Here is a 115343-nt window from a genome sequence, read left to right as displayed (position 1 = left end):
AGATTCTCCAGAATATTTTATTATTTCAGAATTTATCCGAGAAAAAGTTCTGCAACTTACAGAACAAGAAATACCTCATTCAATAGCAGTTGTAGTTGATAAAATAGAAAAAGAAGAAAATTCTAAAAAACTTATAATAGCTTCGATAATAGTGGAGAGAAAATCTCAAAAGGGTATGATTATTGGTAAACAAGGAAAAATGATAAAAGAAATAGGAAAAAGAGCTCGTAGAGATATAGAAGAACTATTAGGAGAAAAAATATATTTAGAATTATGGGTGAAAGTTATCGATGGTTGGAGAACGAAGCCAAATCTTATAAAAGATTTAGGATATAGGGATGATATCTTTGATTAAAAAAGGAATAGTAAAAGGAATTGTGCTTAAAAAAATTCCTTATAAAGATTATCATGAAATAGTACACATCCTAACTGAAAATGGAGAAATAGAGAGTTTTTTTTATGAAAATGTTAATAAAAATAAAAAATTACAAAAACTCTCTATCCCTTGCACAGTAACTGTACAGTACTTTCGCACCAGTGGTATGAACAAAATAATTACTTTAGACATAGATGACTATTTTAATAATATTTTATACGATGTTATAACTAGTAGTTATATAGGAAACTTGTTAGAATTAATATCTTATATGAATAGAATACCACAAAAATATTACAATTTATTATTAGAATTAATAAAACTAGTAAATGAAAATAAAGTAGATGTAAAATTAGTTAATATTTATTTTATTATAAAAATATTGAAATTAGAGGGATTTAATTTTAAATATAAAAAAGATGTAACTGAATATTTATGTTATAGCTTTAAAATGAATATGTTTTTAGATTTTATTGATTCTCCTAGCTCATATTTGTTAAATAATAAATTAGTAAAATTAATATATATATTTAGTAGCTATAATACTGATATTTTGGAAAAAGTTTTTTTAGAGAATGATGAAGTGGTAAAATTATTTAATTTTGTTCATTTATTAATAAAGGAATATTTAGGGTTAGAAACAAAATCTTATAAAAAAATATTAGAATTAGAAGAAATGTTTAATTCTTTTAAGGAGGATAATAGGAAATATGAATAGACCTATTGGTGTTTTTGATAGTGGAGTTGGAGGATTAACCGTTGCTAAAGAAATATTAGAAAAACTTCCAAATGAAACTATTTATTTTTTTGGTGATGTCAAAAATTGTCCTTATGGAGAAAAAAATAAAGAAGAAATAATAAAATATACCAAAGAAGCAGTTGAATTTTTAATAAAAAAAGATGTAAAAATGATAGTATTAGCTTGCAATACTGCTACTGCTGCGGCATTACAATTTTTAAAAGGAAAATACAAAATTCCTATAATAGGGGTAATAAAATCTGGAGCAATTACAGCACTAGAAACTACAAAAAATAACAAAATTTTAGTATTAGGTACTAATTTCACTATAAATTCTAAAGCATATTCAAAAGTTATTTCTAATATTAAAAGTGATATAACTGTTTATGAGAAATCTTGTCCATCTTTTGTGCCATTTATAGAAAGTGAAAATTATAGTGATGAATCTAAAGCATTCCAAATTATTAATAATGAGCTTTTTACTACAAAAACTTATGACATGGATACACTGATATTAGGCTGTACTCATTATCCTATTATTCAAAATTATATTGAAAGTTACTATGATAATAAAATAAAAGTAATATCTTCTGCAGTAGAAACTACAAAAAAAGTCTATAAAATACTAAAAGATAATAAAATGTTAAATAATAAAAAAAGTATAAGTCATAAATTTTTTATTTCAAAAGAGAGTCAAGAATTTAAAAGTACAGCACAAAAATGGCTTAATGAAAAAATTGATTTAGAAATAGTAAAATAGGAGAGTATTTATGAAAGAATTAGTTTTAGCATCGAACAATGAACATAAAAAAAATGAAATACAAAATATTTTAGTAAATTATAAAATATTAACTTTAGATGATATTGGGTTTTCTGATGAAATAATAGAAGATGAAGAAACCTTTGAAGGGAATTCATTAAAGAAAGCGCGAATAGTAGCAAGATTTAGTGGAAAAGATACGATAGCAGATGATAGTGGTCTATGCGTGGATTTATTAAATGGGGAACCGGGGGTTTATTCTGCTAGATATTCGAAAGAAGGTACAGATGATGCAAATATTGACAAACTATTGTCTAAATTAAGAGGTAGAAGTTCTGAGGCAACTTTTGTATCTGTAATATCTTTAGTTACAAAAAATGGAGAAGAATATAGTTTTAGAGGAGAATGTAAAGGAGAAATAATTGATCAAAGACTAGGTACTAACGGTTTCGGTTATGATCCAATATTCTATGTTCCAAAATTCAAAAAAACATTCGCAGAGCTTTCATCAGAAGATAAAAATAATATTAGTCATAGAAAAGTTGCATTAGATTTATTAGTAGAATTTTTAATGACAGGTGGTATTTAAAATGAAGAGTAGAATTAATAGAGATACGTGTATAGCTTGTGGAAATTGCTATGCGATATGTCCAGAAGTTTATGATTGTGATGAAGACGGTATAGCTTATTGTATTCTGGACAATAATGCTATGACAAAAGATATTGATTCATCTTTGTATAAATCAGTGATAGACGCATTTGAATGTTGTCCTACTGGTTCAGTTGTTGTAGAATCAAACTAGAAGGAGGTATACTTTTTTGGCTACAAAAAAAAAGAAAAAGAATACTACCAAGAAAAAACAAACAAAATCTAAATCATTAAATATAAATAAACTTCCTAAAGAATTAAGGGATTTGATTGTATCAATTTTTGTTTTTATTATATCAATAATTTCTTTGTTAAGGATGGGTTTAGTAGGAGAGTTTTTAGATAATACTTTAAAATTATTTTCAGGTAGTTTTAGTTACATAATTTATATTATGTTGATTAGTTTTCCTATATTTATTATTTTTAAGAAAAAAATATTAATAACTCCTTTGTTTATTGGCTTATTAGTTACTTTTGATATTTTGCTAGAAATTATTTTTGTAAAACATAGTAACTATGAGTTTTTATCTTACAAAAATATTAACAATGATAATTTTAACTTTTGGGGTGGGGGGCTAATAGCTAAATATCCTACTAAAATTATAATTCAATTACTATCTTATTATGGAGCGTTAATAATTTTTATATCATTAATATTAGTTATTTTATTAGTTTTATTTAATAAATATTACCCAAATCAATTTAATGATATAAAAAATTATTTTAATAAACAACTTAAATCCATTAAACCACAAAAAATAGTTAAAGAAGTAAAACAAGATAATGGTAAAAAAGTTTCCAAAAATAAAGAAGAAGTATATTCTGATGATATATTAATTGATATTGATAATAATACTTTTAATGCGGATACACAAGAAGTTAATACTGATATTAATAATAATCAAGATATAGATTATAATTATGAAGACAATAAAAATTATGATAATTATGTGCTTCCTCCTTTAACATTATTAAGGGATCCGATAGAAAATAAAAAAATATCTAATAAAGAAATAATGGAAAAATGTAGAATAGTTGAAGGAACTTTTAAGGATTTTGGAATAGATGTAAAAATTAAAAAAGCTAAGGTAGGTCCGTCTATTATACAATTCCAAATTTCACCAACACCGGGGACAAAGGTTAGCAAAATAGTTAATTTGAGCAATGATATTGCTCTGAATTTAGCAGCAAAAGATATAAGGATAGAAGCCCCAATTCCTGGAACTTCTTTTATAGGAATAGAAATACCTAACAATTCAACTCAATTAGTAACAATTAAAGAAGTATTTGTTAATAGTGATGATAATTCACCGTTATCTGTTGTTTTGGGTAAAGATGTATCAGGAGATTCTATTTTTGCAAGGCTTGATAAAATGCCTCACCTTTTGGTAGCAGGATCAACGGGAAGTGGAAAATCTGTATGTATAAATACAATTATAACTAGTATTTTACTGAAAAATAATCCTGACAAGGTTAAATTAATTATGATAGATCCAAAAATGGTTGAATTATCAATTTATGATGGGATACCTCACTTATTAACTCCAGTTGTAACGGATCCAATTAAAGCGGCTGACGTTTTGCATAAAGTTGTTTTAGAAATGGAGAAAAGATATAAAGAATTTTCTATTGCTAGAGTTAAAAATATTGAAAGTTATAATAAACTAGCAGAGCGTGATGAAGAATATAAAGAATTTCCATATATAGTAGTCATTATAGATGAATTGGCAGATTTAATGATGGTTGCATCGAAAGAGGTTGAAGAATCTATAGCTCGTATATCTCAAATGGCAAGAGCAGCAGGCATTCATTTAATTATTGCTACACAAAGACCTTCTGTTGATGTTATTACAGGAGTTATTAAGACAAATATTCCTTCAAGAATTGCTTTTGCAGTAAGTTCTAGTGTCGATTCAAGAACTATACTTGACCAAACAGGAGCAGAGAAGTTATTAGGTAGAGGAGATATGTTGTTCCAATCAATAGATGCAAGTAAGCCTATACGTGTTCAGGGTGCTTTCTTGTCTGATCAAGAAGTAGAAAATATAGTTGATTTTATTAAAAATCAAGCAGAAACACAGTATGATCCTAATATGCAACCATCTGAGAATATTTCGAGGGATAACTCTAACTCTAGTGATGAAGTTGATCCCCTATATAAAGAAGTTTTGTTATTTATAGCCAAAACTCAAAAAGCTTCCGCTTCATTGTTACAACGTAGATTTAAAATAGGTTACAATAGAGCTGCTAGAATTATAGAAATGTTAGAAGAAGATGGTTATATAGGTCCAGCAGAAGGAAGTAAGCCTAGAAAAGTATTTTTAGAACCTGAATATGCAGAAAATGATGAATAAATTAACACTAAATATTGTTACACTATTTAATATATGTTATAATTTCTTTAGTGTTTATTAAGCAGTACCAAAACTTATATTTATGTGAGGATTAAATTATGAATATGAATTTACCAAATAGAATAACATTATTTAGAGTTATTCTAATACCCGTTTTTGTATTTTTATTACTTTTTAATATTGATACAACAATAACTATTGTTTATGGAAATCCTATAAAATATAATGTTTTTCTAGCAGCATTATTGTTTATCTTTGCCTCTATAACTGATTTTATCGATGGCTATATAGCGAGAAAATACAATCTTATAACTAATATGGGTAAATTTCTTGATCCTCTTGCTGATAAGTTGCTAGTAGGAAGTGCATTTATTGTAATGATAGAGTTAGGTCTTATACCTAGTTGGATGGTTGTATGCGTTATAGCTCGTGAATTTGCAGTAACAGGACTAAGATTACTTGCAGTAGAGCAGGGAGAAGTTATAGCAGCAGGTTTACTAGGAAAATTAAAAACTATTACACAATTAGTTGCTATAATTTTAATTCTTTTAGGTAATCCAATTTTTAACTATTGGCAAATTCCATTTGATCAAATAATTTTATGGATATCTACAATTTTAACTATAGCTTCAGGATTAGAATATTTTAAAAATTCATTACATGTTTTTAAATAATAACATATTATAATTAAAAAGTATTAAATTGATTTGAATCAATTTAATACTTTTTTTGTTTTTTGTAAACAAACGATATCTATTACATATATTTTCAATCATTTTCTGAAAATCTCTTGATTATGTAGATAAATAGAGTTATAATGTTTTATGTTGTTATAACTGAGTTATACAACGAAAAAAATAATATTTTAAGGAGAATTTTACTAATGGAAAATATGAGTAAAATTATATTATCAAATAGCTTTTTAGGAGCAATATTTTCTACTATTTCTATTATTTTAATAGGTTATTATATTCGTAAGAAAAATATAGTAGGAGCAGAGAGTGGAAAAGTTCTTAGTAATATTATGCTATCTGTTACATTACCAGCTTTAGCTTTTCAAGCGTTTATGGTAAATATTACAAAAGAAACTTTTACTACAGGACTTAATGTTTTTATATTTGGATTTATATCGTATGTTATTCTTATAATTTTAGGAGAACTTATTTTCTTCAAACAAAAAGGAGATAAAAAAACTACTTTATCAGTATTAACGACGTTTGGGTCTACTACATTTTTTGGAATTCCAATAATTAATGGATTTTTGGGAGCTACTGGAACATTATATGCTAATATTTTTAATATAGCTTATCGTGTATTCTTATATTCTTATGGACTTGTCAGAATGAGTGGTACAAAATTTGAGAAGAAAAATTTAAAAGCTATTTTTGGAAATCCTATAATTATTGCAACATTTGCAGGGTTACTTATTTGGATATTCCAAGGTAGTTTACCTCAAGTATCTATTTCTGAAAATGGAAAAGAAGTAAGCTATGCATTTTTACGAATTGATAAGACAGTTCCTTGGGTATTTACTGCAATTAAATATTTGAGTGGATTATCTTCTCCGCTTGCTTGGTTAGCAATAGGGATAACCCTTGGAAATATCAAATTAGGAGATGCCGTTAAAGATAAATTAGTTTGGTTCTATACATTTTCAAAATTAATGATAGTACCTGCAATATTTATATTAATAATAATGGCTATAAGACCTATCCTTCCTATGAGCTATGAAGCAGTAATGGCAATTATTATAATGTTAGCAACGCCACCAGCAACAGTTGCAGTAGCATATGCCATTAAGTATGAAAGAGAGCAACTTTTAGCGAGTAATGCGTCATTATTAGCTACAGTATTAGCGGTAGCAGCTATAATTTTTTGGATTATAGTAGGAACTGCATTAAAAGGATTTTTTTAATAATTAATTTATAAGGAGAAACAAAATGAAAGTACTATGTTATGGTGTTCGTGATGTAGAGAGACCAATCTTTGAAGAAGTTAATAAAAAGTTTAACTATGATATGACACTTGTTCCAAATTATATGAAAACTAAAGAAGATGTTATGTTAGCCAAAGGTTATGATTGTGTAATATTGCGTGGAAATTGTTGGGCTAATAAAGAAAATTTAGATTTATTTAAAGAATTTGGAGTTAAATATGTCCTTACTAGAACAGTAGGTGTAGATCACATAGATGTAGCTTATGCCAAAGAAAATGGATTTAAAACTGCCTTTGTTCCAGGATATTCTCCTAATGCTATTGCTGAATTAGCAGTTACTTTAGGTATGACTTTATTAAGAAATGTAGCTTACACTGCAAATAAAACTAGTAAAAAAGATTTTACTGTAGATGCTCAAATGTTCTCAAAAGAAATAAGAAATTGTACAGTAGGTGTAGTAGGTATAGGAAGAATAGGGTTAACTAGCGCAACTTTATTCAAAGGATTAGGGGCTAATGTTTTAGCTTATGATGCCTTCAAGAAAGAAGGAGTAGATCATATTTGTACACAAGTAGAATTAGATGAGTTAATTGCTAAAAGTGATATAATTACTCTACATTGTCCTTTTATTAAAGAAAACGGAAAAGTAGTAACTAAAGACTTCGTAAGCAAAATGAAAGACGGTGCAATTTTAATAAATACTGCACGAGGTGAATTACAAGATTTAGATGCTATAATTGAAGGTTTAGAAAGTGGTAAAATTGCTGCAGCCGGACTTGATGTTATAGAGGGAGAGTCAGCATTCTTCTTTAAAAATTTAGAAAATCAAAAAATTGAAGATGAACGTGTGGAAAAATTAGTAGCTATGTATCCTAAAGTGTTAATAACACCACATATGGGTAGTTATACGGATGAAGCAGTTTTAAATATGGTTGAAACTAGTTTCGAAAATTTACAAGAATATATTGAAACTGGAAACTGTAAAAATGAAATTGTAGGATAGTAATAATTAAGAAAAGAGTAGATAAAATAATTATCTACTCTTTTTCATATTGAATTTTACAATTGCAATCTCTGTTCGCCTTTGTATACTTCATCTATCAAAGCGCCACCTAGGCAAATCTCGTCTTTGTAGAAAACTACTGCTTGACCGGGGGTAACAGCACGTACTGGTTCAGAGAAAGTCACTTTTACTTTATTATCTTTCAATATGTTGACTTTAACTTTAACGTCTTTTTGACGATATCTAAATTTTGCGGTACATTCAAATGAGTCGCTGTAATTATCCGATATAAATGATAATGAACTAGCTAATAAACTATCAGAATATAAAGCAGGATTGTGAAATCCTTGGCAAACGTATAAAATATTTTTATCTAAATCTTTGCCACAAACAAACCAAGCTTCACCATCTGTATCTTTTGTTCCCCCTATACCCAGTCCATGACGTTGCCCAATAGTGTAATACATTAGACCGTGATGTTCACCACGAATATTTCCATCTAAATCAACCATTTTACCTTTTTGAGCAGGTAAATATTTACTCAAAAATTCTCTAAAATTTTTCTCACCAATAAAGCAAATACCTGTTGAATCTTTTTTCTTAGCAGTTATAAGGTTAGCCTCTTCTGCAATTTTCCTAACTTGTGATTTTTCATAATCACCGATAGGAAATAATATATTATTAATTTGATTTTGTGATAATTGACTTAAAAAATAAGTTTGGTCTTTATTGTTGTCAATTCCACGAAGTAACAATGTTTCATCATTGTTAACTTTAGTTCTAGCATAATGTCCAGTAGCTACGAAATCAGCCCCTAAATCATAGGCATAATCCAAGAATACTTTGAATTTTATTTCTTTATTACACATAATATCTGGGTTAGGTGTGCGACCTTTTTTGTATTCTTCTAAGAAGTAGGTAAATACTTTATCCCAATATTCTTTTTCAAAATTAATAGAGTAGTATGGAATATCTAATTGTTCGCATACTGTTATCACATCTTTATAATCTTCATCTGACGTGCAATTTCCGTTTTCGTCTTTTTCTTCCCAATTTTTCATAAAGACCCCAATAACATCGTACCCTTGTTTTTTTAGTAAGTATGCAGCAACGGATGAGTCGACCCCGCCACTCATACCTACAACAACTTTTTTTCTTGTCATTAGTTACCTCGCATTAAAATTCTATTTTCTAATTCTTTTATTTTTGTTACAGTTAGATCTATCATTTCTTTAGTGGTATAATATCCTACACTTATACGTACAGAATTTACCGCACGTTCTTGATTATACATATTAGTTATAATTTTACTTCCTTTTATGCTACCTGAACTACACGCTGAGCCACCAGATATAAAAATATTATTGATGTCTAAGTATGTTATAAGCCTTTGTGATTCTATATTTGGAAAGTAAATATTTAATATATTAGGTAAAGTTTCATTGATAGCGCCATTGATTTCAAAGTGTATTTGATTATTTTGTAAAGAAGTTATAAAATAATCTTTTAATTCTTTTAGTTTTTCTTTTGAATCCAAAGTTCTAGCTAAACATTTCTCTAAAACTACAGCACCTAGTACATCACTAGTTCCTGATCTAATACCATTTTCTTGTCCACCACCAATAATTAAAGGTGTTATTTGATTATTTTTTGAATATAGGAAACCAAAATTATTAGTTGCTCCTATTTTATGAGCAGAAACTGATGCAAAATCTAATTTTAATTTTTTAACATCAATGTCAATTTTTCCAAAAGCTTGAACTATGTCGCTATGGAGTAATATATTATGTTCTTTAACAATATTAGATATTTTATCTAAAGGTTGAATAACACCAGTTTCATTATTAGCTAACATAATAGATACTAAAATAGTTTTATCTGTTATAGCTTTCTTCAAGTCATCTAGTGATATAATACCATCTTTATTTACTTCTAGTGTAATTATTTTAAAGCCTAAGTTTGCTAATTTATGTGCACATTCTGATACTGAAGGATGTTCAATATTAGAAATTATAATTTCTCCAGATTTATAGTTGTTGGCAATATGATTCAACACCATATTGTTTGCTTCTGTACCACCCGATGTAAAAATTATTTCGTTATCATTAGCATTAATAGATTTTGCTATAAATTTTCTTGCGTTACTTAGTAATGTATTATTTTGTTTACCTAAAGTATGATTGCTATTAGGATTAGCATAAATATTCTCTAACTCACTAATAGTATCTTTTATTATATCAAAATGTTTTAACGATGTTGCTGCGTAATCTAAATAAATATTTGACAAAAAATCACCTCTATAAGTTAATATCATCTAATTTTAACATAAATTTTATTATGTGAGAAGTAATATATTTTTAGAATATTTTATTTAACGATTGTTACTATTATGGTATGTTTTGACTTAATAATAATTAATATATTATAATTAAATTAATATAAAGGCAAGGTGAGTATATGAAATATGAAAAAGAAGATATTATTGTTTTTATTAAGCAAAATATAAAAACTATATGTTTTGCATTAATAAGTAGTTTAGTTGTAGGTTTCTTAATTTTCAGTTTTTTTAAGAAAAATAACGAACCTAAAGTAGATATGAATAGTTATGAAGTATTAAATGAAAGCAAGTCTGAAGAAGATAGTGAACAAAAAGAAGAAGTTAAAAAAATATTTATTGATATAAAGGGAGCTGTAAAAAATCCCGGTGTTTATGAGTTAGAAAAAGATAAAAGAATAAAAGATGCTTTGGATGTTGCTGGAGGATTATTAGAAGATGCAGATACATCAAATATAAATTTGAGTCAAAAAGTTCATGATCAAATGTTGATAGTAGTACCTAAAGTAGGAGAAAAAATATCAGCACCTATTAATAATTCAACTGATAGTAAAATAATAAATATAAATACTGCCACCAAAGAACAGCTAATGACTATTAATGGAATAGGAGAAACTAAAGCAAAAGCAATCATTGATTATAGGGAAAATAAAGGACAATTTGATAAAAAAGAAGATATTATGAAAATAAAAGGTATCGGAAAAGGTACATTTGAAAAAATAAAGGATGAAATTGAAGTTTAAGGAGAAAAGATTATATTATGAATAAGAGATTAAGTTGGGACGAATATTTTATGGCACAAAGTCATTTGTTATCACTTAGATCAACGTGTAATAGACTTAGTGTAGGTGCTACAATCGTTAGGGATAAGAGAATTATATCTGGAGGGTATAATGGCTCTATTAAAGGAGATGAGCATTGTATAGATTCTGAATGTAAGATTGTAGATGGACACTGCGTTAGGACTATTCATGCAGAAATTAACGCAATATTGCAATGTTCTAAATTTGGTGTATCTACCGAAGGAGCAACTATTTATGTAACACATTTTCCTTGCTTAAATTGTACTAAATCTATTATCCAAGCAGGTATTAAAGAAATATGTTATGCTAATGACTATCGCAACAATGAATATGCAGAAGAATTACTAAAAAAATCTGGAGTAAAAGTGCGAAAAATTAATTATAATAGTGATTTAATTGTAGCATGTATGTTGGAACAATGAAGATTTTTCTTTTAGCATTGTTGTCATTAATAGCAGTATTAGTAAAGTATAACATAATATTAGCACTTTTCTTGACTATATTATTTATGGTTCTATTAATATTAAATAGGCAATATATTAATGCTAAAAGTATTACACTATTTGTTGTAGTATTTTTGGCATTTTTTATTAGAAATACGTATATTCAAAATAATAATTATTCAATATTGGCAAATACTAAAGATCAATATGAAATAGAAATTGTTGATAATATAGCGATTAATGGAGATTTTTTAAAAACAGTCGGCTATATCAACAATGAAAAAGTGATAATTAATTACAAAATTAATAGCGATATAGAAAAGAAATATTTTCAAAATGCCTTTTTAGGTGGAACTTTATATGTAGATGCTACAATAGCTGATATAAAAGATAAAAAAAATTACTATTCTTTTGATAGTAAAGAATATAATAAGTATCAAGGTATTTTTAAATTGTGCACTATTGATGAAATAAAAACTATTCAAGATAAAAAATATAATAGCATATATAGAAAAATACAGAGTCTACGTTTGATATTTATTAATTACATAGAAAAGAATATAAAGTTTAACAAAAGTGGTTACTTTGAAGCATTAATATATGGTGATAAAGGTAATATGGCTGAAGAATATCTTGAATCATATAGATTATTAGGAATAAGTCATTTACTTGCAATATCAGGATTACATATAGCGACATTAGTTTCTTTATTTTATAAAGTTTTTCGTTATTTTAAAATAAGTGATACTAAAATAAATTTTTTAATATTTATTATATTACCTATTTATACAATTTTTACAGGATTACAGCCTTCTACATTGAGAGCAAGTTTAATGATTATTTTATATATAATCTTCAGAAGGAAAATTTCTTCTTTATCTGCCTTACTTTTAACTTTTTTGACTTTATTATTAATCAATCCTTTTTATATTTTTAATATTGGGTTTCAATATTCTTTTTTAGTAACGTTTTGTTTAATAATGTCTAGCTCATATATTAATAATAGCAATAATAGTATTATAAAATTATTAAAAATAAGTTTTATATCATTTATTGCAGGAATTCCAATTAGTTTAACAAATTTTTATACAATTTCTTTTATAACTATAATTAGTAATATAGTTTTTGTACCGTACTTTACTTTAATTATTTTTCCTTTAATATTAATTTCTTATTTAATTTTTATTATAGATATAAATTTGTTTAATTATATTTCTGTGCCTATGTTAAATATAGTATTTAACATTAATGATTTTTTTGAAAAATTGTTTCTCAATTTCGCTAATCTTATTTATATAGGAAAACAAGAAAATTTTATAATTTATCTATTAACCTCTTTAATATTTTTTTTACTTATTTTCTTAAATAAAGAAAATTATAAACTAGCAGGTTTTACATTAATTTCAATGTTGATAGTAATATTTAGCACAAAATTTTATTCTAAAGATAAGTTTGAGGAATTATCAATAAGTAATAAGCAAGTTTATTTTTTGAGAAAAGATAATATTTCGTATTTAATCAATACATCAAATAATTTTCAAGATTACTACAAAGATTTTAGAAAAAAGGATAGAACTTATGATATAATGAAGGAATATGATTCTATATTCAAATATGAAGGTATTTATTCTATTGATTATTTAATTATTACTAAAAAAAGTAGTAAAGAAATAGGATATGCACATAATTTAATAGGAGCTAATAAAATTAAAAATGTAATTGTTTTGAAATCTCTTAAAGATGAAAATATAATAAAGGATATTTTAAATTTAGCAAAATTTAAAAATATAAATGTAATTTTTTGGGACGAAGGAAGTTATAAAATTAACAATATTGTTATCAACGTTAATAATAGTAAAGCAATATTAAATTATAATAATAAAAAATATGAAATTAGTTAAGGAAAAAATGAAAAATATATATTTATTGTACGGAGAAAATAGAGAAGCTATCTTGGAATATCAAGATAAGTTAGCTAAAAAATATTTAGAATCTGAATTGGATAATTTTACTTATATAAAATACAATATGTTAGAAACTACCATAGAAGATATTGTTTATGAATGCCAGAGTACAGGATTGTTTTCTAATAAGAAAGTTGTTGTAGCAGATAATAGTACCTTTTTTGAAAGTAAACCTAAAAAAACTCGAGTAGAGCATAATATATCTCATTTAGTTGAATATTTTGATAATATAAATGAAAATGTAATCTTAATCTTCAAATGTGGAGAAAGCATAGATAGTAGAAAAAAATTAACAAAAAAAATTAAAGAAATAGGAGAAATAAAGTCTTTTTCCAATTTTAAAGAAAAAGATCTATCACTTTATATCACAAACTATTTAAAAAAAAGAGACATATACATTTCAAGTGAAAATATTAAATTTCTCTTGGATTTTAGTAGATTAGATTTTATAGGAATAAAAAGAGAATTAGAAAAATTAGAGTTATATGTAACTAATAAAAAAGTAATTGATAAAGAAGATATAGAATTGTTAGTTACAAGAAGTATAGAATACGATGTATTTGCATTAACGAATAGCTTGTTTTCAAAAAATTATTTAGAGTTAAGCAGTACCTATGATAATTTAAAATTAAAAGGAGAAGAACCTATTTTTCTTTTATCATTAATAGCAGGACAGCTTAGAGTTTATTATAAAGTAAAAGTTTTATTACAAGAAAACTATAATCAAAAAGATATTGCTATAAAATTAGGAATACATCCGTATAGGGTTCAATTAGCAGCACAAGATGTTTATAACTATTCTATAAGAAACCTTATGGAATGTTTAATGTTGTGTAAAGAATGTGATGAAAAATTAAAATCAAGTTATATGGATAAGTATATTCAACTAGATTTATTTATTAATAAACTAATGGAGAAATTACAGTGGTAATAAAATAATAGCAAAAAACTATTGAAATGTTTAAATTAATATGATAGAATTAGATAGTTGTATTTTTAAACAACGCTTAATTATTCGTAATTAAGAATATTAATTAATATTTCTTAGTAAAAGTAGTAAATATAGGAGGTGAAATTAATGCCAAATATTCAATCATCAGTAAAAAGTGTACGTAAAGATGCTAAAATTAATGCTGCTAACTCAGCTAAAAAATCAGAAATGCGTACAGCTATAAAAAAAGCTAAATTGGCAAAAGCTGAGGGTGCTGATAATTCTGCAGAATTAGTAAACCTAGCTTTCAAAAAAATTGATAAAGCAGCTAAAACGAACTTAATACATAAAAATGCAGCTGCAAGATACAAATCAAGCTTAAGCAAGTAATGACTAACGATACCAAACGGTGTCGTTTTTATTTTTTTATATTAATAGAATTGAAAGAAAGATATAATAATGTTATAATATGTTGTAATAATGTTTTCAGTCGGAGGTAATGATGAATAAGAAAACAAAATTTCTATTATTTACTTTAGCGAGTGTAATAGTAGTAAAACAATTAATGAAAAAAAATGAAAGATATTCAGCAGAAGAATTAGAAAAAATAAATAACTATAAAGAGTATTTAGAAAATAAAGATTTCGTAGTAGTTGACAAAAAAAGTTTTAATAAATTAAATGATAATAAAATTTTTAAATTATCATCAATTCCAAAATATTATGGAGTAGCTAAAACAGTAGCTAAATTTATTTTATAATATGCTTATTCCTGAGAAAAATTATTCTTTTGTTGAGGAATATCCTAAAAATAAATTAACTTTAAAGAAATTTATAAAAGAAATATATTATAGAATGATGTATGATGATATTTCATTATTATCAGCTAATCTTAGTTATTATTTTATATTATCAATATTACCTTTACTTGTAGTTGCTTTAGCACTTACACCGTATTTTAATATTAATCAAGATTACTTATTAATGAAAATTAATACTTTAGCACCAGGTGTTTTAGGTGATTATATATTCAGTATGATTAGTGAAGTATTGAACAATAAAAGTAATACACTTTTAACATTTGGTATCATCTTTACACTGTGGTCAGCATCTAATGGAATTTATGGTTTAATGTATGCCTTTAATATTGCTTTTAGAGTAAAAGAAGAACGAATGTGGTTTGTAGTAAAATTAATTAGTATTATTTTTACTGTTATAATTATGATAGCAATGTTTATTATGCTAATTTTATTAGTTTTTGGACGACAAATAACTTGGCTACTATTTCATAAATTTAATTTTGATGAACAGTTTTATAATATTTGGAATTATGTAACATATTTATTACCGTTATTTTTTACTTTTTTTATATTTGTATTTTTATACGTATTGGCAACAAATGTTAAGTTGAAAATCTCTCATGCTATGCCGGGAGCTTTTTTTGCAACTATTTCTTGGATTGTACTTAGTAAGATGTTTGGTTACTATATAGATCATTTTTCAAATTATATAAAAACATATGGCTCTATAGGTGCAATAATGTTGTTTGTTATGTGGCTTTATTTTACGGGCTATGTACTGATTATAGGTGCTGAAATTAATGCTATATTATACAACTATAAAGTAGAAAATAGAAAATTTTATGAAACACATGTAAGTTTAAATAAAGGAGATGATAGTATGGTTAAGGAGATATATTTAGCTGGTGGATGTTTTTGGGGAGTAGAAGGATATTTCCAACAATTAGATGGAGTAATTGAAACTAGGGTAGGTTACAGCAATGGAAATACTAAAAATACTTCATACAAAAAAATAAAAGATACTGATCATGCGGAAGTTATTTATTTAAAGTATAATCCAAATATAATAACTTTAGATGAAATCTTCCAACACTATTTTAGAATTATAGATCCTGTTAGTATAAATAAACAAGGTGCAGATATTGGTAGACAATATAGAACTGGTATTTATTACATTGATGATGAGACAAAAAATGAAGCATTGTCTTTTATAAATAATTTACAAAAAAATTATGATAAAAAAATTGCAGTTGAAGTACAAAAGGTAAATAATTATGTTGATGCAGAAGATTATCATCAAAAATATTTGGACAAAAATCCTACAGGATATTGCCACGTAGATTTATCATTAGCAAAAAAAGAATTATAGAATTAAAAGGAGTTTTATTATGAGTAAAGTTTTAATTTTTGGACATAAAAATCCAGATACAGACACAATATGTTCGGCTATTGTGTATAATAACTTAAAAAGGTTACAAGGTATGGACACAGAAGCAGTTCGTCTTGGAGAAATTAATGATGAAACGAAATATGCTTTAGAATATTTTGGAGCAGACATACCTCGTCTAATAGATAATGTAGAAGAAGGGCAAGAAGTAATTTTAGTTGATCATAATGAAAGACAACAATCTGCTGATGGAATAGAAAAAGCTATTGTAAAAGAAGTAGTAGATCATCATAGAATAGCTAATTTTGAAACTGCTGCCCCTCTATACTACAGAGCAGAACCGTTAGGATGTACGGCAACAATTTTGAAAAAAATATACAACGAACAAGAAGTAACTATAAATAAACAAATGGCAGGTCTTATGTTATCGGCTATAATATCTGATTCTTTATTATTTAAATCACCTACTTGTACTGTTACTGATAAACATATAGCAGAAGAATTAGCTAAAATAGCTGATGTAAATGTTGAAGAGTATGGTTTAAATATGCTAAAAGCAGGAGCTTCTACAATTAAAAAAACTGCCAATGAATTAATTAGTGTAGATGCAAAAGAATTTATTTTGAACAACAAGAAATTAATAATAGCACAAATTAATACAGTTGATGCTAATGAAGTAATTTCTCGTCAAGAGGAAATAGAAGCTACAATAAATTCAGAAATAGATAATAAGGAATTAGATGCTTTTGTATTCGTTATTACTAATATCTTGACATCTGATTCTGAAGTTTTAGTTTTAGGTAAAGAAAAAGAAAAAGTATCTAACGCATTCAACAAAACATTAGTTAATAATGTTTTGACTCTAGAAGGAGTTGTATCAAGAAAAAAACAAGTTGTACCTCAAATTACAGAGGAATTTAATAAATAAGGATTGATCTTTTATGAATAATATATCTAACAATTTTAGAATAGTATCTATATTAAAAAATATAGTAGTTAATTTTTTAATTATTTTGGCTTTTTCTGGTTTTTTTGGAAATAGTTTGCAATTAAAAAATCCTTTATATGCTTTATATGGATCTATTTTAATAACGTTATTTTATAAATTTATAAGGCCAGTATTTCTTTTTATAAGTATTGTTCCTATCATTTTAACGTTTGGTTTTTTTATAGTAATTATAAATGCATTAATAATATTGTTAGTTTCTAACGTATTATCACCAGACTTTCATATAAGTTCATTTCTTTCGGCATTAGGATTAGCAATATTTATTTCTATTTTTAATGCTATAATAAATGGAAATGATAGGCAAATTATTTTCAAAAAATATAAATAAGTGATATAGTGGAGTGGAAGATTTATTCCACTCTAATTTTATAAATAAAGTTTGCAGATAGGAGAAATTATGTCGAAAGTAAATACACGATATTTAGTAGAAAAATTAAAACTAGAAGTAATAGTAGGAGAAGAAGAACTTGATAGAAATATAGAATCGTCTGATATTTCAAGACCTGGATTAGAGCTTGCGGGATATTTTTCGTACTATACGCCTACTAGAATACAAGTATTAGGAACTAGTGAGTTAGCTTTTTTTAGTCTATTAAATGATAAAGAAAAACAAACTAGAACTAGAATGTTAGCTACTAGAAAAACTCCTTGTATAATTATTTCGAGAAATCTAGAAGTACCAAAAGAATTAATAGATGCTGCAAAGAGATATGGTACTCCAGTTTTACGTAGTCCAGATGTAACAACTATTTTAATGAGTAAAATTACTTACTTACTACAAAATAAATTAGCTCCTGAAACATCCGTTCACGGTGTTTTTATAGAAGTTTACGGAATAGGAGTATTAATTACAGGAGAAAGTGGAATAGGTAAAAGTGAAATTGCGCTAGAGTTAATAAAAGGAGGTCATCGCTTAGTTGCAGATGATAGAGTTGATATAAAAGAACTTGATAATGGATTTTTAATAGGTAGATGCGGCTCACCACTTATTAAAAATTTGTTAGAAATTAGAGGACTTGGTATCATAAATGTTATGACTCTTTTTGGGGCAGGTGCAATCAGAGAAGATAAAAAAATTGATCTTAATATTCATCTTGAAACGTGGAATGATGACAAAGCTTATGATAGAATAGGTTTGACTACTGAATATAAAATTATTCACAACACTAAAATTGAGAAAAAAACTATTCCTGTAAGACCTGGTAGAAATATTTCTGCAGTAATAGAGTCTGCCGCACTTAATTATAGATTAAATAAAATGGGAATTAATACGGCAAAAGAGTTTGAAGAAAGATTACTTAATCAAATAACTTCTTCTAATGAAAAGGAGTAATAAATGAGTGATATATATATAAATCCAATTGCATTTTATTTGTTTTCTAGGCCAATATATTGGTATGGAATTATTGTATCTTCTGCTATATTTGTAGCTTATTACTTAGCAGAAAGAGAAGCTAGAAAAAGAGGGCTAGCTAAAGACAAAATGTTAGATTTACTATTAATTGCTGTACCAGTTGCATTTATATTTGCAAGAATATATTATGTATTTTTTAGATGGGACTATTATTCAACAAATACTGATAAAATACTTGCTATATGGGACGGAGGTATTGCAATTTATGGAGGATTGATAGGGGGCTTGATTGTTCTTTATATTTTTTCCAGAAGAAATAATATTCCATTATTGAAATTATTAGATATTATTGCTCCTAGCTTATTAATAGGACAAGCTATAGGTAGATGGGGGAATTTCTTTAATCACGAAGCATATGGTGGTATAGTTAGCAAAGAGACATTACAAAGTCTAGCTATTCCAGATTTTATAATACAAAATATGTTTATAGATGGATCTTATAGGCAACCAACTTTCTTATATGAAAGTTTATGGTGCTTAATAGCATTTTTTATTTTAATCATTATTAGAAAATATTTATATAATGGCGAAGTTATTGCTACATATATGATATTGTATGGTTTCGAGAGATATTTTGTAGAAGGATTGCGAGAAGATTCTCTTTATATAGGTGTTTTTAGAGTATCACAGTTAGTTTCTTTAGTATTAGTATTAATTGGAATTATTTTTATAATTTATAATAGGTTAATTAATAAACAAGATAAAAAACTATATATAAATAGTTAGATCGGAGGAAATGATGAAAGATTTATATGATTTAATAATTATAGGAGCAGGTCCAGCAGGAATGACCGCTTCTATTTATGCGAGTAGAGCTAGCATGTCTGTTTTAATGTTAGAAAAAAAATATCCAGGAGGACAAATGCTGTCAACAGCAGAAATAGAGAATTATACTGGTTATGAAGAAATATCTGGACCAGATTTATCAGAAAAAATGTTTGAACATTCTAAAAAATTTGGAACAGAATTTGCTTTTGGAGAAATTAGTAATATAAATTTAGATGGTAATATAAAGGTACTTACGGCAGGAGATAAGGAGTATAAAGCCAAAACTGTAATTATAGCAACAGGAACAGAAGCTAAATTATTAGGAATTCCTGGTGAACAAGAATTTGCAAGTAGAGGAGTTAGCTATTGTGCAGTATGTGATGGTGCTTTCTTTAGAAATAAAGAAGTAGTTGTTATAGGGGGAGGAGATTCTGCTATAGAAGAAGCTATCTATTTATCGAATATAGTAAATAAAGTTACTATTGTACATCGTCGTGATGAACTAAGAGCACAAAAAATATTACAAGAAAGAGCATTTCAAAAAGAAAATATAGAGTTTGTATGGGATAGTATTCCAGTAGAAATTAAGGGTGAACGTAAAGTAAATTCTATTGTAGTCAAAAATGTTAAGACAGAAGAAGTTAAAGAATTATCGGTAGATGGGGTATTTATTTACATAGGAATGAATCCGCAAACAGAATCATTTAAAAATTTAGAGATATTAGATGAACTAGGATACATACCTACAGATGAACATCTTGCAACAAAAATACCAGGGTTGTTTGTTGCTGGAGATGTTCGTCAAAAAGAAATTAGACAAATAGTTACTGCTGCTAATGATGGTGCAGTAGCAGCACAGAGTGCATATAAATATTGTGAGCTAGAAATATAATATTTTAGTAATTGAAGGAGTATTTATTATGTCACGACCAAGAACAAAAGATGATTTAATACTAGCAGCTAAAGAAAATTATGAAAGACTATGTACACTAATTTCTAAAATGTCATATGAAGAATTAAATACACCTTTTAATTTTTCATATGATGAAAAGAAAAAAGAAGCGCATTGGAAAAGAGATAAAAATTTGAGAGATATTTTAATTCATCTTTATGAATGGCATCAACTTATTTTAAATTGGGTAGATTCTAATCAAAATGGAGAAGAAAAGTCATTTATTCCTAAGCCATACAATTGGAGAAATTATGGAGATATGAATATTGAGTTTTGGAAGAAATATCAAGATACATCTTTGGAAGAAGCAAAAGAAATGTTACAACAATCTCATATTAAAGTTTTAACTTTAGCTGAGACATTTACTAATGATGAACTATTTACAAAAAATATCTATAAATGGGTTGGCGGAAGTGTTCTTGGTTCATATTTTGTAAGTGGAACATCAAGCCATTACGACTGGGCAATAAAAAAGATTAAAGCTCATCAGAAAAATTGCAAATCAAAATAATCTGAAATACAAAATACTAATTATTTAGTATTTTGTATTTTTTATTATTAGTATCATTGAATTTTATCGTAAGATATTATAAAATTACGATATAACAAATTTAAGGAGTAATATATGAAATTTATAAAAAAATTACCAGTACCAATATCTGGGCTTGCGTTAGGAACAGTAGCCTTAGGAAACTTATTACAAGTATATAGTAAAAATATACAATTGATATGCAGTTATTTATCGCTTATGATTGTCATTTTATTATTATTAAAATTTATAATTTATCCTAATATTATTAAAGAAATTATAAATACACCTATTTTGATAACGGTAATAGCAACATTGCCTATGGCTATTATTTTATTAAGTTCTTTTTTTGAAAAATATATAGGAGTTTATAGTTTAATTCCTTGGATTACAGCTATACTATTACAAATTATTATAATATGTATTGTATTGATAAAATATGTAATTAAAAATAAAAACATTAATAATATTTATCCAACGTGGTTTATAGCTTTTGTAGGCCCTGCAGTAATAACAGTAACTGCTAAAACATACAATTTAGAATGGTTGGGAGAAAAAGTATTTTATTTTACACTAATTAATTATCTTATTCTTATACCTATAGTTTTATACAGAGTTTATATTTATAAAAATTTAAAATCTGGTGAGTATCCAACTATAACAGTATTTGCAGCACCTGGAGGACTTCTTTTAACTAGTTATATGATAGGCGTATTGGATAAAAATTATTATTTAACAAATTTTCTTGTAATTATAACTATAATATTTTATTTTTTTATTTTAATTAATTTACCAAAATTATTAAATAGAGATTTTTATCCTAGTTTTTCTGCCTTTACTTTCCCACTAGTTATATGTGCTACAGCTTTTCAAAAAATATCTGTTTACTATCAAATTTATTCAATTTCGTTTATTTGCAGAATTAGTGGAATTATAGCTATATTTGTAGTGATATTTGTGTATTATAAATATATTGTATATTTTATAAAGAATAATGAAATTTAATATGTAATAAAAATGTATGCAAAGATATGCATACATTTTTTCAAGTTTACTATTACTTTATAATAGTGTATAATATTATAATATTGAGTTTATAAATTTTAGGAGGTTTATACAATGGAGAACACTAAAACATTAGGAACAATCGAGATTAAGCCACAAGCATTGGCTGTTATAGTTAGTATAGCTACAAAAGAAGTTGAAGGTGTTTCAAAATTAATTGGAAATTTTACGACAGAAGCTTTAGAAAAAATAGGTAGAAAAGAATATTCAAAAGGTGTAAAACTATATTTTGATGAAAGTGAACTTATGATAGATATATCTTGTAGTATAAAAGCAGGATACCCAATATCTTCAGTTGCTAAAAAGATTCAAGAAAATGTGCGCAATACACTTTTTAATATGACAGAATTAAATACAAAAAATATTAATATAAACATCTTAGGATTAGAGTATTAAAATAGGAGATTATAATGAAAACAAGGCATGAATTAAGAGAAATTACTTTTAAATTGTTATTTCAAATTGACAATAATGATCTTGATTTTAACACTGTTCTTGAATTAGAGGAAGATGATATAAAAAATAATCCTTATGTTGTAAATACGGTGAAAAGTGTTATAGAAAATAAAGATGAAATAGATAATATTATTTCTGAAAATCTTAAAGGATGGACTATTTCTCGTCTATCAAAGATGAATAGGCAAATTTTAAGAATAGCTATTTATGAAATTAAGTATAGCGATATACCTTACAAAGTATCTATTAATGAGGCAGTAGAATTGTCAAAAAAATATAGTGAAAAAGATGATAGCTATAGATTTATTAATGGTGTTCTGAAAAGTGTTGTAGAGAAAGCAGCAAAATAATATGGATACTAGTAACGAAAAAATAAAATATTTAACTATTACTGCATTAAATAGATATTTAGAACGAAAATATCAAAATGATCCATATTTAAAAGAAGTATATGTTAAAGGTGAAATATCTAATTTAAAATTCCATTCTTCAGGTACTATGTACTTTTCTTTAAAAGATGAAAATACCGTTATTAAAGCATTAAAATTTAACTCAAAAGAAAATAGAGCTGTAAAAGAAGGAGATAATGTTTTAATTAAAGCTAGTTTGGATTTTTATTTTCCTAATGGTGAACATAGATTAAAAGTAGCAGATTTAAAAATTGACAATATTGGAAATCTGTATAAAAGCTATATAGAACTTCGTGATAGATTAAATTATGAAGGAATATTTAATCAAGAATATAAGAAAAAAATAGCTAGCATAAATAATAATATAGCTATAATAACTTCTCCTACAGGTGCTGCTATTCAAGATATAAAAAGAACAATAATAAGACGTTATCCGTTAGCTAAAATTACACTCTATCCTTCATTAGTTCAAGGTGAATCTTCTGTAAATGATTTGATAAAGAATCTAAAATTAGCAGACAATGCGAACCATGATGTTATTATATTAGCAAGAGGTGGGGGATCAATAGAAGATTTATGGAGTTTTAATAATGAAGCTGTTGTTAGGGAAATATTTAATTGCAAAACACCAATAGTTACTGGAGTAGGGCACGAAACAGATACAACTTTAGTAGATTATGTTGCAGATGTTAGGGCTTCTACCCCAACTGCAGCAGCAGAAATAGTTACAGATACAACTTTAGAAAGTATAAAAGATAATATCTTTTTATTAAAAGATAGATTAAACAGAAATATAATAAAAAATATTAATTACAATAAAAATATTCTCAATAATTTATCAAACAATTACTATATTAAAAATTTTGCTAATATATATAAAGAATATTTAAAAGATTTAAATTTTAAAAAAAATAAATTGGAAGTAATTATTAATAATAAAATAAAAGAAGAGAAATTAAGGTTAATTAATATTGAAAAATCTTATAAAAATCTTAATATATTAAATTTTTATAAAAATAGATTTTATCATCAAGTAGAAATTTTTAATAGAAATTCCCCACTTAGTATTTTGCAAAAAGGATATACTATATTGTCAGATAAAAATGATAATAGAGTTTCCTCTATAACACATTTGCATCGTGGAGATAATATTAAAATTTTAATGAAGGATGGTACTATAACCGCAGAAGTTATTAATATTGAATCTGAAAGGAATTAATATGACTAAAGAAGAAATAAATTTTGAAAATCAAATGCAACAGCTAGAAGAAATAATTAATAAATTGGAAAATAATGAGTTAAATCTAAATGATGCATTAGAAGAATATAAAAATGGTGTAGAAATAATTAAAAATTGTAATTTTATAATAGAAGATGCAGAAAAAAAAGTGGCTGAATATTCAAAGGAATTTGATAATGAATAATATACAAAAATTCTTAGCACAACAAAAAATTAATATAAATGAATTTGCAAAAAATTACATTTCTAATCTTGATATACCAGTAGCGTTAAAAGAATCTATAGAGTATTCATTAGTAAATGATGGAAAAAAATTAAGACCTAGTATGTTTTTGGCGTTATTAGAACACTACGGTATTAATCATAAAGATTATATGGATATTGCCATTGCGATAGAATTAATTCATATATATTCCTTAATTCATGATGATTTACCTGCTATGGACAATGATGATTATCGATGGGGAAAGTTAACTAATCATAAAGTATTTGGGGTAGATGTCGCTATTTTAACAGGTGATGCTATGCAAACATTACCTTATGAGATATTATCAAATAATAAATTATTATCTGATAAAACAAAAATAGAATTAATAAAAATATTAGCCAATAGTTCTGGTAGTGCTGGTATGATAGCAGGACAAATATACGATATAAAACAAGCAGTGTATGATGTTGATGCAGAATATTTAAAAAAAATGCATAGTTTAAAAACTGGTAAATTATTGACAGTTCCTCTACTATTTGCAGCCCGTATAGCAAAAAAAGATAATAAAGAACTATTGTTACTTGAACAATATGGTTACGAATTAGGTATTGCATATCAAATTAAAGATGATATATTAGATTACTACGGAGAGTTTGAAAATATAGGAAAATTACCTAGTGATGAAAATAAAAAAACTTATTTGAGCTTTTATGGAATCAATGAGTGCCGAAAACTCTTGAGTGAACATACACAACTAGCTAAAAATATAAGTAAAGAATTAAATAATACTTGGCTATATAACTTTGCTGACTTACTACTTAATAGAAAAAAATAATCCTTTACAATTAAGGATTATTTTTTATTCGTCAAGTTTTTCAATAGATTTTTTAATAATCTTTTTTGACTCATTTATATATAACATAGAAGTATCACTATTAGAGTGTCCCATTTGAGTCATAATAATCGGTATATTACCATTTGTTTTTTGTGCTAATTTTGTACCATAACTATGTCTTAGTTTGTGAGGGGACATAGGAATATTATAACTTTCTGTATATTTCATAACTAATTTTTGTATAGCTCGAATAGATATTCCTTTTTTGTTTTTTGTTACAAATAAATAATCTTCTCTTCCTAGTTCAAAAGGTAAAGAATCTAAATACTCTGTTATTTTATCAATAGCAGAATTTGTTATTAATACTGAGTCAGTTTTATTTCCTTTTCTTATGACATTTATTTCACCATTCTTGTAATCAACATCTTTTATCTTTAAATTTGCTAGTTCGTTAACTCTAATACCGCTACGTAAAAATAAAGTTAATATAGCTAAATCACGTTTTTTATCACGTAAGAAGAATGTTCTAGCATGGGTTGATAATGTTTTTTCATAATCATATTCTATATAGTTTAAAAATTCTTCATCTTGAGAATCTAAAAATATTTTTTCTGAAATTTTTTTAGAACGTGATGATAATGTTTCTTTGACACGATTAATAGGTATCTTTAACATAACATTTCTCTCGAAATGAGGTTTACCATTTTCTTGTTCACTAGTAACAGTTAAAAATTTATATAAAGAGCGCATAGCTGCCTTATAATTATTAATGGTAGTTTGACTACGATATTTTCCATTTATTTCTTCACGAGAAAGATGTTTAAAGAAAGATTCCATTTCTTTTTTTGATAGATTTTCTAGTGTAGTAATGGATACTTTTTTGATATCTTTAGCATCAGAAATTGTTTCTACAATCAACCAATTTAAAAATACATTGTAAGTTTCTAAATATCTATGCAAAGTTAATGGAGATAAGATGTCATAATAAGTGTCAAAAAAATCTTCTATATATTCAGGAAAATTTTTAATATTATCGTTAATTTTTCGTTTATAATAATCTTTTTGATTCATAATTACCTCTTAAATAATATTCATTTATTTTTGCATATAATATGTATTATGCGAACAATTATATTATAATATAAAGTCAAAATTATTGCAATAAAAATAATATTTAGTATAAAAGTTTTATCTTCTACACTAAATATTATATATCCCTTTTATTATTGTTTTTTATTTAAGTTTATTATTACATATTCAGATTTTTCTTCTGTTCTTATAGGATATCCCCAAACTCCAAATCCTGAACTAACTATTATATCAAAATTATTTTCTTTTAAATGACCATAGTCAAAACTAATAGCCTTAGTTATATAACCAAATGGCCATATTTGTCCTGCGTGAGTGTGTCCTGATAGTTGTAAATCGTAACCAGCATTTTTATTTTCTTCATATACAGCTGGTTGGTGATCAGCTACTATTAAATACTTATTTTTATCTAAATCTTTGATAAGATCACTAGCATTCTTTCTAACACCCAAATTTCTATATGAATAATCTATTCTTCCCGTAATAATTATATCATCTGTAATAGATATAGATTCTTCATTTAAAAAAGTAATATTTGAATTTTTAATAGCATTTAATAATATTTCTGTACGATTGTCTGTTGGATTTGAATATCTACTTTCATCGTGATTCCCATGTATGTAATATACACCATATTTAGTATTTATACTTCCAAATGTATTAAATACTTTTTCATAGTCCTCTACTTCAGTTAGTTCATCTACAATATCTCCAGCTAAAATTAGAAAATCTAAATTTTCATTATTTAGCTCCTTTTTATACGTATCCAGTTCTTCAATTAAAAATGTGTTACCAAAATGAACATCGCTAATAAGACCTATTTTATAGTTATCGTTAGTTAGTTTTTCACTAGTTATATTGTATTCTTTTTTAGTTATAGTATGTGCATTCATATATCCATAACTAGTTACTATTGTAGATAAAAGAAATGGTATTAAAATTATTGTTGTATATATTTTTTTTGGTAATCTAAATTTAATAACTTTAGTTAACATAAATAAAAATATATCTACTATAATGAAAATTAATAAAACATAGAATAAAAAAATAAACCAGCTACTCAATGGATAGAATATTAAAGGAACAAATGCTAAGACATTAAAAATAAATGTTAATAGTTTTATTTTTTTATTAGGAAGTATTAGTTTAATAATTCGAAACAAAATAAAATAGTTATAAATAAAAATTGTCAGTAACAATACAATTATAATTATTAAAAAAGTGTATGGCATATACTTTCCTCCTTTCTTTTTAATAATTACATATAAAAGTAAAAAACTATTCAAGATAACTTGAATAGTTTAAAGTTTTATGTTATCAATTATACACGTTGCACTTTTCCAGATTTTAAAGCACGAGCAGAAACCCAAACTTTTTTAGGTTGCCCATCTACTAAAATAGTAACTTTTTGTAAGTTAGCTTTAAATTTTCTTTTTGTAGCGTTCATTGCATGTGAACGAGTATTTCCTGAACGAGCTTTACGTCCAGTAACGTAACAAACTTTTGCCATGAATTAATCCTCCTTTTGGAAATAGTTTATTCATAACATTTACTACATACACAATAATCATTATAGCATAGTGTAATTATATATGCAAGTAATATTTACTTTTTAGTATTTATAAATTGATATTATATACTTTTCCATTCATTACGTAATATGCCATATTTGACACTATCATAATAAACACCTTGCCAATATCTTACTTTCCTAATACATGCTTCTTGTTTTAGTCCTAGTTTTTCACTTGCTTTCATCATACGGTAATTACCTGACCATGTTGTTAGTCCAATATGTTCAATTTCAGAAAATTCACTAAAAGTATCAGTTATCCATTGTTTTAAAGCAATTGTTCCTATACCTTTATTCCAATATTGTTCATCATAAATAACAATACCTATTTCAAGCCATCTTGTTTTTTTATCTTCCCAAAATCTAAATACCATTCCTACCAATACATCGTCGATAAAAATTCCTTGATTATATTCTGTATTTTTATAAAAAGTTAATGTTTCTTTAAATTGTTCATATTTATATGCTTTATAATCATCATAATACGGTCCATTCCATTTTGACCATTCTGGATTTTCTTTGGAAAACCCTATTTCCCATAAATGAAAAATATCTTTTTCTTGAATTACCGGTTTTAGTGCTATAGTCATTATGTCCTTCTTTCCTATTAATTACATATCAAAAAGTGTTACATTATTGTTATATTAAGCTCTTGATACGTAGTATCCTTCAGAAGTATTAATTACTAAAACATCGCCTTCTTTAACAAATAAAGGTACTTGCAATGTATATCCTGTTTCTACCGTGGCAGACTTAGTAGCACCTGTAGCAGTATCTCCTTTAACACCTGGTTCAGTTTCTGTAACAGTTAATTCTACAGTTGTAGGTAAATCTACTCCAAGAATTTCACTACCAAACATCAAAATAGAAACTTCCATATTTTCTTTTAAGAAATTTAATTCATATTTAATATTAGCTTCAGGGATTTCTATTTGTTCAAATGTATCGTTATTCATAAATACATAGCTTTCACCAGTTGAATAAAGATATGACATTTTTTCATTAGTTATTAGAGCTTTTGCTACTTTTTCACCAGCTCTAAATGTTTTATCGTTTACAGCACCTGTACGCATATTTCTTAATTTAGAACGAACAAACGCTGCACCTTTACCAGGTTTTACATGTTGAAACTCTAATACTTTCCAAATGTTACCATCTACTTCAATAGTAACACCTGTTTTAAAATCATTTACTGAAATCATTATTTATTACTTCTCCTTAAAATTTTTCTACTTAACATTATAAATAAATTCAAACTAAAAATCAATATCCAACACAATAAATTACATTAATTATGTTATATTTTCTTTTAAAAATGTTTTTATATACGGCAAGGATTCTAAGTTATCCTTATTTGTAAAAATATGATTAGCTCCTTTTATTATTTTTAATTCTGCATTTTCAAAAGTATTTACAGCCTTTTCTGAATAGGATAACGGGACTATATTATCTTTATTACCGTGTATAATTAATGTAGGATTTTTATATTGTTCAATAGTTTCGTATATATCATAATCAATTGTTTTTTCAAAACATACTTTTCCAACACTATTACCTTTATGATTATAAATTTCAGGTATTTCGTCAACACTAATAAATAAATTTTTAGCATCATCAAATAAAACAAATGCAGGATATAAAAGAATCAATCCTTTTATTTTGTCATTGTTTTCTGCTGCAACTAAAGTAGATACAACTCCTCCTTGACTAGCTCCAAGTAAAAATAAATTATTTTTATCTACAAAATTTTGACTTAACATATTATTTAAAACGGCATTAAGATCATCTTGTTCTGTAAAAACAGACATTTGTAAAATATCTCCATCACTTTTACTTCGTGGGCTACCACCAGAAAAATCAAAACTATAAACAATATAACCTAATTTAGCTAATTCATTCGCATAAAAATCGCCATATGAGTGAGTATTGTTAAATCCATGAGAATAAATTATTGTAGGTAATTTTAATTCTTTATAATTTTTAGGTGCAGTTATTACTCCATATATTCTCTTATCAGCGTTGTTTGTCCATAAATCTTCTCTTACTATATTTTGAACATCTGCATTTTTTGATATTATTTTTTCTTCAACATAAGTATTATTATATACATTAGATTGATTATTATTGAAGTACAAATACACTATTAAAAATATAGTTATAGCTACCGATAATAAAATTATTTTTTTCATTATTTATTTTTAACAACCTCTACATAATAAATATTATTACCTTTTGTAATAAATTTGTCCTCATATTCAGTATGAACGTTATCTTCTTCATATTTACTATTTGTTAAATCTAATGATATTTTATCAATAACAAAACCGTGATTACTCATGCTTTCTAAACTATATTCAAATAATCCTTGATTATCTGTCTTTTGAGCTATTCGTTTACTACCATTCAAAATTTGTTCATATTGATCTAAAAATGTTTTAAAAGTTAGTCGACGTTTTATATGTCTAGTTTTAGGCCAAGGATCCGAAAAATTTAAGTATATTTTACTAATTTCTCCATTGGCGAAATATTCAGTTAAATTACTAGCATCAGCCAATATAAGTCTTAAATTTTCTATATTTTCAATTTCTATCTTATCAAGTAAAAAACTTAGTACAGTAGGTTGTGTTTCTAGACCTATAAAATTTATATTAGGATACTTCTTAGCAAGATTAAATATAAACTTTCCTTTTCCTGTACCTATTTCTAGATGAATAGGATTGGTATTTTTAAATACATCATTCCATATCCCTTTTTTGTGTGTAGGTTCTACAAACACATTGCTGTTATTTTCTAATCTTTCTTTTGCATTAGCTCTATTTCTAACTCGCATATTACCCTTTCTAATTTAATTCTTTAATTGATGAAAATAAGTTTTTATTTGCTTCTATAATTTCTTTTGATCCGATAATACATTTATAACTATTATTTTCTCTATTATCAAATAAATTTGCTAACATTCTTAAATCATCTACTGTCGTATTTTTAATTTCCGATACTAATTTATCAAAAAGATTAGTATCACTATCTGTTAGTTTATTAGATAGTGAAATAGCAGCTTTTTCAGCTGGAGACAGTAATTGATCAAATGCATTTAAAGTTCCTATAATATATTTATTTAATGTTTTATCATCAAAATTTATATTTTTTATATATGTGCCTACATTAAAATAATTTTCTAATGTATTTTTAAGATTTGGATCTCGGTAAGACCAAAAACCTACTTCTCCATATTTATTAATAGTTACTCCAGCAGTATAAGCTCCACCCTTAACTCTAATTCTATTCCATAAATAATCGTAATTTAAAATGTGTCTAAGCACCAATAAAGATCCACTGTATTCATTAATATTATAACCTACCCCTACATATTGAACTAACGTATCAAAATAAAATGCTTCAGCATAATTTTTTTCTTTAGGACTTAATACTATAGGAGTATTATCTGATAAAGAAGAATTATTACCAAGGTTGTTTACATATTTTTTTATATGTTCTCTAGATTCTTTATATATTGAATCATTTCCAACTATATTTATTAATAATGCATTTTTATTAAAGATGCTAGATTTAGTTATATTCAAAATATTTTGTAATTCTTCAAAACTATTTTCAAAATTTTCTAATATATTCTCTATAAACTTATAAAAATCATATCCCGAAATATACTCTGAAATTTTGTTATGTAAAGAATTATAACTAGCTATACGTTTATTGATAAAAGAATGACTATAATTTTTAAAACGGCTTTCTAACATTAATTTAAGTTCTAAACATATATTATATATTGCTTGTTTATTACTAAAATCACTATTTAGAGTATTTTCTAACAAAATATCAGATAATTTATCAGTCTTATCAATAAGATTTTTGGCAGATATAACAAACTTAATATTAATATTGTTAGTTTTATCATTTTTAAAAATATTAATACTAGAGCTAATATTACCTAAATTAAAATCAATCTCTTTTGCAACTTCTAATTCTGTTTTATTTGTAGTATTTATATTGAATAATAAATAACTTAGTAAAGAAGCATATTGAATCTGTTTCTTATCAAACGAAGTTATATCAAATAAGAATTTTGAATATAATATATCATTAGTTTCTATATTATAATGTGCATAGTTTATATCATCTATTTTTTCAAAAACAGTATCTGTATATGGTTTTTTTAAATTTATTTTCTTAGCATCAACACTTTTTATCTTTTCTAAATCTTCTTTTTTATCTGTACTATTTTGCCAAGAAATAAGTTTTTTAGTATCTTCAATAATTTTATCTATTTCTTCGTTAGATAGAGAATCTTGATAATCAGTCAAATCATCTTCTATCTTTTTTACATTTTCTGCTCTCAACAATACTATAGATTTTTGATTATTATTTAATAAATATTGTTCTGCTATTTCTTCATATTTATTTTCTTCTAAATTATTTTGTAATATATCGATAAAGTAATCATAATCAAACATATCCAAAGGATTCTCATTATCTAACCAGTTTCTTAGCGCTCTAATAGCATAATTAACGCCTTTAGGAGAACTAACTTTATTAACTTCTTCTTTAGCGATAAAACGGTTTTTATTTATTATCGCTTGAATTTGTTCTTTATCAAATTTTTCTTTTAGAATTTTTTCTAATTGTTCTTTGTAAAGTTTACTTATGCTGTTAACATAGCTATCTTCTACATTTTTAAATATTACTGAGTAACTAACTTGTAATTTATCACGTTGCATATATCCATACACATCTTCACAAATATTATTATCTATAAAATATTTTCTAAATGGCGAGTTACTATTTCCCATTAATATTTCATCTATTAAATCAATACTATTTATAGTACTATAATCGTTACTTTTTCCAATTATATAGTTTATTGCAACATAATGTTTGTTCTTCGGATCTTCGTTGTAATAGGTAGCTTCTTTAGTAACTTCCTCTTTTAATATTTGTTCTTTCAATTTATAATCACTGTAGTCTTTAAAATCATATTTATTTAAATATGTATCTATTTGAGATAATGATTCTGTAATATCTAAATTTCCGTAAAGAGTAATATAGCTATTACTAGGATGATAATTGTATTTATATGTATCTACAAATTCTTTTTGTGTAATTGAATGAATAGAGTTGGGCTTCCCACCATAAGAATATTGATACGGAGTATTTTCATATAATGATTCCGAAATATGCATATCTATGATTTCATCAACAGATGAATATACACCTTTCATTTCATTATAAACTACTCCTCTATATTCCATAGTTTCTTTTTTATCTTCTAAATGATAGTGCCATCCCTCTTGTTTTAAAATATTATCATTAGTCACCAATTTCGGATTAAATACAGCATCTAAATATATATCCATTAGTAATTTTAAATCTTCTTCATTTTTAGATGACACAGGGTACATTGTTTTATCAGGAAATGTCATAGCATTTATAAAAGTATTAAAAGAACCTTTTATTAATTCTACAAAAGGCTCTTTTACAGGATATTTTTCTGATCCACAAAGTACAGAGTGTTCTAAAATATGGAAAATACCATTATCATTATAAGGTATCGTCTTAAAAGATATACTAAAAGATTTGTTAATATCATCATTTTGAAAATATATTAGTTGTGCTTTAGTTTTTTCATGAATGTATCTATAAGCTGTACTATTAATATTTTTTAAAAATTTCTTTTCTAATAATTTAAAACCCATATTTTATAATTTTGTCGTTACATTTTTAATAAAGTTAAAACATCATAACCTTTTAATTTATCAAGACCATTTAGTCCATCAAGTTCAATAATAAATGCAATTCCGACAACTATTCCTCCTAATTTTTCTACTAATTTAATTGTTGCTTCGATCGTTCCACCGGTAGCTAATAAATCGTCTGTAATTAAAACTCTTTGCCCTGGTTTTATTGCATCACTATGCATAGTCAAAGTATTGCTACCATACTCTAAGTCATACTCATAGCTTATAACTTCTCTAGGTAATTTATTAGGTTTTCTAACAGGAACAAAACCTATTTCTAAAGAGTATGCAACCGGACATCCAATAATAAATCCACGAGCTTCTGGCCCTACTACAACATCTACTTGTTTTTCCTTAGCATATTCTACAATTTTATCTGTGGCATATTTATATGCTTTACCATCAGCCATAAGTGTTGTTATATCTTTAAAACTAATTCCTTCTTTCGGCCAATTTTCAACTATAGATATGTAATTTTTTAAATCCATTCCAATCTCCTAATTTTAAATAAAGTTTATTAATAAACATATTATTTATAAATAAAAAATATGCATTTTTATTATACACTATAAACAAAATAAATACCATAATTAATATGGTATTTATTAGTTATGTTTAGTTATTATTTTTTGTCAAAACTTCATTGATAGTTTGAATACTTTCATTTAATAATAAATTTTCTATATACAAGCCCTCCATAAGAGATTTATATGTAGTAGATTTATTTAAATCAATAGTTTTAAAGTTTTTATTAATATTTACAATATTTTTGTTTATAGTTACTAAACTTAATTCTGATAAAATATTTATCATTAATTTTAAACTATCTATATTGGTATTAAGTAGCTCTAAAATTTGCTTTATTTTTGTATTGGTATTTAATTCTAATGATTCTGTTTTCAACATTAAATTAAAGAGTTTAATTAATCTTTCTTTATTTATTTTGTATTTTTGGCTGATAGTATTATTTTTACAGAAAATATTAATTTTTTGTGGTTGTAAATTTATAATATTTTGAAGTTGTTTTTTAGTAATAGGTACATCTAAAATATTTATTACATTGTACTTTTGTGTTAGTAAGTTTATTTCATTAAATTTATAATAATTATTTTTATGATCGACAAAACTTTTTGATAATTTTAGTTCTTCGCTATTTAGTGTAGAAATATTACTTTTTCTCATATCATGAAATAAATATTGTTTTTTATCTATATCTATCAAATGTGCTTGTAATTTAGTTCTTCCATTGAAATAATTTTTATCAATATTACATAGAACATCAACAGTATCCCCTACTTCTAATTCATTATAAATTTCATTATCACGAAAACTAATACATTCTAGCCTATCAATATCAGATCCTGTAACTAATTTTAAATATTGTTTTTCACTACCAAACCCTATTTTTTCGATTATTGTTGTATTTTGTATAAGTATAGCAGGTTTTTCAAAGTTAATCCCAAATGGTTTTAATGTATCTATATCATTCAAAAGCTGATAACTAATCTCATCATTGTTAACTAATAAATCAATTTTTTTATCACTTTTTAGTGATGTTTCGTTAGCTAAGTATTCCTCATACAACGCATTTAATTTTTGTTCTATTTCTTCTAAATTTTCTAATGTTGTAGAAAATCCAGCGGCCATACTATGTCCTCCAAATGCTGTAAAAAGGTTACTTATTTTATTCATAGCTTCATAAATGTTAAAATTTAAAATACTACGAGCGGATCCTTTTAATTTATTATCTTCGATATTCATTATTAATGTAGGTTTCTTATATTTTTCTACAATGTTAGAAGCTACTATTCCAAGCACACCTTCGTGAAAATCTCCTGCTAATACTAATAAAGATTTGTCTTCTTTTTCAGCTATTAATTTTTCTATATTATTTAAAATATTATCTGTAATTGCTTTTCTTTCACTATTGTAATCATCTATTTTTTGTGCTAATTTCTGTGCTTCGGTTATATTTTCTGTTGATAAAAATAATAAACCTTCTTTGGCACTTGATATTCTACCTATAGCATTTAATCTAGGAGCAATAGTAAATCCGATAGTTTGTTCATCAATTTTACCTTGATGTCCCGCTATATCTAACAGTAACTTTAAGCCAACCCTTGTATCTTCATTTATAATTTTTAGACCTTGTTTAACAAAAATACGATTTTCTGAAGTTATCGGGACTAAATCAGCAACAGTTCCTATTGCAACTAAATCTAAAAAGAAATCTGGATAAATATCTAGCAAAGCATGAGCTAGTTTGAAGGTAACTCCAACACCAGCAAGTTTACCGAAAGGATAATCTCCTTTAGGATGCTCAGGGTGTATTATGGCGTAAGCATTGGGCATAACATCTTGAATTTTGTGATGATCAGTAATAATAACATCACAACCCCTATTAATTGCATATTCTACTTCATCAATAGCAGCAATTCCGTTATCAACTGTAATTATTAGAGTTATTCCAGAGTCTATAATATTAGCAAATGCATCTTTATTTGGTCCATACCCTTCTGTAAAACGATTGGGAATATATGATGAAACATCAGCTCCTAACGATGATAAAGTTTCTAATAATAAAACAGTTGATGTTATACCATCTGCATCATAATCACCATAAACTAATATTTTTTCTTCATTGTCTATGGCAATATTAATACGTTCAACAGCCTTATTCATATCATACATTAAATATGGATCAAATCCTTCTTCAAAGTCACCTACTAAAATTTCTTTAATTTGTTTATGCTCTACTAAGTTTCTATTTGCTAATATTTTTGAAGTATTATCTGAAAGATTATAACCTTTTTTTATAGTTTCTACTTCTGTTTCTTTATATTTAGGAAGTATCCAATTATATTTCAATCCCATTGTTTTGTTCCTCATTATCAATGATTTCTCTATCCTTATTATTCTCTAATTGTTCCTTTGTGAACAATAGCTTTTCAGTTCTTTCTAGTTTATTTTTTAATTCTTGATATTTATTTTTCCAGTATAGTGTAGCAATAAATCCTCCAAAAAGCATTAATATAAAAAATAGTAATGTCAAAGGAACTTTTATTGTAAAGAATATAAATGTAATAGGTACAGGATTATAATTCATAATTAAAAAAGTTAGAACTGCTACAACACTAACAACGATAGCGAATAATTTATAAGGTATTTTATCTTTATTTATATTATTCATTATTATCTCCTCTTATTATGTTGATAAATTGATTTTCAAATAAAATAGGAATATTTAATTCTTGTGCTTTTTTTAACTTTGAGCCAGCTTTTTCACCACAAATTAGGTAATTCGTATTACTTGTAACAGAACTAGTTACTTTTGCATTGACTGATTCTAAATATTTTTTTGCTTCATTTCGTGTTAGTTCATTTAGTTTTCCTGTTAATACCACAGTTTTATTGCTAAACATATTTTCTGACACTTCATTTTCTTCATAAATTGGATTTATTCCTATGTTTATAAGATTATTAATTAAATTAATATTATCATCTAACTCTAAATAATCTACTATAGATTGTGCAGAAATGTTTCCTATATCGTCAAGTTCTACTAATTCTTCATATCTTGCATCTAAAAAATTTGGTAATGATTTATACTTTTTAGCTAATATAGTACTTGCTTTTTTACCAATATTTAGAATTCCTAATGAATAAATTACTTTATCTAATTCTGCATTCTTGGAATTTTCTATAGAATTTAATAAGTTATTTACAGATTTTTCGCCCATACGTTCCAACTTAAGTAATCCTTCTTCATCCAAACTATATAAATCAATAACATTTTTTATTATGTTATTATTATACATTTGAATAATTAATTTATCGCCAAGACCATCTATATTCATAGCATCTCTACTAGCAAAGTAAATAATTTTTCTTATGTTTTGTTCTGGGCAGTCCAAATTTTGACAACGAACAAAAGGATTATCTTCTTCGGATATTAAAACACTATTACAAGAAGGACAATTTGTAGGAAAATTATATTTTTCGCTATTAGAATTACGAAGTTCTGAAATTACTTTTATTACTTTAGGTATAATTTCTCCTGCTTTTTTTACTACTACTGTATCTCCTATATGAATGTCCAACTCATCAATAATATATTTATTATGAAGAGAAGCTTTAGATACTGTAGAACCTGATATTTTTACTGGTTCCAAATTAGCCACTGGAGTTATTATTCCTGTTCTTCCCACACTTAGCTCTATATTAATAATTTTTGTTGCTATTTCTTCTTCAGCAAATTTATAAGAAGTTGCCCATTTAGGACTTTTTTGTGTAAACCCAAGGTGTTCTTGAAAATTTCTATCATTAACTTTTATAACAATACCATCTATTTCATAAGATAAATGTTCTTTATTTTTTTCCCAATAATTTATATAATTAGTGACCTCTTCAATATTTTTACATATTTTAAAATTATTATTTATAGGTAGCCCTAGTTGTTTTATTCTATTTAGAGAATTAAATTGATTATCTTCTGTATTATTAACTATTGTATAAATAAATGCAGATAATTTCCTAGTAGCTGTAATTTTAGAATTTAGTTGTCTTATAGAACCTGCAGCTGCATTTCTGGGATTTGCAAATAATTGTTCATTATCTTTTTTGCGTTGTTCATTAACTAAATAAAATGACTTTTTAGGCATATATACTTCTCCACGAACTTCTATATTTACCTGTTCATTTAATTGTTTAGGAATAGAAATTATCGTTTTAATATTCTCTGTAATATCTTCTCCTATAACACCATCACCTCTAGTAGCTCCCGAAACTAGCTCACCATTTTCATATGTTAAAGTTACTGCCAAACCATCAATTTTTAATTCGCATATATATTCAATATCATTAGTTGTGTTTAATAATTTTTTGATTCTATTATCAAAATCTAATAAATCTTCTACAGAAAAAGTATTTGATAAACTTAGCATAGGAGTTGTATGCTCAATTTTTTCAAATTCACTTAGTATTTTGTCCCCTACTCTTTTTGTAGGAGAATTTTTTAAAATATATTCAGGATAATCCTGTTCTAATTTTTCTAGTTGTTTATAAAGAAAATCATATTGAGTATCACTAATTTCAGGATTATCTTCTACATAATATTGATAAGAATATTTATTTAACAGATTTACCAAGTTGTTTATTTCTTCTTGAATTTTTATTTTATTCATAAAATATTACTCCTTAACTAAATTTGCATATTCTAATAATAAAATTTTTGTTCCGTAGTTATCAAAATCAACAGTAACAGCATTATTATCTATTTTTGTAACTATACCTGTTCCAAACTTTTTATGACTGACACTATCATTTAGCCTATAATCTACACTATTAAGTGTACTTTTTTTTGCTTTTATTTTCGGGCTAAGTTTACTAATAAAATTAGATACATTATTATCACCATAAGAATTATTTAAATCTGTTAGTTTTATGCTATTTTCTAAATAAATTAATTGTTCTGGTATTTCTTTTATAAAGCGTGATTTATCATTAAATTTAATATTACCAAATTGCATACGTCTATTAGTGTGTGATAAAAACAATCTATCTTTTGCACGCGTTACAGCTACATAAGCTAATCTTCTTTCTTCTTCTAATTTGTTAGTTTCATCTTCTAAATTATCAATATCTCTTATTGATGGAAATATATTTTCTTCTAATCCAATAATAAATACTGCAGAATATTCCAACCCTTTTGCAGCATGAACCGTTGATAAAGTCACAGCATTTTCAGAGTTTTCGTCATCAGAATCAGATGTTAAAGACATTTCAGAAATATAATCAACTATATTATTGTTTATTTCTGCATATTGCTTAGCAGATGTAACTAATTCCGAAATATTTTCAATTCTACTATCTGCATAATCATCTTTTGAATTTTTTAACATTTTTTCATATCCAGAATCAATATACAATCCTACAATAATTTCATCAATTGTCAAAGACTCATCATTAGAATATTTTTCAAATAATGAATACAATTTATTAATATTGTCTGTTATTTTTTTTGATACCCCTACATTATTAATTTGTGATAATACTTCGTAAAGTGATAAATTATTTGCGTTAGCATAATTTTCGATTTTTTCCATAGCAGCGGGGCCTATACCTCTTCTAGGAACATTAATAATACGTCGTAAACTCAATTCATCATTTTTATTTACTAAAACATTAAGATAAGATAATATATCTTTAATTTCTTGTCTTTGTAAGAATTTTAAAGAACCGATTAATTTATATGGAATAGATGTAGTTAAAAGCATATTTTCTAATGAACGTGATAAATAATTAGCGCGATAAAGAACAGCAATATCTTTATAATCAATACCTTCGGCTACTAATTTTTTTATATTTTTAGCGACAAATTCTGATTCATCTATATCATTATATGCGGCATATAAGTGAAGCTTTTGTCCTGATTTTTTATCAGACCATAAATTCTTTTCTTTTCTATCATTATTATTTTTTATTATTTGATTTGCTGCGTTTAAAATTACACTATTTGATCGATAGTTTTGATCTAGAAATATTAATTTAGTATTTTTAAAATCTTTTTCAAAATTTTTAATATTATCGCTACTAGCGCCACGCCAACTATAAATACTTTGATCATCATCCCCTACTACGCATATATTATTATGTATTTTAGAAAGCATTGCAATTAATTTATATTGTATAACATTAGTATCTTGATATTCATCTACATGGATATATCTAAATTGATTTTGATATTTCGATAAAATTTCTGGATATTGTTCAAACAGTTCAATTACTTTAATTAATAAATCATCAAAATCTAAGACACTATTTTTCTTCAAGTAACTTTCATAATTAAAATATACTTCAGATACTATTTTCATAAAACCAAAACGAGCTTGTAACTCCATATCTTTAGGTTTTATATAATTATTTTTTGCATTGGATATTAATTTCAAAATTGCAAGAGGTTCATACTGTTCTTCCGAATAATTGAGATTTTTTAAAATATTTTTTATTATTGATTTTTGCTCGCTAGAGTCCAAAATTGTAAAATTCCTACTATATCCTAATAATCCTATATGTTCTCTTAATATTCTTACACACATTGAGTGAAAAGTATGTATCCAAATATATTTAGTAGTACTACCTACTAATGTATATATTCTCTCTTTCATTTCCTTTGCTGCTTTATTTGTAAAAGTTATAGCTAGTATATTATTTTCATATATATTTTTTTCTCCAATTAAGTAAGCTATTCTATTAGTTAAAACTCTCGTTTTTCCACTTCCTGCACCTGCAATAATCATTACAGGACCTTCTGTAGTCAAAATAGCCTCTTTTTGATTATCATTCATATTTTCTATAAATATTGACATCTTATTCTCCTATATTTATTATTAATATTATTTTATCATAATAATTAATATTCAAATAATAATTGAATACTACATATTAAAGGTGATAAAGATTTAACTCCTTATCACCCCTTAAAATAAAAATTATATAAACATATAAATTCCTGCGATAATACCACTAGCAATTATGGAAATAACCATTAACCAAACTACTATCTTAAATATCGTTTTATTCATTACTTTCTTCTAATCCTTCATTTTCTGTATTTATTTTATTTTTGTCTTGTAAAAATACTGCACGAACTTTACCATAAACTTCATCAAAAAGTTCTTTATTTTCTTTTAAAACTTTTTTTGCAGCTTCACGACCTTGACCTAATTTTTCACCTTCATATGAATACCATGCTCCAGATTTTTTGATTATATCATATTCTGCAGCAATATCTAGAACTTCTCCAAAAATAGATATACCTTCCCCATACATAATATCAACTTCAGCCGTTTTAAATGGAGGGGCAACCTTATTCTTAACTATTTTAATTTTTGTTTTATTTCCTAATATTTCTGAACCATTTTTAATAGCATCCCCTCTTCTCACATCTACACGTATAGTAGAGTAGAATTTTAATGCTCGTCCTCCAGTAGTTACTTCGGGACTTCCATATATAACTCCTACTTTTTCACGAAGTTGATTGATGAAGATAGCTATAGTATTTGATCTATTTATGATACCTGTCAGTTTTCTCAGAGCTTGTGACATAAGTCTAGCTTGTAGACCTATATATGCATCTCCTATTTCACCTTCAATTTCTGTCTTAGGTACTAATGCCGCAACAGAGTCTATTACAACTATATCAATAGCACCAGATTGAACAAGCTTTTCTGTAATATCTAGTGCTTGCTCTCCTGTATCTGGTTGTGATAAAAAGAATTTCCCAGCAGAGAAATCTACTCCCAAAGCTTTTGCATATTCAGGATCTAATGCATTTTCAGCATCTATAAATGCTGCAATACCTCCTTGTTTTTGAACCTCAGCTATCGCATGAAGAGCTACTGTAGTTTTTCCAGATGACTCTGGTCCATAAATTTCTACTATTCTCCCTCTAGGATATCCTCCAACCCCTAAAGCCTTATCAATAGCTAATGATCCAGAAGAGATAGTTTCTACTCTAATAGCAGTATCTCCTTCTAAATCCATAATGGCACCTTTCCCATAGTTTTTTTCTATTTCTTTTATGGCATTTTTTAATGCTGTCGATCTGTCTTCTATCTCGTCTTTTGTTTTAGTCTTTTTTTCTTTAGCCATTTTATTATTCTCCTATTATTGTTGTCAATGTTCCTATACCTTCAATAGTGATTTTTATCTCATCACCTTCTTTTAAGTATTGTGGTGGTTTCATTGCAGATCCTATTCCTGCAGGTGTTCCTGTTGATATAATATCAGCTGGTTCAAGAGGAATAACTTTGCTTATTTCTACTAATAAGTCATCTATTCTAAATAACATTTCTGATGTCATTGCATTTTGTCTAATTTCTCCATTTACCTTAGTAACGATATTCATTGATTCTGGGGAATAAAATTCATCTTTTGTAACCAAATATGGTCCCATAACAGCAGATTTTTCTAGTGATTTACCTAAGAAAAATTGTCCCCTATTATACTGAATATCGTTTGCTGTAATATCGTTCATAATTGTATATCCGAAAACATAATCTAATGCTAGTGGTTTAATAATATTTTTTCCAGGTTTTGCAATTACTACAGCTAATTCACCTTCGTAATCTAACTGACTAGTTAGTTCTTTATGTGAAGGTATTACTTCGTTGTTAGCTGAAATTGACGTTGCGACCTTTGTAAATATTACAACATCTTCGGGAGTTTTTACACTCTCTTTTTCAATTTCTTCTATAAGTGAAGGATAATTATGCCCTACACAAAATATATTTTTTGGTGTTCTTGTTATAGGAGCACGCCAAATTATTGAATTTAATGAAATTTTATACTGTTCTTTATTAGGTAATTTATCAACTTCACTCAAAATTTTTCTAACTTTTTCTATAAAGTTTACCCCATAAATTTCTATAGCTTCTCTTAATGTGGCAGGAATAACTTCTTCGTTGGAAAAATCTTTAAATATTTTGATTAAATCCCATGCTTTTTCCTCTTTTTTTACCTTGACTCCATACAATTCTAAACCTTCATAATTAAAAGATAAAAATTTCATTTTGTCCTCCAAATATCTTTTTATTTTTGTATATTATATCATAATTATGATATTTCTGCTATATGTAATAATAAAAAATTCATATTTCCGTAAAAATAAAATTAATAAAGTATTATCTTTTTAAGGAATATACTATTTACGAAAAAATATAAGCTACAATATATTACAGTTTGTTTTGGATAAATTAAAATAAGAAAATAAAAGATTTTAAGAGTTTTTGACTTATTCTGTTGAAACCGTTATAATATAGTTATCATTAGTTATATGAAATGAAAGGAATGTAATTATGAAACAATTAAAAAACTCCCGGTAAATATATATTGCTAATAGGTTATTAGCATTCGCCTAAATTAAATTTGCAAAATAATTTAATTATTTATGCAAAGTTCGTTTATATTATAACGAACAATTTATATATACTTAGGAGAATGATTATGAATATTAAGAAAAAAATTACAGTTATCACTGCCACTATTTTAACTACCTCAATAATATTACCTCAAAGCATCTTTTTTAAAAAATCTATAGCAAATAATGTGCAAACTAACAAGCAAGAAGAAATAATACTTAGTATTGTAAAAATTTCTGAAAATAAAGCACGTGTTATAGTAACACCTCTACAAAATGTTAATAACGTTAATATTAGAATAACCATTGATAATCATGAAGTTATTTATAAAAATATTGATAAATTAAATAAAGATGAAATAAAAACTTTTGATATTGACTTAACTACTACGTTTATCAACAAAAAGTTACCAAATACCACGTCTATAAAAAAAATAATAACTAATCAGAAAAATATAGAAAATAAAAATATTAAAGCTACTATAACATACGAAATAGATAATAACGAGATTAAATTATCTAGTAAGAATATAAATGGAAATGAAACCAAAGAAAATTACTATGATTCGTATGTAAAAAATCGAACTAATAATTCATCTAACAATCAAAGTCAAAATAGTAATGTTAAAGATAGCACAAATTCAGTTACAGAGCCCCCTGAAAACAATGAAGATAATGATGTTGTTCAAGACGAATATAAAGACTTCTATTATAATTTATTTAACAAGTATAGTAAATACGACAAATTATATTTAAATTTAACAGATGAGGCAAATAAACTATTTAATGAAAAAAATATACCTAAAAATAATAAAACTTTTACAAAAGAAGATATGGCAATGTTAAAAAGTATAACTATTACAGATAGGGATATAACAAATGGTATCTTAGAGCCATTAAAATATGCAGTAAATATCGAAGAAATAAAAATAGAACTTAATAATAAAAATCTAAAACGAAATGTAGATAATTTCTCATTTTTAAAAAATAATACTAATTTAAAAACTTTTTATTATATAAATAAAGATCCTGAATTTAAAGAAAAAGAACCTTTAACAAATATTGATTTTTCTAATAATAAAAATTTAAAAGATGTGCGAATAGTAAAAACAAATTTGAATGATTTAACTATTTTTAAAAATTTAGATTTAGAGATACTATCTTTACAAGACAATGACATAACGGATATTTCTTCACTAAAAGAAATGACTAATCTCAAACGACTAGATCTTGACAATAATAAAATTAGCACATTAAATAATAGTCTTGATAATCTTAATAATTTAATTACATTATATTTAAGAGATAATCCAATAAATGATATTTCTTCGTTAAAAAATTTAAAAAATTTAGAAGCATTACATATTAGAAATACAGATATTGTAGATATATCTACATTAGAAAGTTTACCTAAATTACATAGACTATATATAGATAGAATGAAATATATTGATTTTAATTATTTTTCAGTAATAAAAAATTTAAAAAATATAAATACATTATTTGTTGATAACATAACTTTAGATGAATTTGAATGGTTAAAAAATTTTTCAACAAGAGAAGCAGTAGATGCAACATACGGAGAAGATAAAGTAAGGATATTTAACTTTGAAAATTTAGAAATCCCAATAAAAGTAAATAAAGAAAATATAAAGAATGGAAAAATATTAATAAATAATCCTCTTAAAGATTTTGATAATATGCCATTAGAACAAAGTGGAGATGAAAATGGAGAAAATAAAAATCCAAACTTATCATTTATTGATGATAAAATAGAAATTTCTAATGTAAATAAACATAGCACTTTAAATGAAAAGTATGAAATATATTTTACAGATAATAGTGGAAATTTATATGGAGATTTTGGAGGATAACCTGCTGAAATTACTGGAAAAGTAACTTTAAATATAAGTGTTGATTCTAATTAAGTTAGTATATAAAAATTAAACATCAATAATATACAAGGAGGCATATTATGAAAAATAAATTTATTCTACGGAGTACTGTTTTTAGCTAATAGGTTATTAGCGCTCATAATTTTCAACTTAAAATATAAACTAATTATAGTGAGGTAAAATTATGATTAAAAATTTCAAATTATTTTTAATATTTATAATAACAATTTTATTAATGGTATTTTCTAATTTAAAATCAGAAAATACTGCTAACGCAGCTACTTTTTCGCCTATGATACTGGATAATAACGGAGAAATAGTTACAGATAACTTAACATTTAATGTTACCGATAGTACAGATAATTCTGTAATTTCATCTACTAGTACAAATGATGGCTATATTGATTTTTACAAGGTTAAAGAAGACACTTTATATAACGTTAGTCTAGTAAACAGTAGTAAATATAGTTTTGAGCAAGTTTCTTTTATTATCAAAGATGGAACGCCTTATATAGCTAATACAAATAAACTTTTTCTTTCATTAAAAGTCGTAAAAAATGAAAATAATATACAGAATAATAAATTTTCTAATTTATATTTAAGTGTTTTAAGTAATGGGACTGAAGTTAAAGATGACTTAGAATTTATATTTACAGATGGTAAGACTAATATAAATTCTAAAAATATTGATGGACAAATATTTGCCAAATTAGCTGAAAATGTAAGTTATACAATAAAACTATTAGATAACAATAAGTATTCAATGGAAGAATTTTCATTTACTATAAAAACTGGATCTGATGGTCTTTCTTGGCCGTACATAGATAGTAACCAAAAGCTTCTACTAAATGTAGATTTAAAAGAAAAAGTATCATTAGAAGATAACACTGATAATTTAAATAAATCTACAATTAGGGAACTAAAAATAATTGATCAAAATGGAAATATTGTTAATGACGAACTAACTTTTAAGTTTTACAACAAAACTAAAAATCTACTATTAGGTGAATTTAAAACAATTAATGGTAAACTTCCTAAAATTAAACTTACTACTGATGATGAATATGAAATAACGTTAAAAGAAAACGAAAGATATTCTATGAAAAAGAAAAATATATATGCATTTATGGATGGCTTGCCAGTAGATATAGATGATGAATATGAAAGATTAATAGAAGAATTAGTAGTAGAAGATTGTGGATGTGAAATAGAAAATTCAAAAAAAGTAACTATTAATCAAATGAAAATTGCAGATACAAATGGAAATACTATTAAATATGAACTTACTTTTATATTTTTTAACATATCAAAACAACGACCATTAGGAGAATTTGTATCTAAAGATGGAATGTTACCTAAAATAGAACTAATTGCAGATGATATTTATGAAGTTTATTTAAAAGAAAACCATAAATATGGAATGAAGAGAAAAAATATTTTCGCATTTATGAATCATTATCCTATCGATGAAGGTGATGAATATCAAAGATGGTTCGATACATTTGAAGTAATAAAAAAAGATGAAAATTATATAGAACCAAAAGAAGAGAAAGTTCCTGTAGAAATAACTACATCATTCAATAACAAAATTATTAAAGAAAAAATAACTTTTGAATTAATTAGTGAAGATGAAACTATCCTTGTTGACAGTGTTGATGGAATAGTTAAAACAAATTTACGCCCAAATGTTGATTATATGGTAGGAATTGTAAATAATAATAAATACGACATTGAAACCTTCCCACTAGTAGTAAAAAATAAAGTAGTAGGAAAATTCCCTTATGACCATAGAACTTGCGATTTGGTTAGTACATTCAATTTAGTGGAGAAAGGATCTATTTTAGAAAATAATCCTCGACATACAATAGAAAATGAAAATAAAACTTCTAGAGTTACTGGTATGAATTTCTTAGATCTTAAACTAATCGTAGAAAAAATAAGTTCTGAAAATATTGAAACATTAAAAGGAAAAGATGTTGATCTTTATGATATTAGATTTATTAATATATATAGAAATGAAGTAGTAAAAATCCCAACTGGAAATTATACAGTTACTATTCCAAAAGTTAGAGGAAAAGAAGTAAAAGCAATATATTATGTAGGAAATAACGGCAAATTAGAAGAACACGAAATAATTAACGGAACAAATAATAGTGTAGTTACATTCAGAACAACTCATTTTTCTATGTACGCGATTGAGTATAGGACACAAGATACTAACAATAAAGAAAGTAACACTAATGATAACAAAGAGAATAATCAAAATATAAATAATAATAATTTAAATATCGAGCAAAATAATATTTCTAAGAACAATTTAAAAAATAATTATTTAGATAATAACTTAAATAAGAATAAAAACAGTAGTTTAAATAAAGATAATTATGTTAATATCATAGACAATAAAGTTATGAAGAAAAACAACAATACTTTAAATAATAAAGAAGATGACAACAAAAAATTACCTAATACTGGCGTTACTTCTTCAAATACTTATTTATTAGGAATAATATCATTAATTTGTATAATAAATATAAGAAGAAGTATTAAATAGTAAAAAATAATGCCTATCATTTTTTACTGGTAAGTTACTAAATATAAACTTACAGAGGTATTAAAAGTCTTGCTATACTCATTTTTCGTTATTAATATACAAAAAAATGACAACCTTAAATAAGGTTGTCATTTTAATTCTATTTTAACATTAACGACTACTGTATTTTATTTATATTGCTAATATCTAGCTTTATTTTATTTTTTTATCAATAATAAAATATTTTACTACTCCAATAATAATGCTTGCTGGAACAGCCCAAAACAAATATTGAGCACTTAACAATATTATACTTTCTTTTCTACCATCTATATTACCAAATAAAATGCATAGTCCGTATATAATAACCAAACTTACTATAGAATATATAATGCTCTGTTTAAGTTTTTTATTCATTAATTAATCTCCTTAAAAATTTATTATATTATATAATAAAAATTTTTACTATCAAATTTATATAATAAATATATAGATAATTAACCTATTGAACCTTCCATTTCGAATGAAATCAATCTATTTAGTTCTACTGCATATTCCATTGGTAATTCTTTTGTAAATGGTTCGATGAACCCCATAACTATCATCTCAGTAGCTTGAGTTTCATCAAGACCTCTACTCATCAAATAGAATAATTGTTCTTCAGATACTTTAGAAACTTTCGCTTCATGTTCTAAAGATACATTTGAATTATTTATAATGTTATAAGGTATTGTATCAGATGTAGAATATTCATCTAAAATTAAAGTGTCACACTCTATATTAGATCTAGAACCTTCTGAATTCTTTCCAAAGTTTATCCAACCACGATAATTTACTTTACCACCTTTTCTTGACATTGATTTAGATACTACAGATGATGATGTTCTTGGAGCTAAATGAATCATTTTACAACCAGCATCTAATACTTGTCCTTCACTAGCTAAAGCTATTGATAATGTATTTCCACTTGCTCCTTCACCTACTAAAATACAAGCTGGATATTTCATAGTTAATTTTGAGCCTAAGTTTCCATCAACCCATTCCATAGTTCCATTTTCTTCAACTATGGCTCTTTTAGTTACTAAGTTATAAACATTAGTAGACCAATTTTGAATAGTTGTATATCTAAATCTTGAATTTTTACCAACAAAAATTTCTACTACTGCTGCATGCAATGAACTAGCCGAATATGTAGGTGCAGTACAACCTTCTACATAATGTAATGATGAGTTTTCATCAATTATAATTAACGTTCTCTCAAACTGCCCCATTTTTTCTGTATTAATACGGAAATACGCTTGTAAAGGAGCTTCTACTGATACTCCTTTAGGACAATATATAAAAGATCCTCCTGACCAAACAGCAGAGTTTAAAGCTGAAAATTTATTATCATTTGATTCTACGCATTTAGAAAAATATTTTTTAAATAATTCTTCATGATTTTTTAGCGCAGTATCTGTATCTTCAAAAATTATACCTAACTCTTCAAATTGTTTATGCATATTGTGATAAACTACTTCTGATTCATATTGTGCAGAAACACCAGCTAAATATTTTTGTTCAGCTTCAGGAATACCTAATTTTTCAAATGTATTTTTTATTTCTTGTGGTACTTCATCCCAATTTCTCTCTGTTTTTTCAGAAGGTTTAACATAATAGGTAATATCCTCAAAGTCTATTTCAGAAAGGTCTCCTCCCCATGTTGGCATAGGAAGACGATAAAATTCTTTTAATGCATTTAGTCTATAATCTAACATCCATTTAGGTTCGTTTTTCTTTTTTGATATAGTTTCAACTATTTCTCTAGTTAAACCTTTTTCTGTTTTAAATATAGATACATCTACATCAGAAAATCCGTATTGATATTCACTAAACATTTCTTCATTTTTATTCAACAATCTCACTCCTTTGTTTCAATATTTTTTCTGTAATTTTCCAACCTAACGTTGCACATTTTACTCTTGCAGGTAATTGTGAAATATTTTCAAGAGAGATGCTATCTTCTAATAAATTAGCATCATAATCTACTCCCATAATCATATTTAAAAAATTATTAATTTTTCTATTAGCATCTTCTACTGTTAAATTTTTTAATTCATCTGTCATCATTGATGCCGAAGATATAGATATTGAACATCCATTACCTACAAATTTTATATCTTTAATAATATCATTCTCAATATCCATACTTATAGTTAATTTATCGCCACAAGATGGATTCAACATTTCAAGTTTGTAATTTGTATCTATTACTCCATAATTATGAGGATATTTACTATGATCCAAAATAACTTGCTTATACATATCTTTTAAGTTAGAAAAGCTCATTATCAAAAAACTCCTTAGTTTCTTTTAGTGTTTTAATAAATAAATCAATCTCATCTTTAGTATTATAAAAATAAAGACTTACTCTAGCTACAGAAAATACTTCTAATCTATTAAGTAATGGTTGTGTACATTGATGCCCAGCCCTAATACAAATACCTTTAGTATCTAAAAAACTTGCTAAATCATGAGGATGAACTCCTTCTAAAGTAAATGTTACTAGTGACACTCTATTTGCTACATCTAGTGGACCATAAATAGTTATTCCTTCAATATCTTTTAATTTATCTACAAGGTATTTAGTTAATTCTTTGGTATATTTTTCTATATTATCTAATCCTATATTATTTAAATATTCTATAGCAGCTTTAAGTCCGGCAGCTTGTGCTAAAAGAGGAGTTCCAGCTTCAAACTTGTTAGGTAAATCAGCCCAAGAAGAATCAACATCATTAACTATACTAATCATTCCGCCACCATATTTTACAGGATTTAGACGTTCTAATAAATTTTTTTTACTATATAAAACACCTATTCCAGTAGGACCACACATCTTATGAGCGCTAAATGCTAAAAAATCACAATCAATTTTTTTTACATCAATTTTTAGATGCGGAACAGCTTGTGCTGCATCTAGTATATAATATATATTTTTATTTTTTTTTCTAATAATTTTACTTATTTTTTCTACATCATTTATTACACCTAAAACATTTGATGCATAAGTTAATGTTATAATTCTAGTTTTATCTGTTATTGCTTTTTCTAAATCACATAAACTAACAAAGCCTTCATTATCCACTTCTAAAATTTTTAATTTTAAGTTTTTACGTTTGGATAATTGTTGCCACGGAATAAAATTAGCGTGATGTTCTGATGAACTCAAGATAATTTCATCTCCTTCTTTTAATTCATCATTCAACATATTTGCAACTAGGTTTAATAATTCTGTAGTTCCACTACCATAAATAATTTCCTCTATAAAATCTGCATTTATAAAATCTTTAACAACTTTTTTTGATTCTGTATAAATAGTTTCTGCTTCATTACCTAAAGTATATACAGAACGATGAATATTTGCATTATAATTCTTATAAAAATCTGTTATTGCATTTATTACATAATCGGGTTTTTGTGTCGTTGCTGCATTATCTAAATAAACTAAATTATTTTCATTAATTTTACGATTTAAAATAGGAAATTGTTGACGAATTTTTTCGATATTCAATATTACTCACTCACTTTATTTATTTTTTCATCTATAAGAGATATAGTTTTTATTTTTACTTTATCCACTTTTAATTTCTCGATTACTGGAGATAAAAATCCGTGTACTAAAAGTCTGCTTGCTTCTTTTCTGCTAAGTCCCCTACTATTTAGATAATAAATCTGTTCTTCATCAATTTTACCTAAAGAAGCTCCGTGTCCAGCAGCAACATCATTTTCATCTATAAGAAGCATAGGATTAGCGTCTGCCTTGGCTTTATTTGATAATGTTAGTAACCTAGAACTTTGATAAGCATTAGATTTACTTGCCCCTTTTACGATAAAACCAACTCCATTAAATACTATATGTGATTCATCTAACAACACACCATGTTGCAAAATATCTCCATTAGTATTTAATCCTTGATTAACTAATTCACTATTAAAATATATTTTTTGTTTTCCAGTTCCTAAAGTAACAAGTTTTAAATTACTTTCAGAGCCATCTCCTATTATATTAGTTGTATTATCACAAAATACATCAGCTTCATCCATAGTAGCAATATTCCAATTTAATATAGCAGCTCTCTCTGTTAGACCATTTCTAATAATAGTTCCACGTTGCGTAGAATTAAAGTTAGTTACTGAACTATAATTTATATTAGAATTTTCTTTGGCTAAAACTTCTGTAATCATATTAAATGCCTTATTAGATACAGATGAAACATAATTTTCTACAAAGTTTAATTGAGAATTTTTTCCAGAATTTATTGCTACATGATTATAGAAGGAATGTTTATCACTATCTATTATTACGTTATATTGTACAGGTATATCAACAATAGCATTATCTACTAATTCAATATATATACCAGAGTTTAACAGAACATAATGTTGAGATGTCAACTTATCTTTTACTGGAGAAGCTATTTGTCCAAAAACTTCCACTAATTTATTATCACCTTTCATAGCAGCAAATATATCCGTAATAATAATTTTATCTTTGTATTGCTCAGGTATATTAACATATTTTAAACTATTATTTTTTTGAACTATAACTATACTACTATCATCAAAATTTATAACATTAGCATAGTCTTCTTTATTAAAGTCTGTTTTATCTATTTTTAATAAATTATCTATATCAAAATCTAACAAGTTCCATTCTTCAAGATTCATGGAATGTAGTTTTGGATATGATAAATTATAATTTTCATACATTGCTTTTCTACGTAATGAGCTGTATGATTCCATTTCAGAAAGTTCATTAGACATTTTATTAAGAGTTTTTATACTAATTTTTAATTTATTGCTGTCCATCTTACACCTCTTCTTTTAGCCAATCGTAACCTTCTTTTTCTAATCTAAGAGCTAATTCCGGACCACCAGATTTTACAATTTTTCCGTCCATTAATACGTGAACATAATCAGGCGTTATATAGTCTAATAGTCTTTGGTAATGCGTAATTATTAAACAACCAAATTTGTCTCCACGCATTTCGTTTACACCTTTTGATACAACTTTCAACGCATCAATATCCAATCCAGAATCTATTTCGTCCAATATAGCAAATTTAGGTTCAATCATCATCATTTGTAAAATTTCATTACGTTTTTTCTCACCACCAGAAAAACCGTCATTTACATAGCGTTGCGACATTTTTAAATCCATATCTAAAAATTCCATAGTTTTATCCAACTTCTTTATAAATTGCATAATAGGAATATTATCTTCTCTACGAGAATTAATAGCTGATTTAATAAATTCAGATGTAGGAACTCCCGGAATTTCCGATGGATATTGCATTGCTAGAAATAAACCAGCTTTAGCTCTCTCATCAACTTCCATATCTAATACTTCATCACCGTCTAACAAAATACTCCCACCATCTACTTCATATTTAGGATGTCCCATTATTGCTGAAGCTAAAGTAGATTTTCCTGCTCCGTTAGGTCCCATTACAGCGTGAATTTCTCCTGAATTTATAGTTAGGTCTAAACCTTTTAATATCTTTTTATCGTTAATTGATACTTCTAAATTTTTAATATCTAGTACAGACATAGTAATCTCCTTTAAAATTTAATACCATACTACATTATAACAAACTGCATTTAGATTTGCTAATGTTATGTTTAAAAAATATATTAATTTAACATAATAATTAGAGAATTTTTATAATTATCGATTCATTAATACATTGAATATTATTGACGATAATCAACAAAATTTTATTATATAAAAAAGACGGCTTTTTAGCCGTCTAGTTAGATAATTAATTTAATTATTTTGTTAATTCGTAAGTATCACGTGCAATCATCAACTCTTCATTAGTAGGGATGATAAACGCTTTTACTTTTGATTCTGGTGTAGTTATTTCTGTTAATTTTCCTCTAACATTATTTTTCTCTTTATCTACTTCTAATCCTAAGAATGTTAAACCTTCTAGAACTTCTTCACGAACCCATGTAGCATTCTCTCCAACACCAGCTGTAAATACTATAACATCAACTCCGTTCATAGCAGCTACATAAGAACCAATATATTCTCTAATTCTGTTTACGTAAACATCAATTGCTTCAGCAGCATTCTTGTCAGTAAATCGAACGTCCTCTACATCACGTAAGTCTGAAGAAATAGCTGATAATCCTTTAAGTCCTGATTCATGGTTAAATACATGAATTATTTCTTTTAAATCTAATCCCGTTTTTAATGATATATATGGAATAGTTGCTGGATCAATATCACCAGTTCTTGTTCCCATAACTAATCCAGATAAAGGAGTGAATCCCATAGATGTATCTATTGATTCTCCATTCTTAATAGCACAAATAGAAGCACCATTTCCTATATGACAAGAAATTGTTTTTAAATCTTTTATATCTTTACCAGTAACTTCTGCAGCCATTTGAGCTATATATCTATGACTAGTACCATGCGCTCCATACTTTCTTACTCCATATTTTTCATAATATTCTCTAGGAACTGCATACATATAAGTAGACTTAGGCATTGTTTGATGGAATGCTGTATCAAATGTTAAAACATTCTCAACATTTGGTAATATTTTTTGGAACGCTTTAGCACCCATTATATTAGCTGGGTTATGCAGTGGTGCAAGATCTTGGATACTATCTAATTTTTCTAATACTTCATCAGTAACTAAAACAGATTTGTCAAAGAACTCTCCACCGTGCACCACACGATGTCCAACTCCTTCAATCTCTTCTACACTTTCAACAATATTCATTTCTGTAAGTTTATTTAAAAGTCTTTCTATAGCAAAATTGTGATTAGGGATATCTAATTCTTCTTTCACTTTTTCACCATTAAATTCTATAGTAAAGATACCATTATCTATTCCTATTCTCTCTACTAAACCTTTAGCTATTACAGTTTCTTCTGGCATTTCAAAAAGTTGGAATTTCAAAGATGAACTACCTGAATTAATTGCTAATATTTTTGTCATAAAATTAATATCTCCTTAAAATAATAGTATACTCATATTATCTCATTATTTGTAAATAATTACAATACTTTAAATAAAAAAATGATAGCTTTTTCAATATTATTATATAAAGTTTTATAGTTTATTTTTTATTTCTAAAATAGTATCACTAGGAATCCCTAGTAATTTTAATTTTTCTACACTAGCATTTTTTAGTTCTTCTATGCTATTAAAAGTTTCTAAAAGTATTTTTTTTCTTTTAGGACCAATACCTTTTATGTTATCTAATGGCGAAGAAAACATATTTTTAGTTTTTAAACTACGATGATATGTAATAGCAAATCTGTGCACTTCATCTTGTATTCTTTTTAGAAATAAATATTGCTCAGAACGTTTATCTAGATTAATAATTTCATAATCATCTGTAATTATATATTCAGTTATATGGTTATTATTTTTAGCCAATCCTATTATTTTTATTTCCAAACCTAGCATATTGTGAACAACATCTATTGCAGCAGTTACATGATTTTTCCCACCATCAACTATAATTAAGTTCGTCTTAGCATCTTTATTTTTATAAGTTCTATACAAAACTTCTTTCATAGTTTCTATATCATTGATACCTTCTGTATATTTTACTTTAAATTTTCTGTAGCCATAAGTATTTTTCTTTCCATTTAAAAAATTGACTTTTACAGAAACAGCATCTTGTCCCATAATATTTGAATTATCAAATGCATCAATATTACTTATGGAATCTACTCCTAATTTTTTTGCTAAATCATTTAGCATTAGTATTTGTTTTTGTTCCTTTTCTTCTTCAATTTGAAGATCATTTTCTAAATAATATTTTGCATTATTTTTTAATGTATCTATAATTTTTTTATTATATCCCTTTTGGGGACTTATAAATTTTATACCTATTAAATCAGTTAACAAATTAATATCTAAACCTTCAATAAACACTTCTTTTGGTGCCATATTTAATGCGTAGTATTGTATAATATAAGAATATAAAATTTCCGTATAATCAGTATACAAATTATAATATTCTATTTTTCTCTCTATAATATTTCCCATTCTTGATAAAAATATTTGTATACATAGATAATTTTCATCATAATAGTATCCTATATAATCTCTATCTATATTTTTATTCATAGAAATATTTTGATTTTCAACTGATATTTTAATTGCTTGGATATATTCGTGAATAGTTGCAGCATTTTCAAATTCTAAATTTTTTATATAATCTTGTAATTTGTTTTCTAACTGCATTAAAATATTTTTTGTATTACCATTCAAAAAACTTTTAATATTTTTTATTTGTTCCTTGTACTCTTCTTGTGTAATTTTTTTTGCACAAGGACCAATACATTCACCTATTTGATAATATGTACAAGCTCGTTTTTCTATGGGATTGCATTTTCTTAAAGGATATATTTTGTCGATTATTTTTTTTAATTGTGTAGCTGATTTTATATCTACATAAGGTCCAAAATATGTGTTAACACTATTTTTTTTATATTTTCTTGTTAAAATTATTCTAGGATGTTCTTCTTTTGTTATCATCAAATAAGGATATGATTTATCATCTTTTAGACGAATATTGTAATGTGGCTTATACTTTTTTATTAAATTGTTTTCTAAAAGCAATGCTTCTTTTTCCGAATTAACAAGGATATATTCTAAATCGTATATGTTATTAACCAATAATTGCGTCTTTTTATTGTGTGTTCCTGTAAAGTAGCTTTTAATTCTATTTTTTAAATTTTTAGCTTTTCCTACATAAATTACTTCACCTAATTCATTTTTATAAATATAACATCCTGGATTATTAGGCAATAATTTTAGCTTTTTAGATATTATTTCGTTCATGATATCCCTTTCGATTATAATCTACAGAAAGCTTGTGATTAAAAATTAACCAACAAGCTTTCTTAACTATATTTATTTTATCTATTTTCTTCGGCAGATCCTGATACAGTTACTGATAGATTAGTATTTTCTGGATTTATACTTTCTCCTGATTTTATTGATTGAGATAATACTGTTCCAACACTTCTTGTACTACTAGAATTATAAGAAATACTTAACCTAACATTATTAGTATCTGCCCATGATTGCAAAGATCTTAGTGTACCTCCTACAAAATTCGGCATTGTAATTTTTACCAACGGCTCTTTGCCTTTAGATACTACAACAGAAATAGTATCCCCTTTTTTGATTTCTGTATTTTCTGCAGTTCGTTGTTCTGCAATTTGATTTTCTTCAAAATTAGAGTAGTATTCATATTTTTCTACTTTAATATTGATTCCTAAATTATCAGCTATTTTGTACGCTTCTGATAAAGTTTTTCCTTTCAAATTAGGTGCTGTTATCTTTTTAGCTCCTGTCGATATAGTAATAGTAATTGATGTTTCTTTCGGTACTACTGTTCTTCCAGCATCAATACTTTGTGCCATAACCTTACCTTCATCATAAGTATTAGAATCACTTCTTTCAAAAGTTATATTTTTAAACCCAACTTTCTCAAGAGCATTTTTAACTTGTGCTTCACTCATACCGATATAATTTGGTACTTCTATAGTTGATTTTCCAGAAGAAACATTTAAGTTAACTTTGCTACCTTTTGTAGCTTTTTTCCCTGCAGATGGATCACTACTAATTACTTTGTCACTTTCTACATTATCACTAGGAACTTCAATGATTTCACCAACAGTAAGTTCTGCTTTTGTAATTGCTGTTCTAGCCTCTTGGACAGTTAAATTTTTCACATCAGGAACGGATACTTTGTTACTTCCAATGAAATAATTGTATGCAAATACGGAAGTTCCGGTAATAAATATTAATAATAAAATTACTGCTAGTATCTTTCCAAAAGTAGAAGGTTTTTTTTCATTTTTTTTATTATCGTCAGAACTCTCTTGTGTTACGACATTGTTTCTAGGTTTTGGACTAGATATTGATTGCTTAGACACCGGTTGTACTCTAGTTTGTTCAAAATTATCATTATTTACATTAGAAAAGCCTGTATAAACTGTTTCATTTAGTCTACTAGTATCTAATGCTGTTTCTAAATCTTCTCTAAGCTCGTTAGCACTTAAATATCTTTCATTAGGATTTTTCATAGTAGCTTTTTTAATAACGTTTTTTATACTTCTAGGTATTCCTTCACGATAATTATCAATGTCTGGTAATTCTTCTTGTAGATGTTTTAAAGCTATCGCTACTGCAGATTCACCCTTAAATGGTATTTTACCAGTTATAAGTTCAAACATAAGGATTCCTAAAGAATAAATATCACTTTGCGCAGTAGCAACATTTCCTCGTGCTTGCTCTGGAGACAAGTAATAAACTGTTCCTAACATCTGATTAGTTTGAGTTAACGTAGTATCTCCATAAGCTCTAGATATACCGAAATCAGTAATTTTACAAGTTAAATCTTTTGTCATTAGGATATTTTGTGGTTTTATATCTCTATGAATTATTCCATTTTTATGAGCATGAGATAATCCTTCTGAAATTTGTTTCATTATATGAATAACTGTTTCTAAAGGAATATTTTTATTTTGTAACATATATTCTTTTAGAGTCATTCCTTCTACATACTCTAATATTAAATAATAAAAATTATCTTCGTTTTCTACACCATATATAGATACTATGTTAGGATGAGAAAGACTAGTTACAGCATTCGCTTCTCTATTAAATCTTTTTATAGCATCTTCATCATGAGAATCTATTTTAAAAGTTTTAATAGCTACTTGACGTTCTAATATCGTGTCTTCTGCTAGCCAAACAGTAGCCATTCCTCCTGTACCTAAATGATCTATAATTTTGTATCTATCACATATAATTCTACCTATCATCTTGTACCCCTCTTAATATCTTAAATAATGATATAGATATATTATCAACGCCGCCCTGTTCATTCGCTTTTTCTATTAGCATATTTACAGCGTTTGATAAATCTTCATTAAATATAATTTTAGAAATTTCTTCATCTGTAAGCATTGTTGTTAGTCCGTCTGAACAATTTAGTATAAACTCAAAGTCATCAATATCTTCTTCGTTTATATGTATTTCTATATCTTCATTAACTCCTATTGCTTGGGTTAGTGTATGCCTCTTAGGATGAGAGATTGCTTCTTCTACAGTAATTACACCAGCATCTAAAAGTACACCTACAAAAGAATCATCTTTAGCTAACAACTTCATTTCTTTATCAGTCGTTAGTCCGTAACTTAAGCTATCTCCAACGTTAATTACTAGCACCTTACTTTCATAAATTATAGTTGCTAATAACGTAGTAGCCATTTTTTGTTTTTGTTTTTTTGATTTATTAATAATTTCTTTGTTTAATTGAACTATATTGTCCAAAATCCAATATTTCATATCTTCGTAACTTTTAAAAGATGATTTTTTCCATTTTTTAGTTAATTCTTTTACAATATAGTTACTAGAGAAAGAAGAGTTTTGATGACTACTAACTCCATCACAAACTATGCTAATTAAATTACCAGCATCGTTTTTTGCAATATTAATAGCATCTTCATTTTTTTTCTTTTTTAAGCCTTTATTATAACTATACGAATATACTACTGGCATCTGGAATACCTCCTTTTACCTCTTCTTTTCTTTCTTTAGCTCGTAATTGTCCACAAGCAGCATCAATATCGTCTCCTTGTGTTCTTCTAATAGTCACATTAACTTTATTTTTTTTCAATATTTTTTCAAAATTAAAAATATCTTTTTTGCTTGTACGAACGTAGTTACGCTCTGGGACGTAATTAATAGGAATTAAATTAACGTGACAATTCAAATCTTTTATTATTTCAGAAAGTTTTTCTGCGTGTTCAGTTTGATCATTTACCATTCCCATTAGTCCATATTCAAATGTAATTCTACGACGAGTTATTTTTTGATAGTATTTTAATGCATCCATTAATTTATCAATATTGTAAGCTCTATTTACAGGCATAATTTTGCTACGTAACTCATTAGTTGGAGCATGCAATGATACCGCAAAATTAATTTGTATATTCTCATTAGCAAAATCATAGATTTTTGGTACAATACCTGATGTAGATACCGTTATATGACGAGCTCCAATATTAAATGATTCATCAGAATTTACTATTCTTATAAAATCCATCATCTCATCATAATTTTCAAAAGGTTCCCCAATTCCCATTATAACTATGCTAGAAACTCTTTCTCCTACTTTATCAAGTTCTTTCTGAACTTTCAAAACTTGGGCTACTATTTCTCCTGCTTCCAAATTCCTTTTTAATCCACCTAATGTAGAAGCACAAAACGTGCACCCTATCCTACATCCTACTTGTGTAGTAACACAAAGAGAATTTCCATATTTATTACGCATAAGAACACTTTCTATCGTATATTTATCTTGCAATTCAAAAAGGAATTTCATAGTGCCATCTTGTGATTCTTGTTTAATTAATGTTTCGAGTGTTGTAATTTTAAATTCTAAATCTAATTTATTTTGAAGTGCTTTAGGTATATTCTTCATTTCGTCAAAACTCGTTACTCTCTTTTTATACAACCAATCAAAAATTTGTTTAGCACGAAACTTTTTTTCTCCGATAGATAACAAGTAATTTTCTAATTGATCTAAACGTAAAGAATATATTGACATTTTGTCAAAATCTTTAAGCCATCTACTTTTTTTATAATTTTTTAATTCAGTTATTAACATTATTCCTCCAATTTTCTTAATTTAGCAATAAAAAAGCCATCACAATTATATTCATTAGGGAGTATTCTTAATATTCCCGTTTGCTCCTCGTTAACAACACTATTAATATTTATTTTTTCTAATTTAAAATTAGAATGTTCATCTAAAAATTTCTCAATATTATTTTCATTTTCACGTTTATCAATTGTACAAGTAGAATATATTAATAACCCATTCGGTTTTAAATAATTGATACTAGTTTTTAAAATATTGTATTGTAATTTAGAAATATTTTTTACATAATCATCAGTTATTTTATATTTTATTTCAGGTTTATTTTTTATTACCCCTATACCCGAACAAGGAACATCACAAACTACAACATCAAATGAATTAATAAAATTTTTATTCAATTTAGTTGCGTCTTGATTAATTAAATTAATATTTGTTACATCTAAGCGTTTAATATTTTGATTAATTAAATCTAATTTATGTATATATTTATCACAAGAAGTTAAATTAGAGTTTAAATATTTACTTGCAATGTGGATACTTTTTCCACCTGGAGCTGCACAAACATCAAGAATATTTAACTTTTTATTATAATCTTCATTTATTACACAAGCTACTAATGAACTAGCTTCATCTTGAATAGTGTACATACCTTGTCCAAAATATTTATCATTTAAATTTAAAGAGTTTATTAATAAACAATCTTCACATACATTACTTTCTAAAACATTTATATTATTATCTTTAAAATATTTCAACAATTTATCTTTATCAATTTTAATAGGATTGTAACGAATACTATTTTCTGATTTTTTATTAAACGATAAAATTATATCTTGTGTAGTTTTTAAACCGTATTGATTTTCTAGTATACCAAATAACTTTTCTGGACAACTATTCTCAATACAAAATTGTTGTTTTTCATTTTTATAATGTAGGTCATCTTTATTAAATGATCTAACAATTGTTCTTAATACACCATTAACAAACTTACTAGTATGATATCCCATAGACTTCTTAGCTATATTTACTGCCTCGTTTACAGTTGCAAAATTAGGAGTTTTATCCATATTTAAAATTTGGTAAATAGACATTATTAACAATACTTTTACATTTTGTTTAACACGTCCTTTAGAATAATGCTTTAATATATATTCTAAATAAATTTTATTTTTTAAAGTTCCATATACTAGTTCTGTTACAAATTTTTTATCTTGTAAATCTACTTGCTTAGAATTAAATACTTTGTTAATGGCAATATTGCTGTATGCATCATGTATTACAATATCTTTTAATATATTAAATGCATATTCTCTAGCATTAATTTTATTACTCATTAATATCACCTAGCTTAATTCCAACATAATCTTTTTTGTTAGATAAGAAGTTTTTAGTAGATATTCTATTCTTTCCTGATAATTGTAATTCTAAAATTTTCAAAACAGAATTATTTCCACATTGAACATATATGCTATCTTTATCTTGACATACTATTTCACCTATTTCCTTATCTAATACATTAATATTAGCTACTTCTGTTTTCCATATTTTTAAAACTTTATTATCTAAGTAAGTAAATGCACCTGGTTTTGGATCTAATGCTCTTACTTTATTAAATATTTGTTTCGCACTTTCATTCCAAGAAATTTTCTCATCTGCACGTGTTATATTTTTAGCAAAAGTAGCTTTACTATCATCTTGTTTTTCTGGTCTAATTTCTTCACTAAATACCTTAGGTAAAGTATACTTTAATAAATCACGTCCTGCTAGTGATAATTTATCATGTAATGATTTATAATTATCATTATCTTCAATAGGTACTTCTATTTTTGCTAACATATCACCAGCATCAAGTCGTTTTTCCATATACATAATAGTTATACCTGTTATTTTATGTCCTTCCCATAAAGAATATTGAATAGGCGCTCCACCTCGTAATTTTGGCAATAATGAACCGTGAACATTTATAGATTTAAATTTTGGCAAAAATAAAATTTTCTCTGGTACTAATTGACCATAGGCTGCAGTAATAAGAATATCAGCATTTAATTGTTTTAATTCATTATAAACTTCTTCATCTGTTGAGATTTTTTCTGGTTGTAATATTCTAATATTATGTTGCAAAGCTAGTTGTTTTACTGGTGACGGTGTTAATATTTTTTTTCTTCCAACTTTCTTATCAGGTTGAGTTATCACCAATTCTACATTATAATTTTCAATTAACATTTCTAATATAGGAACAGCAAAATCGGGTGTTCCCATAAAAACAATTTTTCTCTTTTCCATTTTAGACTCTCCTAACTTCAATACAATCTATTTAATTATACTACATATAAGCATTAATAATCAATGTTTCATACTTTTTCATAAATAGTTTATAAAAAATTAATTTTAAATATAGTATTTAAATTTAAAACAATGATAAATAAAAAAGGTCTAATTCTAATAATCAAACCTTTTTCAAATAATTATTATACTTTTTTAAATATAATCTTGTGCTGAATCGTCTATTGATATAGATATATGTTCTTTTTTATAAAAATCTTTAAAATAATCATTAATATATTTCAAAGCTATATGTAACTTTTTATATTCATCTTTATGAAATTTTACAGCTATATTATATTTATATTCATTATTAATTTTGTAAAGAATACTTTTATTAGGTCCTAATATCTTAGAACTATTATAATATTTAATTAAAAAATTATAAATTGACTTGGATGCCAATATTACTTTATTTTCATCAAGACCTTTTATTGTAATAAATGATATATTAGAATACGGTGGGTACTGTATTAATTCTCTCCTATTAATCTCATAATTATAAAATTCAAGATAGTCATTATTTATAGCATAATCAATTATATTACTATCTATATTAGTTTGAATAATTACTGTTCCTTCTTTATCGCTACGACCTGCTCTCCCTGCCGTTTGAACTAAAAGTTGAAATAATTTTTCATTTGATTTAAAACTTGGAAAAGATATTAAATTATCTACAGCCAAAATACCAACTAAAGTTACATTAGGAAAATCTAACCCTTTAGAAATCATTTGTGTTCCTAAAAGAATATTACTTTTCTTTTTTTGAAAATCAGTAAGTAATTTTTCGTGAGCACCTTTATTTCTAGTTGTATCAGAATCCATTCTAGTTATGATAGCATTAGGTATTTGTTCTTGTAAATATTCTTCTACACGTTGAATACCATAACTTCCCGATACAAGTTGTGGACTATTACAACATTTTTCTATAGCATTTATATTCTGTGAATAGCCACAAAAATGACACTGTAAGTAATTACCTTTTTTATGATAATTCATACTAATATCACAATTTTTACATTTGTAAATATAACCGCAATTAAAACAATTTATAAAGTTAGTATACCCTCTTTTATTAATAAGTAACATTACTTGCTCATCTTTACTAATTTTTTCTTTTATATTTTCAAGTAAGTCATTGCTTATTATGTCTTCTTTTTTTTCTAAATGCGTTAGTTTTACAGTTGGATATTTATTATTAAATCTTTTATCTAGTGTAAGAAGATTGTTAAGTTTAAAATTTTTAAACTTGTAATATAACGAAACGGAAGGTGTAGCACTAGCATACACTAATGTTGCTTTATTGTAAAAAGCCCTTTTATTTGCTATATCATGTGTATCATATTTAGGAGTTTCAGTCTGTTTATAAGTAGATTCATGCTCCTCGTCTATTACTATTAATCCTAAATTTTCAAAAGGTGCAAATATAGCAGAACGTGTACCTAAACAAATACTAACCTTTCCATCTTTTATCTTTTTCCATTCTGCATATTTTTCTGATTTATTTAATCTAGAATGAAGTATGGCTAAATTATTTCCGAAAACTTGTTTAAATTTCTGCTCTATTTGGGGGGTTAAAATAATTTCAGGTACCAATATTATGGCTTGTTTGTTGTTATCTAGCGCAGACTTAACTAAATTAATATATATTTCTGTTTTTCCTGATCCAGTTACTCCATGTAACAAAAATTCGTGAAAATTGTTATCTAATAAGCTATTATTTATTTTATCAAAAATTTCAAATTGATATTCATTTAACATATTTGAATTTATGTAACCTTTGATAACTTCATCACTTTGAGATTCTTTGTGAGTTATAGCAATAACATCTTGTTTTAACAGATTATTTATAACTGATATTCCTATATTTAAAGTATTCTTAATGTCACTAGCTTTTACTTCTTTGTTTTCCATAAGAAAGTCCACTAATTTTTTCTGCTTTGGTGTAAGTTTTTCTAGTTTTAATGGACTATTTAATGTATAATATTTTTCTGTTTTTTCTTTTAATTGATTTTTAGCTAAGCTAACTAATTTTATATCATTTTTAGATAATAATTGTTCTATATTCTCTATCCCTATTTTTTTTTCTAAATCTTTTTTTGAAATTAAACCATTTTTAGAAAAATATTTTTTATAATCTATATTATTGTTTAACAATTTATAATACTCTACATATTTATTCTTTAATATTGTAGGTAACATTGCTTCGATTACTTGTATTTGTGTACAATATAATTCATCAGCTAATACTTTGGATAATAGAATTAATTCTTTTGTTAATATAGCATAACTATCTTTAATTCTTATTATTTCTTTACATTTATTCGATTCAAGGTCTATACTATCTGATACATTAACAACGTATCCTTGAACTACCCTACTTCCAAACGGAACATCTACCCTATAACCTAAAATATCACTATAAGAAGCAGGTATTTTATAATAAAATGTTTTGTCAACGTTACTATTTTTTATATCAACTATTACTTCTGCGTACAATATATCATCCCCTTATATTAGTTTATCAACTAATATTTTTGCAATGTTTTGTTTACTAGTTTTTTCTATTTTTTCAACATTTTCATCTTTATCTATTATATATACTTCGTTGTTATCTGAACCAAATCCTATATCCTTTTTAGACACATCGTTAGCTACAATTAAATCCAAATTTTTATTTTTAATTTTTCCTTTTGCATATTCAATTATATTATTAGTTTCTGCAGCAAATCCTATTAAAATCTGATTATTTTTTTTATGTTGTCCTAGATAATATAAAATGTCTTCTGTTCGTCTAAATTCTATTTCAATATTTCCTGGCTGTTTCTTCACTTTTCTATCATAAGTGATTAAAGGGGTATAATCTGAAACCGCAGCTGATTTAACAATAATATCACACATAGAAAACAGTTTTTTTACTTCTTCAAACATATCATTAGCTGTAGTTACATTAATAACATTTATATTTCTATATGTTGACTTATAATTTACAGAAGTTACTAAATAAACAGTAGCTCCTTTTTTTGCAAATTCTTCTGCAATAGCTATTCCCATTTTTCCACTAGATGGATTAGAAATATATCTAACTGGATCTATATATTCCTTAGTTGACCCTGCTGTAACTAGGACATTTTTCCCCGCTAATGCTTGTGGTTCTAAAATAATATCTAAGATAACTTCTTTTTCTGGAAATTTTCCTTTCCCTATATCTCCGCAAGCCAAAATTCCTTGAGAAGGTTCAATAAAGTTAAAACCTAACTGGCGTAACTTGAAAATATTACTTTGAGTTATAGGATTTTCATACATAAATGTATTCATAGCTGGCGCTATATATATATTAGAAAATTCTCTAGCTGCCAATATTAAAGTACTAGCTAAATCATCAGCAATACCATTAGCAATTTTAGCAATAATATTTGCAGTAGCAGGAGCTATAATTACTTTATCAGCCCATTTCATTAAATCAATATGTTGTATTTCTTCTTCATTTAATTCATCAAAAGTATCAGTATAAACTTTATTTTTGGTAATAGTTTGAAAAGTTAATTCAGTAACAAATTTCGTAGCATTTTTCGTCATTACTACCTTTACATTATGTCCTTCTTTAATTATACTGCTAGCTAAGTCAACTGATTTGTATGCTGCTATTCCACCTGTAACTATTTGTAAAATATTCATTATTTATATAACTCCTAACTAATTGTTATACTTTCCAAAAACTGCTTGTTCTAACCTTGCAATTCTTTGCAAAATATCTACATTGCTTGATTGTGGTTGCGAATCTTGTTGTTTTGTTGTAGTTTTTAAAGCACTAATTTTTATCTTTAAATTTTGATTTTCTATCTCTAAATCTTTTAGTTTCATCAAAAGTTTTTCTACTTTCATATAGTCTTCTATTATCAAATCTAAATAGTGATTAACTTCTTCAACATCATATCCTTTTATTTTGCTATTTTTAAATTCTTTTTCGTATATCTCTCGCGCTGTTAAATTTAATTCCATTGTAAACCTCTCTTTTAATTTAATTCTACAAAATAAGCTAGACAACTTAGAAAAAATAGGGGCGCTGTTTCTGCACGAAGTATTCTTTTCCCTAGTCCTATTGATTTATAATTATTTTCATTAAAGTAAGTCACTTCTTTGCTAGATAGACCGCCTTCACTTCCAAAAATGGCTATAATTTTTTTATTTTCTAAATCTTCATTTAATAATTTTTTTAAGTTATTATTTTCTATATTTTTAGATTCTTCTTCATAAGCTATAACTTTATAATCATAATGATCATAACTAGAAATTAGTTTAGTTATATTTTGTTCATAATTTATAATAGGAATACTAGCTCTTTTGGATTGTTCCGCAGCTTCTTTAGCAATTTTATTCCAACGGCTAAGTTTATTATCAACTTTACTATCCTTAACCTTAGCTATGTTGCGTTCAGAGTTGAATAAAATTATTTCCGAAACTCCAAGCTCTGTAGCCTTTTGAATCAAATACTCAATCTTATCATTTTTTAATGGTGGTATAGCTATTGTTATTTGTGCCAATAATTCAGTAGATAATTCTACCTTTTCTTCCGGAAAAATTACTACTCTTTCAACATCATTTTCTTCAATATTACAAATATACCTCTCTTTGTTAGCAAATGCGATAAATATTTTATCACCAACTTTTTTTCTCATCACTTTTGCTATATGGAAACTATCATATTTAGATAAAACAAAAGTTTTATACTCAAAATTTTCATTAATAAAATATTGCTGCATAAATTACCTCTATTAAAAATTGTAATAGTAAAAATAATTAATATTACTTATGTAATATTTTACTTTATAATATAATACAAATCAAATAATTAATTGATTTTTTTCATTATAAAACTTATAATGTTTATATATAAATTTATATTTATAGAAAGGATGTATTATGACTTTTTTTTCTAAATTAGGAGAACAAATGATTCTTCCAAAAGATGTACTAATTCAATCAAAAGAAACTCAATCTGTGCCTAATGCAATTAATGCAACTATAGGTATGGCAATGAAAAATGGAGAAGTTATGAAAATTGATAGCTTAGACAAGATTATAAAAAATCTTAATATAGCAAGCTATCTTCCCTATTCTCCTACTCCAGGAGAAATTACTGTTCGTGATTTATGGTATAAAAAAATAATATCAGAAAACTCTAATCTGGTTCCACAATATTTATCAATGCCAATGGTTACTTCTGGAGTAACTCAAGCATTAGATCTAGCTGCTAACTTATTCACACAACAAGGAGATGCCCTACTATTACCTGATTTATTTTGGCAAAATTATGAGCAAATATATACAGTTAAGCTAAATAATAAACTTTATAAATATAATCAATTTGATAAAAACAACAATTATAATCTAAAATCATTTAAAGATACACTTGAATATATTAAAGAAAATAAAATTACAATTATATTAAACTTCCCAAATAATCCAACAGGATACACTCCTTCTATTTTAGAATTTAAAGAACTAACAAATATAATTGATAATTTTGCAAAAAGTAATTCAAATAAAAGTATAATTATTGTTTGTGATGATGCTTATTTTGGTCTATTTTTTGAAGATAATCATAAAAATTCTACATTAAATAACATTGCAAAATTAGTAAATAATGAAAATTGTTTAATAATTAAAGCCGATGGTGTTACTAAAGAATTGTACGCTTGGGGTGTTAGAATTGGATTCATAACTTATTATACTAAGAATGATGTGTTAAGAGATTTACTATTAGAAAAATCACAAGGCTATTTAAGAAGTACAACTTCATCAAGTTCTACAATAGCACAACAAGCCGTAAAACAATTATTAATAAACGAAAAAGCTTTAAAGGAAAAAGAAATAAATGATGGCATCATAGAACATCGCTATAAAATTCTAAAAGAAGAGATAAAAAAAGAACAATTGGATAGTTATGTAACTATTTTTCCTTTCAATTCTGGTTATTTTTTCACAATGAAATTACCAACAGAAATAAATGCGGAAGAATTTCGCTTAAAATTACTTTATGAACATAAATTTGGTGTCTATGCAATAGATGATAAACATATTAGAATTGCATTTTCTTGTTTAGAACATGAACAAATATCATTGTTGATAAAAAATGTAAAACTTTGTTTAATAAATCTAAGCAACAAAAAGAACTAGAAAATATTTTCTAGTTCTTTTTTTAGTTTATAATTTATATATCCTATCACACATATTAGCCAATTCTAAATCGTGTGTGACGATTATTATCGTTTTCCCTAATTTCTTTAATTCAAATAATAAATCTATTACTTTAAGTTTATTTTTCTCATCTAAACTTCCTGTAGGTTCATCGGCTAATATTATTTTTGAAGGTTTCAAAAGTGCTCGTGCTAATGCTACTCTCTGTTGTTCCCCACCGGATAATTGATATATTTTATTTTTTTCATATCCTAATAACCCTACTTTTTCTAATGATATATTTATTAATTTATCTTTTTCGTCTTTAGGAATACTGACATATTTTAAAGCAATATCCAAATTATACTTTACAGTTTTTTCATCAATTAACGCAAAATTTTGAAATAAAAAAGTTATGTCCTTTCGTAAAATATTTATTCCCGCTTTACTATTTAATTTAGGATTTTCTTTTCCATTTATTGTAATATCTCCACTATCATAGCTCTCTATTAAACCTATAATATTCAAAAGTGTTGTTTTACCTTTTCCACTTTCTCCTACTATTGCAAGCATCTCTTCATTTTTTATACTGAGGTTTATATTACTCAAAACTTTTTTATTATCAAATGATTTATTAATATTTTTTAATTGTACTATCATTGTCATAATTATTCTCCCTTTATTACAATATTCAATATAGCTTTTTCATCTTTTAAAATAATAATATATTCAGAAATTAAGTAGATAAAAAATAATACAAATAAAAGTATAAAAGTATAAATATTTATTTGTTTTAATAAAGTTACTATACAAAAACTTATACTTATAAAAAAGATTCCCAAATCAACTAGTAATCTAGTACCATGCCTAGCTATTACATCATAACCATTAAGTTTTTTTATTGCTAAATCTTTTTTTCTATTTTCGAAACTGATTAACGCTTCTTGAAAACTAACAAACAGCATACTAATTATTATTAAAATTGCAAAAAAACAAGCTAAATATAATGAAGTTAATAAATTAGTTCTCTCATTAATAAACCATTGTTCTACTGATACTATTTTTATTTTATTGTCTTTTAGCTCACTATTGTCTAAATAATTAGTCACCATTTCTTTAGAAATATTTTTAAATTTTATTGGTGTTTTTAATCCACTAATTTGTGCATTACTTTTATCTATCATACTTATATTTTTAGAAGTTTTAACGTTTAAAATAGGGTTTTTAATTACTCCACCATCCATTAAATTAGGAACTGTTATGTTTTTATCATAAACTATAGTTTTAATATTTTCTATTATCTTTGGTTCATCTATCATCTGTAAATGTTCATTCATTGATTTATAATAATTTTCTTTTACTTTTTCTATTTCTTTTATTAAATGCTCTTTATCTTTAGGAATTAATAAATATTGCGTACTATCTAAAAATAACTCTTCAAACTGTATATTGTTATTTTTTAAATAGTTTTCGTTAACATCTATTGCAGATACACCTATAGATTTACCATCAGAAGAAATTAAATCATCTACTTTAAAATATTCTGCACCATTCTCTTCCAAAAAATTATAAAATTTTACAAAATCTTTTGATAATTTGTTATTATTCCCTCTAATACTTTGTATGTCGTTACCAATATATGTGCTATCAACAAAATTATAATTATTATAATTTTTCCAATTATCTATATATTTATTTTGGATAAATAGGTCTGTAACTATTGACATTGTTAATACTAGTGAATAACTTGCTAAAATAATAAATAATGTTTGAAACACTTTGCTTACTATTGTTATCACCCTTAAATTTTTCTTACCTTTTATTAATGATGACAGACTTTGTTTTACTAAATATATATAAGTTATGCCAGAAAAGATAACATTAATTGATATAACCAACAACATAATAAAAATAATTAATATATAATAATTTGGACTAATTTCTTTTATAGATATACTAGCAATTATAGTTATTAAAATAGAAGTTAATATAATACTTAACACCGAACTTTTCATCAATTGAAAAAATATGTTAAACGTATTATATCCATTTAATTTTAAGACACTAATTTCTTTAGATTGTTTAGTCATAACAAAAACATTAGTAATTGAATATATTAAAATAAATATTCCAAACAAAATAGCTAATACATAGAATTGAGTTGAATAACCCGTTTGTTCAAAACGTTTTTTTGTCGTTAATTCACTTAAATCCATATCAAGCTCTTTTGATAGTTTATTCAAAAATGCTTCTCTATTACTATAATTTTCAGATATAACTAAATATTCTCCATTACCTCCATAACTATGTATTACAGAAGATAATATTTCAAAATTTACTATATCATCATTAAAATAATCTTTCACATTTGTTTTAGTAGAATATTGTTCTTTAGAAAAATCAAAGCTATTAATTTTACTATTATTTTTTAATTTTAATTGTGGAAGTTCTGTATTTTGTATTATACCCTTTATGATGGTAACTTTATCATTATTAGAAGAATAACTATCTTTTATGACAGATACCTTATACTCATCAGCCACTTTATACAAAATATCATTAATATCTTTATCTGAAAAATTTTTTATATTTTCTCTATAAAGATAAAAAGAGGTACTATTAAAATCATTTGCCCACATTTTCCATTTAATTGTATCGCTTCTAACTTCATATAAATACCCTAAAAAAGTTATTAACACTAAAATTGTACAACTAAAAATAATTTGTATTCTTTTCATATTAGTTCCCCCCAAAAAAAGAAAACGAGAAGATATACACGCATCTTCTCGCTATAAACTTAAACTTAATGCGCTCTTTTAAAATAAATTTTTTACTTTTACTTTTTAATAATATAATATTTTTAAAAACGTTGTCAATTAATATATTAATCATTAAAACGCATATATAGTTTATTTTTAATTTAAATAACGTAATATTATTATCATTTTAAGAATAATATCTTTATATTATAATAATTTATATACAATAAATAAAAAATATTTAGTATAGAAAATTTTTCATCTATACTAAATATTATGCATTATTTATTACTTTTTATGTAGTTTGCCATGTAGTTATTAGCTTCTAATTCAATGTTATCATTAATATTTTGCAGTTCAATTTTTCCATATTTATTGTTCAGAGCCGCTTGTATTAAATAATCTGCTATTTTAGGATTTTTAGGTAATATAGGTCCATGCAAGTAAGTACCTATAAGGTTTTTATACAATAATCCTTCTTTTTTATCAGTATCATTATTTCCATATCCTGCTACTACATTTCCTAATGTATCATAGTTGTGATAAGTCCTACCACTATGATTCTCAAATCCTACAATATTCCCAAACTTATTAGAATCTACTAAAATATTTCCTATTAGCCTAGATTTATCTTTAGGTGCTTCTGTATAAATATCTAATATATTTAACCCTGCTAATTTTTTCCCCTCAGATGTTTGATAATATTCTCCTAAAAATTGATATCCTCCACAAATTGTTAATGCAGGTACTCCTGATTCTATTGCTGACTTAAACTCCGATTTTATTTTAAAAAATTGTTCAGTTGCTATTGCCTGCTCTCTATCAGATCCTCCACCAATAAAAAACATATCGCAATTTGATAATTTTACACCGTCTGTACTCGTTATATTTTCAATATCTAGTGATATTCCTCTCCACTCGCATCGCTTTTTTAAAGAAATAACATTCCCAATATCACCATATAAGTTTAATTTATCTGGCATAAAATGATAAAGTTTTAAATTCATAAATTCACCTATTTTGTTTCTAATTCCTTTTGTGTTTCTATCAATGCTGTATAATTTGGTATAACTATATTATAAGTTCCTTTTAGTTTTTTCAAATAATATACCGCTTCTTTGATATTTTCATTTACTACTATATTAGCCTCTATATCTGTGTACTTTAAACGCAATGCTAATTCTTTTGCCCTTTTTCCAGAACATATTATAGTTTCTATATTTTGATTTTTCAATATTTCAAAATTACTATCCCATATCCAAGAAATGTCAAGCCCATCAGCTCCATTATCATTTAATATTATTAAATAATTAATATTTTCCGTCTTATCAATAGTACTTGCAATATCTAATGAAACATTCATTCCTGCTGGATTTTTTGCTAAATTAAGAATTGTAGTAGAATTATTATTAGTTATAGTTTGCATACGCCCATTTTTCGAAGTATAATTTGATAATCCATCAATAATTTTATTATCACTTAGTCCTAATGATTTTAAAGTAGTATATGCTGACAAAATATTATAAATATTAAAACTACCTAATTGCATTGTAGAAAACATGTCTTTATTATTAATAGATATTGATATTAGTGGATCAACGGTTGCCTTTGTTACACTGTAATTTGGACTTTTTCTACTAAAATTACAATTACTGCATTTATAATGTCCTAATTGGCTATAATGTGTATGACTATAAGTTAATTCCTCACCACACATAGGACAAAATTTAGATTCTGTTAAACCTATATTCTTAAATTCATAAGCATCGTTATTAATTCCAAAATAAATATTATTTTTACCATATTTATCCAAACGAGCCACGAAAGGATCATCTATATTTAAAATCAATTGAATTTCTTTACCTTTAAGTTGCTCTCCGATAGAGGTTATCAACGTATCTATTTCACCAAATCTATCCATTTGATCTCTAAAGAAATTATTAAAAACAAACTTTGTCGGAGTAATATAACTCATAACTTTTTTTATTGATCCTTCATCAATTTCAATGATTGCAATTTTAGTATCACTTTTTGTTTGAATAGCAAAGGTAGAAATAATTCCATCAAGCATATTTGCTCCTTCAAAGTTATTTATTATTTTTATTTTTGCTTTTTTTAATGTATGTCCTATTAAATTTGATGTTGTTGTTTTTCCATTTGTTCCAGTAACAAATACTATTTCATCAAAATTTTGAGATAATTTTTTCAAAACATCTTTATTTAGCTTTCTCAATATTTTACCAGGAAGATCTGTACCTTTTTTTCCAACTAACTTGCTAGTTAATCTAACCATCTTAGCAATATTTCTATAAAGTATAGTCATCTATCAAGAGCTCCTTTAATTAAATTAATTTTTACTAGCATCAAACATATAACCAGTTCCCCAAACTGTTACTATCATTTTTGAAACAGATTTTGAATGCTTTTCGATTTTTTTTCTAATTCTTTTTATATGAGTATCTACTGTTCTCAAATCTACATATGAATTGTAATTCCAAACAGCTTTTAATAATTCTTCTCTTGTATATACCTTATCAGGAGATTTAGCTAAAAACATTAGTAAGTTAAATTCTTTAGGAGCAAAATCAACTTCTAAACCATTAACTATCACTTTATGAGAATTTGCATCTATAATTAAATCATTGAAAACTAAAACGTCTTTAGCACTAAATTCAGGTATATAAAAAACACTGCTTTTTGTTCTTTGTAATATTGCTTTAACTCTCAATACAACTTCTCTAGGACTAAATGGTTTTACTACATAGTCATCTGCTCCTAATTCAAAACCGTCCACTCTACTTTGCTCATCACTTTCTGCTGAAACTATAATTACTGGAGTAGCTTTTGTTGTTCTTAGTTCTCTTAATATTTTTGTACCTGTCAGTTTAGGCAACTGTATATCCAAAAGAACACATGAATAATCTATCTTTTTTATTTTCTCTAGACCTATTGCGCCGTCTCCAGCTTCGTCAACAATATAGCCCTCTCTCTCTAAATACATAGTGAGCAATTTTCTAATTCTTTCATCATCATCGACTATTAATATTCTTTCTGTCATAATAATATTCTCCTATGTTATTATTGACCATTTTTAGCTTTATTAATTAGTACTTTTACTTCGTGAATTGTTAATGGTCTATATTCTCCTATTTTTAAACCTTCTAAAGTTAAATCTTCTATAGCTACTCGCTTCAATTTAATAACTTCATATCCTAAAGCTTCAAACATTTTTCTAATTTGTCTATTTTTTCCTTCAAAAATAGTTAGTTGAACTAAAGTATTACTACTTTTATTTTTATTTTTCAAAATTGTTACTTTTGCTGGAGCTGTTTTAGAGTTATCTATTATTACACCTTTACGTAAAATATTTATATGACGTTCTTCTATACGACCTTTTATTTTAGCGATGTAAGTTTTATTGATTTTATGACGTGGATGTGTTATCAAATTAGTAAACTCCCCATCATTTGTCATAATCAATGCTCCAGAAGTATCATAATCTAGTCTTCCAACTGGGAAAACTCTTTCTGGGATATCAACAAAAAAATCACTAACTATTTGTCTATCTTTTTCATCTGACATAGATGTTATAACTTTTTCGGGTTTATAAAATAAATAATAACGCTTATTTTCTTTTAATAATCTTACTCCATCAACTATTATCACATCATTAACAGATGCTTTTGTACCTAATTCAGTTACAATCTGTCCATTAACTGATACCTTTCCTTCTAATATTAACGATTCAGCTTTTCTTCGTGATGTATATCCCGAAGCAGCAATAATTTTCTGTAATCTTTCTTGCATTCTATTCTCCTATTCATTTAAAAATTCATTTAAATCTTCTTTATAATTATTTTCTATATTAGGAAGCTGTTCTAAACTTTCTAGACCAAATATATCTAAGAAATAATCAGTAGTTTCATAAAGTTTAGGTTTTCCAATTTTATCCAAAACTTTGTTAGAAATTATCAATTCTTTTTCTAATAAACTGTTTACTATAGTATCACTATTTACACCACGAATTTTATCTATTTCTATTTTAGATATAGGCTGATTATATGCAATAATTGCTAAAGTTTCTAGTGATGCCTTTGACAATTTAGATAATTTTTTAGAAGACAGAACTTTCTTTATAGTATTATAAATATCTGCCTTTACTAACATTTTATAAATACTCCCAAATTTTTTTATAGTTAAAGCACTATCTAACATATTGTAATCATCTTTAAATTTATTTAATAAATTTTCTGCTGCATTATAATCTACTTCTAAAAATGCAGATGTATATTCTATTGATAATCCTTCTTCACCTTTTATAAAAAATAAGGCCTCTAATATTTTTTTTTTCTCATTTAACAACATATACTACAATCTTCTGTATATACTAAATACTTTTTTCTATATACAACTCTTCTCCCATCTCTTTACAAATTATTATATTTTCTTTAATCATTTCTAAAATACAAATAAACGTAGTTACTATCTCTTCTTTTGAATCATAATTAGAAATAATATCACTAAAAGCTATACTATCCTTAATAGATATATATTTTATTATTAAGTTCCTTATATCTTCTATTGAAACTTCTTTTCTATATTTTATAGTATTAGTTACTTCTGAATTAAGTTTAGTATTATCAATAGCTCTTTTAAATGCATTTTTTAGTAAATTTATTGACATTGACATCAACTGTGCATCTACTATTACAGCAGAATTTTCTTTTTCTCCAAAATTCTGACGCTCTATTTGCAAATCATCAAAGATTTCACATAATTGTTTATAATTTCTATACTCTATTAATTGTTGTACAAATTCTTGTTCGTCTTCTATAATTTCTTCTGCATCTTGAGGTAATAGACTTTTACTTTTTATATGAATTAGTGTAGAGGCCATAACAATGTATTCTTCTGCATTTTCTAATGATAACTCATCACTATTGTTTAAATATTCTAAATAACTATCAGTTAGTTCAGATATAGGAATGTTGTGAATATCTATCTCCATTTTTTCAATAAGATGGAGCAATAAATCCAATGGTCCTTGAAAACAATCTAAGTTAACTTTATACATAACTAACCTTTCTTACTTTATCATATTTCTTGGATGCTTCATTATTAATTTAACTTTCTTATTGTTATTCATATTATCAATATAAAGCTTTAAACTATTAATGGTCTTTAATCCTAGTATTTCTCTAACTTCTTCTACTGAAACACCGTCTTCTAATAAATGAATAGCTAAAGTATTTCTATACGTAGTAGGATTTAATTCTTTCTTTAAACTTATAGCTTTTTGTCTACGTTTAAATATTTTCCAAAATCCTTGCCTTGTTAAACGCTCACCATTACTTGAAACAAATAAATTATCATCTTTTTTATTTTTTAAACCTTGTAAAGCACTTATGTAGTTATTAAGTGCGTCAACAGTCTCTAGGTTTAAAGGAACTGTATTATATGATCCTTTATTATTTTTATATTTAATATACCCTATCTCCAAATTTACATCATCTAATTTTAAATTAATACAATCCGATGGCTTAATTCCTATAGCATATACTAGTTCAAAAATTGCTTTATCTCGAAGTTCCAAAAATGAATCTCCTGTGAAATTTAAAATAGCATTTATTTCTTCTCGTGTAAATATTACTAAATTTTTTATTGAAGTAGTTTTTTTTGTTTTATTTTCTAATTTTACCTTATGATTAATTATTTTTTGATCGTATAAAAATCTATTGAACATATTAAATGATGAAAATACACGTGCTATAGTTGATTCTGAATAATTTTCTTTACGTAACATATTAATATAGCCATCTACGTTTGTTTCGTCTACGATAAAATCAACAATATCTTGATTATCTAAATAATTTACCAATTTATTTATATCTAGTACATATGATGAAATTGTATTTTCAGATAAATCTTTACTGTATTTATCTAAGTAATTGTTAAATTCTTTAATTATTTTTTGTCGTTCCATAATATCCTCCTAAATATATAAATATAGTAAATTTTAATACATTCATACATTAATTATAACATTTTAATGTTAATTATGTCTAATTTTTGTCATTTATAATCTCCCTATATCGTGAAAAGTAGCTAGTATAAAATCTACAATCATAACACCTATAACTATTAACAATGCATGATGATTAAAATTATATGATGCAAAGCTACCTACAATAACACCAAATAAAAAGATAACAATTAGAGAAAAATAAATATAGAATTTAGGTTTACTGCCTTTCTCTTTCAAAAATATATATTTAAAAATATGTTCACTTGCTGAACGTAAATTGCCTGTACAAAAAGTACTAGCAAAAGGAATTTTATTAATCGTTCTAAAACTATCAAACTGCATAGCGCACACGAATGATATAATTAGAGGTCTTATATCTATATAATATATTTGCGGTATAAAATATGCTACAAATAATAAAAATATTTGAAATAGCAAAGAGATATTTATATATCTTCTTATAGGCAAGTTACTATTTTTCTTTAAAATGTATTTATTAAAAATTACACCTACTATAAATGCACTTATAGGTGGTATAAAATTTAGTGCAGTTGAAAAATTGCGGTCAGCTATTGCTAATCCTATAAATATTAAATTTCCAGTTTGAGCATTAGCAAAAATACCATTACAATTAATATATGTATACGAGTCAAAAAAACCTCCTACAAATGTTAACAATAAACCAAAAACTATTTGTTCATGACTTGGTAATTTTTTATTTAAAATTTTAATATGTAATTTATCCATAATTATTTGACAATTAGTCAAAAATCACCTCCCAATTATCAAGATTATTATAACAATCAAAACACATTTTTATTTGTTCTAATGTTGTTCTTGTAGTAGATAATTCGGGTAGGCTATCTAAAGTAAAAAATTTCGATTCTTCAGTTTCAGTATTATACTTAAAATCATGTGAAATATAATCACACAAAACCAAAACTTTAAGCATTCCTAATGGAAAATTATAATTATGATGTTTATTATAATCTAATAATGCAACAATTTTTGTAGGATTGACTATTGCCCCAGCTTCTTCGCTTGATTCCTTGATAACATTATCTCTAATTGATTTGTTAACATCTTGATAACCTCCTGGTAATGCCCACTTGTTATCTGATTTTTCTTTAACTAATAGTATTTTATTGTCTTTTATAATAGCAGCTCTATTCTCGATTTTAGGAGTTTGATAGCCTACTTCATCAGCAAATATATGTCTTATAGTATCAATACTAGTTTCATACTTATAACTTAGCATTTCACAAGCAATTTCTCTAAGTCTTTCTGCACGTTCTAATTCAAATTTATCTTTGCTATAAGCTAGTGTATTTTGTGCTAAAAATTGAATTTCAGATGCCCACTCAACGACAATATCTTTATTATATATTTTTATTATATCTAAAATATCTTTTATATAATAACTACCTTTACTATCTAATAAATCATAATCATTAGTTAACAAAAATATAGTTCTACAATAATTAGTAATTTTATTTTTGTCAGACGTTAAAAATAAACAATTCTTTACAATATTGTTTATTTCATCAACAAATTTAAAGTTTATATTATTTTCTAAAAAAATTTTTTCTACATCATTTGTAACATTATACCTTAATTCAGTATCTATATATAAACAGCTATACATATATATTTTCTCCTTATATATAATATTTATTTTATATTATAACATAGTTTACATAAAGAACTAGTATTATTTTATAAAATTTCTTGTAAGTTGTTTCATTTAGATGTATAATAGTATTATCATATATGAAAGGAGTGTTCTTTTTGAGATTTATAGTATCACTATTTTGGGGATTTATTTTCTCATTTATAGCAATTTTTATCATAAAATCTATTTTAGGTGATAACGGAAGTAGTCTTAATCTTCTTAATTGTTCAATCTTCTCATTGGCACTTTCTTTTGGAGTTGTAGCGTTAGATAAACTTGCTACTAATTCAAAAAGTAAATAATTTATAGTTTATTTTGAGGTTGTAATAACGGATAAATGTATAATTTATCAAGAAATTACTACCTCTTTGATTTATAGGAGGATAATGTTTTGATAACGTTAGGAAGTATGTGTTATGTAGACAATGGAGATTCTTTTTTAATGCTAAAAAGAACAAAGAAAAAAAATGACATTCATAAAGATCTTACAATTAGTGTAGGCGGTAAATTTGAAGAAGGCGAAACTCCAGAAGAATGTGTAATTAGAGAAGTAAAAGAAGAAACCAATCTTAATATAATAAACCCTAAACTAAGAGGTATTATAGTATTTCCTAATTTTGAAGAAAATACTAACTGGTATACTTACGTATTTACTGCTACAGAATTTTCTGGTATATTAACTGATGATTGTCCAGAAGGTGATCTTATATGGATAAAAAAAGAAGATATAAAAAATAGAAAAATTCATACTTGGGAGGGAGATTATATATTCTTAGATTGGTTAATAGAAAATAAACCATTCTTTTCAGCCAAATTTATTTATGAAAACAATCAATTCAAAGATTATAGTGTAACCTTCTATAAAGGAGAATAATAAATATGAAAATTAACGAAACTTTTACAAAAGAATATACAATTTCAATAAACCATAGTGCAAAAAATATGGGAAGCGGAGATTTAGAAGTCTTATCTACTCCTATGCTAGTTGCTTTTATGGAAGAAACGTCAAAATTACTAGTAAATAATTATCTAGAAGATGGATTAGGAACTGTTGGCAGCAATATAAATATTAATCATCTACGTCCTACAAAAATAGGTGCTAGTATTAGTATAACAACTCGTATAGTGGAAATTATAAAAGATAAAATTATTAATTTTGAAATTACTGCTCACGAAAACAATATAGAAATTGCTAATGCTACTCACACTCGCGTAATAATTAATAATAAAAAATTTTTAGAACGTTTAAACTAAAATAAATCTCGCTATTTTTACTTAATAGCGAGATTTATTTTAATTACGATTACTATTGATTTTAAATTCTAAAAATAAATCATTTTGTAATTGAACTATTTTTTGACTGTGTGCTTGATAAACTTCTAAACGTTTTATAATATCATCTTTAGGATAAAATTGTTCGTCAGATACTATTTCCTCTGGTAATAATTCTAATGCACTTTTAACTGGAGTCGCATATCCTATATATTCTGCATTAATAGCTGCATTTTCTGGTCTTAACATAAAGTTAATAAATTTATACGCAGCTTCTTCATTTTTAGAAATTTTAGGTATTACCATATTATCAAACCAAATATTGCTCCCTTCTTTAGGAACTCTATATACTAAATCTTCATTATTACTAATCATCTCATTAGCATCTCCAGAAAAAGCAACTGCAACTTTTGATTCATTGTTAGACATTAACATAATTTTTTCATCACTATTAATTGCTTTAATATTTGCTCCCAAAAATTCTAATTTTCTTTCTGCTAATCTTAAATCAACTTCATTAGTTTCATTGACAGATTTTCCTTCAGATTGCAGAGCAATACCAAGCATTTCTCTTGCTCCATCAATTAGCAATACTTCGTTTTTTAATCTTGCATCCCACAAATCATCCCACTTATCAAAAGTTAAATCTTCATCAACCAATTTAGAATTATAAACTATTCCTAGAGTTCCCCAAAAATACGGGATAGAGTAACTGTTATTAGGATCAAAACTTTTATTAACTAATCTTTCATCAATATTATCAAATCCATCTATTTTACTTTTATCTAGTTTTTTTAGCATATCTGCATCTATCATTTTTCTTATCATATAATCAGAAGGAACGACTATATCATACGAAGTTGAGCCTGATTTTAATTTTGTAAAAAGTGCTTCATTAGAATCAAATGTTTCATAAATTACAGATATTCCTGTCTCTTCTTCAAACTTTTTTATTAATTCAGGTGCTATGTACTCTCCCCAGTTAAAAATAGTTAGTGTATTTTTATCACCAGCTTCTGAAGAATCTATGTAACTCTTACTTTGGAGTAACCCTAAGCTCACTAAAAGGATAATTAATGAATAAATAATTAACTTTTTCATTTTATACCTCCTGTTTCTTTAACTTATTTACACTAATCACATAATATATAGCTACTGCTAATACTACAAATACTGTTATAACTGTTGATAGTGCATTAATCTGCAAGTTAATACCTCGTCTTGCCATAGAGTAAACTTCAACAGATAAAGTCTGGAAACCATTACCAGTTACAAAAAATGTAACAGCAAAATCATCAAGGGAGTAAGTAAGTCCCATAAAAAATCCAGCTAATATTCCCGGTGTTATATAAGGTACTATCACTTTTGTGATTACTTGATAACTATTTGCACCTAAATCCACAGCTGCATCTATCATTGAAATTGGCATTTCATATAATTTAGGAAGTACCATAAGAACTACTATAGGTATACTAAATGCGATATGAGATATTAAAACAGACCAAAAACCTTGAATACTATCTTTAAAGAAGAAATTAAACATTAATAAAAATGAGCAGCCTATTATTACATCTGGACTAACTATTAGAATATTATTTCCAATTAAAACACTATTTTTAAACTTTTTCGTTTTTAAAGAATATATTGCTAACGCGCCAAATGTTCCTAAAATTGCAGAAACTAATCCGCATAATAATGCAACTACTAAAGTATTTATTACTATAACTATCATTCTACTATTTTCAAACAGCTCTAAATAATGAACAAACGAAAAACTTTCAAATGAATTCATATTTTTTCCTGAACTAAATGAAAACCAAGCTAAATAAATTATAGGAATATACAAAATAACAAACATTATTGATAAATATAATTTAGAAGATATATTTTTCATAATTACTTTCTCCCTCCTAATTTATTTTTACTATTAGTAAAGATCATAATAATAGCCATTGTAAAAATTAAAAATACTGCAATAGTAGATCCTAAGCCAACATTTTGTGTAACTAAGAAATGTTCTTCAATAGCTGTACCTAAGTTAATAATTTTATTACCAGCAATTAATCTTGTTATCATAAATATTGATAAAGCAGGAATAAATGTTACTTGAATACCTGTTTTTACCCCCTCTAAACTAAGTGGTAAAATTACTTTTAAAAATGTAGTTTTTGCATTAGCACCTAAATCATACGAAGCATTAACAATATTCTCATTTATACCAGAAACAGAGTTATATATTGGCAACAACATAAATGGTAAAAATATATATACAGATACAAAAACAAAACTAAATGAATTGAACAATAAATCTTGTGTTCCTATACCTATAAACTCCAAAACACTATTAACTGTTCCATATTTACCAAATAATCCTAAAAATGCATAAGTTTTTAATAAAATATTTATCCAAGTAGGTAGAATAATTAATAAAAGCAATAATCCTTTATACTTACTGCGACTAATTACAAACGCTAAAGGATAACTTAAAATCAAACAAATAGCAGTTATAATAAAAGCATACCAAAAACTATAAAAAGTCATCCACATATAACTTTTGCCAAAAAATTCTTTATAGTTAGCTAGCGTTAAGTTACCACTAGTATCATGGAATGAATAATAAAGTATCAACATTATAGGAAAGACTACAAAAAGAAACATCCATAAAAAGTAAGGAACTGCAAACATAACTTTAGTTTTTTTATTGAACATAGCTATTCCTCCTCTTCATACGATTCTAATCTTGCATCAAATTCTTCCTCTGTTTCTCCAGGGACCATTATATGAATTGCTTCTGCATCAAAATTAAGTCCTACTGCTTGTCCTGGTTTAGCAGGTTTGGTAGAATGAACAATCCATTCATTATATTGATCATCTAAACAACATATTTCATAATGAACACCTCTAAATAATTGAGTATCTACTACTACATTTATTTTTCCTTTTTCTACCGATGTTATTTCTAAATCTTCTGGTCTAATAACTACTTCTACTCGTTTATTTTTATCAAGACCCGCATCAACACATTCATACTGCTTACCATAAATTTCTACTAAATAATCTTCAACCATTACAGCATTTACTATATTTGATTCACCTATAAAATCTGCAACAAATTTGTTTACAGGTTCGTCATAGATATCTAATGGAGTCCCGCTTTGCTCTATTCTACCATGATTCATAACAAATATATAATCACTCATCGCCAAAGCTTCTTCTTGGTCATGAGTTACATAAATAAATGTGATTCCTGTCTGTTGTTGTAATTCTCTAAGTTCGTATTGCATTTCTTGACGTAATTTCAAATCTAAAGCTGATAATGACTCATCTAACAAAATAATTTCAGGTTCATTTATTATTGCACGAGCTATCGCAACACGTTGTTTTTGTCCACCACTCATTTCGTTAATAGTGCGTTTTTCGAATCCTGATAAATTAACTAATTTTAGAGCTTTTTTTACTTTTTTCTTAATAATTTCTTTTTTTTCATTTTTTATTTTTAATCCAAATGCTACATTTTCAAAAACGTCCATATGTGGAAATAATGCATAATCTTGGAATACAGTATTAACTTGTCGTAAATTTGCTGGCACATTATTTACAACTTTACCTGATAATAATACTTCTCCTTCTGTCGGTTGTAAAAAGCCACCAATTAATTTTAAAATTGTACTCTTACCACAACCACTAGGACCTAATAAAGTATAAAATTTTCCTTTTTCTATTTCTAAATCAATATTTTTTAAAACATTTGTATTGCCAAAAGACATATTAACATCTTTAAATTCAACAATATTTACCATAATAAACCTCCTATAAATATGAATTAGTAACTACAATTAATACCTCACATTCTTCATCAAAAGGATTAGACAAAACGTGTTCATCCGTAGCAGTAAAATAAAAAGTTTCATCTGTTTCTGCTATATACTCTTTACTACCGAATGTCAACATACATTTTCCTTTTAATATATAGCAAAGTGTATCTGATTCAGATGGATCAAATTTTTTATAGTTACTTTTACTCTCAAGTGTAAGAACCAATGATTCCATTTCCTTTTCATTAGATTCTGGAACTAACCATTTTAACTTATATAAATCATCAGTTTCTTCATAAATAGTTTGATCCTCTTTTTTATATAAAATTTGCTGTTTTGAACTATTTTGTTCGAAAAAATCCTTAGGCTCACATCCCAAAACTTGCAAAATATTAAAAAAAGTTTCCATAGATGGTGAAGCTAAATCTCGTTCTACTTGTGATATATACCCTTTTGATAAATCCGTTCGTTCTCCTAACTCTTCTTGGGTGAGTCCTTTTTGTATTCTTAATTTTTTTAACTTGTATCCTATTAGATTCACATTACCTCCAAAGTTTAGTATTAATAAACCTTTAGTATAACAAGTTTATTAATACTAAACTATTTGTTTGATATTATTAATTCTTATATTATTCTACATTATTTATAAAATAATTTCAATAGTTTTTTATATTTAGAAACAAAAAAAGTAATACAATATCTCTACTGTATTACTTAAAAAATTTTAATATACTTTAACTTCTTTTTTTATTCTATCATAAGCTCCAGGTTCTACTTTGTCCAGTGTATTTTTTATAATATCCAAAGTTTTGTTATAACGGTACTCTTTATAATACTGCTCTGCTATTGTTAATTGCTTATGTAATTCAACATTATCTTTTCTATATCTATTAGTGTATCTTATTAGTTTTTCAACTAGCTGAATATCCGTTAAAATATTATTAACTTCATTTTTATAAATATTTAGTGATTCTGTAGCCTCGTCCACTGATTGCTTGACTAAATCAATATTCATAGGCTCTTTTTGTAACTCTTCTAAGGCATATTTATAACTATCTGTTACCTCTTTATACAAGATTACAAATCTATCACTAAATCCAGGTACTCTCGAGTTGGATAATTTTCTTCTAACTATTTCTTTTTCTTGATTAATTTCATTTAATTTTTCACGAGATCTTAGTTCTTCTTCTCTTAATCCAGTTAAATATCTAGAATAATTTGTTTGTTCTTCCTCTATTTTTTCTAATGCTACACCTAAAGTTTGAACTTTTTCTTTTAAATCTTTGTAATTCAAACGAGGTTGATTACTAATGTAAACATCTATTTCATGTTTTATATCTAATAATTCACCTATACTACTATAATTTTTTTCAATCATTTCTTCATCTTGTGAATATATTTGATATCTATTTTTTATTTCTTGAATGTTATTATATAGAGCTTCATTTAATTTATCTTGAACATTTAATTTGTTACTTATTTCTGAATAATTTTCTTCTACATATTTTTTGTATTCTAACTCTTTTTTCAAATTATTAGAAACTTCATCAATAACATCGTATATTCCATCAAGTATAGACTCAATTAAATCAATGTCACCAGATTTAACTTTTTCTCTAGCATCATTCAACTGCCAAACACAGCTTTCAATTTTAGTTGATATATCTAAATGAGAAAGTTTAAATCCTTTTTTCTCCATTTCTTCTACTTTTAGTCTAAGTGTTTGAATTTGTGATGGCGTAGTTTTTTCTATTTCTCTCAATATTTCTGGAAGAATTTCCATTCTTTCTCTCAAATCAATAACTTTTATTTTTACATCATTAATAGTTTCTTGTGCTTCGATATATTTACCATTTGCTGTTAAATTTCTAAATTCATCCAATATTGGTGCTATATCTTTTAAATTTTGTTCAAAACTTTCTGATGCTCCTCCATACTGATGACGTTTAGCTAATAATTCTCTATTTAAATCTTTATACTCTTTTACTATTTCTTCATATTGAATTTTGTTATTTGGCTCTATTTCAGTTAATTCTTTAATTTCTTTTCTAATAACAGCTATTTTTTCTCTGATAGTAGATATATTTTCCCCACAATCAAAAATTATTTCGTCTGCTCTTTTAAAATTGAATTTATCAATATAAGATTCTGCTTGGTATAACTCTTTATCAAGTTCATCAATATCTATACTTTGTATTTCATACCACGTACTTTCCCAATCTTCATACAAACTTTGAGCTTTACCTGCAATGTTTAATGTTTTTACTTGTTTTAGATCTTCAGATAGAGTTTCTCGCTCTAACTCATCTTTGGCTTCAAGTAATGGTAGCAAATCTTGTTTTTTTCTATTTCTTAATATAAATAGAGCTAGCGTTCCTGCAACAAACGCTATAAACAAAAATGCATAAAAATATAACATAGTTGTTCCTCCAATAAAATTTTTCTTTCTTATCTATTTTTCTAAAATAAATACAATATAGTAAAATTATATCATTTTTATTTTGAAAAACAAAGAGTTTTATACAATTTTATGCATTATAAATTAATTTTCATGTAAATTTTCAATAAATTTGTTAATCACATTTTCTTTGTATTTAACATTTTTTAAATATAGACCGTTAGCATCTGCTCTCTTTCCAGCAAAACTTCTATCTTTTTTGGCTATAATTTCTGGTATTTTTGATTTATCATACTTCCCAGTAGCTACATCTGTAATAGTACCTATTATTATTCTAACCATATTATATAAAAAGCCATCACCTGTGATTTCAAATATTATAATATCATTTTCTTTTCTCATAGTGAAATTAGTTATAGTTCTAACTTTATCTTCTACGCTACTATTTTTTGAACAAAATGAACTAAAATCATGTGTACCTATAAAATATTGTAAGCAATCTTGTGCTTTATAATAGTCGAAATTAAATGGACAATGCCCTACATAATTTACTAAAAACGGATTTATATTTTTAGATACGCATAATCTATATTCGTATGTTTTCTTTATACTATCAAATCTAACATGAAAGTTATCTGAAACTATTTTACTGCCTATTATTCTAATATCTTTCGGTAAATAAGCATTGACTGAATTTAGCCAAGCCTCTTCTGTAAGATTAAGATTAGTATCAAAATGAATCGGTTGAATATAAGCATGTACTCCACTATCGGTTCTGCCACTCATATGAATTCTTATATTTGTTCCTTTATGAATACGTGCCAAACTTTTTTCAATCATTTCTTGAATAGTTTTATTGTTAGGCTGTATTTGAAATCCATGATATCTACTTCCATCATATCTACATACTAATAATACTCTCAATTTATTTCTCCTAAATTTTTATATGTACAATTATACAATAAATATTTATACATGTTCAATTATATATTTTATAAAAAACTAATTAATAAAATAATCTATACAATAACGTTCGTTAGTAAAGCCTTTTTATTATTAAAGTAAAATTAGATCACCTTTACTTTTCTTTATTTAATATGTACTTATAAATATTTTATTGCTTTTCGTTCGTTATATTGTTATAATGTAATTGCTAAATATATTTTGAAAGGATTATTAATTATTATGAAAAATAAATTTAAAGTTTTACCATTCGCTGTGTTAAGTACAGGAATATTATCTGTTTATGCTTATGGAGAGCTAAATGAAACTTACGCCAAAGAAGGTGAAGTTGCAATACAAATGATGGGTATCAATGACTTACATGGACAATTAGAAGGTACAGGTTCTGTATATGAATATGGTACGAGATTAAAGGAACGTGGTGGTTCTGCTCCTCTACTTTCTGGTTATTTAGATAAAACAGAAAAAGAATTCAAAGATAATAAAGCCGAAGATGCTGTATCTACACGTGTTCAAGCTGGAGATATGGTAGGTGCTTCTCCAGCAGTTTCTGGAATCTTACAAGATGAACCTACTATAAAAGCTTTAAATGAAATGAAGTTTGAAGTTGGAACATTAGGTAATCACGAATTTGATGAAGGTTTAGCAGAATACAATCGTATTTTGAAAGGAGAAGCTCCGGAGAAAGGTAAATTTAATAAGGCTGTTGAGTCTTATCCTAGAGAAGCATCAAATATGAAAATTGTAGTTGCTAATGTAGTTGACAAGCAAACACAAAAAACTCCTTTCGATTGGAAACCTTATACTATAAAAACTTATACAGATTCAGAAGGTGAAACTGCAAAAATTGGATATATTGGTGTAGTTACTTCTGAAATTCCTAATTTAATATTGAAAAAACATTGGGAGCAATACGATATACTAGATCCTGCTACTACTATAAACAAATATTCTAAGGAACTGCGTACAAAAGGTGTTAATGCAATAGTGGTTCTTGCCCACGAAGCAGCTACTTCTCCTAGCAATAATGCTACGGAAATAGGAGATGCAATAAAACGCATTATAGATTCTTTAGACAGTGATTCTAGCGTTGACGTTATTTTTGCTGGACATAATCACGTTATTGCAAATGGAACTTACAAAGGTATAAGAGTTGTTGAAGGAGCTTCTCAAGGAAAAGCTATATCTAATGTTATAGGTATTTATGACACAGCTACAAATGACTTTAAAGAAGTTACAGCAGAAATAGTAAAAGTTTTAGATAATGGAACAGTCACTCCTAATCAAAAATTAGTAGAATTAGCTAAAGATGCTAATGAAAGAATAAAAGAAATATTGTTAGAAGAACTTGCAAAATCAGAAAATACAATAGAACGAGTACCTTCTAACTCATCAGATTTAAAAGCTAACTTGGAATCTCCACTAGGAAATCTTATTACTGACGGGCAACTTTGGGCAGCAAGACAAGCTGGGTATAGCCAAGCAAGTTTTGCGATTACTAATCAGGGTGGAATACGTTCTGATTTAGAAGTTAAAGATGGTGTTATAACTTGGGGATCTGCACAAAAAGTCCAGCCGTTCGGCAATGTTATGCAAGTTATTAACATTAAAGGAAAAGATTTAATAGCTGCTCTGAACTCTCAGTACAATTCAGAAGAAAAATATTTACTACAAATATCAGGAATTATGTACACATATAAAGAAGCTCCAGATGGAACTGTTGATGCAAAAGGTAATCCTATTAAATGGGTTGTTGATAAAGCTTGGGTTGTAAAAGAAAATGGTAAACATGAATTAATTGAAGATAATAAAGAATATATTGGTGTTATTAATGACTTTTTATATGGAGGTGGAGATGACTTCCCTGAATTTACAAAATCTAAATTAATAGGAGCATTAGATCCAGATACAGAAATATTTGTAAATTACTTAAAACATTTAGGTAAAATTCAAGCACCTGAACTAGGAAGAAAAGTATATTACAAAGATTATAAAGAACCAACAAATCCAAACAATAACAATCAAAATCCTAGCGTAAATCCTGGAAATAATAACGATAATAATTCAGAAAACAACAATAATAGCAATAATAATGAAGAAGATGTAAATGATGTCGATACTAATATAAACTCAGCTAATAATGACGGTGATGACAATAAACTACAAACTAACAATAATAAAAAATTACCAAATACAGGTATTGAAACTTCTAAAACAACTACATTAGTAGGTGCTACATTATTATTAATTGCAGCTTTACGTATGAGAAAGTATAAAAAATAAAATTAAAAAAGAAGATAGTATATTTATAATCTACTATCTTCTTTTTTAATAATTATTGAACCATATAAATATATACAATATCTAGTAATTAAATTTACTTCTAAAATTTTACCGAATTTTTCTTATATTGATAAATCCATTGTGATATAAATATTATTGATATTACAACAAACAGAGTAATAAAACTTATAATATTCGTTACAAACTCCAAATACCAAAATATAATTATAATAGAACTCACTACATAAATATAATTAATTATACTAGCAAGTTTCCAATTCATTTTAGTATATAAATTTTCTACATAATATTTTAAAACTCCAAAAATCATAAAACATATACATACTAAAGCTAATGCTTCAAAAATATTTTTATCTTCCATAAATGATTCCGGCAAATAATTAATATTATTATTTACATATTTATTTAATATTATGTAAAAAAATCCTACTAATACCGCTTCTAGTGCATATCTAAAAACTTCATTTAATTTTCTCATATATTTCCTCCTTATAAATTATTATATATTTATAAAATCAATAATCAAACATAATACCTTAAACCATGATAAACTAATAATAGAAAACGACGTCTATTTAACATAAAATATCATAATTTAACACAATAGTCAACACATATCCGACGCAAACTACAATTTTTATTACAAAATTAAATCTTATAAAACAATAATTCTATCGTTTTATAAGATTATTCTTACTATCATATTAATTTTATTTAATATTCTAAACTACTTACTGTTATAATTTCATCAAAAAGTAAGGTTAGGTATATTTTATAAGCCATTATTTCTTGATTCGCATAACATGCATATCCTAATTTACTATTTTTTATAATATCTTTAAATAATATAGAAAAATCATCATCTAATGAATATTTTTTAAATTTAACGTTAGATTTCTTATCTCTATTAGCATAATACAATTCTTTATATTTACTACTGTTAAATATATATAATTTCTTCATATTAAGATCAATGTTAAAGTTATCTTTTTTAAATATATCAACTTTTTTTCTATAATTTTCTACTTTAACAATATTTTCCAGAAATTTAATTTTATTATTATAAATTTTATTAATTAATATTTTTTCTTTTTTATAGTTATTTACTTTTATTATCATTGAACTACTGCTACTTATCGAACTAAATGTATAATATCCTTTTGAATTATTATGCAATATTAATAATAAATTGTTTAAAAATATCTTAGTTTTTATTAAAGTTGTTTTTAAATTACTAATTTCTTGAATGACATACTCTACATCATTTACTAAAAATTTTATAGCCTCATTATACAATTCTAAACTTTCTGCAACATACATTTCATGCAAGTAATTAATTAAATCTTCTATATTTTTTTGAATAACCACAATTTTTTTATCTCTAGTTTCATTAATTGCTATATTCAATTCCGTAACTACTTCTCTATAAACTATAATATTAGTACATAATCTTTTTATTTGTAATCCTAGGATATTCTTGTCTTCATACACAAAAATATCATTTTTAAAATAATTATTAGCTAATATATCTGTTAAATTAGTATAATTAGTAACTATATTCTCATTTAATAAAGCATTTTGTAACGTTATGTCATAGTAGTAATTTTCTTCTTCAAAATATTCTTTTAGTCTAGATAATTGATATACCTCTGACAAGTCTAAATTAAGTTCATTGAAGTTTCCTGAATTAGTTTCTTGTATCCAAACTAACAACTTTATAACTAAAGTATATGCACCAATATTTTCAAATTCTAATATATTTTTTTTGAATATTTTAAAAAAATTACACGGTATATAATCACCTTTATTATTTAAAATAACTATTTCTTTTTTTATATTCTGCAAGTTATATTTTATAAAATCTTTTTCTTCTATTGATGATAAAAATATATACCTACTAGATTTAAAATCTTTATTATAAAATTTAATTTTTTTAAAATAAAGATTATTTCGTAACATTAAATTAGACTTTTTAAATTCAAAATCGTTATTTCTGAAATATGTACTGAACCAATAAAGAGTATCATTATATTTTTTTAATAATGATGTTATACCAATAAAATTTTTTTCTTGTATAGTATTAATTTTAGTTATTATATGCTTCAGTAATTGTACCGTTAAATCTACATCAACTGCCGCATTATGACAATCACCTAAAAATTTTAATTCTAAATTTTCGGCAATATCTCCTAATCTATAACTAAATTGGGTTGGAAAATATAGTTTTGTAAGTTCTACTGTATCTAACATTAATACTGGAATATAATTTATTCCATTTTTTTCAAAATTATCTTTTAAAGTATTATAATCTTGAACAACTCCATGACAGACAAGGATATTATTTTTTATTTTGCTATATATTTCGTGAGCTATTTCTTTAAATGAAGGTTTATCTTCTAATTGTTTATCAGATATACCTGTCAAATTACTTACAAAAGAAGACAATTTGCTTTTTGGTTTGAAGAAATAATTATATTTATCAACTATATTTAATTTTTTATCAAGATTAACAATAGCTATTTGTATTATTTCTTTTTGTTCAGTTACTTCTATATCTACAACCGAAAAAGATCTTTCTAACATAATTAGTTCCTCAATTCTAATTCTACAAATTTTATAATATCTTCTTTATTATTATTAATATTTCTTAATAATATGCTGTACTCTATTTTTTGTAACAACTCTTTTATCCATTTACCTGGCTTTCTTTCTGGAAACATATTTATTATATCTTGTGGTTCTATATTAACATCCGAAAAAGTTTGTATAGGTAAATCCGATTTTTTTAATCTTTTGGGGCTTGTATAATTGTAAAAATCATTTATAAATTCAATTAATTCTTGATCATATCTGTACAATATTTTTTCTATAGATGTATTATTTAAAAATTCATTTTTTATCTTTACATACTGCTTTATAGTTGCTATATCTTTATTTGATAACTTTAATTGCTTTAAATATTCTGGAGATATATTATTAATATCAAGTAAACAAAACATTGCTTGAGCAAATGAAAATTTTGAACAATCTATATAGTTTTTTATATCTTTTATTACTGGAATATAGTTATTTAATCCACTTTCAAGCAATTTGTTAAATGCATAAACATTATTTTCTCCAACTAACAATTTTTTTAATTCTGATAAAATACGTTCCATAGAAATAAATTTAATTAACTTAGAATTCTTTTTTACTGCTTCGAATGTCTTTTCATCAATAGTAAAATTTAATTTTGATGAAAATCGAAAAACTCTAAGCATTCTAAGTGCATCTTCAGAAAATCGTTCATTAGGCTCATTTACAGTTCTTATTTTTTTCTCTTTTATATCTTTTAATCCTTCATGAAAATCAATAATATTTCCATTTTTGTCAAGAGTCATAGCATTTATTGTAAAGTCACGACGCTCTAAATCTTCTTCTAATGTAGTTATAAATTTAACATTTTTTGGTTTTCGATGATTGATATATTCACTTTCACTTCTAAATGTGGTTATTTCATAAAATCTATTTTTATATTTAACAGTTACCGTTCCGTGTTTAATTCCTGTATCAATAGTTATAGGAAATAATAATTTTATTTGATCAGGTGTTGCTGATGTAGTTATATCTATATCAGAAAATTTATTACCCATTACAAAATCTCGAACACATCCGCCTACAAAATAAGCTTTGTAATCATTATTTTCTAATATTTCTAATATTTCTCTTGCATAATAAAATTGTTTCAAAAAATTATTATTTAAATAATTCGTCATAAATTACCTCTAGTCTAATGTATCTGATTAAGAAGACTTAAAAATAATATGCCAACTTTATATAATTGTTGTCTAATTATTTATTAAATACTAATGAATACCAATCATTTTCTGAAGTTTCTTCTACTAATTTAAAGCCAACATTTATAGCTTTATTTAATAAATCATCTTTTTTATCCTTAATTATACCCGAAACAATATAATATCCGTTATCGTTCAACAATTTATAAGCATCATCTAACATAAGTTCGATAATGTGCGCTAATATATTAGCAACAATTATATCGTATTTTTTTTCTTCTTTTTCTAATAAGCTTGCCTGCTCCACTACTACCCTATCTTGAATATTATTCAAAATAAAATTTTCTTTAGAAACATCTACTGCTAATTTATCTAAGTCAACCGCTTTTAAATCTCCATTAGTTAAGTAGCTTGCCGCTATTGTCAAAATTCCACTACCACAACCAACATCTATAACACTATCATTATTTTTTACATATTTTTCCAAATTTTTTATACACAATGATGTAGTTTCGTGACCACCTGTTCCAAAAGCCATTCCGGGATCTATATTTATTATATATTTATTATCATCCATATCATAAGTTTTCCACGAAGGAACTATGGCAAAATTATTACCGATTGTTAAAACATCAAAATAATCTTTCCATGAATTTTCCCAATCACTATCTTTTAAAGTATTAGTAAATATGGCGAAAAAATCTCCTATGTTTATATTTTTTGATAATTCTAAAATTTCTTTTTTTATATTATTAAAAATATTATCATTAAAATTTAATTCATTAACGTACCCTTTTATTAAAACTCCCTCATTAGGAAAGTCATCTTTTGTAACACCTATAATAGTTCCAAAGTTATCATCTAAATTATCATTTAAAATACTACCATCTTCAACACAAACTCCAGTAGATCCATAATCTAATAATATTGACTCTACTATTTCACTAGCTTCTCCCGTAGTATGAACAATTATTTCAATCCAGTTTTCCATTAATATCTCCTATTAAAAAATTTTCATATATAATTATAGCATTTGTAATTTTTTTTATCTACAATAATACTAATTATTATATAATATAAACTTTTCAATGGCACAAATTATAGAATGGGTATATAATATTTTTAACAATTAATATTAAAGGTGATAGATTTGGAAAAAAAACATTACGATTTTAAACTAGAAAGCAAATATAAACCTAGCGGAGATCAAGTTCAAGCAATAGAAAAATTGACCACGGGTGTAAAAAACGGAGAAAAATTTCAAACATTATTAGGTGCTACTGGAACAGGAAAAACTTTTACTGTTTCAAATATTATTCAAAATGTAAAAAAACCTACATTAATTCTTGCACACAATAAAACATTAGCGGGGCAATTGTACAACGAGCTAAAAGCATTCTTTCCCAATAATAGAGTAGAATATTTTGTATCTTATTATGACTATTATCAACCAGAAGCATACGTTCCATCAACAGATACTTATATAGAAAAAGATTCTTCTGTTAATGATGAAATTGATAAGTTACGTCATAGTGCTACATCATCTCTTTTTGAGAGAGATGATGTTATTATTGTAGCTAGTGTCAGCTGTATTTATGGTTTAGGTTCTCCTAAAGAATATCAAGCACTACAATTAAATCTAAGAGTTGGTATGGAAATACCACGCAACAAAATTTTGGAAAAACTTATTAGTATTCAATACGTTAGAAATGATATAGATTTTAGTCGTGGAACTTTTCGGGTTAGAGGTGATATTATTGAAATTTTTCCAGCTTCTCGTAGTGAAAATTCAATTCGTATTGAGATGTTCGGAGATGAAATTGAACGAATACGTGAAATAGATTCGTTAACAGGGAAAATATTGTATGAACTAGATTATACTACTATCTTCCCAGCTAGTCACTTTATTGCAGGAGATGAAACTACTAAAGAAGCTATAAGAAGAATCCGTAAAGAATTAGATGAAAGACTGAAAGAATTAAGTTTAGATAATAAATTATTAGAAGTTCAACGCCTTGAACAAAGAACTAATTATGATTTAGAAATGATGGAAGAAATGGGCTTTTGTTCTGGAATAGAGAATTATTCTCTTCATCTGACATTACGTGAAAGAGGAGCAACTCCCTATACCTTACTAGATTACTTCCCCGATGATTGGTTATTAATCATAGATGAATCACATGTTACATTACCACAAGTTAGAGGAATGTATAATGGTGACCAAGCCAGAAAACAAGTCCTTGTTGACTATGGCTTTAGATTGCCATCAGCATTAGACAACAGACCATTGAATTTTCAAGAATTTGAAAATAAAGTCAATCAAGTAATATTTGTTTCTGCAACTCCAGGAGATTATGAACTAGAACATAGTGATGAAATAGTAGAACAAATTATTAGGCCTACCGGACTCCTAGATCCATTAATTGAAATTCGTCCAGTTAGCAACCAAGTTCACGATTTAGCAAAAGAAGCAGAAAAAATTATTGCTAAAGGAGAAAGGGTGCTAGTAACTACTCTAACAAAAAAAATGGCCGAAGCATTAACAGACTATCTAAAAGAAAATGGGTTGAAAGTAAAATATCTTCACTCAGATATAAAAACTTTAGAACGAACTGAAATAATAAGAGATTTACGTCTTGGAAAATTTGATATTCTAATAGGTATTAACTTATTACGTGAAGGCTTAGATATCCCAGAAGTTTCATTAGTAGCCATTTTTGATGCAGATAAAGAAGGATTTTTACGCGGGGACAAATCATTACTACAAACTATCGGTAGAGCTGCTAGAAATGCTAATGGTAGAGTTATTATGTATGCAGATAAAATAACAAGAAGTATGAACAAGGCTATTGAAGAAACTAATAGACGTAGAGAAATTCAAATTGCTTACAACGAAGAGCACAATATAGTACCAAAAACTATTATAAAAGACATAAGTGAATCAATATCTACGAAAAAAGAAGTATACGAAGATGAAGATAAGAATTTAACTGAAGTTCCTACGATGACGTCAGATGAAATATCAACTTATATCCAAACTTTAGAAGAAGATATGTTTGCAGCTGCAAGTAAATTTGAATTTGAAAAAGCAGCTCAGCTACGTGATTTAATAGCAGAAACAAAAAGTAAATATAAAATAAACTAGAAAAAATCTTGTTAATAATAAAATATTAATGATATAATTGTTTTATACCTTAATTACTTATAAAAAGGAGCTTTTAAAATATGAAAAAAGAAACATTAACAATAATATATGGCGGTAAAAGTTCAGAACATGAAATATCAATACTAACTGCTAAATCAATAATAAATGAAATTAATAAAGAAAAATATAATGTAATACCTATATTTATAAATAACAAAGGACAATGGGCAAAAGGAGAACAAATAGTAAATACTATTGAAGATGAGAAAGAACTTATATTCAATAATTTTAGTAACGATATTATTTCATTATTGTATGTAGATAACAAAAAAATTGATATAGTTTTTCCGGTGCTTCACGGTCCTAATGGAGAAGACGGCACAATTCAAGGATTTTTTGAAATTTTAGATGTAGCATACGTTGGAAACAATGTGCTTTCTTCTTCTACTGGCATGGATAAAGCTATAACAAAGAAAATATTTTCTAGCATTAGTTTACCACAACTTCCTTATGTAGATTTTACTGCAAATGACTGGCAAAATAATCAAGAAAATATATTAAAAGATTTAGAAAATAACTTAAAATATCCTATGTTTGTAAAACCAGCTAATCTTGGTTCTTCTGTTGGTATTAGCCGTTGCGAAAACAAAGAAAAGTTATTACTTGGAATAAAAGAAGCACTTAAATTTGATAGACGTATAGTTGTCGAAGAAGGAGTAATTGGAGCTAAAGAAATAGAAGTAGCTGTCATAGGTTTCAATGAAATTAGTTCAACAGAACCAGGAGAAATACTTAATATTTCTACATCTGATTTCTATGATTACGATACAAAATATACAGACGGCCAATCAAAAATGGAAATTCCTGCTAACATTAACAAAGAACTCTACCCTATATTTAGAGAAATGGCAGAGCATGCTTTTAAAGTTTTAGACTGTTCTGGTCTAGCTCGTGTAGATTTCTTCTTAACTAAAGATTGTAAAATTTATATTAACGAAATTAATACTATGCCTGGTTTTACTAAATTTTCTATGTTCCCATCATTGTGGAATAATATGGGAATAAGTTACGGAAAATTAATAGAAAACCTAATAGAATTAGCTAAAAAACGTTATAATGAAAGAAAATTACTTCAACAGTAAAATAAGTAGGTATAAAATGAACTATTCAATAATAGAACTAACAAAAATATTAAACACTACAAATTATAAACTTGTGAACGACAAAAATATTACAGGTGTCGCAATAGATAGCAGATTAGTTAAAAAAGGAGATTTATTTATTCCTTTTTTAGGAGAAAATGTAGATGGTCATGATTATATAGAAACTGCATTTAAAAACGGAGCAGTTGCTACATTATCTTTAAAACAAGATTTTGATATAGATAACAATATTATTTATATAAAAGATAGTTATAAAGCTATACAAAAATTAGCTAAAGATTACCTACAAAAAATAAATTGCAAAACTATAGCTATTACTGGAAGTAATGGAAAAACTACAACAAAGGATATAGTTTATGAATTGTTAGCTACAACTTATAAAGTTCATAAAACAAAAGGAAACTTCAATAATGAATTAGGAGTACCACTAACTATTTTAGATACTCCTAAAGATACTGATTATTTAATTTTAGAAATGGGAGCAGATGGATTTGGTCAATTAGAATTTTTATCTAAATTAGTTGAACCAGATATAGCTGTAATAACAAATATCGGAGAAAGTCATATTGAATTTTTCAAAGATAGACAAGGAATCGCTAAAGGAAAATACGAAATAACTTACGGTTTAAAAAATAATGGATATTTTGTTTTCAATGGTGACGAAGAATTATTAAGTTCTCTAGTTGACAGCTCTACTCATAAAAATTTTTCTTGTGGAATAACTAAAAAAAATGACATAATATTAGAAAATTATTACCAAGAAGATGATTATAATATTTTTAAAATTAATATTATTGATACTGAATTGAAAACAAAATTAAAAGGTAAGCATAATTTATTAAATATTTTATATGCAATCACTATTGCAAAACAAGAAAATATTGGTAACAACAAAATTGCTTTAACTCTAGAAAACTTAGAGAAAATTACAAAAATGCGCTTAGAAAGTATAGATTACCATAATAATAGTTTAATAATAAATGATGCTTACAACGCTAGTCCTACTTCGATGAAAGCAGCAATTGACGTTCTTGATGAATTAAATAATTTTAAATATAAAACATTAGTTCTTGGAGATATGTTTGAACTAGGTAGTGATGAAATACTTTTTCACGCAAGCATCGGAGAATATATAACAAAAAATTCTAATACAATTAATAAAGTAATAACTGTTGGAATGTTATCTAAACATATTAATAACTATATAACTAATAAAGAAATTGAAACTATCCACTTTAATAGTAATAAAGAAGTTATCAATTACTTACTTAATAATAAAATAGACAATGAAGTTATATTATTCAAAGCTAGTAGAGGTATGAAACTAGAAAATATAATTAATGAAATTAATAAATAAAAAAATTCCTAGGTATTGATACAACCTAGGAATTTTTTTTATGATTATAGGCTATTTTCTAATTCAGCAAATGCTTGTTGAATTTTATCTTTATTTTTAGCACCTGCTTGTGCCATATCTGGACGCCCTCCACCTTTTCCATCACAAACATTAGCTAAAATATTAACTAATTTTCCTGCTTGATATTTATCAGTAATAGATTTGTCAACAGCCACTACAAAATTAACTTTATCATCATTAATAGATGCAAATGCAATTATATAATTTTCTAATTTTTCTTTTGCATTATCAACTATTTGTTTTAAATGATTCATATTTTCTGATTCTACAACACTTGTTAAAAGTTTAATACCTTTAACTTCTTTTGCCGATGACAATAAATTGTTAATTTCTGCATTAGCTATTTTTTGTTGTAAAATTTCTTTTTCTTTATTTAATTTCTTAATATCATTTTGTAAATTAGTAATTTTTTCTACAATATTACTATCATTAGCTTTAATTAATTTATAAACATCATTAAATATTGCATCTTTTTGTTTTTGATATTCATAAACTGCTTTTCCTGTAATAGCTTCTATTCTACGAACTCCTGCAGCTACTCCCGATTCAGAAATAATTTTGAATATTCCTACTTCAGATGAATTTTTACTATGTGTTCCCCCACATAATTCTATAGAATAATCACCAATAGATACTACACGAACTACATCACCATATTTCTCTCCAAACAATGCTTGTGCTCCTAGTTTTCTAGCTTCATCTATAGGCATTTCTTTAACAGCTATATCTAATGATTGCCATATCTTTTCATTAACTTCTTTTTCTACTGCTGCTATTTCTTCAGGAGTAAGTTGAGTAAAGTGTGTTATATCAAAACGTAATTTTTCATCTGTAACTAATGATCCTGCTTGTTTAATATGTTCACCTACTACTTTTCTTAGGGATTCATTTACAAGGTGAGTTGCAGTATGATTTTTTTCAATATTTAATCTATAATCTATATTTATTGTTAGTTTATATTCTTTATTTTTTTCTAAAATTCCTTCTTTTATCTTAATAAAATGTATATGACGTTTATCAGGAAGTTTCTTAACATCAATAACTTCTCCAACAAAGTTATCTCCTGTTACATAACCTTTATCAGCAACTTGTCCTCCACTTTCTGCATAGAAAGGTGTTTTATCAAAGATAACTTTTATAACATCATTATCATCTTTATATTCATTTAATATATTATCATTTTTATCGATAATTGCTATAACTTTAGCAATAGTCTCAAAATTATCATAACCGACAAACTCACTATCTCCTATTATTTTAGAATATAAGTCTGATTGTACTTGCATAGAATTATCATCTTGTCTAGAACTTCTTGCACGTTCCTTTTGTTTTTCCATTTCAACATTAAATCCATCAATATCAACAGTAAGTCCGTTTTCTAATGCATATTCTTCAGTTAATTCAATAGGGAATCCGAAAGTATCATATAATTTAAATGCACTTCCCCCTGATATAACATTAGTTGAATTTTTCACTTCTGATATGATTTCATTTAATATTTGTTCTCCTTCGTTTAATGTTTCATGGAATCTTTCTTCTTCTTTTAAGATAACATCTTTAACAAAATCAACAGAGTCAGTAACTTCTGGATAATAGTCGACCATTATTTCTGCAACAGTAGGAGTTAGTTTATACATAAAAGCTTTATTTAGATTCAAATATTTTGCATATCTAATTGCTCTTCGAATTAAACGACGTAAAATATATCCTCGTCCTTCGTTAGACGGCAATGCTCCATCTGATATTGCAAATACTACTGTTCTTATATGATCTGCTATTACTTTAAATGCTACATCTTTTTCTATATCAGATCCATATTTTTCATTTGAAATCTCTTCTATCTTTCTAATAATAGGAACAAACAAATCTGTATCAAAGTTAGTAGGGACATCTTGCATAACAGAGACTATACGCTCTAGTCCCATACCAGTATCTATATTCTTTGCTGGTAACTCTGTATATGTATCATCTGGATTATGATTATATTGACTAAATACAACATTCCAAACTTCTAAATATCGTTCATTTTCTCCACCAGGATACATTTCACATTCTGGAGATGTCGTATCAGAGTCTACTCCTCTATCATAAAATATTTCTGTATTAGGTCCTGATGGGCCTTCTCCTATATCCCAAAAATTACCTTCTATTCTTATAACTCTGTCATCCGATAAACCTATATTTTGTGTCCAAATTTTATAAGCTTCCGTATCTTCTGGATGAATTGTAACATACATCTTCTCTTTATCTAAGCCAAGCCATTTTTCTGAAGTTAAAAATTCCCAAGCCCATTCTACTGCTTCTTCTTTAAAGTAATCACCTATTGAGAAATTTCCTAACATTTCGAAAAATGTATGGTGTCTAGCTGTTTTTCCAACGTTTTCTATATCGTTAGTACGAATAGATTTTTGTGAGTTTGTTATTCTTGGATTATCTGGTATTTCTCTTCCATCAAAAAATCTTTTAAGAGCTGCTACTCCAGAATTAATCCACAGTAATGACGGATCATTGTTAGGAACTAAAGATGCTCCTGGTTCTATTCTATGTCCTTTCTCTACAAAGAAATCTAAAAACATTCTTCGCACTTGTGCTGATGATAATTTTTTCATATAAAATTCCTCCAATTAAATTTTAGTAAAAAATTCTTAACAAAAAAATCCCTTATATTCTATAAAAGAATACAAGGGACGAATTAATTTTCGTGGTACCACCCTAATTTTAGATAAAATTATCTACTCATTAGTTTTTTATAACGACTTTAATGCCGGAAAAGAATTTATATAGGTAGCAATTTAATAACAATATTAAGTCCTTTTCACCACTAGACTCTCTCTAAAAATATATTCTTTATTAAAAAATCCTATTCTTTACTATATACAGACATTATAAATATAAATTTATTTATTGTCAACTATTTTTTATTAAAATACATTTCTTTTTCTGCATCTTTTTGCCATTTATATAAATTTTCTTCTAAAGTTTTGAACCCATACTTAAAATGACCACTCTGTAATTGATCAACATACTTATCAGATGACTTTTTTCCTAAACGTTTATTAGAAAAATTTAGTGATCCATTAATTTTTCCATCTTTATAAGTTAGTACTTTAACTTCTATTATTTCTCCAATTTTTAAGTAATAATTTATATCAACGATAAAATTGTTAGCTATTTCCGAAATATGAATAAGACCTTGTGTTCCATCACGAGTCTCTATAAAAGCACCATAATGTTTAATAGCAGTAACCTTAGCTTTTATAATATCTCCTTTTTTGTAAAACATTTTTTGTCCTCAATTAAAGTTCTTTAACTTTATTTACAATATTGTCTACAGTAAATCCATATTCTTCCATAACTTTTGTTGCTGGGGCTGATGCACCAAATGTATCTATACCAATAACTAGACCATCAAGTCCAACATATTTATACCATAGTGCTGTATTACCCATTTCTATCGCTACACGTTTGCGAATAGAACTTGGTAATAATTGTTCTTTATATTCTAAACTTTGTTCTTCAAACAATTCAACGCTAGGCATACTTATAACTCGAGATTTTGTTCCTAATTTTTCTAATTCTTTTGCTGCTTCTATAGCTAAGGAAACTTCTGAACCTGTGGCTATAAGTATTGTATCGAAATCTTCTGCTTCATAAACAACATAAGCACCTTTTGATACATTTTCAAAAGAAGAATTTTCTAAAATTGGTAAATTTTGTCGAGTTAATACTAATGATGATGGTTTATTGTTAGTTGTTTGAGATATATACCATGCTGCTTGAGTTTCTGTTGCATCTGCTGGTCTAAACACATAAGAATTAGGAATAGTTCTCAACGCTGCTAAGTGCTCTATAGGTTCGTGAGTAGGTCCGTCTTCTCCTACTGCAATACTATCGTGTGTAAAGACGTAAGTAATTGGTAAATTTTGTAATGCTGAAAGTCTTAATGCAGCTTTTAGGTAATCTGCAAAAACAAAGAATGTTCCTCCAAAAACACGCACTCCACCATGTAAAGCTAATCCATTTAAAATAGTAGCCATACCGAATTCACGAACACCGAATTGTACATTTCTTTCTAGACGGTTATTAGTATCTTGCAATCCATCACCTTTAATAAATGTCATATTAGAATGTGATAAATCAGCAGATCCTCCAAAGAATGTAGGTAACACATTAGCAATTGAATTTAAAGCATCTTGTGATGAATTTCTCGTAGCTTGTGCTTCTCCAACTTCTTTAAACGTAAAGATATTTTTATTTAATTTTTTAATATCTTCTCTAGTTAATACTTCGTTTAGTTCTTTAGCTAATTCTGGATATTTTGATGTGTATTCTTCCAACATCTTAGTCCACTCTTCATATTTAGCAACTCCACGTTTACCTAAATTGTTTTCAAAATCAGCGTAAACCTCTTCAGGTATCTCAAATGGTGCAAAGTCCCAACCTATTTCTTTTCTAAATAGTGCAGTCTCTTCTTCTCCTATAGGTGCGCCGTGTACTGCATTAGTTCCTTGTTTATTAGGAGAACCTGCTCCAATTACTGTTTTAACTTCTATTAGTGTTGGTTTAGTTGATTTTTTTGCTTCTTCTATTGCTTTCGTAACTTCTGATACGCTAGCTCCATCTTCTACTAAAAGAGTATTCCAACCGTATGACTCATAACGACTTCTTACATTTTCAGTAAATGCATCTTTAGTTTCTCCGTCTAAACAAATATCATTTGAATCATAAAGAACTATTAATTTTTCTAATTTTTGTAATCCTGCAAAACTTGCTGTTTCAGATGCTACACCTTCCATGATATCACCATCTCCACATATTACATATGTATAGTGATCAAATAAATTAAACCCATCTTTATTATATTTTGCAGCTAAATAACGTTCTGCTAAAGCCATTCCTACAGCAGTAGATACTCCTTGTCCTAAAGGTCCAGTAGTTGCATCTACTCCTTTTGTATGACCAAATTCTGGATGACCTGGAGTTTTAGAACCCCACTGACGGAAATTTTTTACTTCTTCCATTGATACATCGTCATATCCTGACAAATGTAGTAATGAATATAATAACATTGATCCATGTCCAGCAGATAATACAAATCTATCTCTGTTAATCCAATCTGTTACTTTTGGGTTAACGTTTATATGATTATTAAACAAAGCATAAGCCATTGGCGCTGCACCCATAACTATTCCAGGATGTCCTGATTTTGCTTTATTAATTGCATCTACTCCTAATACTTTAATTGCATTTACTGATTGTTGTGACATATTTATGTTCTCCTAACTTTTTTATAATTCTATTCTTCCTTGTAATGCTCTAGCTAATGTTACTTCATCAGCATACTCTATATCACTACCAAAAGAAATTCCTTGTGCTATTCTAGTAACCTTTATATCCGTATTTTTCAAAATATTTTTTATAAAGCTAGCTGTTCCTTCCCCTTCTGGTGATGAATTAGTTGCTAAGATAATTTCTACTACTCTTTTATCTTGTGCCCTCTCTAACAGAGATTTCAAATTAATATCATTTGGACCTACACCATTCATAGGGGATATAACTCCATCTAAAACGTGATAATGTCCATTGTATTGCTCCATATTTTCCATAGCTATTAAGTCTTGATCATTTTCTACAACACAAATTATACTTCGATCTCGAGAAGTATCTGAACAAATATCACATATTTGATTTTCATTAATTCTTCCACATACACTACACTTGCATAAACTTTTCTTAAAATTTACTAATGCGTTAGAAAATTCTACAACATCTGTATCTCGCATTTTTAATGTGTGAAAAGCAAGTCTTACAGCAGTTTTTCTACCTATTCCCGGTAGTTTCATATAGCTATTTATTAAATTTAATATTGGTGTTGGATATTTCATATTCTATAATCCTGGAATATTTAATCCGTTTGTAAATTTTCCTAGTGTTTCTTCTTTTAATTTTGTTGATTTTTCAAGTGCATCATTTACAGCTGTTAAAATCATATCCTGTAACATATCAACATCTTCTGGATCAACTATTTCTTCTTTTATTACTATATCTAATATTTTTCCATCTCCATTAGCAATAACTTTTACCATATCTCCTGAGACAGTACCTTCTACAGTTTGATCTTTCAAACCTTCTTGTGCATCCATCATATCTTTCTGCATTTTCTGCATTTTACGCATCATTTGTTGCATATTTCCCATTCCACGCATTTATAATTTTCCTCCTAAGAAATTTTTATTGTTATAATATAATTTTATTTAAAATATAGAATATTGTCAACGATTTTCAATTATTTTCTTTATTATCAAAAGTTTATTTAACAAGAATGTAAATGTATTTATAGTTAATAATATTTAAGTTTCTACTATTATTTCAGAAAATAATTTTTCTATTTTCGATAAATTATCATCTTTATTTTCATTTTCATTATTATTTTTCTCTTTATTAATTTGATTATCATCTTCATCAATTAATTTTTCTGTTAAATATTTGTACTGATTACTCTGTAATATGTATACATCATAATCTACTCCCAGTTCTTTTCTTATTAATTTTTCTAAATTTTCTATATACATTTTATTAGAATTTATTTTGAAAATGTCTTCTTGGTTTTCAAAAACTAATAAACAACTTATCTTTGACGAACAAATAAAATTAGCATTTTTAAAAGTATTGAACATATCCATATTATTTTTAGCTATATCTCTTAAAACTTTTTTATATGTATTAGAAGCATACGCAGTAAATTTATCATTAGCTTTTTGCAATAAATCTACTATAGCATTTTTATTAGGAATTATTAATGGTTGATTGCTTTCTAATTTATTGCTAAGAGAATTGCTATTATTTATAGCACTTATATTATTGTCTTGACTACCTAATACTAATTCTAAACTTTTAACTTTATTTTCTAACATTACTAACTTATTATCTACATCATTATCTAATAAACTTTGTTTTTCAATACTACATATTTTTATAATACATATTTGCATATAACTAATATACTCTGTCGAAAATCTAACATTACTTTCAGTTTCAGATAAATAATCTATAATTTTATAAATATGTTCGCTATCTATATTATCTATAGTATCTTTAATATACGTTACATCAAAATCATTAAATTTATTGCTTTTTATATTTTTATAAATGATAATATCTCTTGATATATTAATTAAGTTATTTAATAACAATTTAGTATCTTTACCATTTTCTAAAAACTTATTATACACAATTAATGACTCTGTTGTATCTTTTAATAACAATAATTTATAAAAATTCATAATATCTTCATCGCTAATTGATGATGTTACATCTAATACATCTTGTAAAGTAACTTCATCTGAACTATAGTTTGATACTTGATCTAAAATACCTATAGCATCCCTTAATCCACCTTTTGCAATATTAGCTATTTTTTGGACAGCATTATCCTCTATATTAATAGACTCTTTATCTGCAATGAAAGTAAGTCTGTGTACTAACTGCTCATTTGTTAAATTTTTAAATTCAAATTTTTGACATCTTGATAAGATAGTAGCAGGTATCTTATGCAACTCTGTAGTAGCTAAAATAAAGATAATATGTGCTGGTGGCTCTTCTAAAGTTTTTAGCAAAGCATTAAACGCAGAAGTTGTTAGCATATGAACTTCATCAATAATGTATATTTTATATTTACTTTCAGTAGGAGCAAATTTTATTGATTCACGAATATCTCTTATCTCATCAACTCCATTATTACTAGCTGCATCAATTTCTATAATATCAACACTATCGCTCATATAAGTTTTGTTATTATTTACTTCGTTAGCAAAAAGTTTAGCAATTGATGTCTTTCCAGTTCCTCTAGGACCATAAAATAAATAAGCATGTGCTATTTTATTTTGAGCTATTGCATTTTTCAAAACTGCAACTATATGATTTTGACCAACAACATCTTCAAAACTCTGTGGTCTATATTTTCTATATAATGCTTTAAACATAAACACCTCCAAATTACTTTTTAATTATAACATACATATTTTTTATATTAAAGTATAGTATATAAAATTGTTTTGTTACTAAATCTTTATTAATTTTTTAATATTACTTTAATTTGACTATACAATAAGAAAGGTATATAATTATCTTACATTTTGTAAATATGAACTAAGGAGAACATAGTTATGAAAGCTATTATTGTTGGTGGTGGAAAGGTCGGAGATTTACTTTGCGAAGAACTTTCTCAAACTTACGATGAAGTAACCCTTATTGAAACAAATGAAAAATTAGCCCAAAAAATAATAGAGTTATACGATATTCAAGGAATTGTTGGTAGTGGTGCAAATTATAATGTTCTTGACGAAGCTGATGCTTCAGAAGCGGATTTATTTATAGCTGTTACAACAAGTGACGAAATAAATATTTTATCGTGTATTACAGCAAAACAAATGGGGGCAAAATACACTATAGCACGTATTAGAAACCCTGAATACACAAAAACTAAAGAATTTTTAAAAAATCATTTAGGTATTGATTTAATGCTTAATCCTGAATTCGAAGCAGCAAAACAAATAAGTTTTATGCTAAAATATCCTTCAGCAAATAAAATAGAAACTTTTGGTCAAAATAGAGTAAAAATGATTGAAGTCACTATTAAAGAGAGCAGTATATTAAAAGATAAATCTCTTATAGAAAGTAAAGATATTATAGACTTTCCTGCTGTAGTATGTTTAGTAGAACGGAAAGATGAGGTTATAGTACCTCGTGGTGATTATATATTTAAAGTTGGTGACAAAGTTCATATAACTGCTGATGATACAAATTTAAAAAAATTCTATAAACTATTAGGAAAACAAGAAAACATAGACAAAAAAATAAAATCAACATTAATAATAGGATCTGGAAAATTATCTTATTATTTAATAGCACTACTGAAAATGAATAACATTTATATTAAAAATATAGAAATTGATGCTATAAAAGCTAATAAAATTAGTGAAACGTTTCCTGATATAGATGTAATATTAGCTGATGGTAGCGATAGAGATGTTCTAATTGAAGAAGGTATTCAAACATTTGATAGTTGCATCGCTCTTACAGGTCTTGATGAAGAAAATATCATTATTAGTCTATATGCAAACAAATTAGGTGTAAAAAAATCAATAGCCAAAATAAATAGAAATTCATTAACACAAATTGCAGAAGATATAGGATTATATTCATTTATTACTCCAAAAAGAATAGTTGGTGATATTATAGCCAAACATAGTAAATCATTACAATGTAGCTCGGAACCTGGAATAGAAAATATTTATCGCATCGCTAATAACAAAGTTGAACTAATGGAATTTAAAGTTCTTAAAGACTCAGAAGTTACAAATATCCCTTTGAAAGATTTAGAAATTAACGATAATATTCTAATAGGTTTTATAATTAGAAATAATGAATTAATTTTTCCTAGCGGAGATGATGATATAAGAAAAAATGATAGTGTTATAATAATTAATTACCAACAAAATATTAGAGAACTAGATGATATTTTAAATACAGAGGTATCTTATGAATTATAGAATGATATTTTTTGTAATAGGAAAAATGTTAAAATTACTTAGCTTTTTCCTTCTGATTCCTCTAATATGTGCATTAATATACAAAGAAAATACTAAAATAATATCTTCTTATATAGTTACTATTATCATTTCACTATTATTATATTTAATTTTATATGTAACATGTAGTAAGAAAAGAGATAAAAATTTCTATACAAAAGAAGGATTTGTAATAGTATCAATAACGTGGATAATTTATTCTATTATAGGATCTCTTCCATTCTTTTTATCAGGTTCAATTCCTAACTTTATAGATGCCTTATTTGAAACTATTAGTGGTTTAACTACTACTGGTTCATCTATTCTTACTGATATAGAAGTTATGCCAAAAAGTATTTTATTGTGGAGAAGTTTTACCCATTTTATTGGAGGTATGGGAGTTATAGTTTTTGCATTAGCAATACTACCTCGCTCACCTCATAATATTTATATTATGAAAGCAGAAGTCCCAGGACCCATTTTTGGTAAAGTAGTTTCATCAATGAGAAAAACAGCAGTAGTACTTTATGGTTTATATATATCTTTAGCGTCAGTAATGTTTGTTTTATTACTATTTTCTGGAATAGGATTTTTTGAAAGTATAAATATCACTTTCTCTACTGCAGGTACTGGTGGTTTTGCCACAAAAAATACAGGTATTTCATATTATAATAATGACTATGTAACACTTATAGTAACAATATTTATGATAGTATTCTCAATGAACCTAAACCTTGTTTATATAGTATTAGCAAAACGTTGCCTAAAACTTTTTAAAAGTGAAGAACTTATGTGGTTTTTAGGAATAATATTAGTGTGCACAGTAGCAATATTTATTAATATTTATTATAGTGCTACTGTACAAACAGAAAACTTATTAGACGTATTATTTACAGTAAGTTCCATTATATCAACTACTGGATTTACATATTTAAACTTCAGTAATTGGACTATGTTTTCTCAAATAATTATTTTATTCTTGATGATTTGTGGAGGATGCGCAGGTGGTACTGCTGGTGGTCTTAAAATACCACGTATAATATTCATAATAAAAAATACTATTAACTATATAAAAAAATGTATGACACCTAACAAAATAATAAAATTAAAAATAGAAAACAAAACAATAGAAAATCCTGAGAAAATTTCCAACTATATTTTATTATACTTGATAGTATTCGCTATTTTTAGTATTATTCTATCTATTCAAATTCATGATTTTGAAGAAATATTTACAGCCGTACTTAGCACATTAAACAACGTAGGTCCCGGTTTTAATAAGTTTGGTCCTTTAGAAAATTATGCTAATGTTCCTTACTTTTCTAAATTTGTGCTATCTATATCTATGCTATTAGGACGTTTAGAAATTATTCCATTTATAGTACTATTATCGTCAAATACTTGGAGAAAGAGAAATACTATATAAAATAAAAGTATGCGAAGATTAATCTTCACATACTTTTATTTTACATAATTAAAAAATTCTTCTAATAACATCTTAGACAAAATTGGAGTTTGTTCAAATATAAAATTAGGAATAGTAGCTTCTGATACTAACATATTATGAAAATTAGGACTTATAGGAAGAACATATACACAGTAAATACAAACGAATAATACTAAATATACTTCCAAAAATCCAAATATACCCCCTAATAATTTATTTGCAGATTTTATGACTGGTAATTTTGTAACTAAGCCCAGTGTATTTCCGATAGCTCTTATAACGAACTGAACTAAGAAGAATATCAAGAAAAATGATATTACTTGATAGTATCCTTCCGAAATATTTAATCCCGACAATGTTGAACTAAATTGATCAGCTACCTTATTAGTTGGTAAAAATTGCGCTAATAAAAATGCCAGCCTACTACTAAGTAAAAATGATACTATATACCCTACTATTATTGATATTATATTAAATAATTGTCTTACAACACCTTTTTTATAACCATTGCTTATACCTAACAACAATAAAACTACTATTATAATATCTATTATCATTATTTCATTCCTTTCACAAAAAGTGTTGTAAGTATTATCACTTATAAACACTCCTCATTTTAATTATTCAATTCCCATTATATAAGGATATACTGGTTGATTAGATTCTACTATTTCTATTTCTAAATCAGAATAGTTCTCTTCTATTAGATTTTCAATATATGTTGTAGTCTCTTCATCACTTTCACTACCTAAATACAATGTAATAATTTCTGAATCTTCATCTATAGATTTTTCTAATAGTTGTGTTATAGATTCTTTTATGTCTTCGTTAGCACAAATAATTTTACCGTCCAAAATACCCATATATTGCGATTCTTTAATTTCAACACCTTGAATACTAGTATCTCTTACAGCATATGTTATTTCTAAAGTTTTTACTGTGCTAAGTGTACTTTGCATATTATCAAAGTTTTCTTTAGGAGACGCTTCTTCATTAAATACCATTAAAGAAGCTATCCCTTGTGGTGCAGTTTTACTCTCTATTACATGAACATTTTCTTCAGCTAAATCAGCTGCTTGTTTAGCTGCTAACTGAATATTTTTATTGTTAGGTAATATATAAATATTTTTAGCATTAACCTTAGTTATGGCTTTCATCATATCTTCTGTCGATGGGTTCATAGTTTGACCCCCTTCAACTATAACGCCTACACCTAAAGATTCAAACAATTTGCTTAAACCTTTCCCCATAGATACAGCAATTATTCCATATTCTGCTTTTTCTTTATTAACTTCTCTTTCAGCTTCTTTACGTAGTACTTCTCTATGTTGTTCTCTCATATTCTCTGATTTAATTTTAATCAATTCTCCATATTGTTGACCATAGTTAAATACATCTCCTGGTGTTTCAGTATGAACGTGAGTTTTTGCATATTCATCATCTGCTATAACTAATAAAGAATCACCGAATTTGCTTAAATCTTCTCTAAATTTATCTTCATTAAATTCTTTTTTATTTTTATCTAATCTTACTGTAAATTCTGTACAGAATCCATATACTATATCTTCTGGAGACATAAAATCCATACTACTATGATCATCTTCAAAGCTCATATTAACTATATCTGTTTTTACTTCATCAAGCCCTTCTATTTCTTCACCTTTGAGCGCTGCTAAAAATCCTTGATAAACACAAACTAATCCTTGTCCTCCTGAATCAACAACACCTACTTCTTTTAAGATAGGTAATAATTCTGGAGTATTTTTTAGTGAAATTTTCGCAGCTGTTAAAATAGCTTCCATTACTTCTATAATTGACGTAGAATTTTTACTAGCTTCTAACCCTGCCTCAGCAGATTCTCTAGCCACAGTTAAAATAGTACCTTCTACAGGCTTCATAACTGCTTTATAAGCAATTTTAACTCCATTATCTATAGCTTCAGCAAATTCTGCTGCAGTTATAGCATCTTTAGATTCTATACTTTGTGATAATCCTCTAAACAATTGAGATAAAATTACACCAGAGTTACCCCTAGCTCCCATAAGTAAGCCTTTAGAAAAAGATTTTCCTAATTGTCCTATGTGCGCTGCTTTATTTGCTCGTGTTTCTGCTGCCCCTGACGACATAGATAAATTCATATTTGTTCCTGTATCCCCATCTGGAACTGGGAATACATTTAATGAATTAATTTTTTCGGCATTTTTTGCTAAATTTCTCGCTCCTAAATCTATCATTTGAGCAAAAATTAAACCATCAATCTTATTCACTACTAATCCTCCTAATTATTAACTACTTTTATTCCTTGAATATGAATATTTATTCCATCTACTTCCATTCCTAAAGTTTTTTCTATTTGGTATTTAACAGTAGATTGTACATTACTAGCTATGGCAGAAATTTTTGTTCCATACATCACTATAATATGTAAATCAATAATTACACTATTATCTTTCCTATTTACTACTATACCTTTTGAGTAATTTTCTTTCTTTAAAATATCAGTTATTCCATCTTTAACTTGATTTTTACTTGCCATCCCTACTATACCATAGCAACTAACAGCTGCTCCTCCAGCAACTGAGGCAATAACATCATCTGTAATCAAAATTGTTCCATAATTATTTTTTATTTCAATAGCCATATTATACCTCCTATAAACAGTTAAATTGGCATAGAAATTATTATACCATTATACAAAAAAAAAATCAAACTATTGTCGCTTAGATTAAGTAAACATACAAGTACATATTTGATTATATTTATACATCATGTTAGATAAAATATATTTATGAAAATAAATAGTTCAAATTTCAATAATTTCTAAAATAGTAAATAAAATTAACTCTAATTATTAGAATTATTTTCTATAGAACTTTGCTCTTCTTGTTTCTTAAGTTCTATCATTTCTGCAGTCTCTATTTTATATTTTAAGTTATTATTTATTAAGTCAACTAATGCTGTTGAACCTACATCAGTTAAATGTACCTTATCAGCAGAGAAATATTCAGGATGATTTTTTGATAAGGTATTCCAATCTAATACCGTTAAATTATTATATTTATCCTTACTATTATCTAACGTCGCATTGACCGCTGATTCCCAACTTCTTGGTACTTTTACATTAACGAAATAAATATCACTCTTATCAAAAGATTTAAGTAACTTATCTAATTGATCTTCTGTAAAAAGACCATTCGTTCCTAATAAGAATATTACAGCAGTTTCAGAATTGTTTAAATTTTCATATTGTTGAACTACCGAATAGGAATTATAAACTTGACGACTTACCTTCCCATCGACAACTGCTCCAGGATATTGACTAGAAATTTTATTTCCTATATCCACTGCTAACGAATCTCCAATAACTAATAATTTATTATAAATTTTATTTTCATCATTAATTTTTTCATTAGTAGAGTTATCACTATCATCATAATTTGTATTAGAATTAGTTGTTTTAAATTCTGTTACATTTTCTTTTATACTATCATCTATAAAAGCAGTAGAAATAATAGGAACACTTTTACCAAAAATTCCCATAATAAACAAAACAGCTAATATTGATATTAACGTAATTAATTGTTTTTTCTTATTACTTGTATAGTTTTTTAAAGAATTAGTTAATTCTGTAATATACTGTGAAAATCCTTTGTATCTTATAGGCATTTCTACAAATCTATAGCTAAAATAAGAAACAATAAATATCAATATAACGCGTAAAATATTAAACAATACATTAGGACTACCTATTTCTGATACTGGTGTTGTTAATACTAAAATAGGAAAATGCCATAAGTATAAACTATATGAGAATTTACCTACGTAAACAAGTGGTTTAAATGATAAAAATCTAGAAATATATGTTCCTTGTTGCCCCACAGTTATAATTATTAATAAAAATAAAATAGAGAATAATAAAAAACCTCCATAATATAAAAATGTACTATACTCATTAACTATAAACATTAAACTTACGAATAATAATATAGCAGTTGCTCCCACAGAAGAATATATTCTATTTATTTTTAATGTAACTTTTCTTTTTAAATTTGTCATAGGATATATTATGGCTCCCAATACACCTATTAATAAAGAAAACATACGAGTATCCGTCCCATAATAAACACGATTAATATTATTTATATCAAACAATATTATATGTAGAGTCAATGAAACAATAATTAATAATATAACTCCATATTTAAAAATATTAGTAATTTTTTTATCTTTATTTTGTCGATTAAGAACTATAAATAACAACGGAAAGAACATATAAAATTGCTCTTCTATTGCAAGAGA

107 protein-coding genes (2 of these 107 cut by a window edge) are annotated in these 115343 nt (G+C 26.0%); 40 read left to right on the top strand and 67 right to left on the bottom strand.

The genetic code is table 11. From position 1 onward, the window contains the following. From era to AC1XWJ_RS01530, 9 genes are all read left to right on the top strand, one after another. A protein-coding gene (gene era / locus AC1XWJ_RS01570) for a GTPase Era (RefSeq protein WP_483334082.1) crosses the window boundary here: on the top strand, window positions 1–355 show its end. It extends 554 nt beyond the left edge of the window; 355 of the gene's 909 nt are visible here — the last part of the coding sequence; its start codon lies beyond the left edge, outside the window; it ends in the stop codon at window positions 353–355. After that, window positions 339–1094 (top strand): DNA repair protein RecO, encoded by a 756-nt coding sequence (gene recO, locus AC1XWJ_RS01565; RefSeq protein ID WP_483334081.1) that lies wholly within the window; start codon window positions 339–341, stop codon window positions 1092–1094. Before era ends, recO begins: the two co-directional genes overlap by 17 nt. Further along, window positions 1087–1875, top strand: a complete 789-nt coding sequence (gene murI, locus AC1XWJ_RS01560) for a glutamate racemase (protein WP_483334080.1) — start codon at window positions 1087–1089, stop codon at window positions 1873–1875. The genes recO and murI overlap by 8 nt, the downstream gene beginning before the upstream one ends. A gap of 10 nt (window positions 1876–1885) precedes the next feature. Continuing rightward, window positions 1886–2464 carry an RdgB/HAM1 family non-canonical purine NTP pyrophosphatase gene (rdgB, locus tag AC1XWJ_RS01555; protein ID WP_483334079.1) on the top strand — a complete coding sequence of 193 codons (579 nt, stop codon included), beginning with the start codon at window positions 1886–1888 and terminating at the stop codon, window positions 2462–2464. Window position 2465: 1 nt separating this feature from the next. Next, on the top strand, window positions 2466–2678 hold the full coding sequence (locus AC1XWJ_RS01550) for a ferredoxin (RefSeq protein ID WP_483334077.1): 213 nt from the start codon (window positions 2466–2468) through the stop codon (window positions 2676–2678). Window positions 2679–2694: 16 nt separating this feature from the next. Beyond that, window positions 2695–4878, top strand: a complete 2184-nt coding sequence (locus tag AC1XWJ_RS01545) for a DNA translocase FtsK (RefSeq protein ID WP_483334076.1) — start codon at window positions 2695–2697, stop codon at window positions 4876–4878. 104 nt (window positions 4879–4982) lie between these two features. Next, a complete protein-coding gene (pgsA, locus tag AC1XWJ_RS01540) occupies window positions 4983–5552 on the top strand; it encodes a CDP-diacylglycerol--glycerol-3-phosphate 3-phosphatidyltransferase (protein WP_483334270.1) in 570 nt (189 codons plus the stop codon). Window positions 5553–5761: 209 nt separating this feature from the next. Beyond that, window positions 5762–6793 carry an AEC family transporter gene (locus tag AC1XWJ_RS01535; protein ID WP_483334074.1) on the top strand — a complete coding sequence of 344 codons (1032 nt, stop codon included), beginning with the start codon at window positions 5762–5764 and terminating at the stop codon, window positions 6791–6793. A 25-nt stretch (window positions 6794–6818) separates the two neighbouring features. After that, window positions 6819–7817, top strand: a complete 999-nt coding sequence (locus AC1XWJ_RS01530; protein ID WP_483334073.1) for a 2-hydroxyacid dehydrogenase — start codon at window positions 6819–6821, stop codon at window positions 7815–7817. A gap of 56 nt (window positions 7818–7873) precedes the next feature. Here the strand turns inward: AC1XWJ_RS01530 and mnmA are convergent, their stop codons facing one another. Continuing rightward, window positions 7874–8980, bottom strand: a complete 1107-nt coding sequence (gene mnmA / locus AC1XWJ_RS01525) for a tRNA 2-thiouridine(34) synthase MnmA (protein ID WP_483334071.1) — start codon at window positions 8978–8980, stop codon at window positions 7874–7876. Continuing rightward, window positions 8980–10104: a cysteine desulfurase family protein gene (locus AC1XWJ_RS01520; protein WP_483334070.1), complete on the bottom strand. Its 1125-nt coding sequence runs from the start codon at window positions 10102–10104 to the stop codon at window positions 8980–8982. The genes mnmA and AC1XWJ_RS01520 overlap by 1 nt, the downstream gene beginning before the upstream one ends. Before the next feature lie 170 nt (window positions 10105–10274). On the opposite strand from AC1XWJ_RS01520, the gene AC1XWJ_RS01515 reads away from it, so the two are divergent. The 19 genes from AC1XWJ_RS01515 to AC1XWJ_RS01425 all read left to right on the top strand — a co-directional run bounded on the left by AC1XWJ_RS01515 (window position 10275) and on the right by AC1XWJ_RS01425 (window position 25365). Continuing rightward, entirely contained in the window at window positions 10275–10895 is a 621-nt protein-coding gene (locus tag AC1XWJ_RS01515; RefSeq protein ID WP_483334068.1) for a helix-hairpin-helix domain-containing protein, read from the top strand. Window positions 10896–10912: 17 nt separating this feature from the next. Continuing rightward, complete coding sequence (locus AC1XWJ_RS01510) at window positions 10913–11377, top strand: ComE operon protein 2 (RefSeq protein ID WP_483334067.1); 465 nt, start codon at window positions 10913–10915, stop codon at window positions 11375–11377. Continuing rightward, window positions 11374–13299, top strand: a complete 1926-nt coding sequence (locus tag AC1XWJ_RS01505) for a ComEC/Rec2 family competence protein (protein WP_483334065.1) — start codon at window positions 11374–11376, stop codon at window positions 13297–13299. The genes AC1XWJ_RS01510 and AC1XWJ_RS01505 overlap by 4 nt, the downstream gene beginning before the upstream one ends. Window positions 13300–13306: 7 nt before the next feature. After that, window positions 13307–14293 carry a DNA polymerase III subunit delta gene (holA, locus tag AC1XWJ_RS01500; protein ID WP_483334064.1) on the top strand — a complete coding sequence of 329 codons (987 nt, stop codon included), beginning with the start codon at window positions 13307–13309 and terminating at the stop codon, window positions 14291–14293. A gap of 147 nt (window positions 14294–14440) precedes the next feature. Beyond that, window positions 14441–14683 (top strand): 30S ribosomal protein S20, encoded by a 243-nt coding sequence (gene rpsT, locus AC1XWJ_RS01495; RefSeq protein WP_179942283.1) that lies wholly within the window; start codon window positions 14441–14443, stop codon window positions 14681–14683. Between the two features lie 112 nt (window positions 14684–14795). Then, the gene (locus tag AC1XWJ_RS01490; RefSeq protein WP_483334063.1) at window positions 14796–15053 is read left to right on the top strand and encodes a hypothetical protein; all 258 of its coding nucleotides are present in this window, start codon (window positions 14796–14798) and stop codon (window positions 15051–15053) included. A 1-nt stretch (window position 15054) separates the two neighbouring features. Then, window positions 15055–16461, top strand: coding sequence for a peptide-methionine (S)-S-oxide reductase MsrA (gene msrA / locus AC1XWJ_RS01485; protein ID WP_483334062.1), 1407 nt, complete (start codon window positions 15055–15057; stop codon window positions 16459–16461). A 19-nt stretch (window positions 16462–16480) separates the two neighbouring features. Continuing rightward, entirely contained in the window at window positions 16481–17407 is a 927-nt protein-coding gene (locus AC1XWJ_RS01480; protein WP_483334061.1) for a manganese-dependent inorganic pyrophosphatase, read from the top strand. A gap of 13 nt (window positions 17408–17420) precedes the next feature. Beyond that, entirely contained in the window at window positions 17421–17816 is a 396-nt protein-coding gene (locus AC1XWJ_RS01475; protein WP_483334060.1) for a phage holin family protein, read from the top strand. Between the two features lie 69 nt (window positions 17817–17885). Continuing rightward, window positions 17886–18821, top strand: a complete 936-nt coding sequence (hprK, locus tag AC1XWJ_RS01470) for an HPr(Ser) kinase/phosphatase (protein ID WP_483334059.1) — start codon at window positions 17886–17888, stop codon at window positions 18819–18821. Between the two features lie 3 nt (window positions 18822–18824). After that, window positions 18825–19628 (top strand): prolipoprotein diacylglyceryl transferase, encoded by an 804-nt coding sequence (lgt, locus tag AC1XWJ_RS01465; RefSeq protein WP_483334057.1) that lies wholly within the window; start codon window positions 18825–18827, stop codon window positions 19626–19628. A gap of 10 nt (window positions 19629–19638) precedes the next feature. Beyond that, window positions 19639–20562, top strand: a complete 924-nt coding sequence (trxB, locus tag AC1XWJ_RS01460; RefSeq protein WP_483334055.1) for a thioredoxin-disulfide reductase — start codon at window positions 19639–19641, stop codon at window positions 20560–20562. Between the two features lie 28 nt (window positions 20563–20590). Beyond that, window positions 20591–21133, top strand: a complete 543-nt coding sequence (locus tag AC1XWJ_RS01455) for a ClbS/DfsB family four-helix bundle protein (protein WP_483334054.1) — start codon at window positions 20591–20593, stop codon at window positions 21131–21133. Between the two features lie 114 nt (window positions 21134–21247). Continuing rightward, window positions 21248–22156 (top strand): TDT family transporter, encoded by a 909-nt coding sequence (locus tag AC1XWJ_RS01450; RefSeq protein WP_483334053.1) that lies wholly within the window; start codon window positions 21248–21250, stop codon window positions 22154–22156. Window positions 22157–22270: 114 nt separating this feature from the next. Continuing rightward, on the top strand, window positions 22271–22612 hold the full coding sequence (locus tag AC1XWJ_RS01445; RefSeq protein ID WP_483334052.1) for an Asp23/Gls24 family envelope stress response protein: 342 nt from the start codon (window positions 22271–22273) through the stop codon (window positions 22610–22612). A 14-nt stretch (window positions 22613–22626) separates the two neighbouring features. After that, window positions 22627–23022 (top strand): transcription antitermination factor NusB, encoded by a 396-nt coding sequence (gene nusB, locus AC1XWJ_RS01440; protein WP_483334050.1) that lies wholly within the window; start codon window positions 22627–22629, stop codon window positions 23020–23022. 1 nt (window position 23023) lies between these two features. Next, on the top strand, window positions 23024–24301 hold the full coding sequence (gene xseA / locus AC1XWJ_RS01435) for an exodeoxyribonuclease VII large subunit (protein ID WP_483334049.1): 1278 nt from the start codon (window positions 23024–23026) through the stop codon (window positions 24299–24301). 1 nt (window position 24302) lies between these two features. Beyond that, window positions 24303–24506 carry an exodeoxyribonuclease VII small subunit gene (xseB, locus tag AC1XWJ_RS01430; protein WP_483334048.1) on the top strand — a complete coding sequence of 68 codons (204 nt, stop codon included), beginning with the start codon at window positions 24303–24305 and terminating at the stop codon, window positions 24504–24506. Beyond that, the gene (locus tag AC1XWJ_RS01425; RefSeq protein WP_483334047.1) at window positions 24499–25365 is read left to right on the top strand and encodes a polyprenyl synthetase family protein; all 867 of its coding nucleotides are present in this window, start codon (window positions 24499–24501) and stop codon (window positions 25363–25365) included. Before xseB ends, AC1XWJ_RS01425 begins: the two co-directional genes overlap by 8 nt. 24 nt (window positions 25366–25389) lie before the next feature. On the opposite strand, the gene xerS is transcribed toward AC1XWJ_RS01425, so the two are convergent. From xerS to AC1XWJ_RS01345, 16 genes are all read right to left on the bottom strand, one after another. Next, window positions 25390–26436: a tyrosine recombinase XerS gene (gene xerS / locus AC1XWJ_RS01420; protein ID WP_483334046.1), complete on the bottom strand. Its 1047-nt coding sequence runs from the start codon at window positions 26434–26436 to the stop codon at window positions 25390–25392. Between the two features lie 152 nt (window positions 26437–26588). Next, the gene (locus tag AC1XWJ_RS01415) at window positions 26589–27686 is read right to left on the bottom strand and encodes a metallophosphoesterase (RefSeq protein ID WP_483334045.1); all 1098 of its coding nucleotides are present in this window, start codon (window positions 27684–27686) and stop codon (window positions 26589–26591) included. An 89-nt stretch (window positions 27687–27775) separates the two neighbouring features. Further along, window positions 27776–27964 (bottom strand): 50S ribosomal protein L28, encoded by a 189-nt coding sequence (rpmB, locus tag AC1XWJ_RS01410; RefSeq protein WP_179942268.1) that lies wholly within the window; start codon window positions 27962–27964, stop codon window positions 27776–27778. A gap of 122 nt (window positions 27965–28086) precedes the next feature. Next, on the bottom strand, window positions 28087–28617 hold the full coding sequence (locus AC1XWJ_RS01405) for a GNAT family N-acetyltransferase (RefSeq protein WP_483334044.1): 531 nt from the start codon (window positions 28615–28617) through the stop codon (window positions 28087–28089). A 54-nt stretch (window positions 28618–28671) separates the two neighbouring features. Further along, complete coding sequence (efp, locus tag AC1XWJ_RS01400; protein WP_483334042.1) at window positions 28672–29229, bottom strand: elongation factor P; 558 nt, start codon at window positions 29227–29229, stop codon at window positions 28672–28674. 90 nt (window positions 29230–29319) lie between these two features. Next, window positions 29320–30216 (bottom strand): alpha/beta hydrolase family protein, encoded by an 897-nt coding sequence (locus AC1XWJ_RS01395; protein WP_483334041.1) that lies wholly within the window; start codon window positions 30214–30216, stop codon window positions 29320–29322. After that, window positions 30216–30857, bottom strand: a complete 642-nt coding sequence (trmB, locus tag AC1XWJ_RS01390) for a tRNA (guanosine(46)-N7)-methyltransferase TrmB (RefSeq protein WP_483334040.1) — start codon at window positions 30855–30857, stop codon at window positions 30216–30218. Before trmB ends, AC1XWJ_RS01395 begins: the two co-directional genes overlap by 1 nt. Window positions 30858–30867: 10 nt before the next feature. Continuing rightward, entirely contained in the window at window positions 30868–33735 is a 2868-nt protein-coding gene (locus AC1XWJ_RS01385; protein ID WP_483334039.1) for an insulinase family protein, read from the bottom strand. 17 nt (window positions 33736–33752) lie between these two features. Further along, window positions 33753–34265 (bottom strand): adenine phosphoribosyltransferase, encoded by a 513-nt coding sequence (locus tag AC1XWJ_RS01380; protein ID WP_483334038.1) that lies wholly within the window; start codon window positions 34263–34265, stop codon window positions 33753–33755. 127 nt (window positions 34266–34392) lie between these two features. Next, window positions 34393–36651, bottom strand: coding sequence for a single-stranded-DNA-specific exonuclease RecJ (gene recJ / locus AC1XWJ_RS01375; protein ID WP_483334036.1), 2259 nt, complete (start codon window positions 36649–36651; stop codon window positions 34393–34395). Further along, window positions 36635–36967: a LapA family protein gene (locus AC1XWJ_RS01370; RefSeq protein ID WP_483334035.1), complete on the bottom strand. Its 333-nt coding sequence runs from the start codon at window positions 36965–36967 to the stop codon at window positions 36635–36637. The genes recJ and AC1XWJ_RS01370 overlap by 17 nt, the downstream gene beginning before the upstream one ends. Continuing rightward, the gene (gene ligA / locus AC1XWJ_RS01365) at window positions 36960–38960 is read right to left on the bottom strand and encodes an NAD-dependent DNA ligase LigA (protein ID WP_483334034.1); all 2001 of its coding nucleotides are present in this window, start codon (window positions 38958–38960) and stop codon (window positions 36960–36962) included. The genes AC1XWJ_RS01370 and ligA overlap by 8 nt, the downstream gene beginning before the upstream one ends. A 6-nt stretch (window positions 38961–38966) precedes the next feature. After that, window positions 38967–41144: an ATP-dependent helicase gene (locus AC1XWJ_RS01360; RefSeq protein WP_483334033.1), complete on the bottom strand. Its 2178-nt coding sequence runs from the start codon at window positions 41142–41144 to the stop codon at window positions 38967–38969. Between the two features lie 123 nt (window positions 41145–41267). Further along, the gene (gene prli42 / locus AC1XWJ_RS01355) at window positions 41268–41360 is read right to left on the bottom strand and encodes a stressosome-associated protein Prli42 (protein ID WP_483334032.1); all 93 of its coding nucleotides are present in this window, start codon (window positions 41358–41360) and stop codon (window positions 41268–41270) included. Then, entirely contained in the window at window positions 41353–42429 is a 1077-nt protein-coding gene (gene recA / locus AC1XWJ_RS01350; protein ID WP_483334030.1) for a recombinase RecA, read from the bottom strand. Before recA ends, prli42 begins: the two co-directional genes overlap by 8 nt. Window positions 42430–42433: 4 nt before the next feature. Continuing rightward, the gene (locus tag AC1XWJ_RS01345; RefSeq protein WP_483334029.1) at window positions 42434–43348 is read right to left on the bottom strand and encodes a fumarylacetoacetate hydrolase family protein; all 915 of its coding nucleotides are present in this window, start codon (window positions 43346–43348) and stop codon (window positions 42434–42436) included. Window positions 43349–43782: 434 nt separating this feature from the next. On the opposite strand from AC1XWJ_RS01345, the gene AC1XWJ_RS01340 reads away from it, so the two are divergent. Next, window positions 43783–45570, top strand: coding sequence for a leucine-rich repeat domain-containing protein (locus AC1XWJ_RS01340; protein ID WP_483334028.1), 1788 nt, complete (start codon window positions 43783–43785; stop codon window positions 45568–45570). A gap of 205 nt (window positions 45571–45775) precedes the next feature. Continuing rightward, on the top strand, window positions 45776–48145 hold the full coding sequence (locus tag AC1XWJ_RS01335; protein WP_483334026.1) for a hypothetical protein: 2370 nt from the start codon (window positions 45776–45778) through the stop codon (window positions 48143–48145). A gap of 192 nt (window positions 48146–48337) precedes the next feature. Here AC1XWJ_RS01335 and AC1XWJ_RS01330 read toward each other — a convergent pair whose 3' ends face one another. The 17 genes from AC1XWJ_RS01330 to AC1XWJ_RS01250 all read right to left on the bottom strand — a co-directional run bounded on the left by AC1XWJ_RS01330 (window position 48338) and on the right by AC1XWJ_RS01250 (window position 67902). Continuing rightward, a complete protein-coding gene (locus AC1XWJ_RS01330) occupies window positions 48338–48541 on the bottom strand; it encodes a hypothetical protein (RefSeq protein ID WP_483334025.1) in 204 nt (67 codons plus the stop codon). An 80-nt stretch (window positions 48542–48621) separates the two neighbouring features. Further along, complete coding sequence (gene sufB / locus AC1XWJ_RS01325) at window positions 48622–50001, bottom strand: Fe-S cluster assembly protein SufB (RefSeq protein ID WP_483334269.1); 1380 nt, start codon at window positions 49999–50001, stop codon at window positions 48622–48624. A 10-nt stretch (window positions 50002–50011) separates the two neighbouring features. Then, window positions 50012–50452 carry a Fe-S cluster assembly sulfur transfer protein SufU gene (gene sufU, locus AC1XWJ_RS01320; protein WP_483334024.1) on the bottom strand — a complete coding sequence of 147 codons (441 nt, stop codon included), beginning with the start codon at window positions 50450–50452 and terminating at the stop codon, window positions 50012–50014. Next, a complete protein-coding gene (locus AC1XWJ_RS01315) occupies window positions 50439–51674 on the bottom strand; it encodes an aminotransferase class V-fold PLP-dependent enzyme (RefSeq protein WP_483334023.1) in 1236 nt (411 codons plus the stop codon). Before AC1XWJ_RS01315 ends, sufU begins: the two co-directional genes overlap by 14 nt. 2 nt (window positions 51675–51676) lie before the next feature. Next, window positions 51677–52972 carry a Fe-S cluster assembly protein SufD gene (gene sufD, locus AC1XWJ_RS01310; RefSeq protein WP_483334022.1) on the bottom strand — a complete coding sequence of 432 codons (1296 nt, stop codon included), beginning with the start codon at window positions 52970–52972 and terminating at the stop codon, window positions 51677–51679. Window position 52973: 1 nt separating this feature from the next. Further along, window positions 52974–53714 carry a Fe-S cluster assembly ATPase SufC gene (gene sufC / locus AC1XWJ_RS01305; RefSeq protein WP_483334021.1) on the bottom strand — a complete coding sequence of 247 codons (741 nt, stop codon included), beginning with the start codon at window positions 53712–53714 and terminating at the stop codon, window positions 52974–52976. Between the two features lie 220 nt (window positions 53715–53934). Beyond that, window positions 53935–55119 (bottom strand): acetate/propionate family kinase, encoded by a 1185-nt coding sequence (locus AC1XWJ_RS01300; RefSeq protein ID WP_483334020.1) that lies wholly within the window; start codon window positions 55117–55119, stop codon window positions 53935–53937. Window positions 55120–55233: 114 nt separating this feature from the next. After that, window positions 55234–56979, bottom strand: coding sequence for an excinuclease ABC subunit UvrC (gene uvrC, locus AC1XWJ_RS01295; protein WP_483334019.1), 1746 nt, complete (start codon window positions 56977–56979; stop codon window positions 55234–55236). A gap of 77 nt (window positions 56980–57056) precedes the next feature. Continuing rightward, the gene (pknB, locus tag AC1XWJ_RS01290; protein ID WP_483334018.1) at window positions 57057–58973 is read right to left on the bottom strand and encodes a Stk1 family PASTA domain-containing Ser/Thr kinase; all 1917 of its coding nucleotides are present in this window, start codon (window positions 58971–58973) and stop codon (window positions 57057–57059) included. Next, window positions 58963–59712 (bottom strand): protein phosphatase 2C domain-containing protein, encoded by a 750-nt coding sequence (locus AC1XWJ_RS01285; protein ID WP_483334017.1) that lies wholly within the window; start codon window positions 59710–59712, stop codon window positions 58963–58965. The genes pknB and AC1XWJ_RS01285 overlap by 11 nt, the downstream gene beginning before the upstream one ends. Next, window positions 59690–60823, bottom strand: coding sequence for a dual-specificity RNA methyltransferase RlmN (rlmN, locus tag AC1XWJ_RS01280; RefSeq protein ID WP_483334016.1), 1134 nt, complete (start codon window positions 60821–60823; stop codon window positions 59690–59692). Before rlmN ends, AC1XWJ_RS01285 begins: the two co-directional genes overlap by 23 nt. Further along, a complete protein-coding gene (rsmB, locus tag AC1XWJ_RS01275; protein ID WP_483334015.1) occupies window positions 60823–62151 on the bottom strand; it encodes a 16S rRNA (cytosine(967)-C(5))-methyltransferase RsmB in 1329 nt (442 codons plus the stop codon). Before rsmB ends, rlmN begins: the two co-directional genes overlap by 1 nt. Then, window positions 62144–63100, bottom strand: a complete 957-nt coding sequence (gene fmt, locus AC1XWJ_RS01270) for a methionyl-tRNA formyltransferase (protein WP_483334014.1) — start codon at window positions 63098–63100, stop codon at window positions 62144–62146. The genes rsmB and fmt overlap by 8 nt, the downstream gene beginning before the upstream one ends. A gap of 195 nt (window positions 63101–63295) precedes the next feature. Further along, window positions 63296–65638 carry a replication restart helicase PriA gene (gene priA, locus AC1XWJ_RS01265; protein WP_483334013.1) on the bottom strand — a complete coding sequence of 781 codons (2343 nt, stop codon included), beginning with the start codon at window positions 65636–65638 and terminating at the stop codon, window positions 63296–63298. 12 nt (window positions 65639–65650) lie between these two features. Continuing rightward, on the bottom strand, window positions 65651–66817 hold the full coding sequence (coaBC, locus tag AC1XWJ_RS01260; protein WP_483334012.1) for a bifunctional phosphopantothenoylcysteine decarboxylase/phosphopantothenate--cysteine ligase CoaBC: 1167 nt from the start codon (window positions 66815–66817) through the stop codon (window positions 65651–65653). Between the two features lie 18 nt (window positions 66818–66835). Continuing rightward, on the bottom strand, window positions 66836–67141 hold the full coding sequence (locus AC1XWJ_RS01255) for a DivIVA domain-containing protein (protein ID WP_483334011.1): 306 nt from the start codon (window positions 67139–67141) through the stop codon (window positions 66836–66838). A 14-nt stretch (window positions 67142–67155) separates the two neighbouring features. Beyond that, window positions 67156–67902 (bottom strand): RsmE family RNA methyltransferase, encoded by a 747-nt coding sequence (locus AC1XWJ_RS01250; protein ID WP_483334010.1) that lies wholly within the window; start codon window positions 67900–67902, stop codon window positions 67156–67158. Window positions 67903–68062: 160 nt separating this feature from the next. Here AC1XWJ_RS01250 and AC1XWJ_RS01245 point away from each other — a divergent pair, with 160 nt between their 5' ends. Then, window positions 68063–69319, top strand: coding sequence for an aminotransferase class I/II-fold pyridoxal phosphate-dependent enzyme (locus AC1XWJ_RS01245; RefSeq protein ID WP_483334008.1), 1257 nt, complete (start codon window positions 68063–68065; stop codon window positions 69317–69319). A 27-nt stretch (window positions 69320–69346) separates the two neighbouring features. On the opposite strand, the gene AC1XWJ_RS01240 is transcribed toward AC1XWJ_RS01245, so the two are convergent. The 11 genes from AC1XWJ_RS01240 to AC1XWJ_RS01190 all read right to left on the bottom strand — a co-directional run bounded on the left by AC1XWJ_RS01240 (window position 69347) and on the right by AC1XWJ_RS01190 (window position 79748). Then, window positions 69347–69979: a putative bacteriocin export ABC transporter gene (locus tag AC1XWJ_RS01240; RefSeq protein ID WP_483334268.1), complete on the bottom strand. Its 633-nt coding sequence runs from the start codon at window positions 69977–69979 to the stop codon at window positions 69347–69349. An 8-nt stretch (window positions 69980–69987) separates the two neighbouring features. Beyond that, a complete protein-coding gene (locus AC1XWJ_RS01235) occupies window positions 69988–72057 on the bottom strand; it encodes a DUF1430 domain-containing protein (protein WP_483334007.1) in 2070 nt (689 codons plus the stop codon). 302 nt (window positions 72058–72359) lie between these two features. Next, window positions 72360–73085: a type 1 glutamine amidotransferase gene (locus AC1XWJ_RS01230; protein WP_483334006.1), complete on the bottom strand. Its 726-nt coding sequence runs from the start codon at window positions 73083–73085 to the stop codon at window positions 72360–72362. A gap of 8 nt (window positions 73086–73093) precedes the next feature. After that, window positions 73094–74401, bottom strand: a complete 1308-nt coding sequence (locus AC1XWJ_RS01225; RefSeq protein ID WP_483334004.1) for a MurT ligase domain-containing protein — start codon at window positions 74399–74401, stop codon at window positions 73094–73096. Between the two features lie 24 nt (window positions 74402–74425). Continuing rightward, a complete protein-coding gene (locus tag AC1XWJ_RS01220; RefSeq protein ID WP_483334002.1) occupies window positions 74426–75136 on the bottom strand; it encodes a response regulator transcription factor in 711 nt (236 codons plus the stop codon). A gap of 20 nt (window positions 75137–75156) precedes the next feature. Then, the gene (locus tag AC1XWJ_RS01215) at window positions 75157–75885 is read right to left on the bottom strand and encodes a pseudouridine synthase (RefSeq protein WP_483334000.1); all 729 of its coding nucleotides are present in this window, start codon (window positions 75883–75885) and stop codon (window positions 75157–75159) included. A 9-nt stretch (window positions 75886–75894) separates the two neighbouring features. After that, window positions 75895–76443 (bottom strand): SMC-Scp complex subunit ScpB, encoded by a 549-nt coding sequence (gene scpB, locus AC1XWJ_RS01210; RefSeq protein WP_483333999.1) that lies wholly within the window; start codon window positions 76441–76443, stop codon window positions 75895–75897. Between the two features lie 22 nt (window positions 76444–76465). Continuing rightward, window positions 76466–77152 (bottom strand): segregation and condensation protein A, encoded by a 687-nt coding sequence (locus AC1XWJ_RS01205; RefSeq protein ID WP_483333998.1) that lies wholly within the window; start codon window positions 77150–77152, stop codon window positions 76466–76468. Between the two features lie 12 nt (window positions 77153–77164). Continuing rightward, window positions 77165–78061: a tyrosine-type recombinase/integrase gene (locus AC1XWJ_RS01200; protein WP_483333996.1), complete on the bottom strand. Its 897-nt coding sequence runs from the start codon at window positions 78059–78061 to the stop codon at window positions 77165–77167. A 93-nt stretch (window positions 78062–78154) separates the two neighbouring features. Continuing rightward, complete coding sequence (locus AC1XWJ_RS01195; protein ID WP_483333994.1) at window positions 78155–78871, bottom strand: YoaK family protein; 717 nt, start codon at window positions 78869–78871, stop codon at window positions 78155–78157. Further along, a complete protein-coding gene (locus AC1XWJ_RS01190; protein WP_483333992.1) occupies window positions 78864–79748 on the bottom strand; it encodes an NUDIX hydrolase in 885 nt (294 codons plus the stop codon). The genes AC1XWJ_RS01195 and AC1XWJ_RS01190 overlap by 8 nt, the downstream gene beginning before the upstream one ends. 143 nt (window positions 79749–79891) lie before the next feature. Between AC1XWJ_RS01190 and AC1XWJ_RS01185 the strand changes: the two genes are divergently transcribed. From AC1XWJ_RS01185 to AC1XWJ_RS01175, 3 genes are all read left to right on the top strand, one after another. After that, window positions 79892–80077 (top strand): DUF2929 family protein, encoded by a 186-nt coding sequence (locus AC1XWJ_RS01185; RefSeq protein ID WP_483333991.1) that lies wholly within the window; start codon window positions 79892–79894, stop codon window positions 80075–80077. A gap of 89 nt (window positions 80078–80166) precedes the next feature. Next, the gene (locus tag AC1XWJ_RS01180) at window positions 80167–80649 is read left to right on the top strand and encodes an NUDIX hydrolase (protein ID WP_483333989.1); all 483 of its coding nucleotides are present in this window, start codon (window positions 80167–80169) and stop codon (window positions 80647–80649) included. Window positions 80650–80654: 5 nt separating this feature from the next. Next, window positions 80655–81029 (top strand): thioesterase family protein, encoded by a 375-nt coding sequence (locus AC1XWJ_RS01175; protein WP_483333988.1) that lies wholly within the window; start codon window positions 80655–80657, stop codon window positions 81027–81029. A 39-nt stretch (window positions 81030–81068) separates the two neighbouring features. Here AC1XWJ_RS01175 and AC1XWJ_RS01170 read toward each other — a convergent pair whose 3' ends face one another. From AC1XWJ_RS01170 to truA, 7 genes are all read right to left on the bottom strand, one after another. Next, window positions 81069–82148, bottom strand: coding sequence for an ABC transporter substrate-binding protein (locus AC1XWJ_RS01170; RefSeq protein ID WP_483333987.1), 1080 nt, complete (start codon window positions 82146–82148; stop codon window positions 81069–81071). A gap of 1 nt (window position 82149) precedes the next feature. After that, entirely contained in the window at window positions 82150–82941 is a 792-nt protein-coding gene (locus AC1XWJ_RS01165) for an ABC transporter permease (RefSeq protein ID WP_483333985.1), read from the bottom strand. Between the two features lie 2 nt (window positions 82942–82943). Next, a complete protein-coding gene (locus tag AC1XWJ_RS01160) occupies window positions 82944–83756 on the bottom strand; it encodes an ABC transporter permease (RefSeq protein ID WP_483333984.1) in 813 nt (270 codons plus the stop codon). 2 nt (window positions 83757–83758) lie between these two features. Beyond that, the gene (locus AC1XWJ_RS01155) at window positions 83759–84847 is read right to left on the bottom strand and encodes an ABC transporter ATP-binding protein (protein WP_483333983.1); all 1089 of its coding nucleotides are present in this window, start codon (window positions 84845–84847) and stop codon (window positions 83759–83761) included. Window positions 84848–84857: 10 nt separating this feature from the next. Continuing rightward, window positions 84858–85403: a helix-turn-helix domain-containing protein gene (locus AC1XWJ_RS01150; RefSeq protein ID WP_483333982.1), complete on the bottom strand. Its 546-nt coding sequence runs from the start codon at window positions 85401–85403 to the stop codon at window positions 84858–84860. A 183-nt stretch (window positions 85404–85586) separates the two neighbouring features. Continuing rightward, a complete protein-coding gene (locus AC1XWJ_RS01145) occupies window positions 85587–87281 on the bottom strand; it encodes a septation ring formation regulator EzrA (RefSeq protein ID WP_483333981.1) in 1695 nt (564 codons plus the stop codon). A gap of 123 nt (window positions 87282–87404) precedes the next feature. Next, entirely contained in the window at window positions 87405–88184 is a 780-nt protein-coding gene (gene truA, locus AC1XWJ_RS01140; protein ID WP_483333980.1) for a tRNA pseudouridine(38-40) synthase TruA, read from the bottom strand. A 261-nt stretch (window positions 88185–88445) separates the two neighbouring features. On the opposite strand from truA, the gene AC1XWJ_RS01135 reads away from it, so the two are divergent. Continuing rightward, window positions 88446–90506 carry a 5'-nucleotidase C-terminal domain-containing protein gene (locus AC1XWJ_RS01135; RefSeq protein WP_483333978.1) on the top strand — a complete coding sequence of 687 codons (2061 nt, stop codon included), beginning with the start codon at window positions 88446–88448 and terminating at the stop codon, window positions 90504–90506. Window positions 90507–90606: 100 nt separating this feature from the next. On the opposite strand, the gene AC1XWJ_RS01130 is transcribed toward AC1XWJ_RS01135, so the two are convergent. The 4 genes from AC1XWJ_RS01130 to prmA all read right to left on the bottom strand — a co-directional run bounded on the left by AC1XWJ_RS01130 (window position 90607) and on the right by prmA (window position 95294). Further along, complete coding sequence (locus AC1XWJ_RS01130) at window positions 90607–91005, bottom strand: hypothetical protein (protein WP_483333976.1); 399 nt, start codon at window positions 91003–91005, stop codon at window positions 90607–90609. Between the two features lie 236 nt (window positions 91006–91241). Next, entirely contained in the window at window positions 91242–93110 is a 1869-nt protein-coding gene (locus tag AC1XWJ_RS01125) for a 3'-5' exonuclease (protein WP_483333974.1), read from the bottom strand. Window positions 93111–93112: 2 nt separating this feature from the next. Continuing rightward, window positions 93113–94282 (bottom strand): CCA tRNA nucleotidyltransferase, encoded by a 1170-nt coding sequence (locus AC1XWJ_RS01120; protein ID WP_483333972.1) that lies wholly within the window; start codon window positions 94280–94282, stop codon window positions 93113–93115. Between the two features lie 76 nt (window positions 94283–94358). Then, window positions 94359–95294 carry a 50S ribosomal protein L11 methyltransferase gene (gene prmA / locus AC1XWJ_RS01115; protein WP_483333971.1) on the bottom strand — a complete coding sequence of 312 codons (936 nt, stop codon included), beginning with the start codon at window positions 95292–95294 and terminating at the stop codon, window positions 94359–94361. Between the two features lie 159 nt (window positions 95295–95453). Here prmA and uvrB point away from each other — a divergent pair, with 159 nt between their 5' ends. From uvrB to AC1XWJ_RS01100, 3 genes are all read left to right on the top strand, one after another. Further along, entirely contained in the window at window positions 95454–97448 is a 1995-nt protein-coding gene (gene uvrB, locus AC1XWJ_RS01110) for an excinuclease ABC subunit UvrB (RefSeq protein ID WP_483333969.1), read from the top strand. Window positions 97449–97528: 80 nt separating this feature from the next. Continuing rightward, window positions 97529–98590 (top strand): D-alanine--D-alanine ligase, encoded by a 1062-nt coding sequence (locus AC1XWJ_RS01105; RefSeq protein WP_483333968.1) that lies wholly within the window; start codon window positions 97529–97531, stop codon window positions 98588–98590. A gap of 16 nt (window positions 98591–98606) precedes the next feature. After that, window positions 98607–99968 carry a UDP-N-acetylmuramoyl-tripeptide--D-alanyl-D-alanine ligase gene (locus AC1XWJ_RS01100; RefSeq protein WP_483333967.1) on the top strand — a complete coding sequence of 454 codons (1362 nt, stop codon included), beginning with the start codon at window positions 98607–98609 and terminating at the stop codon, window positions 99966–99968. A gap of 44 nt (window positions 99969–100012) precedes the next feature. On the opposite strand, the gene alaS is transcribed toward AC1XWJ_RS01100, so the two are convergent. The 6 genes from alaS to dnaX form a co-directional block, all read right to left on the bottom strand. Next, window positions 100013–102637, bottom strand: coding sequence for an alanine--tRNA ligase (alaS, locus tag AC1XWJ_RS01095; RefSeq protein ID WP_483333965.1), 2625 nt, complete (start codon window positions 102635–102637; stop codon window positions 100013–100015). Between the two features lie 302 nt (window positions 102638–102939). Then, window positions 102940–103311: a S1 RNA-binding domain-containing protein gene (locus tag AC1XWJ_RS01090; protein WP_483333964.1), complete on the bottom strand. Its 372-nt coding sequence runs from the start codon at window positions 103309–103311 to the stop codon at window positions 102940–102942. 13 nt (window positions 103312–103324) lie between these two features. After that, the gene (tkt, locus tag AC1XWJ_RS01085) at window positions 103325–105295 is read right to left on the bottom strand and encodes a transketolase (RefSeq protein ID WP_483333962.1); all 1971 of its coding nucleotides are present in this window, start codon (window positions 105293–105295) and stop codon (window positions 103325–103327) included. 21 nt (window positions 105296–105316) lie between these two features. Continuing rightward, window positions 105317–105913 (bottom strand): recombination mediator RecR, encoded by a 597-nt coding sequence (gene recR / locus AC1XWJ_RS01080; protein ID WP_483333960.1) that lies wholly within the window; start codon window positions 105911–105913, stop codon window positions 105317–105319. A gap of 3 nt (window positions 105914–105916) precedes the next feature. Next, complete coding sequence (locus tag AC1XWJ_RS01075; RefSeq protein ID WP_483333959.1) at window positions 105917–106234, bottom strand: YbaB/EbfC family nucleoid-associated protein; 318 nt, start codon at window positions 106232–106234, stop codon at window positions 105917–105919. A gap of 144 nt (window positions 106235–106378) precedes the next feature. Then, window positions 106379–108010, bottom strand: a complete 1632-nt coding sequence (gene dnaX, locus AC1XWJ_RS01070) for a DNA polymerase III subunit gamma/tau (RefSeq protein ID WP_483333957.1) — start codon at window positions 108008–108010, stop codon at window positions 106379–106381. Window positions 108011–108193: 183 nt separating this feature from the next. Between dnaX and trkA the strand changes: the two genes are divergently transcribed. Beyond that, window positions 108194–109579 carry a Trk system potassium transporter TrkA gene (gene trkA, locus AC1XWJ_RS01065; protein WP_483333956.1) on the top strand — a complete coding sequence of 462 codons (1386 nt, stop codon included), beginning with the start codon at window positions 108194–108196 and terminating at the stop codon, window positions 109577–109579. After that, a complete protein-coding gene (locus AC1XWJ_RS01060) occupies window positions 109569–111023 on the top strand; it encodes a TrkH family potassium uptake protein (RefSeq protein WP_483333955.1) in 1455 nt (484 codons plus the stop codon). Before trkA ends, AC1XWJ_RS01060 begins: the two co-directional genes overlap by 11 nt. Before the next feature lie 35 nt (window positions 111024–111058). On the opposite strand, the gene AC1XWJ_RS01055 is transcribed toward AC1XWJ_RS01060, so the two are convergent. From AC1XWJ_RS01055 to AC1XWJ_RS01040, 4 genes are all read right to left on the bottom strand, one after another. Continuing rightward, window positions 111059–111601, bottom strand: a complete 543-nt coding sequence (locus AC1XWJ_RS01055; protein ID WP_483333954.1) for a CvpA family protein — start codon at window positions 111599–111601, stop codon at window positions 111059–111061. A 63-nt stretch (window positions 111602–111664) separates the two neighbouring features. Beyond that, entirely contained in the window at window positions 111665–113311 is a 1647-nt protein-coding gene (locus tag AC1XWJ_RS01050) for a DAK2 domain-containing protein (protein ID WP_483333953.1), read from the bottom strand. An 11-nt stretch (window positions 113312–113322) separates the two neighbouring features. Then, entirely contained in the window at window positions 113323–113685 is a 363-nt protein-coding gene (locus AC1XWJ_RS01045) for an Asp23/Gls24 family envelope stress response protein (protein WP_483333952.1), read from the bottom strand. Window positions 113686–113888: 203 nt separating this feature from the next. After that, window positions 113889–115343, bottom strand: partial view of an acyltransferase family protein gene (locus AC1XWJ_RS01040; RefSeq protein ID WP_483333951.1) — the 3' portion only. It continues 420 nt past the right edge of the window; the window shows 1455 of its 1875 coding nt (coding positions 421–1875); its start codon lies off the right edge, out of view — the gene reads right to left on this strand; the stop codon is at window positions 113889–113891.

The organism is Gemelliphila sp. 1F1 (assembly GCF_056897515.1).
Note: the sequence above shows the minus strand (reverse complement) of the source record. Positions and strands in the feature narration are given on the sequence as shown.

Bases quoted from the DNA above. Each gene is read 5' to 3' on its own strand.
- AC1XWJ_RS01225 (WP_483334004.1), bottom strand. From the start codon at position 74,401: ATGACTATACTTTATAGAAATATTGCTAAGATGGTTAGATTAACTAGC.
- rpmB (WP_179942268.1), bottom strand. From the start codon at position 27,964: ATGGCAAAAGTTTGTTACGTTACTGGACGTAAAGCTCGTTCAGGAAAT.
- efp (WP_483334042.1), bottom strand. From the start codon at position 29,229: ATGATTTCAGTAAATGATTTTAAAACAGGTGTTACTATTGAAGTAGAT.
- AC1XWJ_RS01100 (WP_483333967.1), top strand. From the start codon at position 98,607: ATGAACTATTCAATAATAGAACTAACAAAAATATTAAACACTACAAAT.
- AC1XWJ_RS01475 (WP_483334060.1), top strand. From the start codon at position 17,421: ATGAATAATATATCTAACAATTTTAGAATAGTATCTATATTAAAAAAT.
- AC1XWJ_RS01405 (WP_483334044.1), bottom strand. From the start codon at position 28,617: ATGACTATAGCACTAAAACCGGTAATTCAAGAAAAAGATATTTTTCAT.
- sufB (WP_483334269.1), bottom strand. From the start codon at position 50,001: ATGTTTAGTGAATATCAATACGGATTTTCTGATGTAGATGTATCTATA.
- AC1XWJ_RS01490 (WP_483334063.1), top strand. From the start codon at position 14,796: ATGAATAAGAAAACAAAATTTCTATTATTTACTTTAGCGAGTGTAATA.
- AC1XWJ_RS01535 (WP_483334074.1), top strand. From the start codon at position 5,762: ATGGAAAATATGAGTAAAATTATATTATCAAATAGCTTTTTAGGAGCA.
- rsmB (WP_483334015.1), bottom strand. From the start codon at position 62,151: ATGAGTAATAAAATTAATGCTAGAGAATATGCATTTAATATATTAAAA.
- sufC (WP_483334021.1), bottom strand. From the start codon at position 53,714: ATGTCTGTACTAGATATTAAAAATTTAGAAGTATCAATTAACGATAAA.
- AC1XWJ_RS01175 (WP_483333988.1), top strand. From the start codon at position 80,655: ATGAAAATTAACGAAACTTTTACAAAAGAATATACAATTTCAATAAAC.
- nusB (WP_483334050.1), top strand. From the start codon at position 22,627: ATGAAAACAAGGCATGAATTAAGAGAAATTACTTTTAAATTGTTATTT.
- xerS (WP_483334046.1), bottom strand. From the start codon at position 26,436: ATGAATCAAAAAGATTATTATAAACGAAAAATTAACGATAATATTAAA.
- AC1XWJ_RS01200 (WP_483333996.1), bottom strand. From the start codon at position 78,061: ATGGAACGACAAAAAATAATTAAAGAATTTAACAATTACTTAGATAAA.
- AC1XWJ_RS01235 (WP_483334007.1), bottom strand. From the start codon at position 72,057: ATGAAAAGAATACAAATTATTTTTAGTTGTACAATTTTAGTGTTAATA.
- sufU (WP_483334024.1), bottom strand. From the start codon at position 50,452: ATGAGCTTTTCTAACTTAAAAGATATGTATAAGCAAGTTATTTTGGAT.
- AC1XWJ_RS01425 (WP_483334047.1), top strand. From the start codon at position 24,499: ATGAATAATATACAAAAATTCTTAGCACAACAAAAAATTAATATAAAT.
- AC1XWJ_RS01145 (WP_483333981.1), bottom strand. From the start codon at position 87,281: ATGTTATATTTTTATGCATTTTTGTTTATAGCGTTTGTTGCAGGAACG.
- AC1XWJ_RS01415 (WP_483334045.1), bottom strand. From the start codon at position 27,686: ATGCCATACACTTTTTTAATAATTATAATTGTATTGTTACTGACAATT.
- AC1XWJ_RS01395 (WP_483334041.1), bottom strand. From the start codon at position 30,216: ATGAAAAAAATAATTTTATTATCGGTAGCTATAACTATATTTTTAATA.
- trmB (WP_483334040.1), bottom strand. From the start codon at position 30,857: ATGCGAGTTAGAAATAGAGCTAATGCAAAAGAAAGATTAGAAAATAAC.
- scpB (WP_483333999.1), bottom strand. From the start codon at position 76,443: ATGTTGTTAAATGAGAAAAAAAAAATATTAGAGGCCTTATTTTTTATA.
- AC1XWJ_RS01130 (WP_483333976.1), bottom strand. From the start codon at position 91,005: ATGAGAAAATTAAATGAAGTTTTTAGATATGCACTAGAAGCGGTATTA.
- murI (WP_483334080.1), top strand. From the start codon at position 1,087: ATGAATAGACCTATTGGTGTTTTTGATAGTGGAGTTGGAGGATTAACC.
- AC1XWJ_RS01345 (WP_483334029.1), bottom strand. From the start codon at position 43,348: ATGAAATTTTTATCTTTTAATTATGAAGGTTTAGAATTGTATGGAGTC.
- recJ (WP_483334036.1), bottom strand. From the start codon at position 36,651: ATGGGATTGAAATATAATTGGATACTTCCTAAATATAAAGAAACAGAA.
- hprK (WP_483334059.1), top strand. From the start codon at position 17,886: ATGTCGAAAGTAAATACACGATATTTAGTAGAAAAATTAAAACTAGAA.
- AC1XWJ_RS01385 (WP_483334039.1), bottom strand. From the start codon at position 33,735: ATGGGTTTTAAATTATTAGAAAAGAAATTTTTAAAAAATATTAATAGT.
- AC1XWJ_RS01240 (WP_483334268.1), bottom strand. From the start codon at position 69,979: ATGATAGTACAATTAAAAAATATTAATAAATCATTTGATAATAAAAAA.
- AC1XWJ_RS01245 (WP_483334008.1), top strand. From the start codon at position 68,063: ATGACTTTTTTTTCTAAATTAGGAGAACAAATGATTCTTCCAAAAGAT.
- recR (WP_483333960.1), bottom strand. From the start codon at position 105,913: ATGAAATATCCAACACCAATATTAAATTTAATAAATAGCTATATGAAA.
- mnmA (WP_483334071.1), bottom strand. From the start codon at position 8,980: ATGACAAGAAAAAAAGTTGTTGTAGGTATGAGTGGCGGGGTCGACTCA.
- AC1XWJ_RS01105 (WP_483333968.1), top strand. From the start codon at position 97,529: ATGAAAAAAGAAACATTAACAATAATATATGGCGGTAAAAGTTCAGAA.
- AC1XWJ_RS01380 (WP_483334038.1), bottom strand. From the start codon at position 34,265: ATGGATTTAAAAAATTACATATCTATAGTTGAAAATTGGCCGAAAGAA.
- AC1XWJ_RS01515 (WP_483334068.1), top strand. From the start codon at position 10,275: ATGAAATATGAAAAAGAAGATATTATTGTTTTTATTAAGCAAAATATA.
- AC1XWJ_RS01450 (WP_483334053.1), top strand. From the start codon at position 21,248: ATGAAATTTATAAAAAAATTACCAGTACCAATATCTGGGCTTGCGTTA.
- prmA (WP_483333971.1), bottom strand. From the start codon at position 95,294: ATGGAAAACTGGATTGAAATAATTGTTCATACTACGGGAGAAGCTAGT.
- AC1XWJ_RS01060 (WP_483333955.1), top strand. From the start codon at position 109,569: ATGAATTATAGAATGATATTTTTTGTAATAGGAAAAATGTTAAAATTA.
- xseA (WP_483334049.1), top strand. From the start codon at position 23,024: ATGGATACTAGTAACGAAAAAATAAAATATTTAACTATTACTGCATTA.
- lgt (WP_483334057.1), top strand. From the start codon at position 18,825: ATGAGTGATATATATATAAATCCAATTGCATTTTATTTGTTTTCTAGG.
- AC1XWJ_RS01075 (WP_483333959.1), bottom strand. From the start codon at position 106,234: ATGCGTGGAATGGGAAATATGCAACAAATGATGCGTAAAATGCAGAAA.
- uvrC (WP_483334019.1), bottom strand. From the start codon at position 56,979: ATGAACGAAATAATATCTAAAAAGCTAAAATTATTGCCTAATAATCCA.
- AC1XWJ_RS01340 (WP_483334028.1), top strand. From the start codon at position 43,783: ATGAATATTAAGAAAAAAATTACAGTTATCACTGCCACTATTTTAACT.
- rlmN (WP_483334016.1), bottom strand. From the start codon at position 60,823: ATGTTAATAACTGAATTAAAAAATTATAAAAAAAGTAGATGGCTTAAA.
- rpsT (WP_179942283.1), top strand. From the start codon at position 14,441: ATGCCAAATATTCAATCATCAGTAAAAAGTGTACGTAAAGATGCTAAA.
- AC1XWJ_RS01550 (WP_483334077.1), top strand. From the start codon at position 2,466: ATGAAGAGTAGAATTAATAGAGATACGTGTATAGCTTGTGGAAATTGC.
- rdgB (WP_483334079.1), top strand. From the start codon at position 1,886: ATGAAAGAATTAGTTTTAGCATCGAACAATGAACATAAAAAAAATGAA.
- trxB (WP_483334055.1), top strand. From the start codon at position 19,639: ATGATGAAAGATTTATATGATTTAATAATTATAGGAGCAGGTCCAGCA.
- xseB (WP_483334048.1), top strand. From the start codon at position 24,303: ATGACTAAAGAAGAAATAAATTTTGAAAATCAAATGCAACAGCTAGAA.
- AC1XWJ_RS01250 (WP_483334010.1), bottom strand. From the start codon at position 67,902: ATGCAGCAATATTTTATTAATGAAAATTTTGAGTATAAAACTTTTGTT.
- AC1XWJ_RS01330 (WP_483334025.1), bottom strand. From the start codon at position 48,541: ATGAATAAAAAACTTAAACAGAGCATTATATATTCTATAGTAAGTTTG.
- AC1XWJ_RS01510 (WP_483334067.1), top strand. From the start codon at position 10,913: ATGAATAAGAGATTAAGTTGGGACGAATATTTTATGGCACAAAGTCAT.
- AC1XWJ_RS01255 (WP_483334011.1), bottom strand. From the start codon at position 67,141: ATGGAATTAAATTTAACAGCGCGAGAGATATACGAAAAAGAATTTAAA.
- AC1XWJ_RS01120 (WP_483333972.1), bottom strand. From the start codon at position 94,282: ATGACGAATTATTTAAATAATAATTTTTTGAAACAATTTTATTATGCA.
- fmt (WP_483334014.1), bottom strand. From the start codon at position 63,100: ATGGAAAAGAGAAAAATTGTTTTTATGGGAACACCCGATTTTGCTGTT.
- tkt (WP_483333962.1), bottom strand. From the start codon at position 105,295: ATGTCACAACAATCAGTAAATGCAATTAAAGTATTAGGAGTAGATGCA.
- AC1XWJ_RS01215 (WP_483334000.1), bottom strand. From the start codon at position 75,885: ATGCAAGAAAGATTACAGAAAATTATTGCTGCTTCGGGATATACATCA.
- pknB (WP_483334018.1), bottom strand. From the start codon at position 58,973: ATGATAGGTAGAATTATATGTGATAGATACAAAATTATAGATCATTTA.
- AC1XWJ_RS01205 (WP_483333998.1), bottom strand. From the start codon at position 77,152: ATGTATAAAGTTAACTTAGATTGTTTTCAAGGACCATTGGATTTATTG.
- AC1XWJ_RS01155 (WP_483333983.1), bottom strand. From the start codon at position 84,847: ATGGTAAATATTGTTGAATTTAAAGATGTTAATATGTCTTTTGGCAAT.
- msrA (WP_483334062.1), top strand. From the start codon at position 15,055: ATGCTTATTCCTGAGAAAAATTATTCTTTTGTTGAGGAATATCCTAAA.
- trkA (WP_483333956.1), top strand. From the start codon at position 108,194: ATGAAAGCTATTATTGTTGGTGGTGGAAAGGTCGGAGATTTACTTTGC.
- recA (WP_483334030.1), bottom strand. From the start codon at position 42,429: ATGGCTAAAGAAAAAAAGACTAAAACAAAAGACGAGATAGAAGACAGA.
- AC1XWJ_RS01480 (WP_483334061.1), top strand. From the start codon at position 16,481: ATGAGTAAAGTTTTAATTTTTGGACATAAAAATCCAGATACAGACACA.
- AC1XWJ_RS01045 (WP_483333952.1), bottom strand. From the start codon at position 113,685: ATGGCTATTGAAATAAAAAATAATTATGGAACAATTTTGATTACAGAT.
- AC1XWJ_RS01445 (WP_483334052.1), top strand. From the start codon at position 22,271: ATGGAGAACACTAAAACATTAGGAACAATCGAGATTAAGCCACAAGCA.
- ligA (WP_483334034.1), bottom strand. From the start codon at position 38,960: ATGAATAAAATAAAAATTCAAGAAGAAATAAACAACTTGGTAAATCTG.
- AC1XWJ_RS01055 (WP_483333954.1), bottom strand. From the start codon at position 111,601: ATGATAATAGATATTATAATAGTAGTTTTATTGTTGTTAGGTATAAGC.
- AC1XWJ_RS01135 (WP_483333978.1), top strand. From the start codon at position 88,446: ATGAAAAATAAATTTAAAGTTTTACCATTCGCTGTGTTAAGTACAGGA.
- alaS (WP_483333965.1), bottom strand. From the start codon at position 102,637: ATGAAAAAATTATCATCAGCACAAGTGCGAAGAATGTTTTTAGATTTC.
- AC1XWJ_RS01505 (WP_483334065.1), top strand. From the start codon at position 11,374: ATGAAGATTTTTCTTTTAGCATTGTTGTCATTAATAGCAGTATTAGTA.
- AC1XWJ_RS01335 (WP_483334026.1), top strand. From the start codon at position 45,776: ATGATTAAAAATTTCAAATTATTTTTAATATTTATAATAACAATTTTA.
- AC1XWJ_RS01455 (WP_483334054.1), top strand. From the start codon at position 20,591: ATGTCACGACCAAGAACAAAAGATGATTTAATACTAGCAGCTAAAGAA.
- AC1XWJ_RS01170 (WP_483333987.1), bottom strand. From the start codon at position 82,148: ATGAAAAAGTTAATTATTTATTCATTAATTATCCTTTTAGTGAGCTTA.
- AC1XWJ_RS01530 (WP_483334073.1), top strand. From the start codon at position 6,819: ATGAAAGTACTATGTTATGGTGTTCGTGATGTAGAGAGACCAATCTTT.
- AC1XWJ_RS01125 (WP_483333974.1), bottom strand. From the start codon at position 93,110: ATGTTAGAAAGATCTTTTTCGGTTGTAGATATAGAAGTAACTGAACAA.
- AC1XWJ_RS01220 (WP_483334002.1), bottom strand. From the start codon at position 75,136: ATGACAGAAAGAATATTAATAGTCGATGATGATGAAAGAATTAGAAAA.
- holA (WP_483334064.1), top strand. From the start codon at position 13,307: ATGAAAAATATATATTTATTGTACGGAGAAAATAGAGAAGCTATCTTG.
- sufD (WP_483334022.1), bottom strand. From the start codon at position 52,972: ATGGACAGCAATAAATTAAAAATTAGTATAAAAACTCTTAATAAAATG.
- AC1XWJ_RS01285 (WP_483334017.1), bottom strand. From the start codon at position 59,712: ATGCCAGTAGTATATTCGTATAGTTATAATAAAGGCTTAAAAAAGAAA.
- AC1XWJ_RS01165 (WP_483333985.1), bottom strand. From the start codon at position 82,941: ATGAAAAATATATCTTCTAAATTATATTTATCAATAATGTTTGTTATT.
- AC1XWJ_RS01360 (WP_483334033.1), bottom strand. From the start codon at position 41,144: ATGTCAATATTTATAGAAAATATGAATGATAATCAAAAAGAGGCTATT.
- AC1XWJ_RS01090 (WP_483333964.1), bottom strand. From the start codon at position 103,311: ATGTTTTACAAAAAAGGAGATATTATAAAAGCTAAGGTTACTGCTATT.
- prli42 (WP_483334032.1), bottom strand. From the start codon at position 41,360: ATGAATAAAACGATATTTAAGATAGTAGTTTGGTTAATGGTTATTTCC.
- coaBC (WP_483334012.1), bottom strand. From the start codon at position 66,817: ATGAATATTTTACAAATAGTTACAGGTGGAATAGCAGCATACAAATCA.
- AC1XWJ_RS01160 (WP_483333984.1), bottom strand. From the start codon at position 83,756: ATGTTCAATAAAAAAACTAAAGTTATGTTTGCAGTTCCTTACTTTTTA.
- AC1XWJ_RS01300 (WP_483334020.1), bottom strand. From the start codon at position 55,119: ATGACAAAAATATTAGCAATTAATTCAGGTAGTTCATCTTTGAAATTC.
- pgsA (WP_483334270.1), top strand. From the start codon at position 4,983: ATGAATTTACCAAATAGAATAACATTATTTAGAGTTATTCTAATACCC.
- AC1XWJ_RS01190 (WP_483333992.1), bottom strand. From the start codon at position 79,748: ATGTATAGCTGTTTATATATAGATACTGAATTAAGGTATAATGTTACA.
- recO (WP_483334081.1), top strand. From the start codon at position 339: ATGATATCTTTGATTAAAAAAGGAATAGTAAAAGGAATTGTGCTTAAA.
- AC1XWJ_RS01370 (WP_483334035.1), bottom strand. From the start codon at position 36,967: ATGAATAATATAAATAAAGATAAAATACCTTATAAATTATTCGCTATC.
- dnaX (WP_483333957.1), bottom strand. From the start codon at position 108,010: ATGTTTAAAGCATTATATAGAAAATATAGACCACAGAGTTTTGAAGAT.
- AC1XWJ_RS01230 (WP_483334006.1), bottom strand. From the start codon at position 73,085: ATGAATTTAAAACTTTATCATTTTATGCCAGATAAATTAAACTTATAT.